The sequence below is a fragment of the Pelosinus fermentans DSM 17108 genome (genome assembly GCF_000271485.2).
Lineage (GTDB): Bacteria > Bacillota > Negativicutes > DSM-13327 > DSM-13327 > Pelosinus > Pelosinus fermentans.
Genome location: NZ_AKVN02000001.1, coordinates 4222501 through 4337843 on the forward strand (window position 1 = coordinate 4222501; position 115343 = coordinate 4337843).

A 115343-nucleotide genomic window follows, 5' to 3' on the forward strand; every position below is an offset into this window, starting at 1 on the left:
GGGTAACCTGCATCTTCACAGGTATTTCAATTTCACCGGGTCCCTCGTTGAGACAGTGCCCAAGTCGTTACACCTTTCGTGCGGGTCGGAACTTACCCGACAAGGAATTTCGCTACCTTAGGACCGTTATAGTTACGGCCGCCGTTTACTGGGGCTTCAGTTCACACCTTCGACTTACGTCTAAGCACTCCCCTTAACCTTCCAGCACCGGGCAGGTGTCAGCACCTATACGTCAGCTTTCGCTTTAGCAGGCACCTGTGTTTGTGGTAAACAGTCGCTTGGGCCTCTTTTCTGCGACCTTCTTTAGCTCATACCGCAAGGGTAATCACCTAAAAAGGCTCCCCTTCTCCCGAAGTTACGGGGACATTTTGCCGAGTTCCTTAACGAGGGTTTTCCCGCGCACCTTAGGATTCTCTCCCCGCCTACCTGTGTCGGTTTGCGGTACGGGCACCCACAGCCTCGCTAGAAGCTTTTCTTGACAGCATGGGATCAGTAAGTTCATCAACCTTGCGGTCAACTCCCCGTCACTCCTCAGGCTTAACGTTTAGCGGATTTGCCTACTAAACACCCTACAAGCTTAGACGCGTTTCTTCCATTCACGCGATTACTTACCCTTCTGTGTCACTCCATCACTCAAACGGATGTGGGTGGTACTGGAATGTTTGCCAGTTGTCCATCGCCTACGCATTTACGCCTCGGCTTAGGCCCCGACTTACCCTGAGACGACGAGCGTTGCTCAGGAAACCTTAGGCTTTCGGTGGACAAGATTCTCACTTGTCTTTTCGCTACTCATACCGGCATTCTCACTTCTATATACTCCACAGCTCCTTACGGTACTGCTTCGATGCGTATAGAACGCTCCCCTACCACTTGTATCTTACGATACAAATCCATAGCTTCGGTTCCGTACTTTAGCCCCGGACATCTTCGGCGCAAAACCTCTCGACCAGTGAGCTATTACGCACTCTTTAAATGGTGGCTGCTTCTAAGCCAACATCCTGGTTGTTTCTGAAGTTCCACATCCTTTGCCACTTAGTACGGCATTGGGGACCTTAGCTGATGGTCTGGGCTGTTTCCCTCTTGACTACGGATCTTATCATTCGCAGTCTGACTCCCAAGGTCCGAGTACAGCCATTCGCAGTTTGACAGAGTTCGGTAACCTATAAGGCCCCTAGCCCAATCAGAGCTCTACCGTCTGTACTTATTTCTTGAGGCTAGCCCTAAAGCTATTTCGGGGAGAACCAGCTATCTCCGCGTTCGATTGGCATTTCACCCCTATCCACAACTCATCCCAAAACTTTTCAACGTTCACGGGTTCGGTCCTCCACGCAATTTTACCTGCGCTTCAACCTGGCCATGGATAGATCACTGCGGTTTCGGGTCTACAACAACTAACTAATCGCCCTATTAAGACTCGCTTTCGCTGCGGCTCCACATCTTCTGCTTAACCTCGCTAGTTACTGTAACTCGCCGGTTCATTCTTCAATAGGCACGCCGTCGACCACATAAGGGTCTTCGACTGCTTGTAGACATACGGTTTCAGGTTCTTTTTCACTCCCCTCCCGGGGTGCTTTTCACCTTTCCCTCACGGTACTATACGCTATCGGTCGCCAAGGAGTATTTTGCCTTGGAGGGTGGTCCCCCCTGCTTCCCACAAGGTTTCACGTGTCTCGTGGTACTCTGGATCTCAGCCATCTTGCTCTGCTTTTCGTCTACGGGACTGTTACCCCCTATGGTCTACCTTTCCAGGTAGTTCGACTAAGCCTGACTTGAATTATGCTGGTCCTCAACCCCGAATCAGTAAACTGAATCGGTTTGGGCTCTTCCCCGTTCGCTCGCCGCTACTTAGGGAATCTCGCTTGATTACTTTTCCTCTGGGTACTTAGATGTTTCAGTTCCCCAGGTGCCCTCCTCATGGTCTCAGCCATGGGTAACAATGCATTACCATTGTTGGGTTTCCCCATTCGGATATTCACGGATCAATACCTGCTTGCGATTCCCCGTGACTTTTCGGAGCTTACCCCGTCCTTCTTCGGCTCTTGGCGCCAAGGCATCCACCGTATGCCCTTCATAACTTGACTTATTGTCTCGTTACTCGGTTGTCAATAACCTATCATCTGCGTTGTTGTCGCTGTGGGCATTCGTTCGACGTACAGAAGTACGACTCACTCTTGTCCTCGCTCCGCCTAGCATCTGACAGCTTCTTGCCAACCTTTACTTGGTGGTATATTCGAGTACTAAAACAAGAATATACATGTTTCAAAAAATCCTAACATGCTCGGTAATCACCCTAATATTGCTATTAGAATTAATTACGTCGCTTTCTTCTGTGCAGTTTTCAAAGAACATTTAATAAATGGTGGAGGATAACGGGATCGAACCGTTGACCCCCTGCGTGCAAGGCAGGTGCTCTCCCAGCTGAGCTAATCCCCCGTATTCTATATGTTAGTATAAAATACTAACATCTTTTCATTTACCCGACTAAAAAAATTCGAGTTATTAAAACCTCGAATCCAAGTGGACGAATAAATGGTGGGCCTAAATGGACTCGAACCATTGACCTCACGCTTATCAGGCGTGCGCTCTAACCAGCTGAGCTATAGGCCCGTAGAGGTATTCCCTCAAAACTAAGCAATGTAAGCAAAAGTGAACAACCAGATGTGTCGACCTTGGATATGAAAGAGTATTTCATCCTTCAAATCTCCATAGAAAGGAGGTGATCCAGCCGCACCTTCCGATACGGCTACCTTGTTACGACTTCACCCCAATCACTGATCTCACCTTCGACGGCTGGTTCCATTGCTGGTTACCTCACCGGCTTCGGGTGCTCTCAACTTTCGTGGTGTGACGGGCGGTGTGTACAAGGCCCGGGAACGTATTCACCGCAGCATGCTGATCTGCGATTACTAGCGATTCCGACTTCATGCAGGCGAGTTGCAGCCTGCAATCCGAACTGAGAGCTTGTTTTTGGGTTTGGCTTCACCTCGCGGCTTCGCTACCCTCTATTTAAGCCCATTGTAGTACGTGTGTAGCCCAAGACATAAGGGGCATGATGACTTGACGTCATCCCCACCTTCCTCCGTGTTATCCACGGCAGTCTCCCATGAGTTCCCACCTTTACGTGCTGGCAACATAGGATAAGGGTTGCGCTCGTTGCGGGACTTAACCCAACATCTCACGACACGAGCTGACGACAGCCATGCACCACCTGTCTATCTGTCTTCCGAAGAAGAACTTCCTATCTCTAGGATCATCAGACGATGTCAAGCCTTGGTAAGGTTCTTCGCGTTGCGTCGAATTAAACCACATACTCCACCGCTTGTGCGGGCCCCCGTCAATTCCTTTGAGTTTCAACCTTGCGGCCGTACTCCCCAGGCGGGGTACTTATTGCGTTAACTCCGGCACTGGAGGGGTCGATACCCCCAACACCTAGTACCCATCGTTTACGGCCAGGATTACCGGGGTATCTAATCCCGTTCACTACCCTGGCTTTCGCGCCTCAGTGTCAGACACAGTCCAGAAAGTCGCCTTCGCCACTGGTGTTCCTCCTAATATCTACGCATTTCACCGCTACACTAGGAATTCCACTTTCCTCTCCTGCACTCAAGAATAACAGTATCCAATGCTTCACGGGGTTAAGCCCCGAACTTTAACATCAGACTGATTATCCCACCTGCGCGCGCTTTACGCCCAATAATTCCGGACAACGCTTGCCACCTACGTATTACCGCGGCTGCTGGCACGTAGTTAGCCGTGGCTTTCTTGTCAGGTACCGTCATTATGAACCATTATTTACAATCCACACATTCGTCCCTGAAAACAGAGTTTTACGATCCGAAAACCTTCTTCACTCACGCGGCGTTGCTCCGTCAGACTTTCGTCCATTGCGGAAGATTCCCCACTGCTGCCTCCCGTAGGAGTCTGGGCCGTGTCTCAGTCCCAGTGTGGCCGTTCATCCTCTCAGACCGGCTACTGATCGTCGCCTTGGTGAGCCATTACCTCACCAACTAGCTAATCAGACGCAGACCCATCTTCTAGTGATAGCTTATAAATAGAGGCCACCTTTAGTATTTTAAATATGCATTCAAAATACAACATTCGGTATTAGCACCACTTTCGCAGTGTTGTCCCCAGCTAGAAGGTAGGTTGTCTACGCGTTACTCACCCGTTCGCCACTAAAATTCCATTGCTGAAATCTCCGTTCGACTTGCATGTGTTAGGCACGCCGCCAGCGTTCGTCCTGAGCCAGGATCAAACTCTCCATAAAAGTTATATTATGAAGAACCTTGATGGCTCTTTAAAAAACTTGTTTGTGTTGTTCTCGCTTTCGCAGAACAACTTTGTTTCGCACTCGAAAACGAGTACCGCACATCTGGCTTATTTTAACCTTACTTACATTGTTTAGTTTTCAAGGAACACATTCGATTGTTGGTAAACTTTTCGAAGTTTTTCAACCGCCGACATTTATATATACTATCACACATTCATCGACATGTCAATGTTATCTTTTTGTTTTTCTGTTACCAACATCTGGCATGTTTCTGTAGCGCGAATATCATTTTATCATTTTAGTACTATCTTGTCAATATAGCTATCCCTTTATTCTTTAAATTATTCTTCCGTAAGAAAGCCCGCTATCGCGGGTCTTAAAAACATAAACCTTTTGAACCGCGAAGACGCGAAGAATATGAAGAACAGATCGGCTAAAACCGAACCACTAAGGCGCAAAGGACACAAAGGGGTTTATATATTTTTTTGTGCACTCCTTTGTGTGCCGCATCGGCGGCATTGTACCTTTGTGGTTCATAAAATCTCATTTTTTCGCACCTAACATACTTTTTTACTTATAAGAAAAGCGAGCTAGCGCTCGCTTTTCTTGTTTTTTCTCTATTCTTTATGCCGCATATGAGGAAATAACAATACATCTCGAATAGAAGGACTGTCGGTCAGCAGCATAACTAAACGATCAATACCAATACCTAAACCACCTGTTGGTGGCAAGCCATACTCTAACGCATTCACATAATCATGATCCATCATGTGAGCTTCATCATCGCCTGATTCACGCTGCTCGACTTGAGAAGCGAAGCGTCCTTCCTGATCAATAGGATCATTTAACTCAGAAAAGCCATTTGCTAATTCACGTGCGAAGACAAATACTTCAAAGCGATCCGTGATTTCAGGATTTTCTTTATTTCGTTTAGCTAAAGGAGAAATTTCTGTAGGATGTCCAATAATAAAGGTAGGTTGAATTAAATGTTCTTCTACTTTTTCTTCAAAGACATTATTTAATATTCCACCAATACCATTTTTGTTTTCATATTTCACACCTAGTTTAGCAGCAATTGCTCTCGCTTCTTCGAGAGTAGCAACAGTATCAAAATCAACGTCTGTATACTTCTTAACCGCCTCAGTCATAGTCAGCCTATTCCAAGGAGGAGCAAGATCAATTTCTTGACCCTGATAGGTAATCTGCGTAGTGCCTAACACTTCTAATGCTATACCCGATACAACATCTTCTGTTAACCGCATGAGGTCTTGATAGTCAGAATATGCTTGATAGAGTTCAACAATAGTAAACTCGGGGTTATGTCTAACAGAAATACCTTCATTTCTAAATACACGCCCAACTTCATATACTCTTTCAAAACCACCAACAATCAAACGCTTTAAATATAACTCAGGAGCAATCCGTAAGAATAAATCCATATCCAATGCGTTGTGATGAGTAACGAAGGGACGAGCAGCAGCCCCACCCGCTATAGGATGCATCATTGGAGTTTCAACTTCTAGGTAATCACGTTTGTCCAAGATGCTCCGTAAGGATTTAATGATCTTGCTGCGAGTCACGAATGTATTTCTAACTTCTGGATTCACAATAAGATCCAGATAACGCTGGCGATAACGAGTTTCAACATCTTTTAATCCATGCCATTTTTCAGGCAGCGGTCTAAGAGACTTTGCTAAAATTTCAAAACTAGTTGCTTTTAAGCTAATTTCCCCGCGTTGCGTTTTAAAGATAACGCCTTCAATTCCTATAATATCACCAATATCAAGAAGCTTGAATTTATCATATTCAGCTTCGCCAACAACATCTTGGCGAAAATAAGCTTGCACTTTACCAGACATGTCCATCAAATGAACGAAACTAGTTTTACCGTGCCCACGAACGGCCATAATACGGCCGGCAATTCTTGCTGATTGACCTTCTAATTGTTCAAAATTAGCAAGTACTTCATTCGCATGGATCGTAACATCATATTTACGAGCAAAAGGTTCAATTCCCTGTGCTTCAAATGCTGTCATTTTTTCTCGGCGAACACGCATCAGTTCATTTAATTCTTCACTTTTTTCAATTTCTTGATTCTGCACTTCTGTCATTTTATGATTTCTCCCCTAACTCGTCCATTTTGGCATTTTATAAAGAAGAATATTATAAATTGCGTTTAATATCAATTACTTCATATTTTAAAATACCAGCTGGCACATTTACCTCAACAATACTGCCAATCTTTTGACCCAAGATCGCTTGCCCTACAGGTGATTCATTTGAAATTTTAAATTCAACTGGATCAGCCTCTGCTGAACCAACAAGAGTATATTCAAATTCATCACCAAATTCTAGGTCTTTTAAAACAACTGTAACTCCAATGGAAACTACATCTGTCTTAATTTCCTGTTCATCAATGACCTTGCTGTTTCGAAGCATCTTTTCTAATGTTATAATTTCGCCCTCAATAAAGGCTTGTTCATTTTTTGCATCCTCATATTCGGAGTTTTCACTGATATCACCAAATTCAATAGCTTGTTTAATTCTTTCAGCGACTTCCCGACGACGCACGGATTTTAGATATTCAAATTTCTGCTCTATCTTCTTTAATCCTTCTGCAGTGAGAATAAATTGCTTTTCAGCCATGCTTTCTGCTCTCCTTTTATTTTGATTCTTAACGATTTATCTTATTCTAGGTATAGTCCCTTTTGCTACTACAAAATCATCAAAAATTGCAATAATTAAATATCGATCTACGAGACAATATAAATAGTGCCAAGTGAATAACTTGACACTTTTGGCAGCAGGTCAGAAGCCCAACTTAATATGCACTTAATTATAGGTATAAACATCCTATTTGTCAATGATTTCTAACCAATTCCTCTCTTCTGTTCTTGTTTATTAATAACTACATTTGCTTTAATCGCTGCAATTTCATCTGCTGTAATTGCTTTTTCGAAACTGCGAAAACCAGCTAATTTAAAACCATGTTTTTTAGCTAAGTTCTCAATTGTTTCTACCTGCTTTACTGTTAAGTCTCGACCTAACGTAAAATTCTCATACCGCTGCTCTAAAGACAGAATCATCGTTTCTGCCATACATGCATAGGCCGTACCATCGGGAAAGCCAAAATTCAGTCCAAAATTGACATCTCCAGGGACCTCAACGACGCCACCTTCAATTACTAATATATCCTTGCGCATTTGGGCCACACGCCGTGAAACATTCCGCGGTCTGGCTACATCACAAACAATTGCGCCTGATTTTAAATCTTCTGGTTCAATAATACTGTCTACTGCACTTGTTACAGCAATAATAATATCAGCTGACTTTAAAGCAGATTTAGTATTTGCAGTTACTTTTGCAGCTAAACCTGTTTTACGCAAAATTTGTTCAGCAAGTTTTTCCAACTTGTCTTCGTTGCGTGCAGCTAATGTTAAATATCGAACTTCCCTCGCTAAGATTTGAGCACAAGCCGCACCAATAGAACCAGTCGCACCTAAAACTAATACGTTGGCTCGTTCTAAATCAATACCCATAATTTTAGCAGCTTGCCTCGTACCTTCAAGAGCAGTAGCAACAGTATAGCTATTCCCTGTCGTTACAGCAATATTTAAGTTTTTGGCAACAGTAATACCCGCATCTCCTACAATTGAGGTAAAGGCACCTAAGCCAACGATTTTTGCACCTAGCTTTTCTGCTACTTTTCCTGCTTTGATGATCTTCTCAACAACATATCTTTCAGGCATCTCTACCATTTGCTGCGACGTTAAAGGACATGTAACAAACCAACCTTCACCTTGAGATGATGTTGATTCTATTCCTGTAATATGTGAAGTTTTAAAAGGAGGAAGATATTTGAGTACTCCCTCAACTAAACTATCTGGCCAATTCTTGGTAAATGCAAATTTTCGACTAACATCTTTAGCAGTGAGCGGATGTAAGACAAAGGCAAATTTTTCCATGAAATATTCTCCTTTCAATCAGAAAGCCGTTTAATTCGCGGCATAATCTCTAATTCCTTCAAGATACGTCCATAGTCCACCGCCGTAATTTCTTCTGGACGTTTACCTAATAAAGTAACCAAAATAGCTTCTAATACATTTGTCCCTAATGAGCGACCACCAATTTCCGGTGTCGTCGTTATCAATGTTTTTACTCCCCGATCGCGAAGCAATTCTTCATCTTTTTGGGTAACAGTATTGGTAATAACTGATTTTCCCTGCAGGCTCATCGGCATAAATCTGCGAATAAAATGAAAATCTCCTGCTATGAATTCTGCTTGTTCAAAATATTGGCTGAAACGCGGAATATTTTGCGTTTGCTTTTCACCTGTAGGATAAAACATTTCAATTGGCAGTCTCGTTATAATAGGCGCTATCACCCGCGCCAATATTGCCAAAGTCCCCAATTTACGGATTGGAATAGGCAAGCCTAAACCAAATAACAAATCACCGAATACCACTTGACTGCCTGCAGCTACTAATTCTTCTGCTAATCCAAATCGATCTACTGCACAAACAACTAAAACCTGTTTATCATTAAAGGTTATGCCTTCTTTTTCCTTCAAATGTTGTACGACTCTTCGTTCAAGAGTATTTTTAACACCACTGCCATCAACAATAGGAGTATGTTTAGCTGCTGCAGCAATTCGGGATGACTCTTTAAACGTATATCTTTTCTTTCCAGCATATATGTATAAGTCTGTCCCGCCCATGCCAAAGGCATCCACTTTACCATCTAGTTCCTTAATTAATTGTATAGCCTTATTTTTATCTCCATCCGTTCCTATCCGCTCAATGGAAAACATTTCTCCACCAAATTCCGTCATAGCTTGATGGTCGCGCTTTGACGACCCCAAACTGATACTGATAACCCGCTTCATAATATGTATACTCCCTCTATGATCTAAACAACTGCTGCACAATACTTTTAATACTCTCTGGATCTACATATTTATTCTCTGCAATGGGGGATTCGCCAATTTGTATACCAATAACTTCCTTATCCAATAGGGTCTCCATTAATTTAATTCTTAGATTTGAACCTAATATAATAACAATGTCATAGTTACGCAATGTAGCAATGATTTCCATAATGGTGTTAAAAAGACCAATACCGCTTTTTTTCTGTACAAAATCCCAGCGTTCCTGTTCCGACAGCAATAAGGAATAATCAATTCCTTCCTGTTTAGCCATTAATCGCAGCTCTTCACAATTCTCAATAGGAAAGCCCACTAAAGCCACTTTTCCGCCCTTTCGAACTTCTCCTAGTGTTTCTAATTTAGAAATAACGGTTCGGTCGATACCTACACGGTTAGCAACTTCCTGTTGAGAAAAACCTTGGCTGCGTAAATTGAACATTTCGTCGATGATCTGGTTGATCTTTTGGCGATTTATGATCTTTTCACCAATCCGCAATAACATCTGCTATCCTCTCCTACAGTACATCCCAATACAAATTCAAGCTGTTATATGATGAATATTGATTTATCTAATCTAATATATAGTATATGTGCACAAGGTTGTGCACATACATATTTTAGCATTTTTTTTCGAATTTAACAAATATAAATAAGCCACCCCACCGTTACTATTACGAAAACTGCTTCAATACCGCAATAAAATCGTCTTTGCTCACCGCTTGATTAAATTTTAAACGCAGCTCAGCGGAATGAGGCATTCCCTTTGTATACCATGCTCCATGACAGCGCATTTCTCTAACTCCAATATGTTCACCTTTATGCTCCACTAACATATCCAAATGCCTTAACAATAGAGAAAAACGTTCCTCCATACTCGGTGGCGGTAAAATCTCTCCTGAGGCTAAATAATGGGTTATTTGACGAAAGATCCAAGGATTCCCTTGTGCTCCCCGCCCCACCATTATGGCATCACAACCTGTTTGCTCCAACATTTTTTTCCCATCATAAGGCGTACGGATATCCCCATTACCAATTACGGGTATCACTACACTCTCTTTAACTTGGCGTATAATACTCCAATCGGCCTCACCTGTATAAAACTGTTCTCTAGTACGACCATGAACAGCAATTGCAGCAATTCCTGCCTTCTCAGCCAGCTTAGCTATCTCAACCGCATTCACAGAGTCTTCACTCCAGCCCTTGCGAATTTTAACAGTAACCGGCACATGTACGGCTTCTACTACACTCGCCATAATCTGATATACCAAATCTGGCTGGCACATTAAAGCACAGCCGCTGCCATTTTTCGTAATTTTGGGAGTTGGACAGCCCATGTTAATATCAATAATATCAGCACCTGATTTTTCGACATGGATTGCAGCTTTTGCCATACTATCGGGATCGGAACCAAAGATCTGCATAGCCACCGGGCGTTCCCGTTCATCAATTTGAAGCATGTGCAAGGTCTGGCAATTCTCATATAATAAACCTTTATCACTGACCATTTCGGAATACACCAAACCACAGCCCATTTCTTTAGCCAATAGCCGAAAAGGCAGATCTGTAACACCAGCCATCGGGGCTAGAATTACAGGATTATCGAGTTTAATTGCACCAATTTGCATACGCTAACGACTCCTTACTAAAAAATAAAAGGTTGAAACACGAAGATACAAAGCCATTTACGCAGACACACGAAGCGCACAAAGATCCCTATAAAACGTCTTCGTGTTCTTCGTATATCTTCATAACTTCGCGTTTCAACGTTTGTTCTAAATCCTATACGTTCTATATTGTATTAAAATTAAAATTGATACTTGATACTCGCCACCTGGCTGAAAACCAAGCACCCCTCTAAGTACCAAGTACCTATCATCCATTTGTCTACCTATTAAGATCGTAAATAATTCGTAATCCTTCTAATGTTAAAAAATGTTCCACAGCATTAATTACAGAAGTTTCTTGTGCAATCAGGTTAGCTAAGCCACCTGTTGCTATAACATAAGCATCTTGGTCCATTTCTTCTTTCATTCGTTTGACAATTCCCTCGACCTGTCCAACAAATCCATAAATAATACCCGACTGCATGCTGGTAACTGTATTACGGCAAATAACACTTTTCGGTTTAACCAGCTCAATTCGCGGCAATTTAGCTGCTCTTTGGAATAGAGCCTCAGTAGAAATACCAATACCAGGAGAGATAGCACCACCTAAATAATCACCATTTTCACCGATGACACAGAAGGTAGTTGCTGTACCAAAATCAACAATAATAAGAGGACCACTATATTTATGATGTGCAGCAACTGCATTTACAATACGGTCAGCTCCTACTTCTCTGGGATTTTCGTATTTGATAAAAATACCGGTTCTAATACCAGCCCCTACCACTAGAGGCTCCACCTTAAAATACCGTTGGCACATTTTGACTAAGGGTACAACAAGAGGCGGTACTACGGAGGAAATGATGACCTCAGAAATATCTTTAATACTAAGTCCACCATAAGCAAACAGATTATTAATTAACATCCCATATTCATCGCCTGTTTTTTGCCTATCAGTTGACACCCGCCAATGTTGTAATAATTCTTCCCCTTCGTATGCTCCAAGTACTATATTGGTATTACCTATATCAAACACTAATAGCATCGAGTCTAGCCTCCCATTGTAAATTTACGTAAAAACTCAAGATAAAACCCACACATGACAGTATATAAACAGTTCGTCATCCTGTCAACATATAAAGGAAGACTTCTAACTTAAACAGTGTTCTTTCTAGTATAACTATATTATTGCAACTTATTTATAAAAGGAAAAGATATCACTTTTCAAGATGGTATCCCGATTTACTCAAAGCAGTTTTTTACTGCGAGGCCGTATAGAAACATCACCAGCAATAATCTTCTCTATCCGGCCTTCTATTTCAACCAGCAATGCTCCATCCTTATCAATATCTACTGCCAAACCGCTAGACTTTTTACTTGTCCCAATGATATCCACAGTTTGCCCTAAGGTTACAGACAGCTCGCGCCATTCATCCAGCATTTCTACAAAGCCATGCTGAATCACTTTATGATATTCTTTTTCCAAGGCAGATAAAATCTCCTGTAACAAAGGTAATCGGGGTATCGGCTTATCGGCGGCAACAGATAGAGAAGTGGCGATTTGCCTAAGTTCTAAGGGAAATTCCTCTTGACTAATATTCACATTAATTCCCATGCCAATTACTACATGATTAATCGCATCCATTTCAGCATTCATTTCTGTCAAAATACCAACTATTTTTTTTCCTTCATATAAAATATCATTAGGCCATTTTATGCCACATTGCACCTGAGTAACGCTTCGAATCGCTTTTGTTACGGCCACAGCAGCTAGCAGCGTACATTTCGGTGCATCATAAGGGTGAAAGGGCGGTCTTAATACCACAGATAGCCAAATACCTTTACCCGCAGGAGAAAACCAACCGCGAGATATTCTGCCTCTACCGCTATTTTGCATTTCTGATAGTACAATAGCTCCTTCATGACAGCCTAAATTAGCTTGTTTTTTTGCTTCATTGTTAGTAGAGTCAATATTCTCAAAGTAAAAGATTTCCTTTTGTCCTAAGGTCTTAGTCTGCAGCTGATCGCGAATTTCATCAGGCAATAAAAAATCAGGTACACTTTTTAGTCGATAACCGCGTCGAGGATGAGCTTCAATTTCATATCCCCCTTGCTTGAGAGTTTGGATATGCTTCCAAATCGCGGTTCTAGATACTGCCAGCTGCCTGCTTATTTCTTCACCTGATAGATATTCATTTGAATACTTACGCAACATATTTAAAATGCTAGTACGCACTGTGCACTCTCCTTGTCTTTCATAATTATTAATTCCATAATAGTCTTCTCGTTAACCTCTTGTCAATCTAGTACCGTGTCAGCTTTAAAACGGCAGGATAATAGCGAGGCTATTTCACTAAATATTACCTGTTGACTTTCATTCTTCCATTTTCCATGATTGACTTATTATACTCATGATATATACTATTAGAATATTAGTATATGGTAAAAAAATACTGCTTTAAATATTAATATGATAGAGGTGAGCATATGCCTATCAAAATTTTAGTAGCTGACGATGAACCTGCTATTTGTGAAGTCGTAAAATTATATTTGGAGAAAGAGGGCTTTATTGTTTATACGGCCGAAGATGGTGATATCGCCATTGCCATAGAAACAAAAGAACAGCCTGACTTATTAATCCTTGATGTAATGTTACCAAAACTATCAGGCTGGGATATTTGTCAAACCATTCAACGTTCCGTGCCGGTTATATTCTTGACGGCTAAAAGCGCTGAATCTGATAAGATCACGGGTTTTTCCTTGGGAGCCGATGACTATATTACCAAACCCTTCAGTCCTAAAGAATTGGTAGCGAGAATTAAAGCAGTATTGCGCCGCAGCGGCTTATTACAACAAAATGGAGTTACCTTAGATTTTACTGAACTCTCGATTAATCCTGCATCGCAAGGAGTCGAGTGCAACGGGCAGTCAGCTTCCCTATCCCCTAAAGAATTTGAACTGTTATTTTTTCTCGCCCGCCATCCCCAGATTGCATTTTCCAGGGAGCAGCTCCTCACAAATGTCTGGGGTTATGACTTTGACGGAGATGATCGTACAGTGGATGCAACCATTAAGCGTCTGCGCCAAAAATTACATAATTCAAATTACAGCTACATTCATACGGTATGGGGAATCGGTTATAAATTTGAGGTACTAGGCAAATGATCCGTTCTATTTTCAGCAAAATACTTCTTTCTCATATTGGGATCATCTTATTAAGTACAATCACCTTAACATTGTTTATGTCCTATTTAGTCCGATCCAATGCTGTAGATACCAAGCGGCATGATCTATTATTTAAAGGTCAAGCAGTGGTAGAACTATTAACACCGAATCTCTTAGCCGGCAATATTCCCACTAATGAAGCTCTTGACAGAATTAGTGAACTTGCCGGGGGAAGAATCTGGCTAATTAACGAAAAAGGTACCGTCCTTGCCGGTCGCCCTCCCAATAATTGGTCGAGACGTTTTCAAGAGGATCGGCAAGAGTACATTGACTTGTTTACTGACAGCCCTCATTCTTGGATACGCCCTGCTTATCGGAGAGATCCTTCTATTGTTGTCACCTTTGCTATACCGGAGGCTCCAACACCCATTGTAATTTTTTTAGATGCTCCTATTGTGGGAGTAAACAAAACCGTGTCCTCCTTAGAAAGGACTTTGCTTTACTCCTTGCTCGCCAGCATTATTACCGCAATTCTTGCCGGATTTCTGATTGCCCGCAGCCTTACCAAGCCGATTGCGAATATCAGCCAAGCTGCCAAAAATTTTGCAGACGGCAATTATAATAGCCGCACTACAGCAATTGGCAATAATGAAATCGGTGGTTTAGGACGCACCTTTAATACCATGGCAGACTCCTTAGCTGAAATTGAACAAAACCGGCGAAACTTCTTAGCTAATGTTTCTCATGAATTAAAAACTCCTGTAACCTCTATCCAAGCTTTATCTGAAACAATCTTAGACGGTTTAGCTCCTAAACCAGAGCAGCAGCAACGCTATATTGCTACGATTTTGCAAGAAAGCCAGCGTCTTGACCGTTTAATTAGTGATTTGCTTGACCTATCCCAATTAGAAGCAGACGAATTATCCATACTTTGCGAAAAACTGGATCTGCAAACCTGGTTAGTAACAGAAGCAACTAAAATAGAAACATTACTTAATCCCAAGCATCTTACTCTGGAAACGGATATACCAGAACAATTGCCCTATGTATGGTGTGATCCAATTCGTCTAGAACAAGTATTTACCAATCTGCTGACAAATGCCATCCGCTATTCACCTGAAAACTCCACTATCACGATTCACTTATCTGTGACAAAACATCAAGTTGCTATTTCTGTTATTGACCAAGGACCAGGCATTTCTCCTGACGATGTCCCATATATATGGGACCGCTTTTATCGAGCTGATAAATCACGAGCGCGCACCTATGGTGGTACAGGTCTTGGACTTGCTATTACTAAAAAACTGGTACACGCCATGCAAGGTGAAATCAGCGTTGATAGCCATGTCGGCAAGGGATCCACCTTTACTTTCACACTCCCTATTATAAAATAAAATAGCAGCTGTCATATCTTTGTCATATCTTCTTTGTATACTGATCTCAGCAGCCAATACGGCTGACAATTATACAGGGGGAATCTGACATGAAAATAGTAAATAGAAAAACCATTGCCGCCATGGTCGCTGGTACATTTATTATAGCAGGTGCTGCTAGTCCTTTTATTGTCCAAGCGGCAGAGGAGCAAGAAACACCTTCAGCATATCACCAAAAAGAAGCAAGAAAACAATTGGACCCACAAATCGTATCCAAAAGAATTTCTGAAACATTTGGTATTGAACAATCGGTTGTTCTGAAGTATAACAATAATGGCATGAGCTTTAAAGATATTGGCAAGGCAGCATTTCTAGCCAAAGCCGGCAACCAATCCATTGACAGTGTCATAAGCAAAAAAACGGCTGATAACAACTGGAAAGATGTTGCTGATTCTCTAGGCATTACAAAAGAGCAAATAAAAAATGCACATCAAGATTTAGCTGCTGATCAGCTTAACAAAAGAACCGGAATCGATAAAAAAGCTGCCCTAAGCCTGCTTCAAGACGGCTACCAACCTCATGATATTGGAATGGCAAGCCAGCTGGCTACAGCTAGTAAAAAACCAATTAAAAATGTACTCGCATTAAAAAAGATCAATAATACCTGGTCAGATGTCGCAGCTCAATTAGGAATTGATGCGGAAACATTCAAAAAGGACTTCAAGAATGCAAGGCATGGCTCTCACCATAAAGGACCTCAGCACAACGCCGCTGATAACGCTGCTGATGACGAACGTGATTTCTAGCAGCTAGAATATCTAACATAAAAAGCAACAACGTAAGGCATAAGCCTAGTTGTTGCTTTTTTATTTAGATTACCGCTTCTACGGTGCCAATTACATCACCGCGGTGATTTTTCAATACAGGTGGAAAATACTCGATTAACGCCTGATATTCAGCAGTTGACAATAAATCTATTTTTTTCAATATTGCTATTCCCGCAGGAGTAATGGCCCTAAAACCGCCATCATCAATTTTAAAACTTACACCCAGACCATCGGGTACCGATGCGAGACAATATACCGCTTCTGCCCCAATCTTAGCTAAGATACGTCCTTTCGTAATATTCATGAGTACAGTATCAAAGCGTTTACTTCCTGCCACCACTTGAGGATATGCCAGCATAGCATCACGAATTAGTCGTACTGACGTCTCACGCCCTCCCCATTGCCCCTCTTCTGGTTTAGCCAGACGCGCATAGGCCCAAGCCATATTATACAATGGCAAATAAAACACGGGCACACCACAACCATCAATTCCCGTATCTACTTCATCTTTTTGCAAATTTGCACTATCAGCAACAGCCTGGTACATAATTTGTTGAACTGGATGAGAAAGATCGGTATATCCTGCAGGGTCGATTTTAAGCATTTGAGCCAAAGCCAACATACCACTATGTTTACCTGAACATGCATTATGCACCGCCTGATAGGGCAGTTTCTGCAGCATTAATTCCTTCACCATTTTACTACTCATAGGTTTGGCTGCCCCGCACGCCAAAGAATCCACTGATAAGCCAATCTTTTTTAATACACTGTAAGCAAGGTTCACATGTTCAGACTCACCACTATGGGATGATACCATAAAAGCCACTTCTTCATTTGTTAAATGAAATCGCTCCACGCCACCTTGTTCAATAAGAGGCAATACTTGAAAGGGTTTTGCAGCCGATCTCCAAAACATCGGCCTCTTACCATCTCCAAGCTCCCAGACCATCTTCCCTGTACTATCTACGACAGCGACATCAGCATGGTGCCTGCTTTCTACCCTGCCTCCCCGCGTATAATGCAATAATACCTCACTCATACCCAAACACCTCCAATTGATAGATATCTATATTATAACGGACAGCCTGCTCTATACCAATACCTATTGAGAAAAACTCTGTGCGTCTTTTAAAACATAATTGAACCGCAGAGGCACAGAGAACACAGAGAAAAGATAGAGGATAAAAACACCCCTCTGCGTCCTCTGTGTACTCTGTGCTCTCTGTGTTCAACGTTCCCTCTAAAACTTATAAACCCTCTGATCTACAGAAAAGAGCAGGTTTACACCTGCCCTTTTAAAACTAGGAACGAGTAATATATACGATTTTCGGTCCTGCTTGACTACTAGTATCACTAGTATCCTCAACGCTCTCAGTCTTCGTAAGAGCGATTTTCTCTGTTCCGGATTTTTGAGAAATCTGACCATGCGCTAACAGTTCTTCCAAATCGCTGGCTTCCAGTGTTTCTTTTTCAATAAGAGCAGCAGCAATCAAATGAAGCTTTTCAATATTTTCTTGCAGCATTGCTTCTGTTTTATTGTAAGCACCTTCGATCAATCTGCGTACTTCTTTATCAATAGAAGATGCTACTTCTTCACCATAATTACGGTCACGAGAAATATCTCTTCCTAAGAATACTTGTTGCTGCTGTCTATTACCAAAAGTAATCGGTCCTAAATTCTCGCTCATACCGTATTCGGTAATCATTTTACGTGACAAATCAGTGGCGCGTTCTAAATCATTCTGTGCACCTGTACTGATTTCCTTAAGAACAACAGCCTCCGCCACACGACCACCTAATAATACACTGAGTTGTTCCAGCAGCTCTGTACGCGTAGCGTAATAGCGATCCTCTGTCGGCAGCATTAATGTATAACCGCCAGCTCGTCCGCGAGGAATGATCGATACTTTATGCACAGGATCAGTATTGTCCAGCAGCATTCCAATTAAGGCATGACCTGCTTCATGATAGGCGGTGAGTTTTTTCTCACGTTCACTAATCACCTTACTTTTACGCTCAGGTCCAGCAACAACACGTTCAACAGACTCTTCCATTTCAGGCATGTCAATCCGTTTTTTGTTACGTCGTGCTGCTAAAAGAGCAGCTTCATTCACTAGGTTGCTCAAATCCGCACCCGTAAAGCCAGGCGTACGGCGCGCCAGTACATCAAGACTTACTTCCTTTGCTACCGGCTTACCTTTAGTGTGAACTTTCAATATCTCCAGACGTCCCTTAACATCAGGTTTATCAACGACAATCTGTCTATCAAAGCGACCAGGACGCAGTAAGGCTGGATCAAGAATATCAGGGCGATTCGTCGCGGCAATGATAATAATTCCTTCATTAACGCCAAATCCGTCCATCTCTACTAATAACTGGTTTAATGTCTGTTCCCGCTCGTCATGTCCGCCACCGAGACCTGCACCCCGTTGACGTCCTACAGCATCGATTTCATCAATAAACACAATACAAGGTGCGCTCTTTTTTGCTTGTTCAAACAGATCCCGGACTCTGGAAGCACCGACACCAACAAACATTTCCACAAAATCAGAACCACTGATACTAAAGAAAGGAACTCCTGCTTCCCCAGCTACTGCTCGGGCTAATAAAGTTTTACCTGTACCCGGAGGTCCAAATAACAGTACACCTTTCGGGATACGAGCTCCCAAATCATTGAATTTCTTAGGATGTTTTAAAAACTCAACCACTTCTTCTAATTCTTGCTTTGCTTCATCAGCACCAGCCATATCGCCAAAAGTGACTTTTATTTTATCTTCACCATGAAGCTTCGCCCGGCTTTTGCCAAAAGACATTACCCGATTTCCGCCGCCTTGTGTCTGCTGCATAATAAAGAACCATACCCCAATTAACAGCAGCATTGGCAAAATAGAAGAAAAAATTGTTGTCCACCATGGTGGTTGAGGCGGCTGTTCAGCCTTAATATCAACATTTTTTTCTCGCAACGTATTAATAAGTGTAGGATCATTCGGCGTAATTGTGGTAAACTCAGTACCATCTGTCAGTTTGCCTCGAATATCTTTATCGACAACCGTGACACTCTGAACCTTCTGTTCCTCAATTTGATGTAAAAATTGAGTATAACTAATTTCCTGCTTATTCGTTGTACGTGAGGAATAGTAGTCAATTATTGAAATAGCAATGATAATAATCAACAAATAAAAACTTACATTTCGAAAAAATTTATTCAAAGTAGCCCTCCTCTCACTGAAGCACCAACGTTATTTTCCTGCCATAGGCATTGTCATGTCCTTTGGCCTCCATAGTGAAATATTATACCATCAAATCTAATAATTAACAATAAAACTTAGTCTTGATAAATTTCAGGTTTTAAAATTCCGATGAAGGGTAAATTCCGGTATTTTTCAGCATAATCAAGTCCATATCCAATTACAAAATAATCGGGTATCGTAAAACCATTATATGCAATATCCACATCTACCTTACGTCGATCTGGTTTATTAAGAAGTGTACAAATCTTAATACTGGCTGGCTGCCGCGATTTAAGATTATCTACCAAATAATTCAAAGTTAAACCTGAATCAATAATATCTTCTACCACTAGAACATGCTTACCTTCCACATTTTCATCAAGATCTTTGAGAATCCTTACCACACCGCTAGAGCTGGTACCTGCACCATAACTGGACACTGCCATAAAATCAATCGCTACCGGAATTTTAATTGCTCTGGCTAAATCCGCCATAAACACCACAGCTCCCCGTAACACCCCAATCATTAAGATTTCTTCTCCAGCATAATCAGCAGTAATTTCTGCCCCTAGTTCTACTATGCGCGTTGCTAATTGCTCTTCGCTGAGTAGGACTCTTTCTACATCATTTATCACTATTGTTCCTCCTGTTTTATTATATATATTACGCAATAAAAAAATGTAAACCAATTAGGATTTTAATTATTTTTTATTGCATTTTCTAAAATTCTTAATTGTAAAAATGTTTTCGTTTTATCGGTGACTTCACCACGTCGGCTTTGACGATAACCTCCAATCCAGAGGATGCCTCCTTCATCACAAATGATCGGTACAAGATCTCTCAATTCTCGAGGAATCTTTTCATCAATAAAAAAATCTTTCACTTTTTTATTCCCGGCAAAACCAAGAGGCATAAAACGATCACCCACACGGCGAGTACGAACAAATAAAGGTAATGATAGCTCATCTGCATCAAAAACAGCCACATTGAGCTGACTTTTTATCTGTACGGCGGTTAGCTCTGCGCTGATTTGGATACCCAATTGCTGAATTTGGGTAATACCTGGAATCGTTAATTCTTGTCCGGCATAGGCTGCCTGATTCGTCAAAGCAAATGGCTTTTTGCCTACGTATAGTCCATCATAAGTTTTGTGAATTGTCAACCCACCAGGCAATTGTAAAATACTTCCTACTCGCCCATGAAAAAGCATCTCTATCAAAGTTTCCACATGGTAAAAGCTTATTCCTGTTAAAGAGCCTTGTTTTTTTTCAATAGCTAAGCGAATTATTTCACGCGTAACGGCAATATGTATCAATTTCAGCTGCTTTGCAACAAGCAGTAAGCAATGGTTCTTTTCTTTTACAACTTCCAGCCAAATACTCTTAGCTGTATGCCGGATAAAATCATGCTCATCGCCAACAATGGTTGCAGTTCTACACAACGAATCTTTAACAGCACTATTATACTGTTTTTCCAGCTCAGGTAAAAGGTGAATTCGAATACGATTGCGCAAATAATTGGTTTCAAAATTCGAACTATCAAATTTAGGCTCTAGCTGCTCCATTTTACAATAGGCGATAATATCAGCCCTGCTGACCGATAGCAGCGGTCTAATGATATCACCATTCATTGGCTGCATCCCTCGTATCCCAGCGCTGCCTGATCCACGCAGCATATTCATTAATACGGTTTCCGCCTGATCGTCCCGATGATGTCCTGTAGCAATCTTGGCCCCCCCTACCTCTTTAGCGACCTGCCGCAAATACTGATAACGTACTATTCGAGCAGCTTCTTCTCCTGACTTGCCCGTCTCTTTCATAAACGCAGGGACATCAATTGCTTTATGATAACATATTAGACTGCGCTTGGCACAAAAGTCCACTACAAAAGCTGCTTCCATGGCGGATTCGTCTCCACGAAGCATGTGATCAACATGGGCAACAACCATATGCATATTATATTCTGAACGAAACGCAGCAAGGATATGTAACAACGCTAATGAATCTGGGCCGCCTGAGCAAGCCACTACAATTGTATCTTCTTGCTCTAGTAATCCATTTCGATCTATCCATGCTTTAACTTTTTCTAACATCAGTGCTGCAACTCTCCAAGTTATAATTTTTGATCAAACGAAAAATAGTAGAACTGACAAAGATGCCAAAGGCAATAGCCCCTGCCGTTAATATCGTCTGCATCCCTTTTGCTACACCATCCACATAATTTCCTTCCACCATGTAAAGCATCGTCATATAGGCATCACCTCCGGGAACTAAAGGAATAAATCCCGGAATAATAAAAATAGTTGCCGGTTTTCGAAGAATCCGTGCCAAAATTTCTGCTATTCCCCCGACTGCTACACTCGCCAAGAAATCAGCTAATATTCCATTGCCGCCCAGTCTCATTGTAATATACATGATCAGCCAGGCCACCATGCCTACGAAACTAACATATAGTAATAATTTGCGAGGAATACGATATAATATACCCACGGATGCTGAAATTAATAGCACCGCTATTATTTTTACCATTAACACAGCTTCACCTCATTATACCTTAAGTGCCAATATAATTACCACACCCATAGCTACGGCTGCTGCTGTCAATGCAGCTTCCAGCCCTCTAGACATTCCACTTAGCAAATCACCGGCAATCACATCCCGTATAGCATTGGTAATGGCTACTCCAGGGACTAAAGGCATAATACCACCAATAATGACAGCATCAGGTCGTAAATGAGGCCAGATCGAGTGTAGGAGTACACCACAAAAAGCCACAGCCATACCACCAAGAAACTCAAAAGAAAATTGTACACCATGCAGTTTCGAGACGATATGAGCAATATAACGTACGATCATAGCTGCTGCAAAAGCAGCTAATGTCTCAAAAAAGAGCGCATCTTGCAAAACCGCAGTCCCTCCCCCAATAACCCCTGAAGCTAACATAGACGGCAATAAGGAAAATCCCGTGCGTTCTTTGCTAATACTGGTTAAAATCCCCTTAGCATCCTCATAACCCATGCGCTGGGCTACTAAGCTTCTTGATAACTCATTAACCTTTGAAATCCGATCCAGATTGATTGTACGATCTCGTACCCGCCGCATTACAGTTAAGGTATGACCAACTTCGTCGCTTACTGTTAAAAAGACACCTGTAGGAATTACAAAGCTCTCCACGGTGCTGGCACCGCAAGCTTTGGCCATGTGATCCATCGTTTCTTCTATCCGATAGGTTTCTGCTCCATTTTTTAGCATAACCTCACCTGCTAGTGCCGCTAACGAAACCATTTGCTCCAATGAGATTGCCACGTATGTACACCGCCCATACTATTTTCAACACATTCATAGCTCTATCTAAATCAGTGTTATTTTATTCTCTCGCTTTATTATATTTTCCTGCAATTGCAAAAAAATAACCCAGTTATTCTGGGTTATTTTTATTCATGGATAATCTTTTTTTAAGTCTTCTTGAAAATTTGTATATTTGCCGTTACACGTCTGTATTTTGGACCACTTTTGCAACCATAACTGTCATATCATCATGTACTCGATTGCCAGACATCAGTAATGCCTGAGCAAGAATCTGTTCTGCCAAGGCCTGAGGTTTCGTATTGACTCCTCTTCGTAAAAAATTAGCCAACCAATTTTCCTTATCCAAGCTGCTTTGGGGGACATCCACAATTCCATCACTAACCATGATAATAAAATCACCCTCTACTACCATTTCTTTGATCGGCTGAATTTCAATCTGTTGTAAAATACCAATTGGCAGCGATGATGATTTGATAGTCATAACCTCTCTAACTCTCTTAATAAAGCTCGGCGCTGCTCCAATCTTTAAGAACTCAGCCTCTCCTGAATAGGTATCAATTACTGCCATATCAAGCGTCACGAAAGATTCATCAGGAGTGCGCAATAGCAGCATAGAATTCACCGTCTTTACTGCTATATCAATATCAAAACCAACTGACAATAATCTTTGCAAAAATTTTATTGCCATATTACTCTCAAGAGCTGCCTGCTTACCGCTTCCCATACCATCGCTCAATATCAATGCTATCTTCCCTTTATATAAGGGAATTACCGTGCAGGTATCACCACATACCCCTTGTCCCTCTTTAGCAAAGCTGGCAACACCAGTCTCCACCTGAAATCGCTTCGCTACTTTCATAGCTAAGGTACATCTTTTTTTCTTGCTGGCATCACCACATTCCGCTTTTAACATTAATTTTTCTTTCATGATACTCGATGCTAAAGGCAAAATAGTATTCACACATTCTTTTTTATTATTACATGGAGCTTTACTAACCTCAATTACAGCTCCCCCTTGTTTTCCTGTCACCCTTACTCCTGTAAGAGAACATGCCAGCATAGCAGCCTTTTCTTGTAATACTAGAGACAAAGCCTTATTTGAATGCTCAACCTTACCGATTTCATAAGCTAAGTTATTAATAATCACGCTAGTAGCTTCCATTTGCTCAGTAACAATTTGACGCTGCTCAATAATTCTCTTTTGCCAAAATGATGTAGTACGGTTCCGTTCCGTTACCAAGCCAATCGTCTCGATTAACTCTTTCTTTCGAATACAATTTTCTTGAAAGACTTTTGGCAATTTGCTCACAGGCATGGATTTGATGTCTGTTTGCCCCAGCAGTTCTAAAATGCCATGGTAGGTACGATAAAAATCAGCCTCCCAGCATTGGGATCTTTTACTGCAATTCACACATAACTGCTCCCCTACAGCAGATAGTGTTTTGGCTAACTCATCATCTCGAATCTTTCCTTTCGTATCTTCAACAATACTGCCAAAAGTTCCAGCCAACTCATGAAATACCTCTGCAATATTTTTAATTTTCGATACCGTTTCTTGTACATGCAGTGAATTGTCGGCTGCAGATACAGACGAAGGAGAGGAAAAGGCAAGATCACACCAACCGGCTAATCCCTTGTTGGGTGCAAAGATAAACAATCCCCCTGCTATTGCACATTCACTTAGTATTCGCAATAATTGCTGATCTTGTCCAAAATATAATATAGTAATGGCACTTCCTAATATAAATCCTAATATGACTGCAAATTTTCCCAATCCGCGAAAAGCTCCTGCTAAAACACCTGCTACCGCATATACGGATATAGTCAACGTTGCATTTCCATCACTTAACCCTATAACCAGTCCAACCACTACACCCACGCAAGAACCAAGTCCCGGACCACCGGCAAGAGACATCACCATAATTAAAAGACAACCTGCCATATTACGAATACTATAGTCGAGAATCATGAGATTCCCCAGTCCAGCCACGGCAATTGCCAGCAGCAAGATCATGCAGCTGAGGCGTTCACTGGTCACATATTGCTGTGAATAGATGGATTGCTTCTCTAGTAACAGCGGCACCCCATACATAAAAATATAGGACAGCACCATACAAGTACCGGCACCAAATAACAGTAATAAGAAACTATATAGCGTTGTCTGCGCAAATAGGTTGAGTACGAATCCATAACATATGATCACGCAAAATGCCAATAAAGGCACAGCCATTATTTTTTTGTGCAATCGTGTCAGCTTGTCTGCCCACAAAAAATATAAGAACATCGTTGCAACATAAATGCCAACTTCTACGTAATATCCTGCCGATAAGACCCCAGCAATGCACCATAGTCCTACCATAAAGGCTCGTCTTTTCTGCAGTTGTGCTACCGCAGCAAAAAAGGCCAATCCAATCGGTGCAATGTCACCCATAATCGTAACTCGTCCCAATAAAAAGGATAAAATATTGATAAACCAATTTTCCGTCTGCATGATAGACAGCAATACACAATATCCTTTGTAAAAAACCTTCTTAAACGACAACTGGCGAGGTGCTTGTTTCTTTTCCGTTATTGGTTGTGGTACATCTAGCATCTCATTTGGCAAGGTAATAACAGTTACTTTTGGCATAATGATTCACCTCTATTTATATAATACCAACAGGAGATAGATAGTCCGCATCAAGTACATATTATTATTTTACATATATTGGTATTCAATCTTTGTCTGAATAAGTCCGTTATGAAACAAAAATTCCGACAAAAAGTAGAGTAAAAGGTAAAAAACCACCTGACAACTACAATGTCAGGTGGTTTTTTTGAACTATAATACTATTATTTTTGTCGAGGTATAAGGAAATTTTTCCCATGTAGTGTCTAGGCTGTGATACATTAAAGAATTTATATCAAAAAGAGCATTTCAAATTGAAATGCTCTGATGAACTATTACTGAGAACGAGCAGCGCCACGACCGCCACGTTTGGATTCTGTATTACGTTTTAAATCTCCAAGACGTTCATCACTATCTTTTAAGAATTTAGTCAACTTGTCTTCAAAGGACGGCGCATTCACTTTCCCAAAACGCCGATTATCATTGGCTGGTGCTCTCCTGGGAATAGGACTAGGAGCTGGACTTGGACTTGGCGGCTGAAGTTGCTTAATCGACAACCCTATTTTCCCGCGCTCATCAACTGACAAAACCTTAACTTTTACCGTATCTTGCTCTTTCAGGAAATCTTTCACATCACGAACATATACATCAGCAACTTCCGAGATATGAATTAAACCTACTTTTCCTCCAGACAATTCTACAAATGCTCCGAAATTTGTAATACCTGTCACAACGCCCTCAACCACACTGCCAACTTCAATGGACATACTAATCAAACTTCCCCCTTAAAAAACTATGTTTTTCATCCATATTATAACCTTGACACTGAAAAGGTGTCAAGAAAAGCCGCTATAAATTATTTTTTTCCACCGAAATGAAAGGAATCTCTCCTGGTTTGACCAATCCTTGCTCTTCACGAGCCAATTTTTCTACATATTTAGGATCATGTAATGCTTTACGCTCTTCTTGTAATACGGTATTAGCCTCTCGTAATTGCTGAAGCTGCATACGTGTGGCTTGATTTTCACGGCGAATAGAGGAAAGTTGACTTTGTTGACCAACAGTTAGATAAATAAAATAACTGCATAATACAAATAGAAATAGTTTAAACCATTTCACACGATACTTTTGCTGTTTCCGCACTCACTTCACCACCACATATAAAATACTATTATGTATAAGACAGCTTTATTCGCCAATTAGTGAATGCATTCCTCTTTTTTTATAGACTTTTTTATTTTTTCTCATCGAGGGGCGGTTTGGGATACCAAACCTGATACCAAGCTTTTACTTTGCTGCTAATCCATCGAAAAGGCCAGCTCACAATTTTTATACACAAAGAGATTGGTCTGATAATAAACACAATAAACATATTTTTTACGAAAGCGATTACACTCTTTGTCAGCTTAATCATACCAGTAAATAAACGGATCACATATAAACTTAATAGGCGATAATATAAGCCAACACCACTTATAATTCCTAAAAATACATAAAACCTAAGTTCCCCCCAATTACTCAGCACCAAAGCAATAAATACAACAGCAGTCGCAATTAACCAATAGAGCAAATCTGTAACCCATGTTATTAAAACCTTCGGCCTAAAGGTACCGCGTAATACTCGATAGCAATCAAATAATACACCTAATGTTATACCTGTAGCAACCGTAGATAAAAAAATTGAGAATTGACTTTCTACTTGCACTGCCTCACCTCCAGCGCCATGAATGATAATAGCGATGCAATTTCCCAGCTATCCATACCATTCCCAGCAAGGTAATCATACACCACCACCCTATAGCAGTACGAATATATTCCCATTGTTCTTCTGCAAGAATAGTATAAGGCATAGAAGAGGAAGATAATTCATACCAATAGCCAATTACACGATTTACATAATTTACGGTTTCATCATAGGGAGGTATTCCTCCATATTTATCTACTGCCCCTGGGCCGGCATTATAAGCAGCCAAAGCCAATACCATATTTCCTTCATATTTATTTACTAATTGACTAAGATATAAGGTTCCGATACGAATATTAAGCTCTTCATTATAATAACATTCAACCGTACATTCTCCAGGATGGCGGCCCGCGCACACGTTAGCTTGTTCATTCACTTGGCGCCATGTACTAGGAATAATCTGCATTAATCCGTAAGCTCCTGCCGGCGAATGCGCTCGAGGTTGAAAAGAACTTTCTGCATGAATCAGACTTGCAACGATTTGACCATTTATACCAGCCTGTCGGGCACGTCGATTGATCAACTCTCCATAAGGTACCTTATTATCAACATCTGCTATAACATAAGAATTTCCATTAAATATCTCCCATGCCTTATTATGTATCCGTGAAATTCCATAGCCTATAATACTATAAGTAACCAACTGAATCACAAATACGACCAATCCGATACGCCATAGGATCAACAATCTGGGCCCCAAGACAATACTCCTTTCACCCAAGAATCCAAACAGATAAAGGCGCGATATGCAACACGATACGACTCATATAGTGCTACATTCGCGCATTGCAACAGCGGAAATATATTTTCTATGCTTATTAAAAGACCGATAAAACGAATGGAACCACAAAGACGCAAAGGACACAAAGGGTTTTTATTTATTTTTTCGTGCACTCCTTTGCGTGCCGCGTTAGCGGCATTGTGCCTTTGTGGTTCATATAATCTCATCTTTTTCGCACCTAAAAACTTATACTTTCTATATCTTATAAAGAAAACTTGGCTTACGCCAAGCCAGTTTTACTATTTGCAGGTTTACTATTTTAAAAATCTCTCTAACAAGCCTTTTTTATTATGAGAAGTATCGTCATAAGAAACACCCTTGATCAATCCTTCTACCACAATATTACTTTTATCTAAATTCAACTGTTTAATATTCAGCCCCTCACCCTTTACAATGAGTACACCTTGCTCGGTTTCCATAATAACTTCTTTTTCATCATAACTCCCTAAACTGAGCACACCATCAATTGTCATTTCCTCTCGGTCAACCACTATAATTTGATGGCGCCAAGCAGGTGTTTTATTATCTATCGTCATAGAAAATCCTCCCCTATGCTAACTTTTCATTGTATGTATATGCCGCCAATTATAAAAATAGTACAGCTAGAAGAATATGGGCATACTAAAAAAACGATCGAACACAATAAAAGATTTTTGTTCTTCAGAACCTTTGAGGCTCATTACTGTTTTATGAGGCTATACATCTATAAAAATACACGAGGAGCTCTTTTTATGAACATCGATATTTCTTATATTTGGCAAAAATTAGCATTTCAGCTGGTGCATAAAACCACCATTTGGACTTTATTAGTCTTTCTGACTACTGCTGGAGTATCCTGGCATCTTGGTAATCTTTTGGATAAACATAATGCGCGAGCCCGTGAAGCCAATATGGCTCATAAAACAGCCATAGGCTACACTGCTACGGCATTACTCCTATGGATTTTTAGTTTTATTATGGGATAAGAAAGTACTACGCGTATTTTAAAACATAGAAAACAGAATGTTAACCGCAAAGCCGCAGAGAACACATCTTTTCTCAGTGTTCTCTGCGGCTCATAAATTCTATTTTATTACTGATGTGCTCCCACATTGTCAATCACTACATCAACCGATACAATCAAAGAAATATTAGGGAAAACTTCCTCGTCCCAATGATCCTTGACTCGTCCCCACATTTGAGGCTCATAGGCTTCTAACTTTTGTCCAAAGAAACTAGCATCGACTTTCAGATCTTGGAAGATATGAAAAGAATATAGTATATTTTTTTTTACAGCATCAGCAATTAGCTGCTCAAGCTTATGTATTTCCTGATTTTCTATCGTATCATGCTGGAGCCTGCATTGCATTTCCCCCATATTGCCTCTCATGGCAATATCTAACGTATAATAAATTGTATCTCCCTCTATATGAGGTTTCATTTTTGTAATATGGCTAAAAAGCTCAAATATCATTAATCTTCCAGGATGTTCAGGACACTCAAAAGTAACAATCGCTGATTTTTCGACACCGCCCATTAATTTTCCGCCTTGTGTAGCGTATTCATCTACATAATCAACAAAGTTTTCATCTTTAAATATGGCCATCCCCCCAGCTTCACCACATCTTCTGCCAATTCAATCCGTGGTATCAGCACTCTTCTCCGGTTATCTTTCGATGTGGAGATATCTCCCAAATCAGTATGCCATCCTGGAACATGAGGGCTTTTTCCATACATTCGCAGACTATTGGCGATGAACATGCCGCTTGCTTCACCGCTAGGAGGCTTATACTCCAAAATTTTTCTTGCTTCCCCATCAGTAATTACAACTTTAGTAAGCCAGCGCATTTCCTCATTTCGATGATAAAAATCAAGCATAGGCCGCAGTCCTCCCTGCCTGACAGCAGCATCACTAATGATAATCGCTTGAACATGATCAAACCAAAGTTCCTTATTGGACTGCCCCTGCAAATCCCAAATCATTTCAAGCATAGATTCACCAGTAGTAGAAATTACACTGGTTGATGTTTTTCCTCTGCCAGGACCTTCACTACTATTGGAGGGAGTTAATTGCAATATTTGAAAGCTCAGACGGTAACGTTTACTGCCATGAGGCTGAACAAAATCTTCCACTCGGGCAACATCTTTTCCAATTTCAGAGTCCAGTCCTTCATCTGCTTTATCAATCGCTACTGCAAGAACGAAATGCCTCTCTTGCAGCTCACGCCGATCCCAGCAGCCACTAATACATACACTAATTACAAGAGTTAGAATACAACCAATCCAACGCTTAAAAGTGCGATTCCCAATCAAACCCATCATGTCAGTTAACAACGATTCTCCCTCCCTTCATTAGGCAGTATTAGACATGCGTATCTTAGTAATTCTTTGCTCCTTCTACTTATGGCTGCCAACTTTCTGAATCGTTACATTTACGGAGACAATAAGAGGAACTGTAGGATATATCTCATCCCATTGATCCTGAATCTTCGCCCAGGTCTTAGGCTCATATGCTTTTAACTTACCAGCAAATCGACTAATGGAATCGACTTGCATTTCTTTTCTAAAAACGCGATCTGCATAGAGTACATTTTGTTTAATCTCTTCCGCAAATGCCACTTCTAACCTGCGGATATACTGTGGATCTAACGTATCATCCTGGCGTGTATCGCACTGGAGCTCTCCAAGATTACCATACATGTTTATATCTACAGTAAAATAGATTGTATCGCCTTCTACATGAGGCGTGAGTTTTGTATCATCACGAAATAGTTCAAACGCCATCTGATGACCAGGATGATCAGGACAATCGGTAGCGACAATAGCTGACTCTTCCGTTCCATACATAAATTTTAAACCAGCTATGGCATATCCATCGACATAACCAACAAATTTATCTTTTTTAAATACTGCCGATCCACCTAGTTTCACTACCTTATCAGCAATTTCAATTCGAGGTAATAATATATTACTCTTGCTATCAAGATATCCAACTGTGTATCCTAAATCAGTACGAGATCCTGCTATATGATTATTACGACTGTGAAGACGTATAAGATCAGCTAAATACATACCACCAGCTTCCTTGGATGGGGGCTCATATTCTAATAAAGAACGGGCTGTTCCTGGTGTTACATATACTTTAATCCGGGAACGCATCTCAGAATCTCGTTTAAAAAAATCCACAATGTCAGCCAATCCCGTTTGTTTTAATACTGCATCACTAATAATAATGACCTGCAAATGTTCAAACCAGAGAGATCTGCTGGACTGCCCCAACATATCCCTTACCATTTCAAAAAAAGATTCTCCTGTATTGGATATAACATAGGTTGAGGATTCATCCTTACCAGCTCCACCCGTAGCAAACTTTAATAACTGCAGACTTAAACGATACCGTTTTCTGCCGTTTGGTTGAACAAACGTTTCCGTTTCTTTCACTTTAAGCTCTTGCTCTGGATCTAAGCCTGGTTGTACACCGGCATCCGCCATGTCAATTGCTACCCCCAGCACAAAATTACGATCCTGTAATTCTCGTCGGTCCCAACATCCGGCAACAAGCAGACATAAACAGCATAATACCATAACGCCCATAATTTTCTTCTTAGCCACAACCTGTCCCTGCCTTCCGTTTTTGCCACCAGACAAGTAAGAGGGATAGGGGAATCATAATAAAGGAGAAAGCCAGTCCTAGCCACATTGTGAATTTACTGGTCATCTCATAAACTTGCTGATTATCCAGAAGAGTGCTGCCCACATATATAACCGGCACTAAAAATAGTACCCAAGGACGATGGTCAGCCTGACGCCAATGCCGCATGCATACTTGTCCCATAAAGAACATCATGGCTGCCAAGGTATCAAACACTACCGGAATCCAAGCGATTAACAGATAATTTTCCAAACGTTCAATAAACGTACCAGGTAATTCCACACTTCGAATAACGATCAATGCTGGATACAGTAAATTTTTAGCACCCTCTACGGTTAATACTCCAATGATAATCACTATAACGAGTAAAAAGAGTAAGCTTAAGCAGCCAAAAGCTCCCCCATGATCTTAATTAAGCTGCCAAGACTCACTTGTCTATACACCAAAGGCATGAGCAGCAATACACATTCATAACCTGCATACATATTCCAAGTAGAAAAACCACCGTTTACAACTGCTTTAGTATTGACTGGCCATATTGGCAGCAGATTTTCGGGTTGCAGATTCAAAATACTAGCCATCCATACTAAAATGAGTATACTGTACGCAACAAAAAACATGAATTGCTGGATTCGCATAATGGTTCCCCAATCCTGCACTGCACAATAAGTACAGACCACCAGCAAAGCTACGATTACGACTTCAGGCGGTGTCCGGTCAAACATATAAAAAGTTATGATTTTCCCCATACCATAAAATATTTGAATGACCTGCAGGAAAAATAACAGATTAAACCAGATGACTACAAGATTGCCTCCAACTTTCCCAAAAAGCCGCGGAGCATATTCCACGATCGTCTCATCAGGATATTCCTTTGCTAAAACAAGCATTAAGCAGGTTGCACTATAAAACAACACTCCTCCAAGCAATACACTAATCCATGCTCCATGTTCTGCCTCAGCAATCAAGCTGCGAGGACTCAGCAAGATTTGCGCACCCACAGAAGTAACAAATACCACAATTGCCAGCTGCCATGGTGACATATAGGATTTAGCTTCCAGATTGGCCATCACTGTCACCTATCCTTATCTGATCTTGGGCACCAAATTCTTTAGGTCTTTCTTTTAGTAACTTGGCAGGCAGTCTCACTACGCTATCTTTCCAATCTGACAGAAGATCAACATTAAACATCCCACCCAAATAGGATTCTCCAAAACTGCGTAAGGAGCATAAGTGGATGGTAATGGCTAAAACTCCTAAAATTACACCATACAGTCCTAACATAGACGCTAACATCAACATGGGTACTCTTGTCCAGCGCAGAGCCATACTGAAATTATAAGAAGGCATGGAATAGGAAGAAATCGCTGTAGTCGCAATAACAACGACTAGTAAAGGATTGATGAGACCAGCCTGCACAACCGTATTACCAATGATGAAAGCACCGATCATGCTAGCAGCACCGGTCAATTTTAAAGGCAGACGTATAATTGCCTCTTGTATCAATTCCAGTAATATCTCCATCATAATGGCTTCTAAAAAAGAAGGAAAGGGGGTGCGGGCTCTAAGTTCAGCGATCGAAATAGCCATCGTGGTAGGCAGCATGCCTGGATGATAAGAAACAACTGCAACATAAATAGCTGGCAAATAAATAGCAAGAAAAGCTGCAGCATTTCTGGAAAAGCGTATTAAACTTGCTACAATTGGCTGCATTGTATAGTCATCCGGGGCCTGCATGAGGATATTATAGGTGCAAGGAACTAGAATTTCCACTGGTGTACCATCTACAATAATACCGACTCGTCCTTCATATAATGCCGCCAACATTTTATCTGGCCTCTCCGTTGTCTGGGTTTGCGGAAAAGGGGACCAAGGATGATCGACTATAAATTGATCAATGGTAGCAGAACTTAACAGCTTATCCGTTTTTATCAACCCGATACGACGCTCTACTTCTTCCACCAAACCAGGCTTTACCAAGTTGGCTACATATAGTACGGCAACAGATGTTTTAGTCCGTTCTCCTACTGTCATAATATGTACCTTGAGATTCGTATCCCGAGCCCGACGGCGGATAAGAGCAATATTGTCATTAATCTCTTCGTTAAATGCTTCATCCGGTCCCTGCAAAGCATATTCATTATAGGGTGCGCTAATGTCGCGTTTCACATGCTTAACAGCGGCAATGATCGCCCCTTCCTCTAAGCCATCAATCAACAGCAGGGCATTCCCCGCCATAATCGCTTCAATCACTATATTGGCTTTATTTACAATCCTTACAGAAGCAGAACCTAAAATCTGCTCTGAAATAGCCTTCATATCATTGAGGCCATTTAATGCGTTCACTGTATTGCCATTAGTAGGAGATGTCTGTCCCATTAACGACTTCAGTACATTTCTTTCCAAATTGGAAGTGTCGCACATTCCTTTCAAATACACAAGTAAGGCCTTACGACCGCCTGCATCAAATATACGAAATTCAATATCCTCGCAGTCTCTAAAAACAGCTCGCAGTAATGTTTCATTTTCAGTTAATACGGATGTAAAGAGAAAAGGCTCATTGGAAGGAGCTGCCACTTTACGCAGCTGCGCAATAATTTGCCCTATCTCTTCACCAAATTCTGCACTTTGTGTAGTAATATCCTGTAATTGTTCTAGCTTTTTCTTAGCTGTTGCTAAAGAAGCTTCAGGCATATGTTTGGATAGCTTTTGAATGCATTTTTTATTTTTTATTACGCTTCCCCCTTCCCTGCAATTAGTATTTTCCACAATTTACTCCCTCTTTATACTATGAGCAGCAAAGATAAGAAAAATGTATGCAGTTTAAACGTGTAGGTACAGAGACTATAAAGATCGAAAGTAACTATTTTATTATTGTAAGAAGGGGCTGTCGCAAAACGTTTTTTGAAAAAATGTAATGCGGCGCCCCTTTTTTTGTGCAAGCAGATAGAAAACAGGCGGATGAACACAGAAAAATAAACCGTCAGGCGACTTTTGGACATAATGAAATAGAGGAAGTCTCTTCCCCTAAGAAAAAGTCTGTATGTGGTTGTCAGGCCGTTTTGGGAATATGTAGATACTTTCCACAGCGGCTGCTTTGGGTTTTGTTGTGGAGTTTGTTTAGATTATACCCCATACACAACAACAAGAACTCGATCTTCACCTTGACGCTGCCCCTCATCAGAAACCGCCGGAAGCCCATGTCCTGTTTGAGCACCCCAAAAGCCCCCTCTACCTGAATGGAACGGTTGATGCGCAACAAGATCCCTTCTTCGCTTTGGATCCGCTCCTGCATTTGTTCACGCTGGCGCAAAAAGGTTTTGGAGATATACAGGTTTTTGCTCCGCTGCTCAAGCGGCGTCTTGCTTGCTCCTTTGATGCATTGGGCTTTATGCGGACAGTCAGTACATTCCGAGCAGGTGTACACCGTTGTTACAATCGGATAACCGGCTTTAGACTTGGTCTTTTTCTCATATGCTGCCCGGATGGGCCGACCCATGTGGCATAGATAGCTATCGGTGTTTGCGTCGTAGCGCATGTTTTCCCGTTTGCCGATGTTCGTCCTGTATTTCTTCGTCTTGGCTGTATCATGGTTGCGCGGCTTAATAAACGCGAATTGTCCGTTTTTCTCGCACCAAGTGTAGTTCTCCTCACTCTCGTAACCCGCGTCCGCTACCGGCTTTGTATACCCCAGTCCCTTGAGCGTCTCCAGCATCGGGATCAATGTTTGGCTGTCGCTGCGCTCCTGACTGATCATGGCGGCTACAATATATTCGGCGTCCACTGCCAGGGTAGCGTTGTAGCCTGGTTTAAGCTGACCATTTTTCATATGATCCTCTTTCATCCGCATGAACGTCGCATCTCTATCCGTCTTGGAAAAGCTGTCGCGTTCCCCAAAGCTGTGATTGTAGTCGTCGTACTGCTTCTGCCGGGTAAGGCAGTCCTCTACCTTCTCCAGAGCCCGCTGCAGCGGACTTTTGCGTTGCCCTTTGCCGTGAACAAAGACAATGCCGCGTTCGGCTTGCAGGGCTTTTAGCCGTTTGCGCAGTTTCTTTAGGTCCTTGGCCTTAATTTTCTGACCAACATGAAAACGCAGACCGAACTCTGCTGCTAGCGTCGGCAGATCTGATTTCATCCTTGCCTGTAGCTTCTGTTCGTTCATTTGCGTGGATTTCTTCCAGACAAAGCTGTAGCGGTTAGCATTGGCCTCCAGCTTGGTTCCGTCGATGAATACACTTGAGAGCGACAGTTCGCCCGCTTCTTCCAACAGCCGTACAAGCTGGGAGAACAGATCGTCTATAACCGCTGGCAGTCGCTCGCTGCGAAAGCGTGCGATGGTGGCGTGATTGGGTGCTTTCTCCCGACCTAAGAGATACATGAAGTTGACGTCTCGCCGGCAAGCCTGTTCGAGCTTGCGGCTCGAATAGATACCGTTCATATATCCATATACGACGATTTTAAATAGACGTCTCGGTGAAATCTCGATTCTCCCCATCCGAGAGTACGCGGCGTACAGTTTGCTATAATCCATCCTTTCTAACACCACGCTGAGTAGCCGTACCGAATCATCTACCGGGATCATCTCTCCAATGTCCATCGGGAATACCAGTTGATATACATTTCCGTCTGCTGTATAATTTAAAGGTAATTTCTTGTTTTTCACAATCTTGATTTTACAACAAAAGACGGCTTTCAGCTACTGCTGACTGCCGTCTTTTGTTTTTAGGGCTGTCTTAGCGCGACAGCCCCTTTTAGTTCCAGCGATTTTCGATGGTTACATCTTTAAAGTACTGACCAATAATCTCTTCTGGCTTTTTGCCCATAGTTGTCAATTTATTGACCCCCCATTGGGATATCCCCACACCGTGACCATATCCTTTACCAGTGAACATTACATTATCACCGCTGATTTCTACCTTATCAAGCAGCATTGACTTGAGCTTCACACTATCAAGACCAACTCGCAGCTCAGGCCCGGACACCTCTATATTCTTATTCACCAAGAGAGTTATACTTCGACCCGAAGGTCCTTTCTTACCGATTTCGATACTATCAAGACTAGTAACGTTTTTTCGCATCTTAGTCAGCGCATCTATCAGCTCTTTCTTCGTAAAAGAGGCTGTCCAATTTTGTACATCAGCCGGTGCTAAATCATCCGGAGACTTTACGGACTGAATATAAGGAGGTTCATCCTCTTTGTAATTTAAGCCCTCTTTCGCAGTAGCTGTTATGCCGCCGGCAGAAGCATGAAACCAAGCTTGAATCGGCTTTCCTTGATAGGTAATCACCATGCCTCTGGTCATCTCAACAGCCTTTTTAACACTATCATTTACGGCCTTCGCATTATAGGCTTGAAATTCTTTAATGTCTGTCGATGCCTGAGTTCCTCTTGCAGGAACCCCACCTTTTTCATCCATCGCTTGCAGGGTAAAAGTTCGCGCTAGTATAGCTTGAACCGCTAAGGCCTCAACTGGCCAATCATTCTTCATCTCTCCTGCTACCACGCCAGCCACATACTCTTCCATTTTCATTTTCTTCTTTTCACCTGTTTCATGCATAAACACCAAAATCTCAGGTTCGTTTCCTTCAACTGCTTGCTTTTGCGGCACTGCGGGGGTCTGTTCTGGTTTTGACTGAGGATTCATCATAGAACACCCGCTCGCAGCAAAAACGATGATTACTACCAAGGCAATTACAACGTACCGTCTTTTATTATGCATCTTTCTACCTCCTACTTACTTTATCCAGCAGATAAGTGGGACCAGGCGCTAAATGGACTTTGCCCTCCATTTAGCACAAGTCTTCTTACTTGTTAGTATGGTCTGAAAACCTAAATACATTCATTGTCCATTATTCATTATGCGAAAAACCGGCATTCCTATACAAATAAAGATTAACAGCAATACCCCAACTGCCCCAACCATGTTTTCATTCTTCCACAACCACTGAGAGAAAGTATATCCGTGAAAGCCAGACAACATTGACGCTGCTAAAAACATATAATCCATTCTTACCTTCTCCTCTTATAAATTTTATTTTACGGGATAGGTTCGTATCATTAACCCCGTACGACGAATCTTTGTATCAATTGTAATATTTACCTTTGCCTGACTATACTTCTCACACCAAGAATACTGCAAGTAATCTTGATAATTTGTAAATTCTGGTCTTATATAGTAACCAAAACCTATTACATCTGATTTAAGCTCCTGGGTATGCTGAATCATATTTGCCATTTCCTCATGACATACTTGGTTTACTTGCTCCTCAAGCAATCGAAGATAACTCTCCTGTTCATAGTTAATCCCCGAAGGAAGATTTGTAATTTCCCCCTCTAACCTAATCTTGACATCAATGACTGGACGTCCTTCTTCCAGAGCCACCTTAATTTTAGGTGCAGATCCTAATCGTAGATTCACATTTAGAAATTTCTTTGGAACAAGAGGATCTTCCATTGAAAGAAAGCCATTATTAAAATTTCCTAGTAACATCGCCATCATGCGTGTCTCTGTAGTACTTAATGTACCTACCATCTTGTCACCATTAAATATGGCAGTACCGGCAAATTGTATGGGATTACCGCCTTGAAGGGGTATTCCGCCAGCAGTATAACCGTCAACTTTGCTGCCAGCTACCTTTGGGGTGGCGATTTCTCCTTTACCGGATAAATCGCTAATATCTACAAATGTTGCATAGGATTCTGCGCTATTGCTCTTAAGCCTGATATAAAATTGGTGAAAACTGACACGTAAATAGTATCCAGTTTCTACTCCTGAATCAAGCATGGTCTCAAAATATTTCGATGCAGATATATTAAAACTAGGTTTATTCGCCTCTAGAAAATCTCTCGCTGTCCCCTTTGCCACTAAAACAAACATAGATCCGCGATATTCCCGATAACGCTTCAGCGATCCCCACATATTGGCCAATCCTTCCTGAGCCAGTTCCTGGCCCACCACTAATACCTTAACATGGGACATAGAAGGCACCAAAGCTGTAGTCGAGTTGAGTAAATTAAGAGACTCCGCTATGGTTATAGCCGAATTGGTTATTAAAACTGTATCTTTTTCCCCCTCTCCTTTGTTCCCTTCCACATTAGGTTTGGCGATCTGATATGTTACTTTAATCATACCCTCTTGCTCTGCCCTATCAATACCGATTGCAACGATATAAGCGACTTCCTCACTTTCTCTAGCACCATTGCATCCAGAAAGAAATATTCCCATACTCAGTAACATGGTTCCTAAGATGAGGCGGATGTACACGGTTTCCCCCTCCTCTTCTTCCACCATGCCAGGATAAATAACAGGGCAGGAAAAACATAGATACCAACATCAAATAGCGTAATTAGTTTTTGATCCACTTCCAAAACGTAACCAATATCAGGGGGCATCATTGCTAAATTCGCGATTAATATCGCTCCTAATGGCACGATGGGCCTTAGCGTGGGCAGTTTTAATAATACAGCCAGAAGATATAAACCAACATATAGGCTGCCCGCGACGGCTAACAAACCAAACACCACCCACACGACAATAAATAAAGCCTCAATCCTTTGAAGGTATTGGTTCAGGTACACCAAACGTGCCAATTCAAAAAGCGGCATTGTCTTTTCTGCACCGACAGCATTACCGAAGACCATAGTATAAATAAGGATAAAAATAACGCGTAGCATTCCTGCATAACTTAACGCATAAAGAGCTGCCTTCTTAATGGTCCTTGTATTTTGAAAAGCTGGGGCCAAAAAAACTAACGCTAAGACCCCTACATTATACCCTGCTCCTTTAATGCCTGTTTGTACGGCTTGCATAACGCCATTTCCCTGCCAGGGAGTAAGATTATATGCAATATAAAAAGGCACTAGCAGTAGCAGTATCACTCCAATTGCCGCTATGGAAAAAGGCATGACAATATAACTCGTCCGCGTCAAGGTTTCAATTCCCAAATAGCATAAAATACCTGCTGATACTGCATACCAGACGATAACCAATTGAAACTCCACCCGCGGCAGTGCGGTCAGCAAGGTATATTCAGAATACAAACGTAAAATGAGAGCACCGTTGCTCAAAAACATGACGCTATAGCTTACTAATATGATCCATGCTCCGATTGTACCGACAAGCTGCTGGCACACCATAAAAATATCCCCGGTTATTCCCTTATGCACATAGGCCATCATGTATAAAACAATTAGAGGAATGATTGTATAAATCACCATTGCCAGCCATAAAATAGGTCCATCCTGCTGAATGAGATTCGAAATAGTCGATAGGAACACACGAGGCATCACAATACCAAAGACCAGAGCGATGCCATCAGCTACGCCTAACTTGCCGGGATGCAGATCATTCATGATCATTGCCTCCTTTCGAAGAATCTATAATCCAAGTTCTACTGGTGTGTTTTTGTCGGATTTCATCCTTAGTATTCAGTGCATCTGGTCTGCGCCTTTGCTGATAAGCAGTACTTCTGAAGATTGTATCTCCTCCATTCACGGTCCTAGGTGCCAGCGGCGCCATATAAGGCATACCAAAGGACTTTAAAGAGCACAGCATAGCAATAAACAGTAAAAAGCCGCAGGCAACGCCAATGAGTCCCATGGACATTGCTAACAGCACAAATATAAAGCGAGATAAGCGAAAGGCTGATGCCAATCGATAATCAGGAATGCTGTAGGATGCTAAACCAGTCAGGGCAATGACAATTACCATGATGGGACTTACAATCTTAGCTGCCACAGCCGTCTGTCCCAAGATTAACGCTCCTACGATACCGATGGTCGAACCTAGAATACCCGGAATCCGCAGTCCCCCTTCACGAATTAACTCAAAAGAAAATTCCATAAACAAAATTTCGACGACTGTAGGAAAGGGTACTTGTGCCCTAGCTGCAGCAATGGACAGCAATAACTCTGTGGGTATTGCTTCCTGATGAAAGGTACTAATAGCTAAATATAAACCAGGCAGCAGTAAGGATAATAACGCGCCAAACCATCTAACCAGACGCAGCAAATTGGTATAATACATATTCAGGCTAAAATCATCTGATGAATGCATCAAAGTGAAGAAGGAGACAGGTAGAATATGTCCAAATGGGCTGCCATCGATAAAAATAGCTACCCGCCCCTCTGACAAGTGAATGGCTACTCGGTCTGGCCGTTCTGTTGATAAGGTTTGAGGAAATGGGTTTTTGGGGAAATCTTCAATAAAATGTTCTAGTACACCCGAATCCGTTATAATATCAGTACTGATACTATTAACACGTCTTTTTACTTCTTCAACCAGTTCTTCATTGGCAATTGATTTGATATACATAACAGCGCAATTAGAATGTCCTCTTGCACCGATAGGAATCATTTCGGTTATCAGGTCACTGGCATGAAGCATGGTTCGAATAAGGGCTGTATTGACACGTAATACTTCTGTAAATGCATTTTGCGATCCACGAACTGATTGCTCCGTTGTAGGGTTGCCAATACTGCGATGTTCATACCCTTTTGTTTCTACCGCCACCGCTTCTCCACTGCCATCAAAAAACACTACTGCATCACCAGTATTGATTGCTTGCTGCACTTCCTTAAAACTTCCGATCCTTGAAGCTTGCCCACTAGGAAGGCACTCTTCCATGACAAAACTGATGAAATCTTCACCTTGCACATGCTCTTGAATATTCTTCATGAACATTAAAGGTTCTAATAAGGTCATATTGATAATTTTCTTATCGATAAGTCCATCCATAAATACAACAAGAACTTTAATCTTAGGCTGGTCTGAGATGGTAATGCTTCGAATTACCACATCCTTATTCACAGGCAGCTGATAAATGGATTCTAACATGCTCTTATTTTCACCTAAGTCTGTACTTATCACAGTATTATTGTACATACCGTCAATGCTGTGATTCTTTTTCGTATACTTTTTAATTTCCTTCCATTCAGTCTGTATCATTTCAAACTCGGCTTTAATTTTCTTGACGATTTCATGTTTTTCTTTACTTCGTAAATCCTTACTGCTTTTTTGCATAAACGCATCTAATTTTTTCGCATAATTGATCATGAACTCTAACTCTCGTATGCCCTCTGTGACAGTAGCAGGAGGGAAAAATTCACCGTCGATTTCTGCTTTTTCCTTCTGCGTCTCATTCAAAACAAAAGGAGTCGGCTGATCAGGCGGCTGATATACCAGTACATCTTTGATTCCCGTAATCAGATTACTGATCATACTTTTTCCCATACCGCCACCTCCTCAATATTTCATTATAGCTTTTACCAAAATGTATTTTTTTACTACTCAATATGAAAATAGAGGCTACTTCCACCAAAGACAGCAGCCACTATCAGCCTCGTATAAGAAAAAGCTGGGCGTCCTAAAAAATAAAGCCTTTTGAACCGCGAAGACGCGAAGGACACAAAGTTTTATATTTTTTTGTGCACTCCTTTGTGTGCCGCGATAGCGGCATTGTGCCTTTGTGGTTCATACAATCTTATCTTTTTTGCATCTATAAACTTATACTTCTCTCCTTATAAAAAAACAAGGATTTAAGCAAGTTAAAACTCGCCTAAATCCTCGTCTTGATGTATTGCAACATCTTACTTTTTCTAATGTCCGCCAGCACCTAATTTGCGCTGCAGGATTCTACTCGGTATGGTAAACAATAAATTTAATATAAGAATTGTAATGATTAATAATGCTCCAGACCCATTTGCAATTTCCACTCTGTCAGGTACAAGTCCTACAGCCATAACATACCAAAGATGTACAGCTAAGGTTTCACCTGCTGCAGTCACATCAAAATTGACAATTTGCCGTCCAACTGTCGTACCAGCTGTAAAAATCAAGATGGCTGTTTCACCTAATGCTCTCCCCGCAGTCAGCGTAACACCCGTAATAATGCCAGGCAATGCATTTGGTAAAACAACCCGCCAAATCGTCTGCCACTTCGTAGCACCAAGAGCCAAACTTGCTTCACGATAATGCACGGGAACATTTCGCACGGACTCCTCCGTCACTCTGACTAGAACAGGCAGATTAAGCAGCATTAATGTTAAAGCTCCCCCGATAATACTGAATCCCATGCCCAATGCATTGACAAAGATAATCATGCCAAATAACCCTAATACAATGGATGGAACCGTTGCCAGACTCTCTGTACTCAACCGAATCAAATCCGTCAGTTTATTATCACGAGCATACTCGGCTAAATACACCCCTGCGCCAATGGCCAATGGTATGGAAACTAAGAGGGATAAAAATAAAATGTAAAAAGAGTTAAATAACTGAGCTCCTACACCGCCGCCGGCTTGAATATCACTGGATTTACCAAAAATAAAATCCCATGACAGTACAGGTACCCCTTTGTATAAAATATAAAGCAAGAAAGCAGCCAATATACCTAAGATTACAATACCTGCCAGCCACATTAGCAGCGTAGCTAGCTTATCAAAAACTTTTGCAGACATTTAGATCACCTTCTTTCTGGCAATTCGGCGAATAATCAAAATCATTAACAAGGATAACACTAACAGCACAAATGCCATTAGGAACAACGCATTTCCCCAAGCTGAACCAAAGGGAGTATTGCCCATTTCCACAACAATTTCACTAGGCAGTGTAGAAGTAGGCATAAATAAAGATGTAGCTAATTGTGGAGTATTGCCAATTACCATTTGAACTGCCATGGTTTCCCCTACCGCTCTTGCCATAGCTAAAATAATCGAGGTCAAAATTCCAGGCAATGCAGAAGGTAAAAGAACATGCCAAATCGTTTGCCATCTTGTTGCTCCCAGAGCTAAGGAAGCTTCCTCCAGACTCTTTGGTACTGCTCGAAGAGCATCTTCTGAAATACTCACAATCGTAGGTAAAATCATAATCGCTAGAATAATCGAAGCGGCTAATAAACCAAAGCCGATATTTACATTAAAATAGGTTCGAATAAAAGGTACAATGATCGTTAGGCCCACAAAGCCATATACGACAGAAGGAATCGCTACATATAAATCCGTAGCTGGTCTCATAATTTTACTCAACCAAGCTGGAGCAATTTTCGCCATAAAAATCGCACCAGCCAATCCTAAAGGCGCGCCCAATAAAATGGATAGTACAGTAACTGCTAAAGAACCTACGATAAAACTTAAGGCACCATACTCCAGCCCCATTGGATCCCATTTTGCTGAAAAAAAGAAGTCTAAAGGACTTACTTCTTTAAAGGTCAAGAGCCCCTGTCCGCCGACAAAAACAATGATTGTAACAATAATAATCGTCATCAAACTTGCGCTGGCAATAAATAGATACCTCATATAATGATCATATAATAGTTTCGTTTTATGTTCTTTACTTACTAATTGCATTTTAAATCCTCCTGTTAAGCTTACGCCAACCTTTAAGCCTATGCATAGAAGCTACATCAAGACTTCTCGTAGTTAAATTGTAACCTATTCCTAATTTCCCTTTGTTAAGGGATTGTTACGGTTTTGTTAAATTTCACTGATCTTATTACCTCTTATTGCTTATTACACAAGCATTCTTTAGCCTTATCACTTATTACCGCATGTTGTTTTTTAGGCATGACTGCGGTATTTTTTGCGGTAAAAAAACACTGCTAAATGGCAATATCATCCATCTGTTTTGATAATGCTTCTATTGCTTTGCTAGCATCCCCAGGGATTAAATGCCCATAAGTATCCATCGTGATATTAATATTAGCATGTCCCACTATTTCAGAAATTAACTTAATATTATTCCCTGCACTAATCATTTGGCTTACAAACGTATGTCTTAAAGTATGCGGTGTACACTCTTTGCTTATGCCTAGCTGATTAATAACTTTATTAAATTGTATCCTCATATTATTAGGACTTAAATAAAGCCCATTATAATCACAGAATACCATATTTTCCTTGTTATATTCTTTTCCTATTTGCAGCTTTTCTTTAGCTTGCTCAGCTTTATGCTGCTTAATAATATCAATTAACTTTGGCAATATGGGTACATCGCGTGGTTTACCTGTTTTAGTTGGTCCTAATTCACATTTTTTCAGTTTGCTATTGTAGTTTAAACTATGATTGATGTGAATCGTATTCTTTTTAAAATTTATATCTGCCCAGCTTAAACCTAACACTTCTCCGATTCTAGCTCCGCTATATACAGATAACACATAAAATAAATAATTTCTTGTTCCTTTGGTTTCGCTTAATAATAACTTCAATTCATCCTTAATAAGTGGTACAACCTTCTTTTTCCCTTTAGGTGGAACCTGCAATCCTTCGGCAGGGTTATTTAATATATATTTATTCTTAACAGCCATACTCAAAGATTGCTGCAGCACCACACGAATAATTCCACAAGTTTGACCGCTATATTTTTTCTCAGACTCATTTATAAATTTTTGCAATAAATTATGCCGGATTTTCTTTAATGGCATGTCTTTTAATTTATCACTTATCCATAATTTATAGCAATAACTATATAAATTATAGGTTCCACTGCTAACCTTATCCTTTTTGTATGTTTCCAACCACTCATCTATCCATTTTCCTAACGTCAGCTTGTCGGCCTGAGAAGTCACAGAACAACCATTCTTAGCCTGTTCAATTAAACTGTCACGTTTGGCAATAACCTCTTTCTCAGATAGACCATACACACTCCTACGCTTACTAGTCCCTTCATCATCAGTAATTGTAATGTCAATTCTCCAACGCCTATCTTTTAACTGTCTTGGCCTTGTACCATACCCATTAGGCAACCTTTTTCCAGCCATTAATCCCGCCCCCAATTATATATTTACTTAAAAGAAAGGCAGGAGTATTAACCTCCTGCACGACCTTTTTTAAAAATCACACCATCTTCATATCCTTGACGAGGATAATTTCTAGTATTTCTGTCGTAGTATATCTGCTCCTTTCTGACTATCGATTGCAGGGCTTTCCTTCACAGCCGCGTTTTTCTTTTCCAACCTAATAGCAATCTGAATTAAAATCCGTAATGCTGTTGTTCCTCTTTTCATGTTTTCCTTCATCTCTTTACTTTATTTGGGCGGGACTCAATTCCCCGTGCAGGATAATTCCATAGCACCAGGGTAAAGTTCTAAAAATTTATCTGAATCCCCTGGATCAACGGCATATTTACCCTCATCAATCTAACCCATTCAATATATCTTTTAAATCTACACTCTGATATTCTCTTGTGACTCCACTATTTCATAGGCTTTCATTCTTCTGCTCCTTTGATATTATTTGTACCGACATTCTTGCGTCTTCAAAAGCTTTCAGGTCTTCCGGCCTTATACGATATTTTTTGCCCGTCTGGATAGCATTAAGTTTCTTTTCTCTAATCCATGACCATATAGTAATTTTCTTAACGCCATATCTTTCTGCAACATCATCACATGTTAAAAACTTTTCCATAACATTTTTTGGTGTTCGCATTAAAGAGTTACTATCTGTAGGTCTTATAGCTTTCTTGGTAGGTTTTATAAACTTTATAGTATTCGTAAAATTTATAGGTTTAGCATGCCTTATATTTGATTCAAAACATTCCTCTAATTTTGTTTTAGGTATTCGCCATAAATACCCGATCTTAATTCCTGGAATATCGCCTGAGTTCAACAAATCCACTATAACCTTCTCATTTACCTTTAATATTTTACCTAATTCTTCTGGTGTTAAATATTCGTCCATAGTTATCCCCCTTAGAATTTACTATGGCACAATAATTCATTTATCACCTATATTTCACCTTTTGCATTGTCGCAATTTAAACAATAAGCTTCATTTCCAGAGTATCTGCATCCTGAAAGCCTTTAGCGTAAAAGCCTTCTACTGCTTCTCTAATTAGCTTAAATCGGCTTAGATGGATGGCGTAACCATCTTCTATTTGTTGGCTCTGGCGGTACATCAGGTCTAGACTATATAAGAGATCATCAAGCTCAGCTTGTTTGTCAGTATTCATATGGAATATTTCCTGCATTACTATGTTATTTGGCTTATCCTTTAGCTTTAATAGTTGAGTAAATGGATTATATGGCAACTCGGGCTGAGATGTTTCATCTACAATCGTTTTATTGATAATATCAATAGCCATTTTCGAGTCTAATGCCTGCTCGAATATTACATCTATTGCCTTGCTGAGTTTATCATAACTATTCACTCCTTTATCCCACATTGCAGCAAACAGTTCAAAATATTTATAGTCTACAGTTTTAATTTGGAAATCAAACGGTTCAGGCTCAACTATCCACGGCTTTATAGATTCTTCTTGGCAGAAAAAGTCCATACTTGTTTTAAAGATTGTAGCCACCATATACAATTCATCGCCATTAATTTCACGACCAATTATAGTTTGAAGTCTCTCATAGCCTTTCATAAGTTTATAACCTCCCCCTATTTTTAGCCCAATCCAAAAGCTCCTGAGTTAAAAACCTCTTGTGAGAACCGACAGGGAACCAAGGGATAGCATCTTGACTAACCAACTCATACAATTTGCTTCTAGATATTTTCAAAAAAACAGAAGCTTCATTCACGGTTAGAATATGAGATACTTGTTTGATTGGCTGTATCTCTATTTTTGTTTCTACGGGGGCAGAAGTTCCACATTCGGGGCAAAATTTTGCTTTTGTTGGGATTGTTATACCGCATTTACATTGCATTTAAATAACCTCGCTTTTTTCAATTTTAGTAAATTGGTTACTTCATATAAGGAAAAGTCATTTTGACTTCGGCAACGAATCATTAGTAAATATTTATATTTTTTCAGCCATCATTGCAAACTTTATACCATCAAGAAAGCCCTTATTGTAATGCACATAAGTAGTGCTGGTTTGCAAATGAAATATAGCTGCCTTTATATCTTCTGTTAATTCTTTATTTTCGAGTTTCTCTAACATTTCCACTAAGTATTCACTGGACAAGCCTGCAGCATCTAGCTTTTCACCAATCATAAGCTGCCGTTTTAAAACAAGCTCTTGCCATCCCTCTTCAAACTCACCTACTGGAAGCGTTTGACCTGTAATAATACTTCTTAACATTTTACTCACTCCTTTTTACATACATCACTGTATTTATTATTACCTTCATTGTATATTTCATAGTCCATATTGTCAATACTTCATTGTACTTAATCAGATCTTTATTTGATTTATTGCATTAATCATTGTACAATGTTAATAAAAAATTAGAGAGGTAATTAATGTGATAAAATTCAAATTAGATCGTATTATGTTTGAAAAAGACAAAATAAAAGTACCCAAGCTGCAGGAATTGAGCGGAGTAAACAAAAATACACTTTACGCCATTTATAACAACACGGCAACAAGGGTAGACTTGTCTGTATTGAACCGCCTTTGTGCTGCTCTCAACTGTCAGCCTGGGGATCTGTTAGAGTATGTGCCATCCCAAATAGAAGAATAATCATATTTTACCTACGTAGCTCTGTTACAAAGAAGTTATTTAATATCAAAAAGTTGCTTGGGCTCATTTCGCCTTATATCATCAAACTTCTGATATAAGTATAACAATGATGTTGGAGGAAATTTTCGATGTATGACAAATTAATAGCCGTTCTGCTAGGAGCATTTTTAGGATTTATATTTGGCAATGCAAATAAATTTCTAATTGATCCTTTAATAGATTTAAAAAAGGCAATTAGCGATGCTAAATACACTTTAGAATTTACTAAAAACAAATATACTTCCCCCTTATATTCAGGTACAACAAAATATGATAACTATGAGAAAGTTGAGAAAAAGTATAAGGACGTAGAAACCAGTTTAAGAGTGTCAGCGTCTCGCCTAAGAGTTTCTATCGATAGCGTGGTATGGTTTAAAATGTTTCACCTTATTGGATTAATCCCTAGTGAAGAAAATTTAAAAAGTGCAGCAAGTAGATTATTACGCCTTTCAGAGCATACACTTAGAGGGCTGACCCGTGAAAATACCGAAGACGGGGATAAATGTATCAAGGAATTAAATAGCAGAATTTGGAGAGAATAAATTAAAATTATCTACCAAACCACCCCGGCCACCGTGCCGGTTTTCTTTTTGCCTATTTTGGGCGGGTCATTATCAATACAGAACTATTTAAAATTTTGCAGAAAGTAAATGCTAAGCCAGACATATAACTCATTTATTAATTTCACTTATTAATTAAAGCATTATTATTATTGATACTTATATTTATTGTCTCACTAGACCGCCATAAATCGTCCATACGCATTTTTCATCCTGCAGACGACCAAACTTATCACACCAACATATTAAACTAGCGTAACGGTTAATTCTTCGTATAGCCTGAGGCAATAAGGTAAGAGTTTATTTAAATATTCGTGTATATAAGTTTAGGAGAGGGCAAAAATGCCCTCTCCTAAGAATTTAGTTTATCGCTAACAACCAAATTGCCAGCAGACTACTTTATAATTTCAGCTTTAACTATTGCAGATGTATGGTTTTCGTCTAACAATATGGGGTCATTTGCTTCTTGATCAACAATACCTTTTACACTTATCTTTCTTTCAAACACACTCTCTCTGGAAGGAATAGCTAACACTATAGGCCATTCTCTCCCATTTTTATCTGCTAATATAAAAGGCTGTGATTCATAGCTACCAAATGCAGTAGAAAAATTTCTTCCACCTTTCTTACCATTCCCTGCAACCACCTCGCCGCTTATGATTACCATTTGTCCATGTTTTACTTTACTTGAATCTCCACCATTTCGAAGATCAATAACTATTTTGTCTTTATCAGATGAAGTTAGTTTGTGAAGTAAGCTTTCTTTTGCCGAACTTGTTACATTTTCAGTTTTTACAGGTTCGATAGCTTGCATGTTAGGCGTTTCTTTTTTATCTGTAAATACAACTAATCCAATTATTAATACTGTTATTACGATCCGAACTGCCTTACTATAATGTTTGTACTTCCACAATAGAAACACCCCTGCAGGGAAGAAACAAATAATGACTAGCCACAAAAACCACTTCTTTTGATAAAATTTTTCTTTATTCTCATTCATTATATCACCATAACCTTTGTTATAATCCTAATTGTTTTTTCGCTAAATTATAAATTTTCTCATCTAGAGAATCAGGTTCAATGGGATACCATTTTGACTTCATGGTTTCTCTAAAAAGCTCTTTTCTATCTTCATTATAATAAACAGCAGCTTCTTCTTTCAATTCATCGTTATTAACATCAAAATTGAATTTCCAGTAAATCTCAGAAACATTAGATAGATTAACAATGCGTTTAGGGTATTTAATCCTAAGTTGATCTTGAATACTGTTCTTCGTTTTATCTGAAATACCAGAAATTTTTACCCAACAAGCTAATATCTTACTATTATTTTTATCAATTTTGCCTATAGATATAGTCTGTGTGTCAAGCGATATTATCCCTTTTTCACTACTTTTAACTTCTAACCACCGATCATTACTAGCAAAAACAATGGACGATAGCAAAAGTAAACATAGTCCTGTTAAAACAACTAGCTTCTTCACAATCCCACCCCTTCAATTGTTAATTATTAGAAATATCATATCATTATTAATCATATAAGAAAACTCCCTAAGCACTAAGCCGAGGGAGTTGCTTCTCATGTTAAATTTACTCATCCACTATTGTTAATAAAACTTTCAAACATTCTTGGCAACAAGCCATACTATCAAAGTCTTTTACAATAAGATCAACTTCTAAATTTCCTTTAATTGCTTCACCCACTGCCTTACTATAATACATAGGGATATATCCAATTTTATAATTATCTTTATATACCGCTACAGCATCTGGATCATAATGATTACTGGGTTCTAGCTCTAATCTTAGAATTTCTCCTTTTTGTAATGGGATTTTAATCGTACATCTATTGTCAATCTTGTCATTACACAAATTACAGTGTCGTACACCCGCAATAAAAAATTCCCTAGTGGCTTTGATATTTTCTTTAACTTTAGAAAGATCAATAGGCTCAATAAACTCCAAAGTATCAATTGGAGATCTGCCACCACTTTTTTTTAATAGTTCAAACGAATCATAGTTCTCCAAATTATATTTACTTAAGATATTATTAATATCCTTTCTCTTTTCATCCGGCAATCTTGTTCCAAATGCCGGAAACAAAACATTATTAATATACTCTTTTTTTAAATCAGGAAACGCAACAATTCCATTAAAGCCTTTTTCACAAGCCTTATCAATAGTTTCCTTTTTATATCTAAAACTATATTTTATTCCCTTAGTAAGTGTTCCAACAACAAACCTCTGTCGGGTATTTAAATCTTTCCAAACTACTTCTAAGGTATTCATAGTCAACTTCCTCATTTCAAATTATATATTTGCAAAATTTTATCCCTACGGACTTGCAAAAATCTAACAACCAACTGTTTATGTTTTTCACTCATAAATTCACTCGATATAGATTCTACACATTTACTAATTGCTCCATCAGATAATGCATTTCTTAGCTGCTTCACTATATCGATCGTCTGATCATAATATTTATCATTTATATTATTTAGTAAATCAAACTGCCTTGTCTTTCGATTATCCATCCAAGATATAGCAGAAAGCGATTTACTCTCAATTAATGCTTTGAATCTATTACCATCTTTAAAAAAATTGTCAACATCTTCTTCTTTTACGCGACAACATAATGATGAGCCATTATCATAAACAGGAGATATCTTCAATGGATTTCCAGATCTATCTGTAATTATGCCCCAATTACTTTGGTGCCTATCACTATTGCCAATTAAACAATCAAAAATAGGAATTTTAATAAACTCATCAAAAAGTCCAGTATCCTCTATACATTCTTCTATCATCTGCAACGAATACCTTTTATGATTTGTTTCGTCATATAGTGTATTCACATTAAACATTGGATATAATTTCGTTATATATTGGACACCTTCTACCAAGATTTCACTGTTATAATCTAACACTAAATAACTCATTACGCCAATTTCATCTTTGAATATTCCAATTTCCGTTTTTGCACAAGGTATACCTATTAACATAGCTATACTACTGGCAATATTCTCAGCCCAATGTTCTCCAGTCAATAGATTTAATCCACTAGTATGTTCCTTAGGATATTTAAATAATCCGATTTCTTTTGTACGACTGTTCTTTAACCAGTTCTTCTTGCCTCTACCAGAGCCATCAACGGCTTCTTCATAAATTTCCCATTCATCAAAAACAGTTACATCGTTCATTTAGACTCCTAAAAAACTTATACTTTACTTTTATATTATTTTATCACATTAGTCAAGTTTTGTTATATATAAATGTTCATTATTATATATTTATCTCTTTTTATTTTCATAACAATGCAGTTAGGGAATCTAATCAGTATTATATCTTTCTTGTATATTCAATTTCACTAATACACATTCCGTAGCAATAAAAAATTAAACTGTATATAAATTATTTTTCTTTAAAAACACATTACCTGCATATCGCTTTATTTACACAACAAAAAGAGTCACCCGCCCAAAATACGGATAACTCCTTAATGATGTATCAACTATGTAACACAAGGGGCGGGTTAAATCACAATGCCTATCTCATAAATCCGCCCCTCTTCGCCCCCTCAACTGCCATTCTACATAAAGCAGACTGACCAGCCTGCGCCTCAATACCGGCTTCATCATAGATAATATGATCCTCTGGAATTCCTAAAATAGCTGCTCTTTGCAAGGTAAGAATAATTGTCTCTTCAAGTTCATATGTGCCGGGGTATGTGGCTTTATTTCCGTTATTACTTACACTAATAATAAACTTACCTGCAGGGACCCCGTCCACGAATAGCCAAGCACCCTTGCTAGTATCACGTTTTGTATTCTTCACTTTATCACCCTTTCAGTTGCTTAAATAAAATCCAGCAGGTTAGCAATGGTGCTAACCTGCTGGATTTCTCTTGCCTATTATAATGAATACTGCATTCCAGTAACGAGTCTTTGATTGAACATATCCTCAGTAGCATCTTGGACAAAATTAACCTGCCCTGCAGGGGTACCAGCTAATAGTTGATTTGTTTGGTTTATGGTCACGTTATTGTTTCTTGTACTAGTCCCAGCCAAATCTAGATTAGGGTTTAGATTGATTCCGTAATTATTATTTGCCGCAATTTTAGATGTTCCAGTTGGGCTATTAACGTCAAGGCTTGCATTTATCATGCCTTTCGTTAAATCCATCCCTGCAAGCTTTGCTATTGCCTGACCTGCCCATCCTAGTTTTGATAATACATAAGTTCCTATTGCGGTTCCTATTTGCTGCAATACAGACAATGCCGTTGATAATAAATTCTTAAAAAATCCAACAACAGTGTCTATTGCGCCGCTAAAATTCCCTGTAAAAACTTGAGTCAAAAATTTTAAAGCTAACACAATACCGCTAACAATGCCTTGCCATATTGTCAGTAACAAACTAAAAATTACTTGACCGTTATTGGTAATATCCATAAATTGAGCAATAATCCACTGCACAATAGGAGTAAGAAATGCCACAATTACATTAAACGCAGAAATAAAACCGTCTTTTATTGCCATTATCGCTGGTGTTCCTTCGGACTTTATAACTCCTACCAGCTCATTAAAGCCGTCAATAATAGGCTGTAAGTATGTTAATGCCTTGGCTTTAAATTCATCCCAAGAGCCAACATATTTACCTAATACGCTGTTACCACCAGTCACCCAGTAATAAACGTCTTCCAATGCCAAAGCTACAGCGATTATTGATAGCGTTATTGCAGCTACTGTTAAAAATGCAGGATTCATTAACCAAGCTAAAAACGCCCTACCAACTGCAACGACATTTATTTTTAATATCTGTAGGGCTATTCTCCATAGCTCCAAAGTGTATAATCCCTCGCGAACAACAACCCAAGCAATACCAAAAGCGATCACCGCCGCCGTTGCTATCTTTAAGACGTTCTTAAATCCACCTACTCTCGTAGACGCTGCCCTAATTTCGTCATCAATAGCACCAAAAACTTTAGCAATCCCTTGGGCAATAGATTTAAAAACTCCTGTTTCTTTCTCTAAATCTTGCAGGAATTTCCCCACTCTCAAACCTACGCCAGTAATTGCCTGACCAATCGTAGTAGGCATTTGCATAAATTCTTTTTCTAACTTCGCCGATTGCGATCTAATAGCATCAATAACAACTTTAGCCGTTAATTCACCCGCCTTACTCATCGACCTCAATTGCCCAATGCCTACGCCCATGCCCTCTGCGATTGCGTTTGTTAAGCGTGGCGCGTTCTCCATCAGTGAACGAAACTCATCACCCTGCAGTCTGCCAGAAGCCAAGGCCTGCCCTAATTGCAATACTGCAGCTTGATTTTCTTGCGTGTTTCCGCCGCCAATAATCAACGCTTTATTAATATCCTCAGTCAGTCCCAAAATATCGTTTTGAGTTAAACTCAACTCTTTGGCATTCCTTGCAATCTTTCCATATAAGTCTGCGGTAGTTACATATTCTTGGCGAGTTTTTACCGCTATATTATACAGGGATTCAGTAACAAATTTCTGTTCCTCCGCTCCATTAGTAACCAAACTAACCCTCGCATTAACACTCGCCCAAGCATCTGCCATCTGAAATACTTCTCTAAGCGCAAAAGCCATTCCCATTGCAGCACCAAGGGCACCCATTGCAGCACCTAGTCTATTCGCTCTACGCTCTAAGCTGCCCATTGCGTTATCTGCTTGACCAGCACCAGACCTATCAACCCTAAAACCTATTTGAATTAATAATTCTCTAATCGTCAGTGTAATTCACCCCTTTATCATTTTTATTTATATCCCTAACAAACTTCCACAATAGAAAAAGGAAGGCTTATAACCTCCCCTAAATTACTATTATTTTCCATTTCAAGCATTATCTCAATGTTCAATAATATAACATTATTGGACACTGAGATAATTATTTTACTAGTTATTAAGCATTATTGAGCGTTAATTTACGCCTATGATCATTATAGGAATCTTGGTTATTTTTCTGATTGCTCTTAGCTATCTCGTTTTTCCAACAACTCAATAATTCGCGACTGCCTTTGGTCGGCGGTCATAGCCTCTAATTGTATTGGGCCACCGTTCTTGCCAGTTACTTCTTGACGATCCTTAAACTTCTCAGGGCGTTCGCCCTTAAGTAGGAACATGAGCAGATTATCACTATACCTTTGTACTGTGCCAATTTGTTTTCCTTGATAAAATACCGGTTCCGCTACCCCTTCTACGGCTCTACGTCTGGCCTCTTGCTCTAGCTTGTCGGCTGCAGCTTCTTTAGCTTGATCAAAAGCCAAAACATATTCAGGGTCATTTGCCATTGAATCATAGTGGGTTTGTCTAGCACACCCAGCAATCTCAGCAGATTTAGTAACATTACCGCACTCAGAGAAAACTGCAAGAAATGTCCTCTTTTTTATACTGTCCACTTTAGTCAGATCCATCAACCTTATTACACCACCTTTGTCCCATATTTTCCCCTAAAAACATCACCAGGCGTTGGATCACGATTGCCGCAAGCATCCTTATAAATATTATATTTATCATCTACATAGGCAGATTTCTTTTTTTTTAATGCCTCACGCAAATCTCGGCTCCATATTTTTTTCGACATATTCTCTCCTTTCACATGCTTAATAAATCTTCCTAGTACTCGGAACCCATCTCCAAGCCAGTAGGTAAGTATTAGGGTTAAAACTATTTCTTTGTAACGGGCTTCCATTTTCCAATCTTCTCAGTAATTTCTAATATATAATTCTCTTTATTTACCGTGCAGTGCGAAGCCGAATCCCCTGCAATGGGCTCTCTGTCAACCCATCCACCATGACAATGATTATATTGGCACCAAGGACAAACAAATTTTAACTCCCAGAATTGTCCTACCCATTCAGCAGTACAGGCTATAATTGGTCTTTCACCTTCATATCCTAAAATTTTAGCTGGTATTCGTTGTTTTCTCATTAAAATATCTCCATTAAAAGTTTTTCAAGCACAATTGTTTGCAAACATATTTTAGATGACTAATTTTTAATAAATGACAGATTTGATGACTAATTTAAATGGCAACGAACCCTTACCAATACTGAAATGATGACTAATGACTAATATTTTTTATAATTGATTTCATTAAATTAATATAAAAATATATAGAGAGAAAATAGGGCGAGTTAAAATCAAATCTGTCATCGAAAGTCTGTCACCACTCAATAATCACAAGGGTTTATAAGCTCTTATTATGATGACAGATTTTTTTAAAATTGGTCATTAATTAATTTATAACAACAATATTTAACCAGTTGCGGGTTTCTTTAGTCCTGTATTCCTTTGCATTTGGGAAAACCTCTAATAATTTTTTGTTAAATTTAATAGAACTAACGGGGTGAAGACCATTACATTTGCAAAAATCAGAATATCTATTATAGATAAATGACTTCGTTTCAATATTTCCTGTTTTTTCTTCACAACATTCAGCTAAAAATAAAGATACACTATCATTTGATAGTTTGTATTTCTCTAAGTTTTGCGCTAATATCTCAGGTTCTAAAAAATGTCCCCTTTTAAAAAGCCGCCTCAAGCCATTTATTGATAGATTTAACAGCCCTGATAGTTCTTCTGCAGTAGTTATTTTATTGATTATAAATGGATCTCTCTGGGGAGAGCCTGGTGGAAATTGATTTGGGAATGTAATTACAATCCATCTTCTAAAAAATCCGTGACTATGATCTTTACTTCTTGGCAACTCATTGCAAGAAAATATTAACTTCGCTGTATTCCTAAATTTGAAAGGTTTTTCCCCTTTCTTCTCGGCAGTTATCCAATCCCCACCAGTAAGTGTTTTAAATATTGAACTATCTTCAATAGAACGACTTGGAATATCTGCAAAGACATTGACTAATTTACCTACAAGACTAGCCTTTCTGAATTTATTTTCCGACAGATCCTGCAGGCTTTCATGAGATGTATTATTATCCCCTACGAACCTACCAACAAGATCTAGAAATATTGATTTACCTGATTCACCACCAGAATACAGCAAAAAAGCTTTTTGAATAACTGTGCTTGTCACCAAGAAATACCCGAATAATTCCTCTATAAATTCTTGACATCCATTAGGCAGCACATCATTAAAGAATTTGAGGATGTTTGGACATTTTGCATTTTTATCATAAACAACAGGAATTTGTATTTCTGAGTGATAATCCGATGTGTGCGGAAGTAATTTAATTTCATGATCTCTAAAGTTTACCAGTCCATTTTTTACGTTCAGAAATTCAGTAGCGCCTTCAAAAAAGTTTTCATCGGAAAGTTTCGAAGTCTGTATATAACGAGCGACTTCTGTTCCTCGTGAATCTCGATAATCCTTTCCTAATAGATCTATACATATTTGTTTGATCTTTGTAAAATCGATTGGGATATATACACCATTTTGATATATAAATAAGCTTCCATGATCATATGCTAATGTATTTGTAGCCATTATGTATTCAGCTAATTGGGGAGGTACAAACTTTCCTGATCCATCGAAAAATTCCTTGGGCGGTATATCTGCATCGAAAAATCCATCTGGTACGGGTTTATCAAAATCCTCTATAGCCTCTAACTTTGTACCGTCATTAGTTCTTCTTACCTTATTGGTACTTAGTGCCCAACTACAGGGAGCTTTAACTCCACAACCGCCATCAGGGCACATTTTAAATCCTAATGACTCTTGAATATATCCACAGGTCTGAGCTTGCATGTCATTTAAACAATGGTAAATTTTATTTGTTGTTTCCTGTTCCGTGTAGCCTGGATATGACTTGCTAAGTTCATGGACTATTTCAGGCCCATCTGAGCAACGCGCCACGTTGGTAATCATGGCAACCCATTGAGATTCTGATAGTTCGGCTGCGTGGTCTCTACAAGCCTGCAAGAATTTACAATTATCAATTGCTAATTTCGCAGGACCATCTGATGGGTTTCTTTTGAATCGATCACGTTTTTCCACCTTAACAACTTCAGCTATATACTGAGAAAAATCACTTTGATTATATCGATTGTCATTACTTGATAATACGGTAACTTCTACGGGGATTTCAGGATTCTTGCAATTAAAAGTTCCTGGTATGCGCAGTACTCTTGGTAGGTCGTAAGTACTATCGATGTTCCATTTAGTCCGACTTCTGATATAATTCTGCCATCCCTTAGATATTGACTGCGCTTGCAACCTTTCCTCTGGTGGCTCTAATTTCCACGGCTCTTTAAATATGTAATAGCAATGTAATCCTGAACCGCTTGAAACTATTATTGATGGTTCGATTGGCAACTCATTGATGAATGTTAGGGCTTGATTCATGTCTGCAGGGAGATTCTTTGATTTATGGTTAGGTCCTGCAATGTCGATATCTACATATAATGCCGGAATGGTCGTGATATCTTCGGCGGTAAATCGTCCCTCAGATTTTGGTTTACTTCCTAGATTAACGCCAAAATAAATATCATTTTTTACTGACATTGCGGTATCGATTATCGTGTCAATATTGGAAACGTCAATGAAGCACGTTTTTTTAGTGGACTTTCCCCACAGAGATATGTATCCTTCGGCGTTACTATATAAAGCTTCTAAGAATTGCTTAGTGTTCATATCAATACTTGCTTTTGCATTAGATGAAGCCATGTTATAATTATTAATAGAAATTAAATTCACCTCATTAAGACCGCCGATCCAAGGCGGTTATTTTTTTATCAGGTATTAAACACCTTGCTTTGGTCGCTGTAGAAAATCTTCAATTGCCCACCCTGGAACTATCCATCGTTTTATCCCTGCTTTGACTGCCTTTAATTGACCTGATTTTATTAGACTCATCAAAGTATTACGACCTAATTTCAATATCTTGCAGGTTTCAGAAATTGTATTAACTGACTGCCATGATACTTTTTCTTCAGAGATAGCGACCAATGGTACGAGTTGTCCTTGATCGCCTAATGTATATCTTTGTTCCTTACCCACTTCGTTCTTTAAAATGAATATTGGTTTTGAATTTTTCATATAAATTCCTCCTATAATTTTTTAACATGGAAATCAATTTTCCATTTCAAAACATTTTTTACGCCACTGCATTTAGCTATGGCGTATTGTCTGCTTGAGCACTGCTAATAACGGCGAAAAATCAAAATCGCATTTCATTACTTCGCAACCTAATTCCATAAGAAATTCTGGACTTGAGGATACAATTTTCATAATCTCAATAAATTCCATGACTTTAGAATTTCTTAAGTGATTAACCATATTATTTATTCTTAAATATCTCCCCCAATTTTCACCAAGATTATCGTGTTTGAATATAACACTATCAATTTCCTCTACTTCCATTAACCATACGTTCCACGAACTAGCAAGTATAGAGCTTTTACCTTCTGCTCTTTCCTTTTCAAAAAGCTTTAACGATAAATCTTCATCACTTAATTTGATATTATCTTTAACAAAAAGAGCATATTCTCTCGCAATTGCAATAGCCTCAAAAGTATAATTACAAGCAGTTCCGTTATGTCTCATGTTATAGGCGGCGTAAACCTCCGCTATTGTATCTTTCGGGTACTGTGTTAAGTATCCTATCCCTCTACCTTGCCCCTTTCGTAGTGGAGTAGGAATTAAATTCATTTTTTCGTAATTAAACAACGTACGTTTAGTTATTTTTATACCGTAATCTTTTAATATACGTATTACTTGATCTGGCGTCATCTCATCTGTGGGAGTAATCTTATTTTCATCGCCCAAATATATCCCTTCCCCTTTAACATGGAAAATTTATTTTTCTATGTTATTATAACATCTTTATAGTTATATTGACAAGCGTTTTTGTTTATTATTTTTTCACTATGCTTTCCTACTTTCTAATTCTATTTTTTATGTCTTCAAAAAGCTAATTGCGGTAATGTTTGAGGTATTTTAATAAAATAAATACTGAATCTCAATTAAGAAATTCAGTATTTATACGGCTCTATGTCGCATCATCATGTTTTTATATTTGTTAAGGGATTGTTAAGTAATTGTTAAGTCTAGTACCTTGACAAAGTTATATTTTTGTTTATCTTGAGGATCTTTTTCCGCCCAGCTTCGTTGTCGTCACCTTACAGATAGCCGATATGCGCGGCTCCTTCGCCTCGCAGGACAAAAAAATCTCCCCAATCTAACCTCAAATTTAACTCGGTCAAGGTACTAACCTGCCAAAAATTACTTGGTGTAACAATATCCTGTTCTTTCTACTTAGAATATCCAACTTCGGAGCATTCTACATATAAAATATCGTTACATATTAACTCAATCTTCTTGCTGCTGCATATACTAAAAATATAAGAAGCAATTCTTAAGTAGAGGAGGATTACATTGAATAAATGTTACGTTATTGATACTAATGTTCTCCTACATTCCCCTAACGCAATATTTACGTTCAACGAGCACACTGTAATCATTCCCGAAGTAGTTCTAGAAGAACTGGATCGTTTCAAATCGGAAAGCAGCGAACGAGGCGCCAATAGCCGTCAAGTCAGCCGCATTATTGACAACCTACGAGCTACAGGCAATTTGCTTAAGGGAGTCCCCTTGAATGATCAAGGCGGCATCTTACGAATTGAAACCAACCATCTGGATACTAAAATTCCTGCTAATTGGTCAGGAAGCAAACCTGATAACCGTATTCTGCAAGTATGCAAAGGGTTATCCGAAAGTAATCATTACCCGATTTTAGTCAGCCGCGATACCAATATGCGTGTAAAAGCAACCATTCTTACGATTCACGCTGAAGATTTCCGTAATGAAAAGGTAGCTAGTATCGAGGAGCAATATACTGGTCGAGGCATCATTTATACCACCTCAGAAGTTATTAATCGCTTTCATGAAAATGTTTTAAATACCATTGATCCTATTTTTTTATTCACCTATGATGAAAATGCTCATGTATTGATAAACACACCTTTAGAAACCAACCAATTTTTTCTGATTCGTTCAACAGATAATGACCGTCATACAGCTTTAGGTCGCTTTGACGGCGAAAAAATCATCCATCTGCGTTATCAGCATCACAATCCCTTTGGTGTCGTCCCCCGTAATATCGGTCAGATTTTCATGCAAGAATGTCTTATGATGAGCGCCAGTGAAGCCCCTTTAGTCATTATTAAAGGTCCTGCCGGTACAGCTAAAACCTTCTATTCCTTAGCTGTAGGCTTACATCAGCACTTTGAGTGCCGTCCCAGGGATTATAATCACATACTTATTTGTCGTCCTAACGTCCCTATGGATGAAGATATTGGTTTTCTTCCTGGATCAGAAGTCGATAAAGTAAGTCCTTTTATGAGAGGTATCAGAGATAATCTGTTTACCCTGATGAATGGAAATACACTCGATGACAGTAAAGATCTAATGCAAGCGGAAGATACAATTCAATTACTATTTGACAAGCATACGATTCAAACAGAAGCACTCGCCTTTCAGCGAGGTCGATCCTTACAAAAATACTGGGTCATCTTTGATGAAATGCAAAATGCTACACCTCGCCAAGCCAAAGGAGTGATCACTCGTCCGGGATTAGGTACCAAGATCATTCTTCTTGGTGATCCCGCCCAAATTGACCATCCATACTTAGACAGCCAATCCAATGGTTTGGTGTATGCCAGCGAGAAAATGCGAGGATCCAAGCTTTGTTTCCAAGTAACGCTGCAGCATGATGAATGCGAGCGATCGCCACTAGCTGCTGAAGCTGCCATTAGATTATAAACCTTTTAAATCATTCCTTTTTTGAAGTATACATCCTCTAAATAAAACAAACTGCCGATTTGGCAGTTTATTTTTTGCGCATTCGCTGTCCTGTTTCTAAGTAAATAACCCATTCTCCAATATTGGTAGCATGGTCAGCGACTCGCTCTAAATAGCGTGCTACAAATAATAACTGAGTTGCCTGTGTAATATTACGGGGATCTTCCATCATATACGTTAAGAGTTCACGAAAGGTTTGATGATAAATATCATCTACTTCATCATCTGCTGTACATACATTTTCTGCTAAAGCAATATCAAGGTTGATATAAGCAGCCAGGGAATCTCTTAACATTTTTTGTGCCATTGCAGACATCCTTGGGATATCCACCAACGGTTTAATCAGCGGCTGCTCTGCAATGCCTAATGCAATTTTAGCAATATCAAAAGCATGGTCTCCCACTCGTTCTAAGTCTGTCGTGATTTTAAGTCCTGTACCGATAATTCGCAAGTCCCTTGCTAAGGGCTGCTGCCTGGCAATGAGTACCATACATTTGTCCTCAATACTGCTTTCCATGGCGTCAATGTAGTCATCACCAGCCATTACATGCTTAGCCATCTCTATATCCTGGGTCGTTAACGAAGCTACAGCCTGGCCAATGGCCAGTTCAACACGGGTGCCCATTTCTAAAATATCATTGCGCAACTCTTCTAACTCTTGATTATAATTTTGCCTGGTAACCGTCATGCTCTCGCCTCCATTATCCGAATCGTCCAGTAATATAGTCTTCCGTACGTTTATCCTGGGGTCTTGTAAATATGACATCCGTTTGATCATGTTCCACTAGATCACCATTCAAAAAGAATGCTGTATAATCAGATACTCTAGCAGCTTGCTGCATGTTGTGAGTAACCATAACAATCGTATATCTCTGTTTTAAGTCCGAAAGCAGTTCTTCAATCTTCATAGTTGATATAGGATCTAGGGCTGAACAGGGTTCATCCATTAACAGCACTTCCGGCTCGATTGCCAATAATCTTGCAATACATAAACGTTGCTGCTGTCCGCCTGACATGCCCATGGCTGAGCTTTGGAGACGATCTCGTACTTCTTCCCAAAGAGCTGCCCCTTTCAGACTCTTTTCCACCAGTTCATCCAGCCGTGCTTTTTTAGTGATGCCATGAATGCGGGGGCCATATGCAATATTATCATAAATCGACATGGGAAACGGATTCGGTCTTTGAAAAACCATCCCCACTCTTTTCCTTAGCAGCACTACATCTGTGTCTGGATGATAAATATTAACTCCATCTAACAGGACTTCGCCTTCTATTTTTACATTAGCAATTAAATCATTCATACGATTTAATGTCTTGATAAATGTGGACTTACCACAGCCTGAAGGTCCAATCAAGGCCAACAAACTGTTTTCTTCCACACCAAGAGAAATCTTCTTTAATGCCAATGCATCTCCATAGTATAGTTTTAACTTATTCACATGAATCTTATAATCCATAGATGTCCTCCTGCCACTTAGGGCGATTCTTCATATATCGAAATCCAGTCATCAGATATATATTGATATAGAAAATATACCACAAAATGCAGGTATTTATTATTATGTTTTTGTTAAATTTCGCTGAAGCGGTAGCCGACTCCCCGAACTGTCTCAATTGCTTCTGCCACTTTCGGCTCAGCTGCCATTTTTGCTCTGAGATGACGGACATGTACATCCACTGTACGAGTATCACCAAAATATTCATAACCCCATACCTTCTCCAGCAATTGCTCACGTGTATAGGCTCTGCCTACATTTGTAATAAATAATTTCAATAACTCATATTCCTTAGGAGTAAGTTCTAACTTCTCTTGATCCAAATATGCCGTATAACTGGAAAAATTCAATCGCAGTTTTCCAACAACTAACTCGCCATCGTGCTGTATACTATCTTTATGACTTCGCCTCAGCACCGCTTTTACGCGAGCCATAAGTTCCCGAGGACTAAAAGGCTTAGTCATATAATCATCTGCACCTAACTCTAAGCCCACAATTTTATCCACTTCTTCATTTTTGGCTGTCAGCATAATAATGGGAATCGCCGCAGTTTCCTGCTGCCCTTTTAATTTGCGACATACCTCTATACCATCAATACCGGGTATCATTAAATCCAGTATAATCAAATCAGGCTTATTGGTCCTAACCAACTGCAATGCCTCATGACCATTCTCTGCCTTAAGAACGTGATAACCTGTTTTTTGCAGGTTAAATTCAATTAGTTCTACAATTGAAGGCTCATCATCAACTACCAATATGTTGCTTATCATATACTTCACTTCCTTAAAATAAAAACCAGGTTATATTAACCTGGTTTCTATTTATAATTAAATTTATTTATTTACTACGTCTTTTAAGCCTTTACCAGCTTTGAAAACTGGGTTTTTAGATGCTGGAATTGTAATTTCAGCGCCTGTTTGTGGGTTACGGCCTTTTCTTTCTTCACGTGTTTTTACTTCAAAAGTACCAAACCCAATGATTTGGACTTTATCTTGTTGTGCCAAAGCTTCCTCAACACTAACAAATAAAGCATTGATTGCTTTCTCAGCATCCTTCTTAGTCAAACCCGCTTTTTCTGCAACACTTGCAATTAATTCAGTTTTATTCACAAAAATAGCCTCCTTATGAAAAATCGTTACGAATAGCTTATTCGCTATCATTTTTTTTATTCCTGTCTAGATTTTAAAAAAATACTAAAAATATCCCAATTTCTTTATATTTTGTTACTTTTCGCCTCTTCCCAGAAGAAATCGAGCTGTTTTAGTGACATATTTTCCCATTTTAGCATTTTTTTCTTCATCATATTTTCAATGTACAGAAATCTACGGCGAAACTTGTTATTTGTACTATTTAAGGCAACTTCACTATCAATTTTTAAAAATCTTGCCAAATTTACAATTGAAAATAATACATCTCCCAACTCCGCTTCCATGTTAGCAGCTTGTCCCTGGGAACAGGCTTCTTTCAGTTCATTTAATTCTTCATATATCTTGTCCCATACAGGCTCAATCCTATCCCAGTCAAATCCGACTTTAGCAGCTTTCGCTTGCAGTTTGTAAGCTCTCATGAGACTGGGCAGTCCCTTCGGTATGCCATCGAGCACAGACGGTCTCTCATTGCCGTGCTCCTGCTTTTTTATCGCATCCCAGTTTAGTACTACCTCGCCTGCGTCTCGGACGCTTGTATCACCAAATACATGAGGATGACGACGTATCATTTTCTCTGTAATGCCGTCAATTACCTGCTGCATGGTAAATACCTTTGCTTCTTCTGCAATGCGGGCATGAAATACAATCTGTAATAGCAAATCTCCTAGCTCTTCACATAATAATTCTCCTTCTTGTAAATCAATGGCTTCTAGGACTTCATAAACCTCCTCCACAATATACCTTCTAAGACTGGAGTGGGTTTGCTCAATATCCCATACACATCCCTCATTCGAGCGAAGCTTAGCCATCACATCGAGTATAGGATTTAAGGAAAATCGATTCACTGCAGTACTGCGTCGCGGCACATACACACTGGTGAGATGATCAATCTCCTGCACTCTGTCCAATTCGAACAAAGGTACTGCTAACAACTGTTCATCTGGTAATCCCAAATTTTTCACAACGATCACTTCATAGTCATCGGGGTAATATTCCATCAGCACCAGTTTAGCCTCTGAAGCAACGTAATGATTGTAGACTTGTGTTACCACTAAAGCAGTCATTAACTCTGGAGGCATGGCTGCTAAATCAGCAGCATCCAGTACCGTAATACCTTCAATGGGATCTATGGCAAGTCTTGTATATAAGACTTCCAGAAAACTCATCCCAGGCAAAATCCTAACGGCAATCCCCTGTTCACCTGCCAATTGTCGAATTAGCATCACTGTTTTCTCTGCTACAAGAGGGCTGCCTGGTACAGCATATACTACTTTTTTTCCCAGTGCAGCCTGACGTAAACATTCATGAGCGATCGTCTCGTAAACTTCCTCAAATGACGTCTTCTCCTCATAAACATAGTCATAACTGGTAAATGCAATACCACGTTCCATCATTGCTGTTACAGTTGGATGCTTTGCAGTACGCAAAAGCAATTTTTCTGCAGTCTTTAATAATTCTAATGTCTCCACGGTGATGAGACCAAAAGAACCAGGTCCTAATCCTACAATTGTAATTTCTCCCACATTATCGCCTCATATTCATAATTAAAGTAAAAATTTTATTATTTTCGTAATATACCTATCTTAGCTAATAAACGAGCTAGTTTGCTACCTATTTTAGGTAGTTTTTCGATATCCTCCTGCTCGATACCTCCTAATAGTAAAAGAATAATACTGTATACTATAGCACCTATACAAACAGAAGCCAAGGTTGCCATTGTATTATGCAAGGTTTTTGCCATCACCGCATCATAGGTTAACAAAACCACAGCGCCCATGATAATGGCAGCTGCAACCGTCTTTAATGTATCTTTGATATTGATGCTAAATCCTACATAGCGATATACAAAATACATATTCAAAAGAGCAGCCAAGGCAAAATCAACATTTGTCGCCCAAGCAGCGCCTTTTATGCCAAAAGAAGGTATCGCAGTTAATGTCCAGCTCATAACAATTTTTACAGCAGCAGAGATGGTCATATTAATTAGAGGAATCGCTGTATACCCTAATCCCTGCAATACTCCCGTTGTAATCTGATGCATCCCCAGCATAATGACACCACCTGATAATATGGCGATTGGTACTCCAGCATTGGGCGTACCATACAGCATTTGCGATATCGGCGTAGCCAGCAGACACATCCCGACAAAACTGGGTATGGTAATTAAATTGGCAAATCGCATGGCCATAGCTGTGCGCTGATAGATTCGCTTGTGATCCTTGAGCGTAAAGGCTTCTGATATGGCAGGTACCAAGCTAGATGCCAATGATCCCGTCAAAATAGTGGGGACATTGATAAGTGCTATTGCCATGCCCGTCAGGTATCCAAACAATTCCGTTGCCTGACCTACCGTATAGCCGGCAGCTTCTAACCGTGCCGGTACAATTAACAAGTCAATGCTGGACACGATTGGCAGCATAACATTTGCCAGTGACACAGGCAGGGCCAATTTTACAATCCGCGAAATAATTTTCCCGCTTGCTTCTTGTTTTATAATCGGCTGCATAGCTATTTTTGCTTTTAATATGGTACTATGCCGCCAATAATAATACATTAATACCAATAAGCCGGCTAAGGCACCAGGTCCTGCACCAAAACTGGCACCAGCAGCTGCATATTCAAGACCAATGGGTAATAGGTAAAAAGCTAAAAATACCATGGTTACGACTCGAATCAGCTGTTCAAAAATTTGCGATACAGCTGTAGGTGTCATCATCTGCATTCCTTGAAAATAACCACGATAACTCGATAAAATCGTAACGAAGAAGATTGCCGGAGCCAAAGCAGCAATCGCATAATACGCACGAGGATCACGTACAAATTGATTTTCAACCAGCCATCCAGCACCAAAATATAATAGAAATGTAAAAACAATTCCCGTTATCGTTAATAAGCCTAATGAAATGCGAAATACCCGATTTGCACCGCGAAAGTCAGATAAGGCCACTTTCTCAGCAACAATAATAGAAATAGCCACCGGAATACCGGCAGATGAAATACTCAAGGCTAATAAATAAATTGGATATGCCATCTGGTATAATCCAATTCCTTCGCCCCCTAATAAACGGGAAAGAAGGATGCGGTTTACCGAACCAATTATTTTTACCACAACACCAGCAAGGGTTAAAATGAATGCCCCTTTTAAAAATGTATCTTTACTCACGTAATTTCTTCCTCCTAAAGCATTCCTATTACTACTTATTCAGAAGATGAACATTATATTATCCCAAAATATAATTACTGCTAATACTTCTTTTTTACAGCACTCTATTTTTGTTATAGCAAAAAAGTAGCGAATCTGTGTCCGCTACTTTTTACAACTTTCATATTATGTGGCCATTTGTTTTGCTAAAAATCCTGCAGCAGTCTCTGCTAGTTTCACTTCCATTTCACTCATCTGCACTCCTTGCTGCTTCGTGCAAATCACCACTGCACCAATGGAAGTCCCCTCTACAATAATCGGTGCAATAACTTCAGCAGTGAATTTCGATACCTCTTCTTCTTCACCAGAGTCAATTATCGAACCCTTAGAGCCTTTGGCTTCTGCAAGATTGTTCAATAAAACCGCTTTACGATCTTCCATAACTTTTTCCAGAGCTGATCCTAACGGTTTATTCATAAACTCCTTCTTTGAAGAACCAGCGACAGCAACTATCGTATCTCTGTCCGCTATTAAGATGATATGGCCGACTGCTTCATATAACGAATCGGCATATTCCTTTGCAAAATCACCTAGTTCGCTTACTGGAGAATATTTCTTTAAGATCACTTCCCCTTCTCGATCAACATATATCTCCAATGGATCACCTTCGCGAATCCTAAGTGTTCGCCTAATTTCTTTAGGTATTACAACTCTGCCTAAGTCATCAATTCTTCTTACAATTCCAGTGGCTTTCACCAGTATCCCCCCTTTTCTACAGTTTTTGACATCTGATTTCAGTGATAGTATATATCTTACGAGACATTTTTATTCACATACATGATGCCTAAAAATTTCTAAAAACAGGTATATAATACAAAAATATCATTTGCATGCAGGGATCTTAGGATTACCTTCTCTTTAACTTCTTAACAAAGCAAAGTTGTAAACACTTTGACTAGCCAATTCAGTAATTTATCATTGCTAATTTGTACGGTCTTGAGTCGAATACCTTCAGGATAAATCATAACACGAGCAGGAAATGCTTCTTTCAATGCCATGATCTGCTCAGGTTTTACATTTGGTTTATCAATAAATGCTACTTCTATATAATTGGGCTGCTGAATGACAGAACGAATACCAATGGCCCTGGAGAAATTTTTAATTTTCACTACTTCGAGCAAATTTAATACACAACCAGGCGGTTCCCCAAAACGATCAATTAATTCATCCACAAGATCGGAAATGTGTTTTTCATTTCTGCAGGCGGCAATCCGCTGGTATATTTCAATTTTATGCATGGCGTCACTAATATAGTCGCCACTTATATAGGCATCTACATTAAATTCCAGCACAGGTTCCACAGGCGCTTCTAACGTCCGCCCTGTCTTTAACTGCTGCACAGCTTCATCCAGTAAACGGCAGTACATTTCAAAACCTACACTTACAATATGTCCATGCTGCTGGGATCCTAACAAATTACCAGCTCCCCTGATTTCCAAATCACGCATAGCAATTTTAAAACCAGCCCCTAATTCTGCAAATTCTTTTATTGCCTGCAGCCGCTTTTCTGCAACCTCCGTCAGTACTTTATCCTGGCGGTAGGTAAAATAAGCAAAAGCCATACGATGGGATCGTCCTACCCGCCCTCGCATTTGATATAACTGAGACAAACCAAAATGATCAGCATCGTATACAATAATCGTATTCGCATTCGGCACATCAAGGCCGTTTTCAATGATACTTGTACATAATAATACATCATCAGTACCTTCATAAAAATCAAGCATAGCTTGTTCTAACATTTCTTCCGGCATTTGTCCATGAGCTACACGAATTTTAGCATCAGGTAGCATCTCTGCTAAACGGCGGTACATTTTATCTATAGTCTGTACTCGATTATAGACAAAGTATACCTGACCGCCTCGTTTTAATTCCCGCTTAATTGCATCACGCATCACTTCTTCATTGTATTCTACTACATAGCTTTGGACGGGGAATCGTTCTTCTGGCGGAGTCTCAATAATACTCATATCTCTTGCACCGACTAATGACATATGCAAGGTACGGGGAATTGGAGTCGCGCTTAATGTCAATACATCAATCCCCGCACTCCATTTTTTTAATTTTTCTTTCTGTTTTACACCAAAGCGCTGTTCTTCATCGACAATCAGCAATCCGATATTTTTAAATATAACATCTGATTGCAAAATACGATGGGTACCAATTAATACATCTACCTGCCCACTGACCAATGCCTCTATAGTCCCTCGCTGCTCTCTTGCATTCCTGAAGCGGCTGATTACATCTACGACTGGACCAAAGCCGGCAAAGCGGGCACTAATCGTCTGATAATGCTGCTGAGCTAACACAGTCGTCGGTACAAGTATCGCAACTTGTTTACCACCCATGACGGCTTTATACGCAGCACGAATGGCCACCTCTGTTTTGCCAAATCCCACATCACCGCATAATAAACGATCCATAGGCTGGCTTTTTTCCATGTCACTCTTAATTTCGATAATAGCACTGAGCTGATCAGGTGTTTCCTCATAAGGAAAGGCATCCTCAAACTCTTTTTGCCAAGGCGTATCAGGATCAAAGGCAAAACCGGATGCAACCTTCCTTTGTGCATAGATCTCCAATAATTCTTTCGCCATGTCTGCGACTGCTTTTTCTGCTTTCCCCTTGGCCTTTAACCAATCGCTGCCACCCATTTTATTTAAACGAGGTGCATCGCCTTCAGAGCCAATATACTTTTGCAGTAAATGTACCTGATCCGTGGGAACATAGAGTTTATCTTCCCCCGCATAACGAATATGCAGATAATCCTTATGTACATTTCCTACAATCAGAGTTTCTACTCCTACATATTTGCCAATCCCATGATTGATATGAACGACATAATCGCCAATCTTAATGTCACGAAAATAAGCAATTTGTTGACCTTTCCCTACTCTGGGACGAGGTTTTTTCTTCTGGCGGCCCATAATATCTTTTTCTGCAATTACTAAAAGATGGGCTTGAGGCAGTTCAAAGCCTGCTGAGAGTAGTCCAACCGTTATTAATACAGTACCTTCGGTCAAAGTATGGATGACATCAGAAAAAACGGCAGAAAGACCTTCCTCCGCCAAGGTATGCTGCAGCGATACGGCCTTTTCCTGATTAGACATAAAAATAATAGGGTAAGACTTATGCTCCTGGCAATTTTTTAATTCCGCAATCAGCATATCCATTTGACGATGAAAAGGCACAATGCCTTTGGCTGTAATACTAATAATTTCATCAGGCTGGGTATAAGGAATCTTTTGCAGCATTAAGGAAAGATATAACACATTGTAATGCCCTGCCACCGATACTATATCTGACCACGTAAAAGTGCTTTTCTTAATCTCTGGATTTTCTTTTACCAGTTTCCCCATCTGTTCGCGGATACGAGCAGTCTCGTCAAACACAATGGTTGAAATTGCTGGTAAATACGATAAAAACACCGTTGGAGTTCCACTTTTTTCAATCTCAGATAGGGGAAGAATATCCACTTGCTCTACGGCGTGCATCGATCGCTGTGAGGCAAGATCAAACTCCCGCAGGGAATCCACCTCATCACCAAATAACTCTAAACGAATCGGTACTTTACTGCTGATGGGGAAAATATCAACAATACCGCCTCTGGCACTAAACTGACCAAGCCCCTCCACTTGATCCACCCGTTCGTAGCCAAAACGTACCAGCGACTCTAGCAAATCTTCACGTATCATCTCTGATCCGTTACTAATTGTAATGCGATTATTTTCAAAGTGTTCCCGGGGCAGTACTCTTTGCATTGCTGCCTCAGGCGTGGCTAAGACGATTATATTTTCCCCTCGGATCAGCCGCCCCAAAACATCCATACGCTGAGCTGCCAACTCAACACCTTTTGCAACCGCTGTAAATGTAATAATATCTAAAGCCGGCAGTTCGAGAACAAGAGTATTGGGAAGCAGCGTGGCAAAATCTGCGCGCAGCTGTTCTACCGACTCATGATTACCAGTAACAATCACAGTAGGCTTAGGAGCAGACTGATATGCCGCTGCTAATAACGCGCTTTTTTGCACACCTGTTACGCCATAGATTTGGCTTTGACTCGCAGTCAATTGGGAAACGGCAATAACCCGCTTCATTCCAGGATCTTGTTTCATAATTTCAAATAATTTGTTCATAGCACCTCTTCCTATTATAAGAAAGCATTTCACACTGTACAATTTTGTGCATAGAAAAACCTTGGAGCCCTAAAGTGAAAAGGTAAAAAGGGGCTTTAGCTGTTGCTAAAGCCCTGCATCATTACTTCATTATACTTCGAACCTTATTGATTTAATCCATTTTTTTTAATGTAAAAAATTGATTTGCTGTTGAACCGCTTTTTTTTCATGAAGTCCCAAAGTCTCTATACACTGATCGCACAAGGAATGAACATGCATGGTATTTTCTTTCGTATCAACTTTTATTATATCTTGACGCTCTTCAGCCGTCAAGCAATCAAAGCCAAACTTAACTTCATCTACTTGATCTACTTCAATTACATCAATCGCAGCTCCACAATGTGCACAATTATAAAAGATTTTCATAAAAAAGGCTTCCTCCTTTTCGATAATAAGTCTGTCATTAAGAAGAGGTGGTATTTCATTTTTGAGACGACAAACGGATTAAGGTAACATTCCACATTACATGTACACAACTTGCCACGAGTATGGCAATCCAAATACTGCTGCTTATGTATAGTGCTAAAAAAGTCAAACATCCAAATAGACTATGACCGATAATACTGAATAATGCAGCCCATTTACCTCGTTGTCCATCAGCGGTATTATACCAGTCATAACCTGCTTCTAACATTCCAAATACCACGTGAGTCACGATAATATCTGCAGCAAGATAATAAGAGCAAAGGCTCTTTGTTACTTCTTCTACTACTGGACTATAGCTAATAACCGCTTTCATTCCTACATATTTCAATAATATCTTATTTAATAAAAAGCTCAGCGCCGCCATGAGACAACCAATTACATAAGCCATCTTTACCTCGTTAGGTACAAACGTAATGAGCCTATTATTGCCACGATAAAAAGAATTTATTCAAAATTAAAAGCTTTTGAACCGCGAAGATATGTGTTTACGTTCTCCTTAAAAGACTTTTCTATGCTTAAAAGATAGGCGGATAAAAATGTAGCATTTTTATCCGCCTATCTATTGAAATACATATTACAAGACAGGAACATTCAATTTCTAGCTGTTTTTTCGCAGCCAATCAATTGCTTCTTCTGCCCGGAATCCATTAATTCCCTGCTTAAATAACACATCTGCCATGAGAAAGCTGTTGTCAAAAGGCTCCTCCATCATGTAAGGCAATGCCATACAATACATAGAAGCACTTTTCGCAGCCTCCACCCCATGTACTGAATCCTCCATTACCAAGCAATTTTCAAAGGGTACGCCCAGTCGTTTGGCAGCTTCCCAAAATACATCCGGCGCAGGTTTTCCTTTTGCCACTTCATCTGCCGATAGAATTACATCAAAATATTCTGTCAGATTCGTAATGGCTAAAATTATGTCAATGATTTCTGGAGATGAACCGGAAGCAATGGCTAAAGGATAGTTTTTTTCTTTTAGAAATTGTAAAAACCGATACATCTCAGGAAAAACAATCGTATTTTCTTTGGCAATCTCAAGGTAATATTGATTCTTTTTGGTTACTAACATATCGATCGACTCATTCAGCCCATATATCCCTTTGACATCTTCCATCATTTCTCGTGTTCCAATACCAACATATTTCCTTTTCATTTCCTCACTCAATGCTGGTATCCCATATTCCCTCAATAACACATTATCTGCTTTGGAGTAATTAGGCTCACTGTCCACTAACGTTCCATCCAGATCAAAAATAACCGCTTTCACCTTGTGCTTTAAAACCTCACTATTTTTCTTCATCTTGTCACTCCTCTCTGCTCTAGGAAAGTATTCGCACTGATCGTATATTTTCCTCTATAAGAAAAGTGATTATGCTCCGGCCATCACTAGATTGATCCTGCCAAAGTCAGTATCAATCGCCACTGCATAATTCGATTTCCCCCTAAAAGCAGCACCTCTCGTAACTCGTTGAGGATGTAAATCAAGATCGAGTCCCATATTGGAAAGATTAATGCAAAAAAGACCATTAGTAACATTTAAAAATTCTCCTGCACTATCAATGGCCAGCTCATCCATTTCACAAATTTTTTCTCCACTATACCGGCATGCTATTTCCAATAATACGCTCTCTTCGGCAGTAAAACTGCTATGCAAAATGATGTCTCCCGTCATGCTTTGTGAAACAAACCATTGATTCGCATCATGTTCATAAGCAATTGCTGCCAGCAAAGGACTGGTATCTAAAAAGCGGACCATAGCCCGAAGAAAAAGTGATATGTAGTCATAATACAATTCTACATTCTCATCATTTTGAGGGATTTTTAATTGAGTCCGAATTTGTTCCTTAAGATAGGATGCATCGGGCTGTTTGTCTAGGCTGCCTTCTGCTTTGTACTCTTCTAAAACATTCTCCAGCTGCCCTAACGTCATATAACCTTTATCGACTAATGTCTGGCCAAAATTGAGATGATCATTTTCTTGCGTATCCAGCAAAGTGATCAATTGCTCTTCTGACAAATAGCCTTCATCTAAGGCGATCTCACCAAATCGTTTATCAATCCGCTGTTGCAGCCCGTGAATTTCTTCTACCTGCTCAGCAGTTAGAAAGCCTTGGTTAATGGCCAATACGCCTAATTTCACTTGTACTGCACGTCTATTTTCAAGAGCTTCCTGCACTTGACTTGGTGTTAACAACCCTTTATTTAATATATATTGAGCAAAAAATTGACTAAACATTTAGCTCTCCTTTCGAATGATGTCATTTACCGCTTTCACGATTTGACTACTATTGTATGGTTTCTGAATAAAATCAATTGCACCTAATTTAAGAGCCTCTAGTAAATTGACAGCAGTACCTGTCGAGGAAAGCATAATAACCCTTGCCTCTGGATCTATTTCTTTAATCTTTTTCAATGCATCGATACCATTGGCTTTTGGCATGACAATATCCATAAAAACTCCATCAGGACGAAATCGGCTATATGCTTCGATTACTTCTTGTCCATCTTTAGCTTCAAATACCTGACAGCCTAGTTTCTCTAACTCTTCTCTTAGTTTTTTTCGTAACAACAAAGAATCATCGCTAATTAAAATCTTTAACGGCTTCTGCAAAAAAATCCTCTCCTTATAAAAAAAACTCTGAAAGCATACTAAAAAAATAGAACCATTGAACCGCGAAGACGCGAAGATTTTAGGCTTCTACATTGCTAGGTCATGAAAAATCAACAGTGCATTTGTCCCATCAAGTTTCCCCACATACTCGATTAAGCAAGCCAAGACGTGAGTATCCAATTGCCCCTCCATCTGGAACATCATGATTTTGATTGCTTCTCTTGGTGAAACACCCTTTCGGTAGTAGCGATTGCTAATGAGAGCATCGTATACATCAGCTACGGCAACAATCCTGGCCAGCATACTAATCTCTGTGCCGCTGCGCCCATAAGGATACCCTGATCCATCCATTCTTTCATGATGCTGAATAACAGCATCTAAGACTACATTCGGTACAATGCCGGTCTGTGCCAGCAGTTGATAGCCATAATTCGCATGAAATTTCGCAATATTGAACTCTTCCAAGTTCAATTTATCCGGTTTACTTAACATTTCAAATTTAATTCGAGTTTTTCCAATATCATGCAATAAACCGGCTAAAGTAAGATTCCAGATCTCACTGTCACCATAACCAAGCCAGCGTCCAAGATAACCGGAAAGAAAAGCAACATCTAATGCATGCCTGTAGAGATAATCTTCAGCAGCTCCATCAGTATGTAGTTGTATGAAAGAATCCTTTCGGGACAGACTTGGATATATTCTCATATTGACCAAACTAATAATGGTGTCTAAGGGTATGATTCCCTGATACCTGGCACGTAAGAAAATCCCTTTTAATTCTGTTTCTATTTCAGAATGCACCTGGGCAGCGCTTTGCAAATGGGTTTCAATTGATGCGTTATCAGTTAAAGATACCACAATATCAGAAATCATTCTTTCAATCTCAGCAAGATTAAATTCAACCTCGGCTTGTTGGATCACATCGGCACCCTTCACATTCCAATCTCTTAAACACGATAGTAAATACTCATTCATCACGGTCCCCTGACCAAGAACCATATTACCATCCGGACTTACCAGTACTTGATTAAGAGTCATTCCAAGCTTGATTTCTGAACGATGTAAATAACTCAAAAGAATTCTCCTCCTAACACAATCGTCTTACCAATGACTGACAGGATTCACTTATATGACTCTCGAAATAAAACAATTTTTATATCGGTAATTAAAAGATAACACAAAAATTAACGTTAACTATTATTTTCAAGTTAACATTTTATTAATTTTATCAGTAAAACTTTATGCTCTTTCTACTATACAAAAATGTTGTATAGTATTTCGTCATTGGGACAGATTCAAGCAATTTTTTAGCAAGCAGGGGATTGTGTCCTATGCTCGCAATGACAAACTGCTGCTTAATGATACATGCTCTACGAAAAAAGAACCCGCAATATTCACAGGTTCTTAATTGTTACATTTTTTTTCTCTACTATAATCTTATAAATTCAGCACATATCCGCGAGCTCGCATTGCTTTTAACATTTCCGACCGTTTGCCCAGTTTTTTGCGCACACGATAAATCAACACGTTGATTTCATCGACTCCTGCATCAGGAAGTGTACTTTTGCCAAGAATTCTTTCCGGCCATACCGCCGCCCTGATTTCATCATAGGTCACTACTGTATTGGCATGGTCATATAGCAGCTTAAAGAAGCGCCATTCTTTTTCTGTCAAGCTAACCAACTGACCATCAATACGGCATTCCCACTTAGCGCACTCCACAGTAATTGAAGTATCCCTTTTCAAAAACATGGATTGTGTTTGACTTAAATCCATTGTTTCTTCATTCTTGGAAGCGCTGACAATTCGGATTGCGGCAATCCCCATCGACAAGCTGATTGTATCCCCTCTATGAAGAATATGCTTTTCATAAGGAGTAATTGCTTTTCCATTTATCATTGTGCCATGCTTACTGCCTAAATCACACAGTATTATATCTTCTTCATTCTGTACAATATAGCAGTGCTTACGAGATATCAATTGATTGGAAAAACTCACATCGACTTGATGATCAAGACTGGAACGGCCAAGATATAATTCGTCCTTAAGAAATTCGATGCGAGTGCCCGCTTCGTAAGGTTCTCCTCTTTCTACTATAAGACAAGCACGCAATTGCAAAACCACCCCTCCATAGTCGCAGTCCTTTTATTTTACTATACTCTTTTAGTCCCGCTCTTTCAATACTAAAAAGACTGCCTGACTACGATTGTATCTTACCGGGTTCGGCAACTGTCAACTGCTATCGGGTAACCAAATTATATTTCTGAAGAATCCCTATCGTCACCTTTTTAGCGACTGGACCTGCAATTTCTTCCTGGCTGTCAAGATTAGCGGCAAATACATAAGGGTGTCCCTTTATAACAACAAAACCTACGAACCACCCTGTTGACAAGCCATCTTCAAGTCCTGAGCTTCCTGTCTTTCCATATAGTATGTACTCATCACCTTCCTGCTGAATCATGATCCGTTTAACGGTTTTCATTACACCTTTATCAAAGGGAAGAGTTTCCCGATATAACCCTTCAAGAAAATTAACCTGCTCTAATGGAGAAATCTTCAATGAGCTATTGAGCCAAAACCGATCAATGCCCCCGCTAATGTTACGATTTCCATAAGAGCACCGGTCCAGCCATTCCTGCATACGCCCTTCACCAATATCACGAGCCATTTCTTGATAATACCAGACAACAGAATTTCTCATGCCAGAAGCAAGAGTATGATCTTGATTCCAGTTATCTAATGTGCGTTTAGTTCCATCCCAATGTTTAATCTCATATTCATCTTTAACTGCTTTTACCTGCAAACCAATTAATGAATTCATAATTTTAAATGTAGAGTTTGGGGTTCTTTGCTCTTTGACTCTCTCGTTGTTATAAATAAACATTTTTCCTGATTCTAAATCTTTGAGGACGAATGTTCCTTCATTCTTTTGGAAAAATTCATTCACATTGACAGCAGCAACATCCAACACCTCAGCCGGTTGTATTTTTTTGGCACAAGCTGCAGCCGAACCTACCATAAAAAAGAGCATTATTAACATCACGATACTTTGTTTTTTCATATTACCACCTCTTAAATTTCTACTATTGTCCCTAATTATAATATTGTAAAATACCAAAAACAATAACAGCAAACTAACACGTTCCTAACTTTAATACAATAAAAAACCTAAAGAAGACATAACTTCTTGGCTTCTTTAGGTTTCTGACTTAATGTTTCTTATTATATTAGGCAAAGATGCTATTGCTTTTACTCCATAACGATTTATAACACTTTTAATATACAGCAGTTTGCCCTATTCAGCTTATATATTCAAAGGCTCCTCGACAGGTTCTGTTATGGTTAATACAACTAACAGGCTAATAAAGGAACTAGCAGCTAAAAACATGAATACTGCATCCCAGCTGTATGCATCAAGAATCATGCCCGTAATCAGTGGGGCACAAGCGCCGCCAAGCTGTCCGCCGGTATTAATGATGGAGGAAGCAATCGGAAATGTTTTTTTAGTCGTCAGCCCCATGGGATATACCATATAGGCGGAAAAGCCAACATTGAGTAAAATACCCGTTAAAAACAAAAGCGAACCGAGGAAAATAGGATCATTAGGTGCATTTGTTAATGCATACATCATAAAGGTGGTAGATAATGAAGTCATCATCATGAGCGGCTTGCGCCGTTTGTTTAACACCTTATCAGAAAACCATCCCCCTACCAAATTACCGATTACCGCTCCCACCCAAGGTGCTGAAGCAACAAAACCCATTTTCATGATGGTAAAATGTTTAACATTAATTAAATAGGTAGGAATCCAGGCCAATAGTACATTGACAATACCGAGAACAAAAAAATATGCAAGGGTGCTTCCCCATATATCCCAAGAACGGAATACTCTCGCATTCGTATCTAAAGGGTTAGCTTTCCGTGCTCGAATTAATTGATCCAGCCATTTAAGAGAGTATGGCCTTTTTTGTACTATTGCTTTTTGACTCAACTGTTCAGATTCAATATACTTCACTTCGGTCAAAGAGCAATGAGGACTTTCCGACGGATGATTCTTTACTAAAATATACCAAATCACGGAAAGGAATATACCTGGCAAAGCAAACCAATAAAAAATATAATGCCAACTGGACTGCTGAATAATCAGAGCGCATAAGGGCGGAACCACTACCGGTCCAAACTTGGCAGCGGAAAGGAATATGCCGGTTGCAAATCCCTTTTCCCGGGGTGGAAACCAGTTATTAATAGTGGACGTAATCCCAATAGGCAGCGGTCCTTCTGCTAATCCAAGACCAAAGCGATATATTTTCATCATCAAAGGTGAACTTGAACTTCCTATTAATCCGGTGAAAATAGATGTGGCAATCATTGCAAAAGAAAATATTCTCCGTACTCCAAATTTACTATATGCAAAACCAGAAGGCATCTGCGCAATCGCATATGCCAGCAAAAAGAGACTAACAAGGCCTCCCGCTTCTGTATTGCTCATATGAAACTCTTTGCGGATAAATGGCAGAGCAATTCCGATGTTTGCACGATCAGCAGCCGCCACTGTATATACTAAAAAAATAAGTCCTGCAACAACCCATCGAAACTTAGTTGGTTTTTCTGTTATGACATTTGCTACGTTTTGAGACATTTTTTCCTCCTTGTTATAGTAATATATTAATTTACCACTATTCCCATGTAATTATATGGATTTACATTTCGTCTGAATCAATATAATCACATTCTTTATCATGAAGCACTTTGTCAACCCATCTTCTATCCCATGTCTTGTTTTTAATGGCTTTCATCATATCCATTTCTTTCACTACCGTTGCTTTGGCCTTTTCCAAAAGTTCTGGAGCATCTTTAGGATCAATTACAACTACCCCATCCCCATCACCTACTATAATGTCTCCTGGATTTATCACAACGCCACCGCATGAAATGGAAACGTTAATTTCACCAGGTCCATCTTTATATGGTCCTTTCGGCGTTACGCCTGCTGCATAAACAGGAAAGTTCATTTTTCTTATGATTGCTGCATCGCGGACGGCGCCGTCAATAATGAAACCAGCAATTCCCCTTTGTTGTGCCCAAGTAATCATCATCTCACCAGTAACTGAATTGCTCGTTTCACCCGCAGCATCTACGATAATTACATCGCCAGGCGCAGCCATATCAATTGCTTTATTTAGCATTAGATTATCTCCCGGTCTGGATTTTACCGTGAAAGCAGTCCCTAGCAGTGGAGTTTCATTCATATTCCGAATTCTAGAATCGATACAGGACATCCGGTTCATATTATCTGCAATGTTTGCCACTGGAATTCCGTTAAATCCTTCTACTAGTTCCTTTGGGGGTCTCATTATGTTGCTATAAATTCGAAATCCCACATTTTTCATATCTATTCCTCCCTCTTACTACTATTTTGAAGCAATCTTTTCTTGTCAGCCGACTCAATCGAATAGTATATCTATTGACAAAATCTTTTAACTATTATAATTTTAAATTATAGACGAATCATAGTAAAATGAATTGATTTTCTATTAAATATCTATATATTCTATATTTAAGAGGTGCAGCCGTGTATACACTTGGAATTGAAGCCTTCTTAGCCATCGTACGTACCCAGAGTTTGAGTCGGGCAGCCGAGAAGCTACACCTTGCACAATCTAGCGTTAGTCACAGACTTAAAACACTAGAAGAAATGATGGGGGCAACATTAATTGAGCGCGGCAAAGGAATCAAAGAAATTAGCTTAACACCTATGGGTGCAGAATTCTTACAGTTGGCTGAAAGATGGAATTCCCTCTGGCTGGAAACTCAAATTTTAAAATCACAAGGTCCGAAACTTTCCTTATCCTTCGGTACCGTAAATAGTCTCAATACTTTTGTTTTTCCGCCAGTATTCAGCGCAATGACCCAACATCAACCACCAGTGATCTTAGAAATTCATACACTACATTCTATCCCCCTTTACGAAGAAGTCGAAAAGGGACAAATACATGTCGGATTTGCGCTTAGAGAACAGACCCTTCCCGGAGTAAAAGTTGAGCGCTTCCTGACCGCACCAATGGTAGTTCTACGCATGGGAGAACCATCTGATGGTAACGCAAAGCTAATCAATCCCAATGAGCTAGATCCAAACTATGAACTATATGTTCCTTGGGGACCACTTTTTCAGATTTGGCATGATCGCTGGTGGAATCCCCTTTGCCTATCAAGAATTAAATTAGAAAGCGCTCAACTATTATTTACACTTTTGCAGCATCCTCTCCAATGGGCAATCGTACCAATGTGGATCGCAAAATCAGCTTTAAAAGAGGGGAGATTTTCCTATTATCACTTATCTGATCCTCCACCAGATATCATTTGTTACAAACTCACTCACAAATATCCAAAACCAAGCACCCTCCAAAGTTTAGCCATCCTAGATCATTATCTTGACCTCGGTGATTACTAAAAATTGGTATGAATGAAAAAATGGGAATTCACCTACTTGCAAATAAAATGAACAAGATTGTAATATAACAAACGAGATGTAACTAAATCGTAAAAGCCGCTAATTCTTCCTTAAAAGGTAGATGATTAGCGGCTTTACAATTATAAGAATATCCCATTCCTTTGGATCAAAGAAAAACCATTGCACCATTTATGGATTACATTATTTCACTAAACTAAATTCATTCAAAATCATTTCGACCATTGCCTGAATAACGCACTAGATGTGAAAATCCTTTTGCTTCAAATTTGAAGATGATTAAATCTTCATCAAATTTTTCAGGACAGGATTTAACCTTTGAAACCAAAAATTCCAAGCCGTATTGGGAAAAGATCGTCCATAGCTGGCAAGGAAGTTCTTCTAATTCCTTATATGTTGCTAAAAACGGCTCATGATATTGCCCCTCAAAAAGCCTCTTTCTCCATAGACGATCTTGACTAAGTTCCATAGTTACATCTTCTAAATACTTCTCGTGAAATTTTTCTGTTATCGCAAATTGCATCCTATTATTTCCTACTTTCTTGTTCATAATGAATCCGACATTATGACAATTCTATCACGACTTTACGCATTTATCCTCTTTTTTATCGATCTCCTATTGGAAATACTATTACGACCACGAAAAATTCACCATAAAAGTGGTCCCAGCGTCTCCCGTCTTAATATCGATTTTTGCATTATGCCGATTCGCTATGCTGAAGCAAATTGGCAATCCCAGACCAGTACCATTTTCTTTCGTCGTCAAAAAGGGGGTACCTAATTTTTGTTTTATTTCCATCGGAATTCCCGTGCCTTGGTCTTGAATGGATAAAACCACTTGCTTGCCTTCCACAAACGTACTAATCGTCAATTTTCCTCCCGGTGCCATGGCTTCCAAGCCGTTCCTGACAAAATTGAGGATGAGTTGGCGCATCTCTTGGGCATCCAAAAGTAAAGGAGGAATATCAGTCAATTCCGTAACAATCCACTTTTCATTAAGCAGCGCATCAGACTCCATTAATGGCAGGATATTTTTAATAATCTCATTCAGGTTCTGGGGGGATTGATCCAGGGGCTTATTCTTCGCCAGGGAAAGATATTCCGTAATAATGGAATTGGCTCGATCTAGTTCGGTGACCATCAAATTGAGCTGGGAATTAAAATGTGCAAATTCCGTCCTCCGCATAAAGGACTGCAAGAAACCTCTTACCGTCGTCAAAGGATTCCTGATCTCATGGGCAATACCAGCAGCCATTTCCCCAATTAAGTTTAACCTTTCCATCCGAGACATCTCTTTTTCCATCAGCTTACGTTCCGTAATATCAGCTATAATCGATCTGTATTTTGATCCATAATCGCCAGCACCCGGCAGCGGCATACTAATAATTTGAGCATGGATCATCCCAGTGTTTCGAGGTATAACTCCTAATTCAGTAATGACTTTTTTACCAGTTATCCGGCATGTTCGCAGATGGTCAAAAAAAAGCTTATAACTTCCTTTCGCAAGAAAAACAGACATTGGCATTCCGAGTAGCTGGGGTCGTTCCATACCTAACAGGGCTGCGCCAGCAAGGTTAATCTCACTGATACAGCCCGTTTTATCGAAAGTCACATAACCCACTGGCGCAAAATCATAAAGATCAGCATAGCGATTGCGTGACTCCTCCAACTCCCCCAGAGCTTCTTGCATCGTCCTGCACTGAATTTCTAAGTCCATATTCTCCTCCTATTGACCAAACGCGTTGTTTCTCTGCTCCTAGTGTGTACTTTTACCTTTTTCTTTTTGATTTACTGTTATTCGGTCTGCAAAGCAATTGTTTCAAAAGACATCAGAATCAATTTTGCATTATCGTGCAAGTTTACAATCCGCCGGGCATTAATCAGCATTGTTAAATTCCCGACATCAGGTAAATCGCCAGTGATCGCAAAATCTTCGAACGCCGTGTCATGGTCGAGAAGATCCGCCAACAGGGTGTACAGTTCAAGTAGGTTCCACTGACTGTCTTTGATTTGAAAAATGGATTGCCCAATCAAGTCTCCAGGTGTCATTTGAAAAATTTGATAAAAAGCTTTATTAGCTGTTTTCAAGCGCAAGTCAGCATTAAGAACCACCATAGGATGCCTTACCGTTTCCACAATGGCTTCGGCGTATTCCCGAGCCTCCTGGATAACTCTAATGCTTCGCTTGATAGCGTCAATATCAGCAAAAGTGATGATAACGCCGTCGATCTTGTTATCCGTAGTCCGATAGGGACGTATCTGCATGGAGTACCAGTGGCCTGTTCGGTCTTGAACTTCTTGCTCCGTACTGTTTAGAGTATCAATTACCTGTAAACTCACTTGCTCCAAATCAGGAACATCGATGTTTGGTTTAATATTACCGATCGGTCGTCCTACATCAGCCCCTATCAAATTGAATACCTTTTCTGCAAGTGAGTTGAAACGTCTAATGCGTAAATCGCTGCTGAGTATAAGAACAGGGAGGTTAATGCTGCGAAGAAGATTGATCATATCATTGTTGACATGATTCAATTCCATATTACGGGTTCTTAGTTCTTCGTTCAGGGTCATCAACTCTTCATTTGTCGACTGAAGTTCCTCTTTTGCAGTCTCCATCTCTTCATTCATACTCTGCAGCTCTTCGTTGCTCGATTGTACTTCCTCATTGGCGTACCGGAGATCCTCATTGACTACTTCATGCTGATCAATAATCGACTGCAAATATTCTTTTGTAGCAGCAACTTCCTGTTTTAAACGCCGTGCCTCCTCTGCAGCTCCTGGTTGAAGAATTTCCTGTGAAGTGCCACTTTCAACTGCACTATAAAGCTCGGTATGAGATGCAGCATCCTGAAACAATACCAGAAAGTATTCGCCTCTTTGAAATGGACCATTAATAGGAACAACATCAACATTAATCGAGAGTGAATATCCATTTTTAAAAAGGTGCAATCCTTCTTTTCTGACCATTGCATTTTCTTTTTTGGCTTGATTAACAGCTGCCCGCAATCCGGTAAACAATCCATCCCGAGCCATCTTCAGTAAATTTACGCTGGGCATTCCTGGTGCAGGTTCAAGATACACACCAGTACGCCCCCGAAACTGGATAATATCCAACTTGCTGTTAATAATGACACCAGATGGAGCATATTTTCCGAGAACGATCCGATCAGCCTCTTTATGTACTTCCATCCAGGAATCGCCGCTAAATCCGTCTGCATCAGCCGTGCGACGATTTTGGATGGATGCCGCATGCTCAATGGCAGAAAAATCAAATACCATAGGAGTGGTTACCGATTTCTTCGTGTAAATCCTATGTTTTTTATCCACCAAACCAAACAAATCAGCAAATACACCTATGGATTCTGATGAACCTAACATCAGAAAACGATTGGGATTTAAGGCATAATGAAAAATCGGAAAAATTCGTTTATGCAATGCCGGACCAAAATAGATTATTACATTGCGGCAACTGATGAGATCCACTCTGGAAATAGGCGGGTCCTGCCCGATGTCCTGCCTAGCGAATACGCATATGTCACGAATTCTCTTACTAACCTGATAGCCCTGTTCCACCTCGACAAAGAAGCGGCTGATCTGTGCCGGAGAAACATCGCTCATGATCGTCTTAGGATAGATTCCAGACCGCGCTTTTTCGATAACGATTTCATTAATATCCGTAGCGAAGATCTGGATTCGCTGGTTGACGTTGTTGTCCTCCAAAAACTCCAGTAAAGCTATGGCTAGTGAATAGGCCTCCTCGCCAGTTGAACACCCGGGTACCCACAGCCGGATAGGTACATTTGGCACGGCAGTACTCACGATGGATGGAAAAACCACCTCTTTCAAAGTGTCGAAGGCCTGCTGGTCACGAAAAAATTTCGTGACATTGATCAGCATATCTTGCTGCAAAGCGGTAAGTTCTGCGCCGTTTTCCCATAGATAAGCAATATAATCATCAAGCTTTTCTATTCTGAGTAAAACCATTCGGCGCATAATACGCCTTTTTATAGTAAACTGCTTGTATTCAGCGAAATTAATGCCGCTGACTTTGCGTAGCAGAGCGATAATTCGATCAAGTGCCTCCGCTCCGTCGGGGAACAGCTCGATGTCTTCCGATATCGAACTTGTAATCATCTGGGATTGACCAAGACGTGAAAGTTCACCTGCAATTTGCAGTGGCTCCAAAATAAAATCTACCATACCGGTAGCGATTGCGCTGCACGGCATGCTGTCATATTTCGCTGACTGAGGAGTTTGGGCAAAGGCAATACCGCCAGCAGCCTTTATTGCTTTTATCCCTTGCGCACCATCTGCGCCGTTTCCAGACAAAATCACACCGAAAGCCTTGCTCTCTCTATCCATAGCCAGTGATTCGAAGAAAGAATCGATGGGCGTATACCGCCCCACACCGCTTTTTTGCGGTACGGTAGTCAGCACTCCATTCAAAACACGTAGCTCTGTTCCAGGTGCAATAACATAAACTTGATTTGGCTGCGCGACAGCATGATCTCTTACTTCGCAGACAGACATAGCTGTCGCCTTTGCCAAAATGTCCGACAAGGCACTGTCATTGTTGGCATCCAAATGCTGAATAACGACAAAAGCCATGCCAGTTGTTTCCGCCATACCCTCAAATAACTGCAACAGGGCCTGCAGCCCTCCAGCAGAAGCTCCAATGCCGACGATCAGACAATCTTGCCGCTGGAATTGGTTAGCATCTGTACATCCTGTTGTCGAAGCAAGCCTAGCGGCAGCCCCAAAAGATTGCCTTCCAGATTGCTGGTTATGGGCTTTGTCACCGGAATTATTTTTTGTCAATATTCTCTCTCCTTTTACAAATAGAAACAGCATTATGCCTCTACACAGCCTCGCAGAAATCCCAATCGATAAAATACTCCACAACGAGTCATCTTTATGCAACGTTCTACAACACTGCACACTTCTCCTCTCTGGAAATTAAAAGCATTTTAGGGAAAATATAGTTTTCCTAAATATTCTCTCCCTATAAAAAGCAATCCATAATAAATTTAACAAATTAAAGCAAAAAACCCGCTAAAATCGCAGGTTTTTCTTGTAGGTTTAAATTTAATTGGCATAGATGAGTCGAAACAAATTTTAATGTGAATATCTTACTAATTGGCCTGCTTAAGCGCACTTCTCAAATCATCCTCAGGTGTACTGATTGGTTTTATAGCAAAGGTTTCCACAAGGTATTGCAGCACATTGGGGGATATAAAGGCTGGTAAACTTGGTCCTAAATACATTCCATTGATCCCTAGTGATAATAATGCTAATAAATCAGCAACAGCCTTTTGCTCATACCAGGATAGTATAATGGAAAGCGGCAAAGAATTGACATCGGTATCAAAAGCATCAGCTAATGCTGTAGCGATTCGAACTGCTGAATAGGCATCATTACATTGTCCGATATCGAGTAATCTTGGCAAGCCAGCCACCGTTCCAAAATCCAATTTGTTAAATCGGTACTTACCGCAAGCTAACGTGAGAATGACACAATCCTCAGGAACCATTTGGGCAAACTCGGTATAATAACTTCTGCCTGGTCTTGCTCCATCACAGCCGCCGATTAAGAAGAAATGTCTTAATTTTCCTTCCTTAACTGCATTAACAATGGCTTCGGCATGGGATAATGTTGCATGATGTCCGAAACCAACGAGGATTTCTTTTTTCTCTTCCTCTTCTTTGAATCCACCCAGCTCCAGTGATTTCTTAATGATTTCACTAAAATCCTTAGTTCCGTCGCCAGAGGCCCCAATGTATTTTACTCCATCCCAGCCTACAACACTCGTCGTAAAGATTCTATCCTTATAAGTTTCTCTCGGTCTCATCAAACAGTTCGTTGTCATTAAAATGCATCCTGGTATTTCATCAAATTCTTTCTGCTGATTTTGCCAGGCAGAACCATAGTTGCCGACTAAATGCTTATATTTTTTCAGTGCAGGGTATCCATGGGCGGGCAGCATTTCACCATGGGTATAAATGTTAATGCCCTTGCCTTCTGTTTGCTCAAGCAGCATCTCTAGATCTCTTAGATCATGACCGGATATAATGATAAATGGACCTTTCTTCACATTCACATTCACTTTATGAGGAGAAGGATTTTCGTATGTTGTAGTATTGGCCTCATCCAGCACCTTCATTACTTCTACACTCATGTTCCCGGTTCTCATTACCATCCGTATCATTTCTTCAAGTGTTAAACGATCATTCGTCGTAGCTTCTAACCCTAAGAAATAGAATTGGTCTACTTGATCACTATTGTATTTAATAAATCTGGCTTGATGTCCATAGGCACTAATACCTTTTAGTCCAAATAATATCGTGGAACGCAGGGACCTGATATCAGCATCCAGATTCTGATCATACATAATTCCAGCCTTCACTGCTTCTTTTAGCATTTCTTCTTTGGTATTACTCACATTAAAAGTAGCTGCTTCTGGATATTGCCCCTCTGGTGCCAAATTTCTCAGCTTTTCTTTTATCTTTTGTGATTCCTTTATTAAATTCACATGCACCTGAGCATCAAAGTTTACATTTGTTAAGGTTGTAAACAAGCCATTTTCTACAAATTTTACAGTTTCCTGATCAATTTTCTTTCCTTGCTCGATTAAAGGCTTGGCATAGCAAGAAATTCCCTTTAACTGATAAATTAATAAATCTTGTAAATTTGCAATTTCTGGTGTTTTTCCACAAACACCACTTTTCGTACAGCCTTTTCCGCCAAATGTTTGCTCACACTGATAACAAAACATTGAATGATCCATTTTAGTCTCCCCTTTTATTCTGTTTTTCAGTAAATTGCTTTATCTCCTATAAAAATTCTAAGATATGAGTATTTCACAATCGACTGCTATCTATTTACTTCTTTATTATTCCTTACAACGATTTTGTTATACGCCTTCTTCCCTATCTCAAATTAAAGAAACTTATGCTTTTCTATACATAGAGCAAATACCCTGAAAACGAGTTATCGTCTTCAGGGTATTTCACTTTTACGAATTTATTGTATCGTCTAGGTCTTATATATAATGCATAAACGTATCAAGTAACTCTTTATTATTACTATGACTCGATCCATCAAAAGCCAGGTCAAGTACAGGATGTTTAATCTCGTCTTTATCTCTGTCTCTCAGAAGTTTCTGTATGGTAGCTGTATTTTCATACATGGAACTCACCGCCAAAATTCCATCCACATGCTCTGGGCAGCGAAAGATCTTGGCAAGTCGATAGCGTCCCGCTCCTCCCGCATATAGGGGCAGCCTCCTATCAGCCTCTTTCAATAACTCATCAATATTCCTATCAAAAGGACTATATTCTGACAAACCATCGGAAATATTATTCATTACACGCTTTACTCTCTCCAGCTGCTCTTTGAATCCTTTCCGGTTCTTAGAACTCTTCTTAAGGCTCTCATACCCTGTAAACAGTAGAACCTCAGATAAAGGCTGGTACATCAATTTATGATTTTTCTCTAAACCTTTTAATTGAGAATTCGTTAGATATTCGTTGAATATAACGCTCCATTCTCCCAGAACAACGATCTTTTTATCATATGTCTTATTCTGTAATTTTTGATACACATCTTGAGAAAGCTGAATCAGGTTCTGTTCATTCAGCCCACCGTGCCTGATTAAATCCAGCACTTTCAGCAAAATCAGTTCCCGGTCTACTGGATCAGAAGCTTGAGCCAAATCAGCCGCCATAACCCCTAATGCAAAGTCATAACCATACTCTTTGCTTTCCAATAAATCTTCAATAAATGGAGAAATCACTTCCCCTTGATAGCCTGCGCCTTTTAATTTTTCATTTACCAGCCTTCCGTACTGACCATACACCTCGCTGCCTTCACTTTGGGGCAGCCACAGCTTAATTCTCTTCTCTTCAGATTTCTCCAAATAGTAGAAGATGTCCCCCAATAAGGAAAACATAGATACATATTCCTTAGACTTGGTAAATCCTTTTCCCACTTCTAATGACTGTTGGCCGGTTGGCGGTAAAAGATCTGCTGCAATTCCCTTGGATGTAAACCATTCACATAAAACTTGACTATAGGGATAAAGATTTGGCAGTAACAGTTTTCCCTGAAAGCTTTCTTCTTTACTCCGGGTGGTATTAGGTATTGATTTTTTTATGGTTTTCGCATCATAATGATCCAAACTATTGATAAAAGCTTCTAACCGGGTAATAACCCCGACACTCGATGAGTGTTCGTCAACCTCAATATGCAAATATGGTTTCCCCTGCATTTCGGCATTGAAATAATGACTCAGCACCGTATCCGGACCGCATCCATGATTGGTAATATAGATGGGATACAGATTAGGCATATCCCGTACAATTTTTGCTCCGGCTAAGATATGTTGTCCAAAGGGCCAATACATATTGGGATGATCCTCTGAAACATCGTAGTCAAAAGCCGGAATGTTAGCAAGGTTTAGTACCTTATAGCCCATCTTCCTTAAGGTTTGGGGAATCTTCATATTCAGTACAGGATCGGCTACATTATAGGTTCTGGTCATAATCACAAAGGCCTTTTCCCCATCTTGAAGACTCTTAACCAATTCCTGGCTTAAGACCTCCACATCCCGGCCATATTCCTGCATCCTAGCCATGCCTTTCATAATGGCAAATACCATCTGCCCTTTATTTTTCCCTAATTCCTTTCCCATACGCAGTAAAGTCTTCATCATATACACTTTGCCGAACTTGAAGGAAAGGGCTGGAGCTAATAATTTCACACCTTTTTTCTCTAAGTCCATCACATGGGAAACAATCTGCGAGGCGGTCTGCATGTATACGCAGGCATAATCTTCCCGGGATTTTGATACATCATGCTTCATCGTGTACAGACTTGGCAGAAAAATATAATCGACTCCTTGTTTTAATAAAGAAGCTACATGACCATTGATCAGCTTAATCGGATAGCAGGTTTCTTCCAGAGAATACTCCTGGCTAAGAGCCACAATTTCCTCATCGGTTGCTTTGGACAGAACTACATTAAAGCCTAGTGTTTTAAAGATTTCATGAAACATAGGAAACAATTTGTGCAAGAATAAGACTCTGGGAATACCAATCGTAAGCTTCGCAGCATCAATGTCCCCGGTATAACCTTTTAGAAATAGTCCTTCCATCTCCTGATCCACATTTCGCGGGATAGAACGATCAGCCTCTTTGCTGACACTGTTAGCAATTTGGATCAACTTCTCCTTAACCAAAAGTGCAGTACCTAATGCACCTGTCACACTGAAGAATTTCGGCAGGATGATATTACGTTTTAGAACCCCGCGAAATGCGTTGACCACCGCCTGATTATGAGCAATCCCTCCCTGTAAGAACACTGTATTACCAATGGCTCTATTTCCCACCACACGGTTTAGATAGTTGCTTACAATGGAGTAAGCCAGTCCTGCGGCAATATCTTCCTTACTTTCATTACTTGCCAAGGCTTTGGCAACATTTCCTTCAATAAACACCGTACACCGATCTCCCAAATTCAAAGGGTTTTCACTTTTCAGCGCCAGCTGGGAGAAATCTTCGATAGGAATATCTAATTTTTTTGCCTGTTCCTCAATAAATGATCCTGTTCCTGCGGCGCAAATTTTGTTCATCTCAAAATCCACAACCATACCGTTTTGTATGCTGATATATTTAGAATCCTGTCCGCCGATTTCAAAAACAGTGTCCACCTCAGGATCAGCCTCTACCGCACCTTTGGCTTGGGCAGTAATCTCATCTACAATGACTGCTGCTTCTAATTCATTCCCAATGAGATAGCGCCCGGATCCCGTAGTGCCTATACCTTTTATCCTAAGGCGATGCTCAAACTGTTCCTGCAAAGAATCCATTCCTTCGCGAACAGCCTGTCTGGGATTCCCTTTTGTACGCAAATAGCGGTATGCAATCACATGTTTCTCATCATCGATTACTACCAGGTTAGTACTGGTAGAGCCAATGTCAATTCCCAAATATCCCTCATAACGGTTAGCCACATGCTGGCAGTCATGTTTATGAATGCTTTCATTTTGACCGAAGGGATATAAGGCGGGATAACCATCATTTCGTGCATCCTTTTTATGTGAAAAACCAGCAGCACTTTTAAGCTCTTCCAACGTTACTACCTGCTTTTTCTCATTTGCAAGACGAGCTGCACCCCACGCACTCATCTTATCAAAATGCTCTGGTATCAAGATATCTTCATCTTCTAATGCAAATACTTCTTTTAATGCCTTTATAACGCCTTTGTTATATACTACACCTCCAGTGAGCATAACTGGTTTTGCAAGAATCGCTTTTTGTACCACATTGGCTTTAAAATTTCGCACAAGAGCGTACGCTAGTCCTAATAATATATCTTCGGTTTTCACACCTTCCTGTTGATGGTGGATCATATCGGTTTTAGAAAACACGCTGCATCGTCCGGCAATCCGGGGTATGGTTGTCGCTTTTTGCGTGTAATCGGAATACTCATACAGACTAATTCCCAGCCGTGAAACTTGTTCTTCCAAAAAAGATCCAGTTCCGGCAGAACAGCTTGAGTTCATGGAAAATTTGATATGTGTTCGGTCTTGTGCCGAAAGATTTGTAATACACTTCGCTTTTTGGGCTCCCAGCTCAATGATGCTCTGCAAAGAATCATTGCTGGCAAAAGCTCCTTCAATTAACGCCGTGACTTCATTAAGGTAATAGTTCTTCAAAGCAGGCATTCCTTCTGCCTGTTCGCCGGTGATACCAAAATAAAACTCTTCGACTTTATATTCCTTTTCTATTTTCTCCAGCATATTCCTAAATGCTGTATCGATATTACCGCGATGAAACAAATATTCACTACCTATTTCCTGCTCATTGTCATCTAAGATGATATATTTGAATGTGGAATAACCTATATCTATGCCTAAACGAACCATTACGTCACCCCTTACTGATTATGATTATCATGCACTCTGATTAGGCCAATTATACTATAATCAATCTAGCAATTCGGTAGCCATTGCTACGCTTTTTGAAAATAAGACCTTTTGAATCGCGAAGACGCGAAGAATAGGAAGAACACGAAGTAAACATACTTTCTCGACCTATTACCTTCGCTTCTTCGTGCCTTCGCGGCTTCGTGTTTTTTTTTGTGCACTCCTTTGTGTGCCGCAGTGCGGCATTGTGTTTTTGTGGTTCATATATACGCTATAAAACCATATTTTAATCAAATTCACAATTAATTCCATTAATAGAATGAACTTTTTACTTATCATCCTATCATACTTACTGTGCAATAAAGTTAATGCTTGACACCTATCGTTTACTTGGTATACTACTACTATGCAAATTAAAAATTGCATCTTATAATAGCAAAGGAAGTAAGAAAATGCCTAACCAAAGTCAGTGCGTACTGGACACAATGCTGCGAATGATCCATAAAGCCTCAGAAATTATGGCAGAGCCACGAGTTTTTGGTACCGAAGTTTTATATGCCTCTGAAATCCACATGATTGACGTTATTGGCCGAAATCCAGGAATCCATGTTACAGAAATCGCCAATAAATTAGGTATTACGAAGGGAGCGGTTCCTAAGATTATTGGCAAGCTCCTCCAAAAAGAGTTGATCTATCGCTATCAAGCAGAAAACAATAAGAAAATGGTTCTCTTTACCCTTACTCCAAAAGGGCTTATGGCTTTTCAAAGCCATACTGAATTTCACAAAAAACTGGATCAGGGTATTATTAAGAAATTCAATTCATTACAAAAATCCGAATTACTTATGTTTCATGATATCATGCATGAAGTCGAAGAGTACATTGATAGAATCGAAAAAGAAAAATAATGTTAGTGAGATGTTTACCAGGTAAACATCTCACTAACATTACCTATTGCACTACTTTTCTCTCCTTATAAAGGAACTTCCCTCTCGCGAAAATCCTGCTATATTTACTCCAGTATATGAATCTCAATATTTAGGAAAAGGTGATATTATGAAAGTTACTACAAAATTCGTTAAAATTATGATCGTACTTTTGCTCGTACTTGGCGGGGTCGGCGCCTATTACTATTCACAACGCGGTGAAGTATCAACAGACGACGCTGGCATTGACGGCCGCACAGTAGTGTTAAGTCCGAAAGTACAAGGCTATGTGAAAGCCTTGAATGTGCAAGACAATCAGTTGGTAAAGTCCGGCGATGTTCTATTGGAAATTGATCCTACTGATTATATTGTCAAGCGGGATCGGGCCAAGGCTGTATTGGCTGCCTCTCAAGCAGCAGCTAATGCTTCCCATAGCAATTTGGAAACGGCTGCGATTTCCGCTCCCTCTAGCATTGATGCGGCAATCGCTCAGGTGTCATCTGCACAAGCAACTTGGGAGAAAACACTAGCTGATAGACAACGCATGGAAAGCTTATTCAGCTCTGGTGCCTGCTCTTTGCAGCAGTTGGATCAAGCGGTGGCAACAGAAAAGTCAGCTCGTTCCACCTTGGATCAAATGCGCGCTGGTCTTCATTCAGCCAATACAGCACCGAGCGTGATTGCAGCCGCCAAAGGTACAAGTGAGCAATTAGAGGCTCAAGTAAAGCAGGCCGAAGTAGATCTTGCACAAGCTGAAAATGATCTGGCAAATACCAAAATCATAGCTCCTATCGATGGGCGTATTACAAACCGCAGTGTAGAAATCGGCAATTATGTGCAGGCAGGAAGCCAATTAGCTTCTTTAGTGGGCACAGACTTATGGGTTGTTGCCAATTTCAAAGAAACACAGTTAGAACATATGCAGCCTGGACAATCCGTTGATATCAAGATTGACGCTTTCCCTAATGTGAAGCTGTATGGTAAGGTAGACAGCATTCAAGCTGGTACAGGCTCTCATTTTTCTCTTTTCCCTGCTGAGAATGCTACCGGGAACTTTGTTAAAATCGTACAGCGAGTTCCCGTAAAAATCGTATTTGACAGCTTGCCAGATACCATTCATCTAGGTCCTGGCATGTCGGTAGTACCAACGGTTCACACAGCAAATGCAGGATATCGTCATGAGTGACGATGCACTAAGACCCGTAAACCCTCTTTTGATATCAACTGCCGTTAGTCTTGCCGCCTTCATGGAAGTACTGGATACAACGATTGCCAATGTTGCACTTTCTCACATTTCCGGATCACTGGGCGCCAGTTCAGAGGAAAGCACCTGGGTACTCACCTCCTACCTGGTAGCCAACGGCATTATTCTGCCCCTGTCCGGCTGGTTATCCGCCCTGATGGGACGCAAAAACTTTTTCATCTTCTGTATTTTAGGATTTACCCTTACCTCTTTTCTATGTGGTATTGCCACTTCACTGCCTATGCTAATTGTATTTCGATTATTGCAGGGGTTGACAGGTGGCGGCTTGCAGCCTAGTCAGCAGGCCATCATCAAAGACAGTTTCCCCGCGGAAAAGCTGGGAATGGCCTTTGCTATCACAGGGATAACAACCGTATTAGCTCCCATATTGGGACCAACACTAGGCGGTCTCATCACGGATAACTTTAGCTGGCGCTGGATTTTTTTTATGAACGTGCCTGTTGGCCTGTTGGCGGCCTTTCTCGTTAATAGCTTGGTCGTAGACCCGCCCAGTGCACAAAAACAAAAAGTCGACTCTATCGACTATATTGGCCTCGGCTTAATTGCCCTTGGTCTTGGAGCCCTGCAAATCGTTCTGGATAAAGGCCAGCAGGAAGATTGGTTTGACAGTTCCTTTATCGTAATCTTTGCAATCATTGCTGCCGTCGGTCTTATTCTAGCTGTTTTTTGGATATTACGGCAGAAAAACCCGGTAGTTGAGCTAAAGCTCTTTGCCATTCCCAGTTTCAGTTTACCCTGCATTATGATTTTCTTTGTTGGTTTTGCTCTTTACTCAAGTGCCATGTTATTACCTATGCTGGTGCAAACAAGCTTCGGTTATGACGCGACTCTGTCCGGCCTGGTACTTTCACCAGGCGGAATCGCCACCTTAATCATGATGCCAATCGTCGGTAAACTGGTAAACAAAATTCAGGCAAAATATCTCATTTCATTTGGCATGCTGCTAAGCGCCGTTGGCATGTGGGCAACTGGACTTGTAACACCGCAAACGGGATACAGCACCTTCGTTTTGGTACGTGCCCTGCAAACAGTTGGTATCCCTTTTCTATTTATACCTGCCAGTACCCTCGCCTTCTCTAAAATTTCTCCAGAAAGCAGCAGTAATGCCTCAGCAATTATTTCATTAATGCGTAATTTAGGAGGCAGTATTGGCATTGCTCTGGTAACGAACAAACTTATACACAGCCAGCAGATTGAACAAGCACATCTGGTACAGCATTTGACCACGGCTGATCCTGGTTATCAAAGCGCAATTGCAAGCTACACCCAGTCAATTATGAATTTGGGTGTGCCAGCAGTTCAGGCATCCACAATGGCAATCGCCAAAATCTATCAGGAACTTATCCAACAGGCCAATATCCTTGCCTATCGCGATGCTTATAACTTCGTCGCTATTATATTGGTAGTTCTGGCTATTGTTGCTCTATTTATGCCAAGCAATGCACTGCAGAAAAAAAGCGCCCCGACTGCATCACACTAGAGCAATTCTAACTTAAATATTCTGATTCTACAAAGAAAGAATGGGCATTACTCTTTTGTGAGTACTACCCATTCTTTCTTATATTTCTATGTTCAAAGCAATTTCATCACAGTTCGGAAACTTAGTACAGTTAATACATTCTTTCCAGACCTTATGAGGCAATTGATCTTTTGATAATTCTTTGAAACCTTGTTTTATAAAAAATCCAGGCTGATAGGTCAAGGTAAAGATCGTCTTTATCTCTAAGGTTTTTGCTTCTTCAATTAGTGCCTGTACAATGCTGCGGCCAATGCCTGATTTCGTGACATGAGGCGCGATTGCCATTGCTCTAATTTCCGCAAGCGCATCCCACACTAAATGCAGCGCCCCCATGCCAACAACTTCTCCATTATCTTCTGCCAAAACAAAGTCCCGCAGGCATTCATACAGCATATTCCGGGAACGCCCTAACATTAATCCTTGTTCAGCATAAGCGTTAATTAATGTGTACATGGTTTCTACATCTTTGAATGTAGCTTTACGATAAAGCACTTATACCACTCCCTTAACGTATAATTATACATTATACATTAATAAAAATACTTTCACAATCCATTTATCTGACTCTATATTAAAATAAATATACTACGCAGCAGTCAGGATCACATTCCCTGCAAAGGAACAATCCATATACAAGCTTTCATGCATTGAGGTGCTTTTTTTATGCTAAAAAACATATAATTACTACCTTCAAAAATTTTATAAAAAAGGAGGGCTTCCTATGGAGAAAAAGGACAAATGTCTAAGTTCCTTTCCCGAATGGGTAAAAGCCAGAGTGAATTTAGCGCTAAACCATAAACATAGTTATATTTGCAATTGGTATCTTGAAGAATTCATCGATCATAACAACTATGAAAACTGCTTGTTCAAAGCATGGTATTTAACAACCACCAGTCTAATTAACCTTTGCTTAACCTTTGATCAAATCAATATGATTGAGTATTTCAAAAAGGATATTATAAAAATCGAAACGGTATTGAATGTACTTGAAGATAAATGCACTCATAAAGAAATAGTTTGTACTTACAGCATTAAAATGCTGTGTATAAACGGAGACATCATCAAGCTAAGTGAACCAGAGGTAAAGAGAGCAGATCATAAAAATATGTATATGGAATTTATTGAAGCTTTTAAGCAAAACTTTTGAATTTTATTAATTAAGATATTTACCAAAAGCTCCCCTCTTAAAACCTGCGTAACTAGAAAAACCCAACCTACAGTTTCTTACTGTCTATTGGGTCTTTCTTGATTCTTTCAGTTCCTACACTCATCATCTGTATTAGCAATGACTATGCATTTTTAGACTGTGAACAAGTTAACGTCCTAATATCTATATCCTCAGTTAAGAAAATAGGATGAATCATCCGAAGGAAATATACAATTTATGAACGGTATCTACTACCCATAAGGAAACAATTGTGAACACAATTCCAAAGCCACCTAAGGCCCATGCAATGTTGCTGCTTTTCTTGACCCTATCAGCCAATTCATAATTTTCCATTTTGATCATCTCCCTATTTGCTTTTCTTTAAATTCATTATAGTAATTCCACGATGATTCGTGAAATGCTTATAACGTATCCAGTGTATTTAAATACTAAATAAGTCAACTTAGTTAGTATATTTTTCTGTAGCACACAAAGTAAAAATCCGCGATACTCGCGGATTTTTACCTTTTGTGGGACAAGGGACCTGTCCCCTTGTCCCTATTCTAAATGCAATAGTTATTTACATTCAAGTTTGCGATTGAATTCCTAATAACAGGAGAGCTTAATGAATCATATCTAGTGATATTTTAATTAACACCTAGCATAACATCCCACCGCTGCTCAATCAATTGGTTGTTCCAAGTGTCATTTTCTTTTTCCTCAGTAAGGGTAAATCCAAAACTCTGGTATAAGTGCCGGGCTGCATCTAACCCCTTAAATGTCCACAGAAACACATGATTATAATATTTCTGTTGACAATATTCCATCACAGTAGACACCAATTTACGTCCCAGACCGCCACCGCGAAAATCTGGCTCTATTAAAAACCAGCGCAGCTGAGCAGTTCTTTCGCTGATTCCTACAATTCCAATAAAACCGACGATAGCACCGCAGCATTCGGCTACCCATATTTCTCCTCTAGACGGATCTTCTAAATAGGCAATCAAACTTTGCAAAACATACTTTTCAAAGCGATGATCCAGCTCATACTCTTTTTCATACAGCACACCATGGCGATATGCAATATATCCTACATCACCAGGCCGGTGCCTGCGAATGGTAATTGAGGTATCTGTTTGACCTGATAACATATCTTGGATGGCAGCCATATTCTGAACTAAGGTTTGTTGAGCCCCCTGAGGAAGCAGCTCTAAAAGTCTAATTAGTTGACTCGATGAGGCATCTGACAGTTGTCGAAATGTTGCTCTGCCTTTTTCTGTTATATTTAAAATTTGTGAACGGCCATCAGTCATTGATTTGGTGGTTTCAATAAGACCATCTTTCTTAAACCGCCTGAGAATACGGCTAAGATAACCAGGATCAATTTGAAGTATTTCCGCCAAGTTACTTGCAGTACACGTAGCAGCGGCATCAATTTCTAACAAAACCCTTGCTTCTGCCAAAGAGTAAGGACTTTCCAAAACGTTTTGGTTTACAAGGCCAATAATATTGGTATAGAAGCGATTAAATTTCCGAATCTCCGTCACTCGCTGTTGAATCGAACTCTCCATCTTTGCTCCTCCTAGAAATTCCTTTATGATTTTATACTACTACGTTATCACAAATAGTTGACTTAGTCAATTATATTATTTGACTAAGTCAACTACTTCTTTTAAGAAAGAACATGCTGCTGCATCTATAAAAATAAAACCTGCCGATATTCTCAGCAGGTTACTATAAAAGTCTTTTTAAATAAAGAAGCCATCTCACCCGAAAGTACGATGGCAAATGAATAACTTATCCATGTCTACTCCATTAAGGATTCTTCATTTTTTTAGTTGTCCCCGTAAAAAAAGCTGCAATCATACCAATTGCTGCCGTAGCTGCTCCCATTAGAAAAACTTCAGGAAATGCTCTTCCTAATGCCATCTTCTCAGCAAGAGGCGCTGTGTAGCCGCTTATTGTCAATGGTATTATATAAGCAGCTACACGCTGTTGAATAAAAGCTCCAAAAATGGTCGAGCCTATGACCCCGCCCAAATAACGAATCATATTAAATAATCCGGATGCCATACCCATTTGCGATTGAGGAACAACATTTATCAAATTGGAGGTTAAAGGAGTGCTAGATACTCCAAGACCAATACCCGTGGCGATAAGAGCAGCAGCTAACAGCCAATAGGGACTTTGCAGACTCAATCTGGAAAAAATCCATATACCGATAGCAAGAATAGCCATGCCAGAAACAATTAGCAGTCTAATTTTGGGCGGTGTTGCCAATTTACCCATAATAGGTGCCATAATCATCATAGATATGGATAAAGGCAGTACCAACACACCTGCATAAGTAGGGGAAAAATCATGTACATGCTGCAAGTACATCGGTATTAACAACATACTTCCAAAAAGTGCAGCGCCTTGTAAGAAACCAACAACTACAGTCGCTGCAAAGGATGGGTTTTGGAGCAATGCAAGAGAGATCAAGGGCTGGCTAATTCTACTCTCTTGGCGAAATAACAGCCAAGCAAAAAGCAAAAAGAGTCCTATGAGTGGTAATGTTGTCTTAGTCAGCCAACCGCTAGTTGACCCAATGATAATTGCCAGCAATAAAGCAACAAGAGAAATGATCAAATAAAAGGAACCTCGGTAATCGAAAATTTTTGTATGGTTTGTTTTTGGAGGCGAGGGTATATAATTACCGCCTAACAGTAGTATGACTGCAGCAAAAGGAAGATTAATATAAAAGATACTATGCCATCCACTATGATCTGTCAGAACCCCTCCTAGGGTTGGACCAATAAGACTTCCCGCTGAGGAAATCATACCCCACCAACCAAGAACTGCACTCCGTTGATTTTGTTCAAAAGGGGTAATGGCAAGTATCATGGAATTCGTCATAACGGCAGCAGCACCTAATGCTTGTATCGTCCTTGATACCAGCAGCATCCAAAAACTACCCGCGATGGAGCAAGAAAGAGATCCTATGGCAAAAATAAATACACCCAGCAAGAATATTCGTTTAGGGCTATAAAGGTCCCCTAGACTGCCGAAAATAGCCATTGCAATTGCATAAGGAAGCATATAGCCGGTGTACAGCCAAGTAGAACTCTGTATATCAATACCAAACTCGATCATTATGGTAGGTAAGGCTACGTTAACCATGCTAGAATTCAGTATAGAAAAGAATGTCCCAATAAAAACTAAAAACAAAGACATTGCATAGACCAGCTCCAATGTAAGAATATAAGGATTAATCTATGCAAAAATTGCTCACATAATACGCTTCTCAAAAAGAATCCGGTGTTATTCCAAAATATATTACCCAATTGATACCTGTTTCAGTCGTATCATTATAAAAATAAAATTCCCCCTTCATCCTACGCTCTGTGCAATTTTAGTCTTGGCTACAGACAGCATTAACTTTATACGATTTAGCTGGTTAACCTCACTGGCGCCTGGGTCATAGTCGATGGGAACAATGTTGACGTTCGGATAGTTGTGGCGCAGTTCCTTGAGCATTCCTTTGCCAGTAATATGATTTGGCAGGCAGGCAAAAGGCTGAAGGCACACAATATTTTCTACTCCGTCATGAATTAATTCAACCATTTCACCAGTCAGCAGCCAGCCTTCCCCCGTTACATGCCCTAAGGATAAATGCTGCTGGGCAAAGGCAGCAATTTGTTTAATTTTAAGAGGAGACGAAAAACGCTGGCTCCCTGCTAAAGCTTTGCGAAGATGGCGGCGATAATACTCAACAACCCGAATCAGAAGACTCCCTTTCAGCATATTAAACAAGGTGCCTGACAGCAGATCATAGTGTACTTTGCTGTCATAAGCACAATATAAGATAAAGTCCAGCATATCGGGCACAACAACTTCCGCACCCTCACTTTCTAATAAACTGACAAGTTGATTGTTAGCTGTAGGGTGATACTTTACCAGGATTTCCCCAACTAGACCAACCCGGGGCTTAATCTGTCCCTCATGGATTTCCAAATTATCAAAATCGCGGACAATATCGAAAACATTCTTTTGAAAATTGTGACTGCTGCGTATCAGCATATCTTGCTGACATTTAGTAACCCAAGCATCATATAATCTTTCAGCCGAGCCAGGAACTCTTTCATAGGGACGTACCCGATATAAGACCCGCATTAACAGGTCTCCGTAAATAATACCGGTTATTATGCTTTCGAACAACTGCAGCGTCAGGGGAAATCCTGATTGGGCATCTCCACCCAAAGCTAAAACCGGTACTTGCGGCATACCAGCGTCATTGAGTGCTTTGCGGGCAATTGCAACATAATTGGTTGCTCTGCAGCCGCCACCGGTTTGGGCTAATATCACCGATGTTGTATTCAAGTCATATTTGCCGGATTTTAAAGCCTGCACTAATTGCCCAATCACAATAATGGTAGGGTAACAAGCATCATTATGAACATAACGTAAGCCTTCGTCAATCGCCGTTTTGTCAGGGGTGGGGGCTACCACCAACCGGTAACCGGCTGTTTGAAAGGCGGCTTCTAAAAATTGAAAATGAATAGGAGATAACTGTGGTGCCAGTAGTGTATGGTGTTTTTTCACTGCGATGTCTGCCCCAGACTGGCATTCGGCGACAGGCTTTATCGGCTTGGCAGGCAAAGTAGTTTCTCTCTCATTCAGCGCCGCCAGCAGTGATCGTACCCTGATTCTGGCTGCACCTAAATTATTGATCTCATCCAGTTTAACCACGGTGTAAATTCGATGATGCTCCTCGATAATTTCTTTTACCTGATCAATGGTAACAGCATCAATACCGCAGCCAAAAGAGTTTATCTGGATCAATTCCAAATCAGGCTGGGTGACAACAAGGCTTGCCGCCGCATACAATCTGGAATGATACGTCCATTGATCCACAACCCGCAGCGGCCTGTTTACCATGCCCAAATGCCCTATGGAATCTTCTGATAAAACAGCCAATCCATAGGATTGAATCATTTCAGGCAGTCCGTGGTTTATTTCCGGATCCATGTGGTAGGGCCTGCCTGCCAGAACTACCCCCTTTATTTTTCTGGCAGCCATGTCACCTAGCACTTCTTCTCCTTTACGCCGAACATCAGCTTTATATCGATCTAGTTCACCATAAGCCGCATCAACTGCAGCCACAAGTTCCTGACGGGAAATCTGTTCTCCCCTCAGCTCCTGTGCCAGTCTTTTGATTAACCGCTCACGATGGTTCAGGGGCAAGAAGGGATGAAAAAAGGTTATCTCCTTATTGCGTAAGCCTTCCATATTCGCTTTGATATTTTCCGGATAAGAAGTTACAATGGGACAATTGTAGCAATTGTCAGTTGCCGGATCATCCTGCAGATTATAAGGAATACAAGGGTAAAATATCTTTTGTACTCCTTTTTTTATCAAATCGCTGATATGACCGTGCACAAGTTTAGCAGGATAACAAATTGATTCCGAAGGGATTGTTTCCATCCCCAGCTCATATAACTTACGAGACGAAGTTCCAGATAAAACCACTCGGTAGTTTAGCCTGGTAAACAGCGTAAACCAGAAAGGATAATCCTCATACATGTTTAGTACGCGAGGGATACCGATTGTTCCTCGCTGAGCCTGGGACTCTGCCAAAGACTGATACTCAAATAGCCGCTGATACTTATAAGTATAAAGGTTCGGCAACTGACCATTGGCATTTACTTTGCCAACACCACGCTCGCAGCGATTCCCCGCATGATATTCCTGCCCGCTGGAAAAGTGCTGTGTGGTTATGAGGCACTGATTACCGCAGGCCGAACACCGGCGATTAGTAGTACGAAAAGCAAAACCAGCAAGCTCAGCTGCCGACAATAGTAAGGATTTCCCGTCTGATACGCATCTTTCCCTAGCAATAAGTGCTGCACCGAAAGCTCCCATAAGACCGGCAATATCAGGACGAACAACTTCCCTCCCCAGAATCTGCTCCAGAGCCCGCAGTATAGCATCATTGTAAAAAGTTCCGCCCTGAACAACTATGTTGTTACCCAGATCGTCGGTGTTCTTTAAGCGAATGACCTTAAATAAGGCATTTTTTACAATAGAAATAGAAATCCCGGCAGAAATATCACTAACCTCAGCCCCTTCTTTCTGCGCTTGTTTGACTTTGGAGTTCATAAAAACGGTACAACGACTCCCCAGATCCACTGGCTTTCTCGCCTGTAATCCAAGCTGAGAAAAATCTTGTACACTCATCTCCATCGATTGTGCAAAATTTTCAATAAAAGAACCGCAGCCAGCTGAACACGCTTCGTTGAGCATAATGGAATCAATTATGCCATTTTGTAAGAAAAAGCTTTTCATGTCTTGTCCGCCAATATCCAGCACAAAGGTAACGTCAGGCGAGAAATGCTTGGCTGCCTTTAGATGGGCTACGGTTTCCACTTCACCAAGATCGACCTGCAAAGCAGTCTTAATGAAATGCTCTCCGTATCCGGTAACAGCCGAATGAACAATTTTCGTTTTATCATTCATACGCCGATACATCTCTGTAAGTGCCAGCATTACTGTGTCCAGCGGTTTTCCTTTGTTGCTGCCGTAATAGGAATACAATAATTCTGCACCTTCGCCAATAAGCGCCAGCTTCGTGGTTGTTGATCCGGCGTCAATCCCTAAGTACGCTTTACCGACATACTCTTCCAGTAGTGTTCTTTTAACCGCATGCTGCCCGTGCCGGGCAACAAATTCTAGATATTCTTTTTCATTAGAAAATAAAGGATGAAGTGACTCTTCGCATTCCAGGCGCAGCTCAAATAACTGAGGAGCTTTCTCATACAGAACTTCGTAGGGAACAGGCTCTTCCTGTACAGATAATGCTGCACCGATAGCAACAAAATAGGGTGAACATTCTGGACTCAGCACCTGATCTTCGGTAAGCCCCAATGTTTCCGTAAAGCGTCGCAGTAATTCCGATAAAAAATGTAAAGGTCCGCCCAGAAAAGCTACTTTTCCGCAAATGGCCCGCCCTTGCGCCAAGCTGCTGATCGTTTGATTCACAACGGCCTGCAATACAGAAGCAGCAATATCTTCTTTTGGAACCCCGTCGTTCATCAACGCCTGCACATCGGTTTTTGCAAATACACCGCAGCGGGAAGCAATCGGATAAATCGTTTCATAATTCTTGGCAAGTTCATTTAGACCTACAGGATCAGTATGCATCAACGCAGCCATATGATCAATAAACGCACCGGTACCCCCAGCGCAAACACCGTTCATCCTCTGCTCCACCGTACCTCCGAAATAAGTAATTTTGGCATCTTCACCACCAAGCTCAATGGCGGTATCCGTAATAGGAATCATATGCTGTACGGCATTGGTAGAGGCAATTACTTCCTGAATAAATGGAAGACTCAGGGATTGAGAAATACCGATACCTGACGAACCTGTAACCATAATCGATAATAAATTATGCCGAAGTACATGTTGGGCTTTTGTCACTATTCCCTGAAAAGCAGCTGTTATATCAGAAAAATGTCTGGTATATTCCTGAAATATAATCGTATTTTGTTCATCAAGAATTACCATTTTTATAGTTGTTGAGCCAATATCAATACCAACCCGTAGAACTTTATCCATTTTGCTCATCCTCCTATTACTTCAAAATAAATATAACAACTGTACAATTCTATAAAGAGACATAAATCAGTTATTTATCCCTTTCACCAGATGCAACATTTCAACAAATTCCCATTACTGCATCAATCAAAAAAGAAGCTACCCTGAACCTATTAAGAAGGTTGATTATGGGTAGCTTCTCTTCAATAATTATTAAATCCTGCTGACATTTTACACGTTTCAACATTATTTTACTTTCATTGTATTCTCTATTGTCATTTGTTCGAGATCTTTCAAAATTTGTGGAAGATCCATTATCAATTCTTCTAACTCATCTTTGCTCATTTCTACTTCCAGAATCTCTTCTAACATGAAACACCTCTACCTCCAAAAACAATATGTCTTGGAATCAGAATCTGCATACTGTAAATTCTACCTTGACAACCTTTGATTTCTCTTTGAATAAAAAAATCAAAACCATTCTCAGCATATGTTTATATTTTTTATTAAATCGATCTCATAACTTTTCATGATGTAACCCGAATATAGTGATATAATATGTTTTAATGACTCAATGTACTAGCGATTTATATAAAATCTCAATATTAAATGAAATGGTGGTGAACTTTAGTCAAAACCTTGTGCGTTCATGAGTGCTTCACTAAAGAGAAAATGAAAAATAAAAACAAAGCGTATTTATATTTATTAATAACTTTTTTTGCATGGGGCAGTTTATATGTGGTCAGTAAATTTGTATTGGGCAAGATACCGATCATTACGATTTCCTTTCTGCGTTATGTGATTGCAGGAATGATTCTGCTGATTCTCCTGAAACAGCGAAAGCTGAAAAAAATAGAGAAACAAGATTATAAGTATGTGTTTTCAATTGGCTTTCTCGGTTACTTCGTGGCAATTGGGGCACAGCTCTTAGGAACAAAGCTATCAAATGCTTCCTTGGCCTCCCTGGTTAATTCTATGAATCCAATCGTAATTATGTTATTTGCCATATTCATTTTAAAAGAAAAACTTACGATAAATAAGGTTGTTTGTGGAATCTTGGCAATTACCGGTGTCTATATTATTGTTGGCGGAGTGGACGGAGACAGCCAACTACTGGGTATTTCCGTTTCCATATTCTCAGTATTTTTATGGTCTTACGTTTCCGTAATCATTAGGAAAATTACACAAAAGTATGATTCTCTGCAGATTACGACTTACGGAATTATCATTGCAGCAATATGTACAATGCCATTTTCAATTTGGGAGCTAACGGTAAATCCCGATGTTCAATTTGATGGCAGCGTAATACTTTCTATGCTTTATATCGGGGGAGTTTGTACAGCAGTAGCCCATGTGCTTTGGAACAAAAGTTTATCATTGATGGAAGCAGGAGCTTGCTCCCTATTTTATCCTTTGCAGCCAATGGTAGCAATTTTTCTTGGCTGGCTGTTCCTGGGGGAAAGTATTAGTACGAACTTTGTATTGGGGGCAATTCTTATTATCGGCGGGGTATTGTTTAGCATCCTGGGAAAACAGGAAGTTTCACCAACTCTGGAAGGCGAAGGAGTAAAAAAATTTTCATAGCTGCTAAGACCGCACAAATTATATCATTGGGATTACAAGAAAAACCCAAATGAATGCTACCCTGGCTAGTTCATAGACAGGATAGCATCAATTTTATATGTTCAGATTTATCCCCTGTGCAATTCTGCTGCCAAGTTCATGATCTACCTGCATGAAATGTTCAATCATTCTTCTTTGAATCGGCTCGTAGGCTTGGCTTAAATTTTCTACAATATTTGAGACTAAGTGTTTCTTTTCAAGCACCGGCATCATCCGGTATCTGCAGCCAGCTTGATAATAATCATCACCTGTTATTTCTGAGCGAACCACATTGCCTGAAACAAACTCCTGAGGAGGTTTCCCGATCTCAGGTGCCGGCATGGGCATCCCACCGCCTAATGTATTGGGTAAATAGTTAGCAACACCTTCACTGTACATGGTCTGCATGGCTCCATCCTGCATCTTATTAGCAATTGGCTTTCTTGGCATATTGGTAGGAAGTGCTAAATAATTAACCCCCATACGGTATCGTTGCGTATCTCCATAGGCAAAAATACGTCCTTGAAGTATTTTATCATTTGAGAAATCGATACCCGGTACAATGGCCGCAGGAGAAAAAGCAGATTGTTCAACTTCAACAAAAAAATTATCAGGATTTTTATTTAACACCATCCTGCCTACCGGCATTAATGGAAGTAAGTCCTCTGGCCAAATATTAGTGGAATCCAATGGATCAAATGGCAGATTGCATTCATCTTCCACTTTCAGGATTTGTACACGCATCTCATATTCGACAGCATGCCCTGCAGCGATGGTATCAAACAAATCCCTGCTCGCTATGTCAGGGTCACTACCGGCAAGTTGAACTGCCGTCTTGCTGTCTATGTACTCAACACCTGCACAGGGTTCCCAATGATACTTAACATATACTTCCTCCCCCGTACATTCACCCACTTGTAGGTATTAACTCCAAACCCTTGAATGGTTCTATAGCTTTTAACAGTCCCATTATCTGCAAACAAGTAGGTAAGAAAATTCATAGACTCTGGCCTGAGTGACATATAATCCCAAAAACGGCTGGCAGCTATCGCTCCTCCCCGGATATTTGCAACTGGATCTGGCTTTAGGGCATGAACTAAATCTGGAAATTGAATCGGGTCTCTCAGGGGAAACACCGGAATATGATTGCCAACAATATCATAATTTCCTTCATCTGTATAAAATTTTACGGAGAATCCTCTAATATCCCTCACAGTATCTGCCCCGCCCAAAGAACCACCTGCTACTGAAAACCTAACAAAAACGGGGGTTTTCTTTTCTGTGTCCTGTAAAAAATTTGCCTTAGTTAATGAAGCCATTGATTTATAGGGTATAAAAAAACCAAAAGCGCCTGCTCCTTTCGCGTGTAATACTCTTTCAGGAATCCTCTCCCTGTCAAAATGAGAAATTTTTTCGAGGAAAACAATATCCTCAAGTAATATTGGACCCCATTCACCTACAGTTAATGATTCTTGATCATTAGTAACAGGTATCCCCTGATTGCTGGTAAGATAGCGTTTCTCCATATTCCTTTCTCCCCCACATTACAAATTCTTTTATAATATATTTGATTTGGGGACTACTCATGAATAAGTTTTTTTAAAATACTCTCTCCCATCGAGAGCGATCGTTTAAGCGCCTCCTGCTTTGCAGTTATTTTATAGAAAAAAGGTACTTTACATCTGGTGTAAAGTACCTTTTCTTGAAGATGGCACACTATTTTAGCATTTTTCTTTATTCTGCTTGTCATTTTTCTTATTTTCATTATTAAAAATCTCTTTTGCAAATTCAACATTCTTGTTTTGTTTTTTATTTTGTTCTTGCTTACATTCTTTTTCTTTCATATTTATCACCTCCAATATTATTATTGCCAGATCTTTAATTAAAATCAGATGAAATATAAACCTTAATTGTTATTTCTTGAAATATTCTTTAGCGCGTATCGAACAAAGTAAAAAAGCTCGCAAATCTTGCGAGCTTTTTTACTTTGAATGTAATTGGTAAGAAGCAATACTTTGTAAATCTGCCAATTATTCAAAAGTTTGGTTCGTTGTTCATTTAGAGGACCGGGCCTTAGCAATCTCTTCCAGGAATTTCTTGGCTGTTGCGGTAATTGCAGCATAATCCCCGGTCTTAGCACCAGCTGTTAAGCTGCTGCCAGCACCAACTGCCACGCAGCCAGCCTTAATCCATTCTTGAACATTGCTAACACTAACTCCGCCAGTCGGCATAATCTGTGCCTGAGGCAAAGGACCTTTTATGGCTTTGACCATAGCCGGGCCAAAGAGTTCCCCTGGGAATAGCTTAACAATGTCACATCCAGCTTCCATACATTCAACAACTTCTTTTATCGTCATAGCCCCAGCCATCATCGGAATTTGATACCGATTGCACAAACGTACAGTTTCTTTATTCAGGCATGGTGAAACTACATATTGCGCCCCGCTGAGAATGGAAATACGAGCGGTTTCAGGATCAAGAACTGTCCCTGCCCCAATAATTAATTCCTCTGGAGAATAGGATTTCGCCAATTCTTCCATAATATGATGAGCATTTGGTACAGTAAAAGTCATTTCGATAGCTTTCATGCCGCCAGCCAAGCAAGCCTCTGATATCCGCTTAGCCTGATCACCGTTTTCAGCCCTTACTACCGCAACTAAACCGGATTTACAAATTTGTTCAAGTACTTGTTGTTTACTCAAAATCATTTCCCCTTTTCATTTACGGCTGCCTGTCAAGGCAAGCAGCCTTTATGCTTTTCAAAAAAACGCACACATCGCTAGGTTTTCTACAAATCATTTTTGATAATTCAATATCATTTTCAAAATACTTTTTGATAAGTTCGTGTAATTTATATTTTATTCGATTTATTTACAAATTGCAATATTTTCATGATAGTTTTACATCATTTTATTTTTAAATTTCGATAATACTTTGTCATTTAATAATATACAACTTGCCTAGTTTTTGCATTATTGTTACAATAATATAATGAAATAAATTAAATTGAATGATGAGGAAATGCTATGCCTGGAACAAATCTACCAACACTATGTCTGCCTCTTTTGCGTAGCAGCTATCATAGTTTTACTAAATCTGAAAAGCGGGTTGCCAGCTTTATTACAGAACGACCGCATGATATTATTCATATGACTATTTCTGATTTGGCAGAAGCTACAAAGACTGCAGAAGCTACAATTTCCCGTTTTTGCCGTAAATTGGGGTTTCATGGTTTACAAAGCTTAAAAATTGTCTTAGCTAGCGAAATACTCAGTCCTCTGGAAACTACCTATCAGGAAGTACAACCTACTGATTCATTTGAAACGATAGGGATTAAAATATTTAACAGTATCTCCGAAGGTTTACAAGATACACTGAAAGTACTTGATTTTGATGCATTGCAAAAGGCTGTTGCAATTCTTGATCGTGCTCATAAGATTGATATTTATGGCTTTGGTATTTCAGCAGTAATTGCCTCTGATATCGAACATCGTTTCATACGTTTTGGCATACCAACAAAGGCCTATTCCGATTTGCATATGCAGCTTATTTCAGCATCCATTTTAGAACCAGAAGATGTAGTTATCGTCATATCACACACTGGATCAAATACTGATTTGCTGAATTCGGTGGAAGTTGCAAAACAAAGCGGGGCCCAAGTCATCGCAATTACCAGCCACTTAAAATCGCCTCTTACCAAAAAAGCAGATCTCGTCTTGCACGGTATGAGCCGGGAAGTGAATTACTCTTCAGAATCAATGACATCGCGGCTGATTCATATGGCCATCGTAGACCTTTTATATATGGGTATGATATTTAAAAACCAGGATAAATTTACCAATAATCTTAATAAACTGCGGCTGGCAATTGCTAACCGTAAAACATAGTTCCCCTGCTGGTTCAACATGAATACTAATCTGAACACTATCAAAGAAGCTGTCTCTCATACTTGTGTATTTGAGACAGCTTCTAGCTAATATAGGGAAATAACTACTTTCTTTTATTAAAACAATATTGTCCCCTACCCATTGCAGCTTTCTCCAAAGCAGCCTGGGCCATATACGTATGAGCAATCCCCGTGGGACACACACATACAGCAATCATTTTCAAAATAATCCCCCCCCTTTATAAAAAAAGCACTTTACTTACTTTTGAACCACAAAGGCGCAATTGCACTACCGCGCAACACAAAGGAAGCACTAGAAAAATATAAGTATTAATTACTTTTTCTTCTTTGTATTGTGTGGTTTTTACTTAATTCTCCTCTAGAGAGGGGTGCCCGCAGGCGGGGTGTGTCGTTCTCTCCCCTACATTTCCCAGTCACTAATTGTCGTTTGGGGAAATCCTGTTTTCTTGCTAAGCTCAGTTTGCGATATTTTTTTACTGGCTCTTATCTTTTTTAGAATTTGTCAAAATTTTATTTTTTGCATATTGTCCATTGGTTTCCACATAATAAAAACTCCCTAATTTATAGGGAGTTTTTATTATTTTGATAGTGTGAATAAAAGTGCATGACATTATTTCTTCTTTATCTCGTCTTAATGTTAATAGAACAGTTTAACTCAATAAAGCTCCGTCAGACTGTTCTATTTTTATTATGTCGGTTCTCTACTTCCAGATATGCTTTTAATGCATTTTGGAAAATTTGTGAGCAATTGACGTTTTCACGGTCTGCAATTTCGTTTAACCATCTTGTAATGTTACCATCTTATTTACGTCATCAGCCAATTCACGAATTATTTGAAGGAGCTCATTTTCTATTCTTTCTATCTCTTCGACTTCAAGTCCTAATCTTTCTAATCTATTTTCCTCATGACAATCTCCGTGTGACATAATTAACACCTCCTTATGCTGACATAATATGTTTCTGAGGTGTTAAAAGTGATAAAATACAAAAAAAGTCATCAAAATCATGAGAGCAAGGTGGTATTTTTTCGGATGTCACAGGGGACGGGTTCGTTTTGCTCAGAAGCAGAACAAGTTCAACAGAACGATGGTTATGCCAAGGTTCGAACGGATTTCTCCCGGTCCCATTGACGTGTCTTTGCCGCAGCAATAAATGCTTCTTTGTCATTGGCATCCAAGACACCCGCATCTTGTCCGACATTAGCGATTTTTAAAAGGGTTTGCCCGCCTTTATCAACGGCAATAGCCTTTAGATGACCAAAGGCATCGCGCACAAAATCAATTGCAGCGCTTTCCATTGACAGTGCCTTTACGCCTTCGTCAGAGAGAATGACTGCGACTGCATCAAATAACACCGAAGGAGAACCAGCTAATTGCCCGTCAGCATTCAATTTCAGACCAGCTGCGAGTTTCACGTCTCCCACATTTGGAGCGATAATCTTCACAGCAGCACCCGCATCCGTCGCCGCCTTTCTAATCTGTTCGATTACAGCTCCGTCTGAGCCATTCGCGATCAGGATACCGATCGCGCGCCCCTTGAGCGTGTCTTGCATCTTGCCGATGATCTGCAATGCAGGCGAGGGCTTCATTTCTTGTACGGGCATTGCGGCCACTGGCGCATCAGGAAGTTCGTCGATCCCAAGGCCCAGGGCAACTCTTTTCGCAAGGGCTTCTTCGATATGCCGCAGGTGACCGACTATCGCATCACGCACGTGAACATGTTCAACCTTGGAAAGCTCAAATACTAAAGCCGAGGCGATATGCGCTTGCTCATATGCTGTTTGGCTGATATAAAACATTCGCGCTTGACTGTAGTGATCAGCAAAACTTGCAGCACGGATGCGGCCTTTCACGCCCGTTTCAGTTACCGCAGCACTATGAAAACCGTAGGCTGGTGCTTCCCGGGGCGATTCAGCAGACAAGGAATTAGGCTCATATGCAACACGCCCCGCAGGTTGCGCCATCTGCATCTGTCCATCCCGTTGGTGGTTAGCGAAGGGACACTTTGGAGCGTTGATCGGGATCTGGTGAAAATTGGGTGTACCCAGCCGGGAAAGCTGTGTATCATGATAGGAAAATAAACGGCCTTGCAGCAGTGGATCATTCGAGAAATCGATGCCTGGTACGATATGAGAAGGACAGTAAGCAACCTGCTCCGTCTCAGCGAAGAAATTATTCGGCCAACGATCCAGCACCATGCGTCCGATTACTTGCAAGGGAACCAATTCTTCGGGAATCAGCTTGGTAGGATCCAAATGATCGAAGGGGAATGTATCCGCTTCCTCCTGGGTGAAAAGCTGAACCGCAAATTCCCACTCGGGGAAATTACCTGACGTGATGGCATCGAACATATCACGACGGTGGAAGTCTTGATCCGCACCAGAAATCTTGACTGCCTCATCCCAAATGGTGGACTGCAAACCTAGTTTAGGGCGCCAGTGGAATTTGACGAAAGTTGATTCACCTAAATGGTTAATCAGCCGAAAACTATGCACACCAAAACCTTCGATCATCCGCAGAGAACGTGGTATTGTGCGATCAGACATGATCCACATCACCATATGCATGGATTCAGGCGTGAGTGAAATGAAATCCCAGAATGTGTCATGAGCGGTTGAAGATTGGGGAAAGCCGCGATCAGGTTCCATTTTTAAGGCATGGATGAGATCAGGGAATTTAATAGCATCCTGAATGAAGAAAACCGGAATATTGTTGCTGACCAGATCCCAGTTGCCTTCCTTAGTATAAAATTTGACAGCAAATCCGCGTACGTCACGAGGGGTATCAACCGAACCTGCGCCGCCCGCAACGGTAGACATACGAGTAAAAACCGGTGTCTTTTCCCCCACCTCTGTGAGTATCTTGGCAGTAGTGTATTGCTTCAATGAGGTGGTCAGCTCGAAGAATCCATGTACACCTGTACCCCGGGCGTGAACAACACGTTCTGGAATACGCTCGTGATCGAAATGCGTAATTTTCTCTCTAAGAATGAAATCCTCTCCCAGAGTAGGACCGCTGGGATTGGCTCTGAGTGAGTTTTGATTATCAGAAAGTGCAACGCCCTGATTGGTAGTGAGCGCAGGATGCTGTCCACCAGCGATTTGGTGCAGTTCACCGCCAACAGCTACTTGTAAATCTCCATTCAGAGTTGAGCCCTTTTCCTTTGTAAGTCTTGCCGAATGATTCGTTGTTTCATTATTCATAGTTTTATCTCCTTCCTATGTAATACTATCAACATCTAATGAAGTATACGATCTATTGATCTTTATTAAAGATTAATATGGCTATTAACAGGATTATTTATTCCTATACCCCTAAGTATGAAATATTTATATTCATTATCGAACTATCAATATTTGTTAAACTAACCATTTTCAGTTTATCAGCGGTATTGAAAATCAACTTCTATTTACATTCGTTATATCACAATAGTATCCATGAAAAAGCACCTGACTTGTTATAGTCTAAAACATTCACATAAAGAAAAAAAGCCACGAAATTCGTAGCTTCATAAGTATTCACCAACTTAAATGGAAGAGGCAAACAATATAGAATATAAATTCCATCAAGCAATTGTTTTAGCTTTTATAAGGAAGTCATAACAATATTTTTTCACTTTTTTTAGGAGCTGCCTTATCTGCCGGTTTGACTTCCTTTGCATTGTCTCGCACATCTTGAGGAATCTCTATAGGATCTACTTGATTATATTTCGAATACTTTATCTGCATATTCAATGTCGATTTTGTTAAAAAATCTTCGATATTAACTCTATCCTTTGGATTAGCTATCTCCAAAAACAATCCTGCCCCTTTTTGAATCGGCGCTGTCAGATCCATATCGATTTCTTTTACCATCTTAGTCGCTTTATCAATTTTAATATTATATTTTATATCGCCAGCAGCTAACAACCCAAGGCGTACTACCGCAAACGCCCTCACCATATCCTTATCCTGCGCATTATCCAGTTTGACAACTGCACCTATAGCATCACTTATTTGCATACTATCCAAAGTTATTTCCATATATTTATAGGATGGTGTTTCCTTTTTCAGCTTCACCGATTTCATCAACTGCAACATATCCATTCGAGCAGAGACCTTTTCATCCGCTGAAAGTTCTTTGTTCAAAGAAAAACCAAGGGGCACAATCTGTTTGATCCATTTTTCGTTACTTAACGAATAAAGCACTAGATTGCCTTGGTTTTGTTCTATATACTGCTTTAACATCACTGTATTTTCTTTATTTTTTACATCACGAAATGAAATGTTTATATCTTGTTGATAGTTCAGCGGTTTTTCCTGACCTTCCCCATTGACTGCAATTTTCACTTCTCCCATCGGCGTTTCAGCCTTGATCGCCACGTCATAATGCAAGTTGTTTACATCCATCATATTTTTATATACATCGCTCAAATACGCCTTTTCCGGTGACAGCTTTTCCTCGGCCAAAGCAAACGAATTGCTCATCGCCACAAATAACAATCCCCATACTAAAGCAACTCTCCAATTGATCTTTCGCAACAATTCCATCATTCAATCAAGCTCCCTTTTTATAAATTTCGCCGCATCCATGCACTCCAGTATATAAGAGACAGAAGAGATGTTTCTCAATTCCATATTCTATTTACCATTAAAATACAAAATTCCTGCAAAGCTGGGCTGTTTTGCAGGAATTTGTCATATATGTTGTTTTTTTGTGTCATTGCGTGGAGGTATTTATAGAAATATAATGAATATTAGGATAAAATAATAACTATGCCAAAACTGTATCTAATAAATATTTTAAAGGGAGTTTTACAATTAAAAAAGTAATTTTCAAAGAAACATTTCTCCGTCACAAAAATAAGTTTACTGGAATCGCTGTGCTTTTTTGCATAGAGGCTTATTTGGCATTTCAATTCTACAGCGGAGAACCGGAAATTCCGATAGGAATATTCGCCCTTGATGTATGCAATGCTCTTATTCGTGATTTATTGCTGGCAAGTATATTTATATTTTTCCGAAAGCATATTACGTGGATTAAACACGCTGCAAAAGCGTACTGCCCAATTGTAATTTTAGCAATTCTTTGGTTAGGCATCTCAACGGTTATTATTAATTCATTAAATTTAAATTTTAGTGCCATAACTATCATGTCAGTTCTTACGGGTGTGATTAATAATGTTATATTCGTACTATTAGCTGGCTACCTATATACTAAACGGAATAATTTACTATCTAAGACCATATACTTTTTGTCGTATTTTTTTACCATTTTGATTTTTTATAGTGACACCATATACTTTTTTGTTACATCAACACATATTGAAAAGGTGTTATTTGATAATCTAAACAATTATTCAATAACAGGTGTACTATATACTACAGATAAAATTGTTTTACTTGGTATACTAATAAGCTTTTTCTTTCTTATGTTATTATTTCGCGCTCCGAAAAGGATACATAATTTGCACACAAAAAAAGTTGTTATCCTTACTATAATCGTCTGTATCTTAGCTAATCTTGTTAATTTCACCACAGCCTACGTCTATCCAAAAGCTTTGATGGAAGAAGGGTTTGATGAGGAAGCAGAAATAGAAACATGCAGAAACTTATCCCGTGATTTGCTTACCAAGTCTGTAACTACCAACTTAATACGGGAATTTCTGCGAAATGACGATAGACCCGTGACCGCCTCCAATCAGCTTTACCGTGTGGC

Annotated in this window: 101 protein-coding genes, 2 tRNA genes, 2 rRNA genes and 2 pseudogenes (2 of these 107 only partly in view); 15 read left to right on the plus strand and 92 right to left on the minus strand. The window is 39.9% G+C overall.

Translation table 11 applies throughout. The features are described 5' to 3' along the window. From FR7_RS19530 to FR7_RS19585, 12 genes are all read right to left on the minus strand, one after another. Window positions 1–2081, minus strand: a 23S ribosomal RNA gene (locus FR7_RS19530) (it extends 852 nt beyond the left edge of the window). 276 nt (window positions 2082–2357) lie between these two features. Continuing rightward, a tRNA-Ala gene (locus FR7_RS19535) sits at window positions 2358–2433 on the minus strand. Window positions 2434–2530: 97 nt separating this feature from the next. After that, window positions 2531–2607 (minus strand) — tRNA-Ile (locus FR7_RS19540). Window positions 2608–2709: 102 nt separating this feature from the next. Further along, window positions 2710–4267: ribosomal RNA gene (locus tag FR7_RS19545) — 16S ribosomal RNA — on the minus strand. The 16S and 23S rRNA genes sit together here with 2 tRNA genes alongside, the layout of an rRNA operon. Window positions 4268–4887: 620 nt before the next feature. Further along, complete coding sequence (gene lysS, locus FR7_RS19550; RefSeq protein ID WP_007932273.1) at window positions 4888–6381, minus strand: lysine--tRNA ligase; 1494 nt, start codon at window positions 6379–6381, stop codon at window positions 4888–4890. A gap of 52 nt (window positions 6382–6433) precedes the next feature. After that, window positions 6434–6916: a transcription elongation factor GreA gene (gene greA / locus FR7_RS19555; protein ID WP_007932275.1), complete on the minus strand. Its 483-nt coding sequence runs from the start codon at window positions 6914–6916 to the stop codon at window positions 6434–6436. Between the two features lie 224 nt (window positions 6917–7140). Beyond that, a complete protein-coding gene (locus FR7_RS19560; RefSeq protein WP_007932277.1) occupies window positions 7141–8235 on the minus strand; it encodes a saccharopine dehydrogenase NADP-binding domain-containing protein in 1095 nt (364 codons plus the stop codon). A gap of 14 nt (window positions 8236–8249) precedes the next feature. Then, window positions 8250–9155, minus strand: coding sequence for a hypothetical protein (locus FR7_RS19565; protein WP_007932278.1), 906 nt, complete (start codon window positions 9153–9155; stop codon window positions 8250–8252). A 16-nt stretch (window positions 9156–9171) separates the two neighbouring features. Then, entirely contained in the window at window positions 9172–9696 is a 525-nt protein-coding gene (locus FR7_RS19570; RefSeq protein ID WP_007932280.1) for a hypothetical protein, read from the minus strand. Window positions 9697–9865: 169 nt separating this feature from the next. Then, the gene (dusB, locus tag FR7_RS19575) at window positions 9866–10819 is read right to left on the minus strand and encodes a tRNA dihydrouridine synthase DusB (protein ID WP_007932282.1); all 954 of its coding nucleotides are present in this window, start codon (window positions 10817–10819) and stop codon (window positions 9866–9868) included. A gap of 259 nt (window positions 10820–11078) precedes the next feature. Further along, complete coding sequence (locus tag FR7_RS19580) at window positions 11079–11843, minus strand: type III pantothenate kinase (RefSeq protein ID WP_007932283.1); 765 nt, start codon at window positions 11841–11843, stop codon at window positions 11079–11081. Window positions 11844–12044: 201 nt separating this feature from the next. Beyond that, window positions 12045–13034: a biotin--[acetyl-CoA-carboxylase] ligase gene (locus FR7_RS19585; RefSeq protein WP_007932284.1), complete on the minus strand. Its 990-nt coding sequence runs from the start codon at window positions 13032–13034 to the stop codon at window positions 12045–12047. 251 nt (window positions 13035–13285) lie between these two features. Between FR7_RS19585 and FR7_RS19590 the strand changes: the two genes are divergently transcribed. The 3 genes from FR7_RS19590 to FR7_RS19600 all read left to right on the plus strand — a co-directional run bounded on the left by FR7_RS19590 (window position 13286) and on the right by FR7_RS19600 (window position 16142). Continuing rightward, window positions 13286–13963, plus strand: a complete 678-nt coding sequence (locus FR7_RS19590; RefSeq protein ID WP_007932285.1) for a response regulator — start codon at window positions 13286–13288, stop codon at window positions 13961–13963. Continuing rightward, a complete protein-coding gene (locus FR7_RS19595) occupies window positions 13960–15357 on the plus strand; it encodes a sensor histidine kinase (protein ID WP_007932286.1) in 1398 nt (465 codons plus the stop codon). The genes FR7_RS19590 and FR7_RS19595 overlap by 4 nt, the downstream gene beginning before the upstream one ends. Before the next feature lie 89 nt (window positions 15358–15446). Continuing rightward, window positions 15447–16142, plus strand: coding sequence for a hypothetical protein (locus FR7_RS19600; RefSeq protein WP_007932287.1), 696 nt, complete (start codon window positions 15447–15449; stop codon window positions 16140–16142). A 64-nt stretch (window positions 16143–16206) separates the two neighbouring features. Here the strand turns inward: FR7_RS19600 and FR7_RS19605 are convergent, their stop codons facing one another. The 12 genes from FR7_RS19605 to FR7_RS19660 form a co-directional block, all read right to left on the minus strand. Further along, window positions 16207–17202 (minus strand): asparaginase, encoded by a 996-nt coding sequence (locus FR7_RS19605; protein ID WP_007932288.1) that lies wholly within the window; start codon window positions 17200–17202, stop codon window positions 16207–16209. A gap of 262 nt (window positions 17203–17464) precedes the next feature. Further along, a complete protein-coding gene (ftsH, locus tag FR7_RS19610; RefSeq protein WP_007932289.1) occupies window positions 17465–19372 on the minus strand; it encodes an ATP-dependent zinc metalloprotease FtsH in 1908 nt (635 codons plus the stop codon). Between the two features lie 116 nt (window positions 19373–19488). Beyond that, the gene (gene hpt / locus FR7_RS19615) at window positions 19489–20028 is read right to left on the minus strand and encodes a hypoxanthine phosphoribosyltransferase (protein ID WP_007932290.1); all 540 of its coding nucleotides are present in this window, start codon (window positions 20026–20028) and stop codon (window positions 19489–19491) included. A gap of 62 nt (window positions 20029–20090) precedes the next feature. Beyond that, window positions 20091–21485: a tRNA lysidine(34) synthetase TilS gene (gene tilS / locus FR7_RS19620; protein ID WP_007932291.1), complete on the minus strand. Its 1395-nt coding sequence runs from the start codon at window positions 21483–21485 to the stop codon at window positions 20091–20093. Further along, a complete protein-coding gene (locus FR7_RS19625) occupies window positions 21469–21921 on the minus strand; it encodes a threonine/serine exporter family protein (protein ID WP_017531327.1) in 453 nt (150 codons plus the stop codon). The genes tilS and FR7_RS19625 overlap by 17 nt, the downstream gene beginning before the upstream one ends. A gap of 18 nt (window positions 21922–21939) precedes the next feature. Continuing rightward, on the minus strand, window positions 21940–22698 hold the full coding sequence (locus tag FR7_RS19630) for a threonine/serine exporter family protein (RefSeq protein ID WP_007932293.1): 759 nt from the start codon (window positions 22696–22698) through the stop codon (window positions 21940–21942). Window positions 22699–22879: 181 nt separating this feature from the next. Then, on the minus strand, window positions 22880–25330 hold the full coding sequence (gene spoIIE / locus FR7_RS19635) for a stage II sporulation protein E (protein ID WP_007932294.1): 2451 nt from the start codon (window positions 25328–25330) through the stop codon (window positions 22880–22882). Between the two features lie 314 nt (window positions 25331–25644). Then, window positions 25645–26076 (minus strand): S1 RNA-binding domain-containing protein, encoded by a 432-nt coding sequence (locus FR7_RS19640; RefSeq protein WP_007932295.1) that lies wholly within the window; start codon window positions 26074–26076, stop codon window positions 25645–25647. 82 nt (window positions 26077–26158) lie between these two features. Then, window positions 26159–26428, minus strand: coding sequence for an FtsB family cell division protein (locus FR7_RS19645; protein ID WP_237769557.1), 270 nt, complete (start codon window positions 26426–26428; stop codon window positions 26159–26161). 115 nt (window positions 26429–26543) lie between these two features. Next, window positions 26544–27014 carry a spore cortex biosynthesis protein YabQ gene (gene yabQ, locus FR7_RS19650; protein WP_007932297.1) on the minus strand — a complete coding sequence of 157 codons (471 nt, stop codon included), beginning with the start codon at window positions 27012–27014 and terminating at the stop codon, window positions 26544–26546. Between the two features lie 4 nt (window positions 27015–27018). Next, window positions 27019–27753, minus strand: coding sequence for a lytic transglycosylase domain-containing protein (locus FR7_RS19655; RefSeq protein WP_007932298.1), 735 nt, complete (start codon window positions 27751–27753; stop codon window positions 27019–27021). Between the two features lie 335 nt (window positions 27754–28088). Further along, the gene (locus tag FR7_RS19660) at window positions 28089–28370 is read right to left on the minus strand and encodes a YabP/YqfC family sporulation protein (protein WP_007932300.1); all 282 of its coding nucleotides are present in this window, start codon (window positions 28368–28370) and stop codon (window positions 28089–28091) included. Window positions 28371–28565: 195 nt separating this feature from the next. Between FR7_RS19660 and FR7_RS19665 the strand changes: the two genes are divergently transcribed. Continuing rightward, a complete protein-coding gene (locus FR7_RS19665) occupies window positions 28566–28799 on the plus strand; it encodes a hypothetical protein (RefSeq protein WP_007932301.1) in 234 nt (77 codons plus the stop codon). 107 nt (window positions 28800–28906) lie between these two features. On the opposite strand, the pseudogene FR7_RS24600 reads toward FR7_RS19665, so the two are convergent. The 18 genes and pseudogenes from FR7_RS24600 to FR7_RS19745 form a co-directional block, all read right to left on the minus strand. After that, window positions 28907–30147: pseudogene (locus FR7_RS24600) on the minus strand (Ger(x)C family spore germination protein). Between the two features lie 63 nt (window positions 30148–30210). Beyond that, window positions 30211–31425, minus strand: coding sequence for a Ger(x)C family spore germination protein (locus FR7_RS19675; protein ID WP_007932303.1), 1215 nt, complete (start codon window positions 31423–31425; stop codon window positions 30211–30213). After that, the gene (locus tag FR7_RS24495; protein WP_269085744.1) at window positions 31418–31822 is read right to left on the minus strand and encodes a GerAB/ArcD/ProY family transporter; all 405 of its coding nucleotides are present in this window, start codon (window positions 31820–31822) and stop codon (window positions 31418–31420) included. The genes FR7_RS19675 and FR7_RS24495 overlap by 8 nt, the downstream gene beginning before the upstream one ends. 23 nt (window positions 31823–31845) lie before the next feature. Continuing rightward, window positions 31846–32535: a GerAB/ArcD/ProY family transporter gene (locus tag FR7_RS24500; RefSeq protein WP_269085745.1), complete on the minus strand. Its 690-nt coding sequence runs from the start codon at window positions 32533–32535 to the stop codon at window positions 31846–31848. Further along, the gene (locus FR7_RS19685) at window positions 32516–34234 is read right to left on the minus strand and encodes a spore germination protein (RefSeq protein WP_007932305.1); all 1719 of its coding nucleotides are present in this window, start codon (window positions 34232–34234) and stop codon (window positions 32516–32518) included. Before FR7_RS19685 ends, FR7_RS24500 begins: the two co-directional genes overlap by 20 nt. Before the next feature lie 283 nt (window positions 34235–34517). Further along, window positions 34518–36062 (minus strand): IS1182 family transposase, encoded by a 1545-nt coding sequence (locus FR7_RS19690; RefSeq protein ID WP_139181582.1) that lies wholly within the window; start codon window positions 36060–36062, stop codon window positions 34518–34520. A 154-nt stretch (window positions 36063–36216) separates the two neighbouring features. Beyond that, window positions 36217–37185 (minus strand): SpoIID/LytB domain-containing protein, encoded by a 969-nt coding sequence (locus FR7_RS19695; protein ID WP_007932314.1) that lies wholly within the window; start codon window positions 37183–37185, stop codon window positions 36217–36219. A 120-nt stretch (window positions 37186–37305) separates the two neighbouring features. Further along, entirely contained in the window at window positions 37306–37473 is a 168-nt protein-coding gene (locus FR7_RS23985) for a hypothetical protein (protein ID WP_007932320.1), read from the minus strand. 24 nt (window positions 37474–37497) lie between these two features. Beyond that, a complete protein-coding gene (locus FR7_RS19700) occupies window positions 37498–38730 on the minus strand; it encodes a Ger(x)C family spore germination protein (protein WP_007932321.1) in 1233 nt (410 codons plus the stop codon). After that, window positions 38709–39818: a GerAB/ArcD/ProY family transporter gene (locus tag FR7_RS19705; RefSeq protein ID WP_007932322.1), complete on the minus strand. Its 1110-nt coding sequence runs from the start codon at window positions 39816–39818 to the stop codon at window positions 38709–38711. The genes FR7_RS19700 and FR7_RS19705 overlap by 22 nt, the downstream gene beginning before the upstream one ends. Further along, a complete protein-coding gene (locus FR7_RS19710) occupies window positions 39811–41697 on the minus strand; it encodes a spore germination protein (RefSeq protein WP_007932323.1) in 1887 nt (628 codons plus the stop codon). Before FR7_RS19710 ends, FR7_RS19705 begins: the two co-directional genes overlap by 8 nt. Window positions 41698–42062: 365 nt before the next feature. Further along, window positions 42063–42923: a phosphate ABC transporter permease PstA gene (pstA, locus tag FR7_RS19715; protein ID WP_007932324.1), complete on the minus strand. Its 861-nt coding sequence runs from the start codon at window positions 42921–42923 to the stop codon at window positions 42063–42065. Beyond that, window positions 42924–43811 carry a phosphate ABC transporter permease subunit PstC gene (gene pstC, locus FR7_RS19720; protein ID WP_007932325.1) on the minus strand — a complete coding sequence of 296 codons (888 nt, stop codon included), beginning with the start codon at window positions 43809–43811 and terminating at the stop codon, window positions 42924–42926. 251 nt (window positions 43812–44062) lie between these two features. Then, window positions 44063–45220: a tyrosine-type recombinase/integrase gene (locus FR7_RS19725; RefSeq protein WP_007932326.1), complete on the minus strand. Its 1158-nt coding sequence runs from the start codon at window positions 45218–45220 to the stop codon at window positions 44063–44065. A gap of 439 nt (window positions 45221–45659) precedes the next feature. After that, window positions 45660–46139 (minus strand): helix-turn-helix domain-containing protein, encoded by a 480-nt coding sequence (locus tag FR7_RS19730; RefSeq protein WP_007932328.1) that lies wholly within the window; start codon window positions 46137–46139, stop codon window positions 45660–45662. A gap of 76 nt (window positions 46140–46215) precedes the next feature. Further along, window positions 46216–46824, minus strand: a complete 609-nt coding sequence (locus FR7_RS19735) for a hypothetical protein (protein ID WP_007932329.1) — start codon at window positions 46822–46824, stop codon at window positions 46216–46218. Window positions 46825–46828: 4 nt separating this feature from the next. Next, window positions 46829–47107, minus strand: coding sequence for a helix-turn-helix domain-containing protein (locus FR7_RS19740; protein WP_007932330.1), 279 nt, complete (start codon window positions 47105–47107; stop codon window positions 46829–46831). 93 nt (window positions 47108–47200) lie between these two features. Continuing rightward, on the minus strand, window positions 47201–47485 hold the full coding sequence (locus FR7_RS19745) for a hypothetical protein (RefSeq protein ID WP_007932331.1): 285 nt from the start codon (window positions 47483–47485) through the stop codon (window positions 47201–47203). Between the two features lie 163 nt (window positions 47486–47648). Between FR7_RS19745 and FR7_RS19750 the strand changes: the two genes are divergently transcribed. Together FR7_RS19750 and FR7_RS19755 are read left to right on the plus strand one after the other, a co-directional pair. Continuing rightward, complete coding sequence (locus FR7_RS19750) at window positions 47649–47867, plus strand: helix-turn-helix domain-containing protein (RefSeq protein ID WP_007932334.1); 219 nt, start codon at window positions 47649–47651, stop codon at window positions 47865–47867. Between the two features lie 128 nt (window positions 47868–47995). Continuing rightward, window positions 47996–48448 (plus strand): hypothetical protein, encoded by a 453-nt coding sequence (locus FR7_RS19755; protein WP_007932341.1) that lies wholly within the window; start codon window positions 47996–47998, stop codon window positions 48446–48448. A gap of 412 nt (window positions 48449–48860) precedes the next feature. Here the strand turns inward: FR7_RS19755 and FR7_RS19760 are convergent, their stop codons facing one another. From FR7_RS19760 to FR7_RS19815, 12 genes are all read right to left on the minus strand, one after another. Then, on the minus strand, window positions 48861–49466 hold the full coding sequence (locus FR7_RS19760; protein WP_007932343.1) for a hypothetical protein: 606 nt from the start codon (window positions 49464–49466) through the stop codon (window positions 48861–48863). 19 nt (window positions 49467–49485) lie between these two features. Beyond that, window positions 49486–49950 carry a hypothetical protein gene (locus tag FR7_RS19765; RefSeq protein WP_007932345.1) on the minus strand — a complete coding sequence of 155 codons (465 nt, stop codon included), beginning with the start codon at window positions 49948–49950 and terminating at the stop codon, window positions 49486–49488. A gap of 106 nt (window positions 49951–50056) precedes the next feature. Continuing rightward, window positions 50057–50755 carry an HIRAN domain-containing protein gene (locus FR7_RS19770; protein WP_007932346.1) on the minus strand — a complete coding sequence of 233 codons (699 nt, stop codon included), beginning with the start codon at window positions 50753–50755 and terminating at the stop codon, window positions 50057–50059. Window positions 50756–50766: 11 nt separating this feature from the next. Continuing rightward, window positions 50767–51666, minus strand: coding sequence for a HipA domain-containing protein (locus FR7_RS19775; protein ID WP_007932348.1), 900 nt, complete (start codon window positions 51664–51666; stop codon window positions 50767–50769). A gap of 346 nt (window positions 51667–52012) precedes the next feature. Further along, window positions 52013–52300 carry a hypothetical protein gene (locus FR7_RS19780; protein WP_007932350.1) on the minus strand — a complete coding sequence of 96 codons (288 nt, stop codon included), beginning with the start codon at window positions 52298–52300 and terminating at the stop codon, window positions 52013–52015. Window positions 52301–52377: 77 nt separating this feature from the next. Beyond that, a complete protein-coding gene (locus tag FR7_RS19785) occupies window positions 52378–54147 on the minus strand; it encodes a tape measure protein (RefSeq protein ID WP_007932352.1) in 1770 nt (589 codons plus the stop codon). Between the two features lie 314 nt (window positions 54148–54461). Next, on the minus strand, window positions 54462–54902 hold the full coding sequence (locus FR7_RS19790; RefSeq protein WP_237714812.1) for a hypothetical protein: 441 nt from the start codon (window positions 54900–54902) through the stop codon (window positions 54462–54464). An 8-nt stretch (window positions 54903–54910) separates the two neighbouring features. Further along, on the minus strand, window positions 54911–55072 hold the full coding sequence (locus FR7_RS24310) for a hypothetical protein (RefSeq protein WP_017531243.1): 162 nt from the start codon (window positions 55070–55072) through the stop codon (window positions 54911–54913). Window positions 55073–55155: 83 nt separating this feature from the next. Then, window positions 55156–55419, minus strand: coding sequence for a hypothetical protein (locus FR7_RS19800; RefSeq protein WP_007932358.1), 264 nt, complete (start codon window positions 55417–55419; stop codon window positions 55156–55158). Window positions 55420–55726: 307 nt separating this feature from the next. Continuing rightward, window positions 55727–58114, minus strand: coding sequence for a DNA primase family protein (locus FR7_RS19805; protein ID WP_017531242.1), 2388 nt, complete (start codon window positions 58112–58114; stop codon window positions 55727–55729). A gap of 75 nt (window positions 58115–58189) precedes the next feature. After that, window positions 58190–58486, minus strand: coding sequence for a helix-turn-helix domain-containing protein (locus FR7_RS19810; protein ID WP_007932362.1), 297 nt, complete (start codon window positions 58484–58486; stop codon window positions 58190–58192). 72 nt (window positions 58487–58558) lie between these two features. Then, a complete protein-coding gene (locus FR7_RS19815) occupies window positions 58559–59215 on the minus strand; it encodes a hypothetical protein (protein ID WP_007932365.1) in 657 nt (218 codons plus the stop codon). A 609-nt stretch (window positions 59216–59824) separates the two neighbouring features. Here FR7_RS19815 and FR7_RS19820 point away from each other — a divergent pair. Beyond that, window positions 59825–61210 carry a PhoH family protein gene (locus FR7_RS19820; RefSeq protein ID WP_007932366.1) on the plus strand — a complete coding sequence of 462 codons (1386 nt, stop codon included), beginning with the start codon at window positions 59825–59827 and terminating at the stop codon, window positions 61208–61210. Window positions 61211–61277: 67 nt separating this feature from the next. Here FR7_RS19820 and phoU read toward each other — a convergent pair whose 3' ends face one another. The 18 genes from phoU to FR7_RS19910 all read right to left on the minus strand — a co-directional run bounded on the left by phoU (window position 61278) and on the right by FR7_RS19910 (window position 79700). Then, entirely contained in the window at window positions 61278–61937 is a 660-nt protein-coding gene (gene phoU / locus FR7_RS19825; RefSeq protein ID WP_007932367.1) for a phosphate signaling complex protein PhoU, read from the minus strand. Window positions 61938–61950: 13 nt separating this feature from the next. Then, window positions 61951–62706, minus strand: coding sequence for a phosphate ABC transporter ATP-binding protein PstB (gene pstB, locus FR7_RS19830; protein ID WP_007932368.1), 756 nt, complete (start codon window positions 62704–62706; stop codon window positions 61951–61953). Between the two features lie 113 nt (window positions 62707–62819). Then, window positions 62820–63515: a response regulator gene (locus FR7_RS19835; RefSeq protein WP_007932370.1), complete on the minus strand. Its 696-nt coding sequence runs from the start codon at window positions 63513–63515 to the stop codon at window positions 62820–62822. Window positions 63516–63578: 63 nt separating this feature from the next. Further along, window positions 63579–63854, minus strand: a complete 276-nt coding sequence (locus tag FR7_RS19840) for an HU family DNA-binding protein (RefSeq protein WP_017531241.1) — start codon at window positions 63852–63854, stop codon at window positions 63579–63581. Between the two features lie 104 nt (window positions 63855–63958). Then, on the minus strand, window positions 63959–65416 hold the full coding sequence (gene yabN / locus FR7_RS19845; RefSeq protein WP_007932373.1) for a bifunctional methyltransferase/pyrophosphohydrolase YabN: 1458 nt from the start codon (window positions 65414–65416) through the stop codon (window positions 63959–63961). A 38-nt stretch (window positions 65417–65454) separates the two neighbouring features. After that, window positions 65455–67056 (minus strand): putative polysaccharide biosynthesis protein, encoded by a 1602-nt coding sequence (locus FR7_RS19850; protein ID WP_007932375.1) that lies wholly within the window; start codon window positions 67054–67056, stop codon window positions 65455–65457. Window positions 67057–67221: 165 nt separating this feature from the next. After that, window positions 67222–67791, minus strand: a complete 570-nt coding sequence (spoVT, locus tag FR7_RS19855; RefSeq protein WP_007932376.1) for a stage V sporulation protein T — start codon at window positions 67789–67791, stop codon at window positions 67222–67224. Between the two features lie 170 nt (window positions 67792–67961). Next, window positions 67962–71231 (minus strand): transcription-repair coupling factor, encoded by a 3270-nt coding sequence (gene mfd, locus FR7_RS19860; RefSeq protein WP_007932378.1) that lies wholly within the window; start codon window positions 71229–71231, stop codon window positions 67962–67964. A gap of 165 nt (window positions 71232–71396) precedes the next feature. Then, entirely contained in the window at window positions 71397–71636 is a 240-nt protein-coding gene (locus FR7_RS19865) for an anti-sigma-F factor Fin (RefSeq protein ID WP_007932380.1), read from the minus strand. A gap of 55 nt (window positions 71637–71691) precedes the next feature. Continuing rightward, complete coding sequence (locus FR7_RS19870; RefSeq protein WP_007932381.1) at window positions 71692–72084, minus strand: hypothetical protein; 393 nt, start codon at window positions 72082–72084, stop codon at window positions 71692–71694. 210 nt (window positions 72085–72294) lie between these two features. Further along, window positions 72295–72999: an HAD family hydrolase gene (locus FR7_RS19875; RefSeq protein WP_007932383.1), complete on the minus strand. Its 705-nt coding sequence runs from the start codon at window positions 72997–72999 to the stop codon at window positions 72295–72297. 69 nt (window positions 73000–73068) lie between these two features. Beyond that, a complete protein-coding gene (locus tag FR7_RS19880; RefSeq protein WP_007932385.1) occupies window positions 73069–73935 on the minus strand; it encodes a cyclic di-GMP-binding domain-containing protein, MshE-related in 867 nt (288 codons plus the stop codon). Then, on the minus strand, window positions 73936–74310 hold the full coding sequence (locus tag FR7_RS19885; protein ID WP_007932387.1) for a response regulator: 375 nt from the start codon (window positions 74308–74310) through the stop codon (window positions 73936–73938). It abuts the gene before it with no gap. Window positions 74311–74397: 87 nt separating this feature from the next. Next, window positions 74398–75384, minus strand: a complete 987-nt coding sequence (locus tag FR7_RS19890; RefSeq protein ID WP_007932390.1) for an HD-GYP domain-containing protein — start codon at window positions 75382–75384, stop codon at window positions 74398–74400. Between the two features lie 363 nt (window positions 75385–75747). Then, window positions 75748–76428 (minus strand): FHA domain-containing protein, encoded by a 681-nt coding sequence (locus FR7_RS19895; protein WP_007932392.1) that lies wholly within the window; start codon window positions 76426–76428, stop codon window positions 75748–75750. 121 nt (window positions 76429–76549) lie between these two features. Continuing rightward, the gene (blaOXA, locus tag FR7_RS19900; protein WP_007932394.1) at window positions 76550–77371 is read right to left on the minus strand and encodes a class D beta-lactamase; all 822 of its coding nucleotides are present in this window, start codon (window positions 77369–77371) and stop codon (window positions 76550–76552) included. Between the two features lie 243 nt (window positions 77372–77614). After that, window positions 77615–78949 (minus strand): MFS transporter, encoded by a 1335-nt coding sequence (locus tag FR7_RS19905; protein WP_007932396.1) that lies wholly within the window; start codon window positions 78947–78949, stop codon window positions 77615–77617. 61 nt (window positions 78950–79010) lie between these two features. Continuing rightward, the gene (locus FR7_RS19910; RefSeq protein ID WP_007932398.1) at window positions 79011–79700 is read right to left on the minus strand and encodes an RraA family protein; all 690 of its coding nucleotides are present in this window, start codon (window positions 79698–79700) and stop codon (window positions 79011–79013) included. A 182-nt stretch (window positions 79701–79882) separates the two neighbouring features. Between FR7_RS19910 and FR7_RS19915 the strand changes: the two genes are divergently transcribed. After that, complete coding sequence (locus FR7_RS19915; RefSeq protein ID WP_007932399.1) at window positions 79883–80761, plus strand: LysR family transcriptional regulator; 879 nt, start codon at window positions 79883–79885, stop codon at window positions 80759–80761. A 220-nt stretch (window positions 80762–80981) separates the two neighbouring features. On the opposite strand, the gene FR7_RS19920 is transcribed toward FR7_RS19915, so the two are convergent. From FR7_RS19920 to FR7_RS19940, 5 genes are all read right to left on the minus strand, one after another. Beyond that, window positions 80982–81329: a hypothetical protein gene (locus FR7_RS19920; RefSeq protein WP_237715560.1), complete on the minus strand. Its 348-nt coding sequence runs from the start codon at window positions 81327–81329 to the stop codon at window positions 80982–80984. 81 nt (window positions 81330–81410) lie between these two features. Continuing rightward, the gene (locus tag FR7_RS19925) at window positions 81411–82496 is read right to left on the minus strand and encodes a two-component system sensor histidine kinase NtrB (RefSeq protein ID WP_007932402.1); all 1086 of its coding nucleotides are present in this window, start codon (window positions 82494–82496) and stop codon (window positions 81411–81413) included. Window positions 82497–82573: 77 nt separating this feature from the next. After that, window positions 82574–85597, minus strand: a complete 3024-nt coding sequence (locus FR7_RS19930; protein WP_007932403.1) for a chemotaxis protein CheB — start codon at window positions 85595–85597, stop codon at window positions 82574–82576. 314 nt (window positions 85598–85911) lie between these two features. After that, window positions 85912–87564: a hydroxylamine reductase gene (hcp, locus tag FR7_RS19935; protein WP_007932404.1), complete on the minus strand. Its 1653-nt coding sequence runs from the start codon at window positions 87562–87564 to the stop codon at window positions 85912–85914. 255 nt (window positions 87565–87819) lie between these two features. Next, the gene (locus FR7_RS19940; RefSeq protein ID WP_007932405.1) at window positions 87820–91704 is read right to left on the minus strand and encodes an acyl-CoA dehydratase activase; all 3885 of its coding nucleotides are present in this window, start codon (window positions 91702–91704) and stop codon (window positions 87820–87822) included. Between the two features lie 452 nt (window positions 91705–92156). On the opposite strand from FR7_RS19940, the gene FR7_RS19945 reads away from it, so the two are divergent. The 3 genes from FR7_RS19945 to FR7_RS19955 all read left to right on the plus strand — a co-directional run bounded on the left by FR7_RS19945 (window position 92157) and on the right by FR7_RS19955 (window position 95374). Continuing rightward, window positions 92157–92612 (plus strand): MarR family transcriptional regulator, encoded by a 456-nt coding sequence (locus FR7_RS19945; protein WP_007932406.1) that lies wholly within the window; start codon window positions 92157–92159, stop codon window positions 92610–92612. A 148-nt stretch (window positions 92613–92760) separates the two neighbouring features. Then, the gene (locus FR7_RS19950) at window positions 92761–93816 is read left to right on the plus strand and encodes an HlyD family secretion protein (protein WP_007932407.1); all 1056 of its coding nucleotides are present in this window, start codon (window positions 92761–92763) and stop codon (window positions 93814–93816) included. Continuing rightward, window positions 93809–95374 carry a DHA2 family efflux MFS transporter permease subunit gene (locus tag FR7_RS19955; protein ID WP_007932408.1) on the plus strand — a complete coding sequence of 522 codons (1566 nt, stop codon included), beginning with the start codon at window positions 93809–93811 and terminating at the stop codon, window positions 95372–95374. The genes FR7_RS19950 and FR7_RS19955 overlap by 8 nt, the downstream gene beginning before the upstream one ends. A gap of 78 nt (window positions 95375–95452) precedes the next feature. Here FR7_RS19955 and FR7_RS19960 read toward each other — a convergent pair whose 3' ends face one another. Further along, window positions 95453–95905 (minus strand): N-acetyltransferase, encoded by a 453-nt coding sequence (locus tag FR7_RS19960; protein ID WP_007932411.1) that lies wholly within the window; start codon window positions 95903–95905, stop codon window positions 95453–95455. A 229-nt stretch (window positions 95906–96134) separates the two neighbouring features. Here FR7_RS19960 and FR7_RS19965 point away from each other — a divergent pair, with 229 nt between their 5' ends. Beyond that, window positions 96135–96560 carry a hypothetical protein gene (locus FR7_RS19965; protein ID WP_007932413.1) on the plus strand — a complete coding sequence of 142 codons (426 nt, stop codon included), beginning with the start codon at window positions 96135–96137 and terminating at the stop codon, window positions 96558–96560. Between the two features lie 213 nt (window positions 96561–96773). On the opposite strand, the gene FR7_RS23990 is transcribed toward FR7_RS19965, so the two are convergent. From FR7_RS23990 to FR7_RS24505, 5 genes are all read right to left on the minus strand, one after another. After that, window positions 96774–96914, minus strand: coding sequence for a hypothetical protein (locus FR7_RS23990; RefSeq protein ID WP_007932414.1), 141 nt, complete (start codon window positions 96912–96914; stop codon window positions 96774–96776). A 293-nt stretch (window positions 96915–97207) separates the two neighbouring features. Then, window positions 97208–98131 (minus strand): bifunctional helix-turn-helix transcriptional regulator/GNAT family N-acetyltransferase, encoded by a 924-nt coding sequence (locus tag FR7_RS19970; RefSeq protein WP_007932421.1) that lies wholly within the window; start codon window positions 98129–98131, stop codon window positions 97208–97210. 244 nt (window positions 98132–98375) lie between these two features. Beyond that, window positions 98376–99776, minus strand: coding sequence for an MFS transporter (locus FR7_RS19975; protein WP_007932423.1), 1401 nt, complete (start codon window positions 99774–99776; stop codon window positions 98376–98378). Between the two features lie 156 nt (window positions 99777–99932). Further along, window positions 99933–104159: a 2-hydroxyacyl-CoA dehydratase gene (locus FR7_RS19980; protein WP_007932424.1), complete on the minus strand. Its 4227-nt coding sequence runs from the start codon at window positions 104157–104159 to the stop codon at window positions 99933–99935. A 225-nt stretch (window positions 104160–104384) separates the two neighbouring features. Then, a complete protein-coding gene (locus FR7_RS24505) occupies window positions 104385–104510 on the minus strand; it encodes a hypothetical protein (protein WP_007932426.1) in 126 nt (41 codons plus the stop codon). Between the two features lie 300 nt (window positions 104511–104810). Here FR7_RS24505 and FR7_RS19985 point away from each other — a divergent pair, with 300 nt between their 5' ends. Beyond that, a complete protein-coding gene (locus tag FR7_RS19985; protein WP_007932427.1) occupies window positions 104811–105722 on the plus strand; it encodes a DMT family transporter in 912 nt (303 codons plus the stop codon). A gap of 93 nt (window positions 105723–105815) precedes the next feature. Here the strand turns inward: FR7_RS19985 and FR7_RS24680 are convergent, their stop codons facing one another. From FR7_RS24680 to FR7_RS19995, 4 genes and pseudogenes are all read right to left on the minus strand, one after another. Beyond that, a complete protein-coding gene (locus FR7_RS24680) occupies window positions 105816–106163 on the minus strand; it encodes a catalase-related domain-containing protein (RefSeq protein ID WP_420874869.1) in 348 nt (115 codons plus the stop codon). Continuing rightward, window positions 106158–107266 (minus strand): annotated as a pseudogene (locus tag FR7_RS24685) (catalase); the annotation flags it as partial. The gene FR7_RS24680 and the pseudogene FR7_RS24685, both read right to left, overlap by 6 nt. A gap of 195 nt (window positions 107267–107461) precedes the next feature. Then, on the minus strand, window positions 107462–107584 hold the full coding sequence (locus tag FR7_RS24510; protein WP_007932429.1) for a hypothetical protein: 123 nt from the start codon (window positions 107582–107584) through the stop codon (window positions 107462–107464). A gap of 210 nt (window positions 107585–107794) precedes the next feature. Beyond that, window positions 107795–108448, minus strand: a complete 654-nt coding sequence (locus FR7_RS19995; protein ID WP_007942805.1) for a bifunctional 2-keto-4-hydroxyglutarate aldolase/2-keto-3-deoxy-6-phosphogluconate aldolase — start codon at window positions 108446–108448, stop codon at window positions 107795–107797. A gap of 318 nt (window positions 108449–108766) precedes the next feature. On the opposite strand from FR7_RS19995, the gene FR7_RS20000 reads away from it, so the two are divergent. Then, the gene (locus tag FR7_RS20000) at window positions 108767–109627 is read left to right on the plus strand and encodes a MurR/RpiR family transcriptional regulator (protein ID WP_007932431.1); all 861 of its coding nucleotides are present in this window, start codon (window positions 108767–108769) and stop codon (window positions 109625–109627) included. 103 nt (window positions 109628–109730) lie between these two features. On the opposite strand, the gene FR7_RS24515 is transcribed toward FR7_RS20000, so the two are convergent. From FR7_RS24515 to FR7_RS20015, 5 genes are all read right to left on the minus strand, one after another. Then, window positions 109731–109844 carry a PTS fructose transporter subunit IIB gene (locus FR7_RS24515; RefSeq protein WP_007932433.1) on the minus strand — a complete coding sequence of 38 codons (114 nt, stop codon included), beginning with the start codon at window positions 109842–109844 and terminating at the stop codon, window positions 109731–109733. A gap of 203 nt (window positions 109845–110047) precedes the next feature. Further along, the gene (locus tag FR7_RS24325; protein WP_071524650.1) at window positions 110048–110146 is read right to left on the minus strand and encodes a helix-turn-helix domain-containing protein; all 99 of its coding nucleotides are present in this window, start codon (window positions 110144–110146) and stop codon (window positions 110048–110050) included. 277 nt (window positions 110147–110423) lie between these two features. Beyond that, window positions 110424–110573: a hypothetical protein gene (locus FR7_RS23995; protein ID WP_007932435.1), complete on the minus strand. Its 150-nt coding sequence runs from the start codon at window positions 110571–110573 to the stop codon at window positions 110424–110426. 164 nt (window positions 110574–110737) lie between these two features. After that, on the minus strand, window positions 110738–112849 hold the full coding sequence (locus tag FR7_RS20010; RefSeq protein ID WP_007932436.1) for a catalase: 2112 nt from the start codon (window positions 112847–112849) through the stop codon (window positions 110738–110740). A 393-nt stretch (window positions 112850–113242) separates the two neighbouring features. After that, window positions 113243–114112: a DUF6612 family protein gene (locus tag FR7_RS20015; RefSeq protein WP_237714814.1), complete on the minus strand. Its 870-nt coding sequence runs from the start codon at window positions 114110–114112 to the stop codon at window positions 113243–113245. A gap of 419 nt (window positions 114113–114531) precedes the next feature. Here FR7_RS20015 and FR7_RS20020 point away from each other — a divergent pair, with 419 nt between their 5' ends. Then, on the plus strand, window positions 114532–115343 hold the beginning of the coding sequence (locus tag FR7_RS20020; RefSeq protein ID WP_007932438.1) for an LTA synthase family protein. Its footprint extends 1177 nt past the window's final position; only the first 812 of its 1989 coding nucleotides appear in the window; the start codon lies at window positions 114532–114534; its stop codon lies beyond the right edge, outside the window.

Coding starts and splice junctions, on each gene's coding strand:
- lysS (WP_007932273.1), bottom strand. CDS start 6,381: ATGACAGAAGTGCAGAATCAAGAAATTGAAAAAAGTGAAGAATTAAAT.
- greA (WP_007932275.1), bottom strand. CDS start 6,916: ATGGCTGAAAAGCAATTTATTCTCACTGCAGAAGGATTAAAGAAGATA.
- FR7_RS19560 (WP_007932277.1), bottom strand. CDS start 8,235: ATGGAAAAATTTGCCTTTGTCTTACATCCGCTCACTGCTAAAGATGTT.
- FR7_RS19565 (WP_007932278.1), bottom strand. CDS start 9,155: ATGAAGCGGGTTATCAGTATCAGTTTGGGGTCGTCAAAGCGCGACCAT.
- FR7_RS19570 (WP_007932280.1), bottom strand. CDS start 9,696: ATGTTATTGCGGATTGGTGAAAAGATCATAAATCGCCAAAAGATCAAC.
- dusB (WP_007932282.1), bottom strand. CDS start 10,819: ATGCAAATTGGTGCAATTAAACTCGATAATCCTGTAATTCTAGCCCCG.
- FR7_RS19580 (WP_007932283.1), bottom strand. CDS start 11,843: ATGCTATTAGTGTTTGATATAGGTAATACCAATATAGTACTTGGAGCA.
- FR7_RS19590 (WP_007932285.1), top strand. CDS start 13,286: ATGCCTATCAAAATTTTAGTAGCTGACGATGAACCTGCTATTTGTGAA.
- FR7_RS19595 (WP_007932286.1), top strand. CDS start 13,960: ATGATCCGTTCTATTTTCAGCAAAATACTTCTTTCTCATATTGGGATC.
- FR7_RS19600 (WP_007932287.1), top strand. CDS start 15,447: ATGAAAATAGTAAATAGAAAAACCATTGCCGCCATGGTCGCTGGTACA.
- FR7_RS19605 (WP_007932288.1), bottom strand. CDS start 17,202: ATGAGTGAGGTATTATTGCATTATACGCGGGGAGGCAGGGTAGAAAGC.
- tilS (WP_007932291.1), bottom strand. CDS start 21,485: ATGTTAGAAAAAGTTAAAGCATGGATAGATCGAAATGGATTACTAGAG.
- FR7_RS19625 (WP_017531327.1), bottom strand. CDS start 21,921: ATGGTAAAAATAATAGCGGTGCTATTAATTTCAGCATCCGTGGGTATA.
- spoIIE (WP_007932294.1), bottom strand. CDS start 25,330: ATGCCAAAAGTAACTGTTATTACCTTGCCAAATGAGATGCTAGATGTA.
- FR7_RS19640 (WP_007932295.1), bottom strand. CDS start 26,076: ATGTCCATTGAAGTTGGCAGTGTGGTTGAGGGCGTTGTGACAGGTATT.
- FR7_RS19660 (WP_007932300.1), bottom strand. CDS start 28,370: ATGACGATAGATAATAAAACACCTGCTTGGCGCCATCAAATTATAGTG.
- FR7_RS19665 (WP_007932301.1), top strand. CDS start 28,566: ATGAACATCGATATTTCTTATATTTGGCAAAAATTAGCATTTCAGCTG.
- FR7_RS24500 (WP_269085745.1), bottom strand. CDS start 32,535: ATGGCCAATCTGGAAGCTAAATCCTATATGTCACCATGGCAGCTGGCA.
- FR7_RS19690 (WP_139181582.1), bottom strand. CDS start 36,062: ATGGACATTGGAGAGATGATCCCGGTAGATGATTCGGTACGGCTACTC.
- FR7_RS19695 (WP_007932314.1), bottom strand. CDS start 37,185: ATGCATAATAAAAGACGGTACGTTGTAATTGCCTTGGTAGTAATCATC.
- FR7_RS23985 (WP_007932320.1), bottom strand. CDS start 37,473: ATGGATTATATGTTTTTAGCAGCGTCAATGTTGTCTGGCTTTCACGGA.
- FR7_RS19705 (WP_007932322.1), bottom strand. CDS start 39,818: ATGAATGATCTGCATCCCGGCAAGTTAGGCGTAGCTGATGGCATCGCT.
- FR7_RS19710 (WP_007932323.1), bottom strand. CDS start 41,697: ATGGGAAAAAGTATGATCAGTAATCTGATTACGGGAATCAAAGATGTA.
- pstA (WP_007932324.1), bottom strand. CDS start 42,923: ATGTCTGCAAAAGTTTTTGATAAGCTAGCTACGCTGCTAATGTGGCTG.
- pstC (WP_007932325.1), bottom strand. CDS start 43,811: ATGCAATTAGTAAGTAAAGAACATAAAACGAAACTATTATATGATCAT.
- FR7_RS19725 (WP_007932326.1), bottom strand. CDS start 45,220: ATGGCTGGAAAAAGGTTGCCTAATGGGTATGGTACAAGGCCAAGACAG.
- FR7_RS19730 (WP_007932328.1), bottom strand. CDS start 46,139: ATGGACGAATATTTAACACCAGAAGAATTAGGTAAAATATTAAAGGTA.
- FR7_RS19735 (WP_007932329.1), bottom strand. CDS start 46,824: ATGAAAGGCTATGAGAGACTTCAAACTATAATTGGTCGTGAAATTAAT.
- FR7_RS19740 (WP_007932330.1), bottom strand. CDS start 47,107: ATGCAATGTAAATGCGGTATAACAATCCCAACAAAAGCAAAATTTTGC.
- FR7_RS19745 (WP_007932331.1), bottom strand. CDS start 47,485: ATGTTAAGAAGTATTATTACAGGTCAAACGCTTCCAGTAGGTGAGTTT.
- FR7_RS19755 (WP_007932341.1), top strand. CDS start 47,996: ATGTATGACAAATTAATAGCCGTTCTGCTAGGAGCATTTTTAGGATTT.
- FR7_RS19760 (WP_007932343.1), bottom strand. CDS start 49,466: ATGAATGAGAATAAAGAAAAATTTTATCAAAAGAAGTGGTTTTTGTGG.
- FR7_RS19770 (WP_007932346.1), bottom strand. CDS start 50,755: ATGAATACCTTAGAAGTAGTTTGGAAAGATTTAAATACCCGACAGAGG.
- FR7_RS19775 (WP_007932348.1), bottom strand. CDS start 51,666: ATGAACGATGTAACTGTTTTTGATGAATGGGAAATTTATGAAGAAGCC.
- FR7_RS19785 (WP_007932352.1), bottom strand. CDS start 54,147: ATGGGCAGCTTAGAGCGTAGAGCGAATAGACTAGGTGCTGCAATGGGT.
- FR7_RS19790 (WP_237714812.1), bottom strand. CDS start 54,902: ATGGATCTGACTAAAGTGGACAGTATAAAAAAGAGGACATTTCTTGCA.
- FR7_RS24310 (WP_017531243.1), bottom strand. CDS start 55,072: ATGTCGAAAAAAATATGGAGCCGAGATTTGCGTGAGGCATTAAAAAAA.
- FR7_RS19800 (WP_007932358.1), bottom strand. CDS start 55,419: ATGAGAAAACAACGAATACCAGCTAAAATTTTAGGATATGAAGGTGAA.
- FR7_RS19805 (WP_017531242.1), bottom strand. CDS start 58,114: ATGGCTTCATCTAATGCAAAAGCAAGTATTGATATGAACACTAAGCAA.
- FR7_RS19810 (WP_007932362.1), bottom strand. CDS start 58,486: ATGAAAAATTCAAAACCAATATTCATTTTAAAGAACGAAGTGGGTAAG.
- phoU (WP_007932367.1), bottom strand. CDS start 61,937: ATGACGGTTACCAGGCAAAATTATAATCAAGAGTTAGAAGAGTTGCGC.
- pstB (WP_007932368.1), bottom strand. CDS start 62,706: ATGGATTATAAGATTCATGTGAATAAGTTAAAACTATACTATGGAGAT.
- FR7_RS19835 (WP_007932370.1), bottom strand. CDS start 63,515: ATGATAAGCAACATATTGGTAGTTGATGATGAGCCTTCAATTGTAGAA.
- mfd (WP_007932378.1), bottom strand. CDS start 71,231: ATGAACAAATTATTTGAAATTATGAAACAAGATCCTGGAATGAAGCGG.
- FR7_RS19865 (WP_007932380.1), bottom strand. CDS start 71,636: ATGAAAATCTTTTATAATTGTGCACATTGTGGAGCTGCGATTGATGTA.
- FR7_RS19870 (WP_007932381.1), bottom strand. CDS start 72,084: ATGGCTTATGTAATTGGTTGTCTCATGGCGGCGCTGAGCTTTTTATTA.
- FR7_RS19875 (WP_007932383.1), bottom strand. CDS start 72,999: ATGAAGAAAAATAGTGAGGTTTTAAAGCACAAGGTGAAAGCGGTTATT.
- FR7_RS19880 (WP_007932385.1), bottom strand. CDS start 73,935: ATGTTTAGTCAATTTTTTGCTCAATATATATTAAATAAAGGGTTGTTA.
- blaOXA (WP_007932394.1), bottom strand. CDS start 77,371: ATGAAAAAACAAAGTATCGTGATGTTAATAATGCTCTTTTTTATGGTA.
- FR7_RS19905 (WP_007932396.1), bottom strand. CDS start 78,949: ATGTCTCAAAACGTAGCAAATGTCATAACAGAAAAACCAACTAAGTTT.
- FR7_RS19910 (WP_007932398.1), bottom strand. CDS start 79,700: ATGAAAAATGTGGGATTTCGAATTTATAGCAACATAATGAGACCCCCA.
- FR7_RS19920 (WP_237715560.1), bottom strand. CDS start 81,329: ATGAACAAGAAAGTAGGAAATAATAGGATGCAATTTGCGATAACAGAA.
- FR7_RS19925 (WP_007932402.1), bottom strand. CDS start 82,496: ATGGACTTAGAAATTCAGTGCAGGACGATGCAAGAAGCTCTGGGGGAG.
- hcp (WP_007932404.1), bottom strand. CDS start 87,564: ATGGATCATTCAATGTTTTGTTATCAGTGTGAGCAAACATTTGGCGGA.
- FR7_RS19940 (WP_007932405.1), bottom strand. CDS start 91,704: ATGGTTCGTTTAGGCATAGATATAGGTTATTCCACATTCAAATATATC.
- FR7_RS19945 (WP_007932406.1), top strand. CDS start 92,157: ATGCCTAACCAAAGTCAGTGCGTACTGGACACAATGCTGCGAATGATC.
- FR7_RS19950 (WP_007932407.1), top strand. CDS start 92,761: ATGAAAGTTACTACAAAATTCGTTAAAATTATGATCGTACTTTTGCTC.
- FR7_RS19955 (WP_007932408.1), top strand. CDS start 93,809: ATGAGTGACGATGCACTAAGACCCGTAAACCCTCTTTTGATATCAACT.
- FR7_RS19965 (WP_007932413.1), top strand. CDS start 96,135: ATGGAGAAAAAGGACAAATGTCTAAGTTCCTTTCCCGAATGGGTAAAA.
- FR7_RS23990 (WP_007932414.1), bottom strand. CDS start 96,914: ATGGAAAATTATGAATTGGCTGATAGGGTCAAGAAAAGCAGCAACATT.
- FR7_RS19970 (WP_007932421.1), bottom strand. CDS start 98,131: ATGGAGAGTTCGATTCAACAGCGAGTGACGGAGATTCGGAAATTTAAT.
- FR7_RS19975 (WP_007932423.1), bottom strand. CDS start 99,776: ATGTCTTTGTTTTTAGTTTTTATTGGGACATTCTTTTCTATACTGAAT.
- FR7_RS19980 (WP_007932424.1), bottom strand. CDS start 104,159: ATGGATAAAGTTCTACGGGTTGGTATTGATATTGGCTCAACAACTATA.
- FR7_RS24505 (WP_007932426.1), bottom strand. CDS start 104,510: ATGTTAGAAGAGATTCTGGAAGTAGAAATGAGCAAAGATGAGTTAGAA.
- FR7_RS19985 (WP_007932427.1), top strand. CDS start 104,811: ATGAAAAATAAAAACAAAGCGTATTTATATTTATTAATAACTTTTTTT.
- FR7_RS24680 (WP_420874869.1), bottom strand. CDS start 106,163: ATGCAGGATGGAGCCATGCAGACCATGTACAGTGAAGGTGTTGCTAAC.
- FR7_RS24510 (WP_007932429.1), bottom strand. CDS start 107,584: ATGAAAGAAAAAGAATGTAAGCAAGAACAAAATAAAAAACAAAACAAG.
- FR7_RS19995 (WP_007942805.1), bottom strand. CDS start 108,448: ATGATTTTGAGTAAACAACAAGTACTTGAACAAATTTGTAAATCCGGT.
- FR7_RS20000 (WP_007932431.1), top strand. CDS start 108,767: ATGCCTGGAACAAATCTACCAACACTATGTCTGCCTCTTTTGCGTAGC.
- FR7_RS24515 (WP_007932433.1), bottom strand. CDS start 109,844: ATGATTGCTGTATGTGTGTGTCCCACGGGGATTGCTCATACGTATATG.
- FR7_RS23995 (WP_007932435.1), bottom strand. CDS start 110,573: ATGTCACACGGAGATTGTCATGAGGAAAATAGATTAGAAAGATTAGGA.
- FR7_RS20010 (WP_007932436.1), bottom strand. CDS start 112,849: ATGAATAATGAAACAACGAATCATTCGGCAAGACTTACAAAGGAAAAG.
- FR7_RS20015 (WP_237714814.1), bottom strand. CDS start 114,112: ATGAGCAATTCGTTTGCTTTGGCCGAGGAAAAGCTGTCACCGGAAAAG.